Here is an 81,243-nt window from a genome sequence, read left to right as displayed (position 1 = left end):
TTAGTTTTTTATGCAAGAGTTAGTTCTGAAGAACAAAACTTGGATCGACAACTTGCTCGAGCAAAAGAAGTTCATGCAGATAAAATTTTTTCAGAAAAATACAGCGGAAAAAGTCTTAACCGCCCCGCTTTCAAAAAAATGATGAATTATTTACGTGAAGGTGATACCTTACAAGTAGTAAGTTTAGATCGATTAAGTAGAGATTATAATGATATAAAGAAATTGATCCAACACTTACGAGATATAAAAGTCTCTTTTATTGTTGACGACTTACCACAAACAAATACAGGCAATCCACTAGTTGATCAATTTATGATGGATATGATGGTTCAGCTTATGGGGTTCGTTGCACAAAATGAACGTGAAAAAATCAAGGAACGTCAAGCACAAGGAATCAAAATTGCTAAAGCTGCGGGCGTATACACTGGTAGAAAAATTAAATATGGTGCAAATGCAAAAGACCCACGTAACAGATGGGTCTGGCAGACAGTAACTAGTGATTTACGCAAAAAAAATATACCTATTTCAGTTATTGCTAAAAAAGTAGGCATATCTAGCCAACAAGTTTATAGAATTAAAAAAAGAGAAAACATTTAGACGCATTAAATAAGGAGTAAGAAAAAAATCTTACTCCTTATTCTATTTTGAGTTTACATTAAAAATAATTTTCTTCTTTTCAAGATAAACTAATAAAAAATTGAAAGAGAGGGAAAGTTGATTATAATTTAAAATAATTGTTTAGCTTTTAAAAGAAGTTAATATAATTAATACTGATTCATATTCAGTATTACGGAGTAAAATGATTGAAACAATTATCAATATCTCTACATTCATTATTCAAAATATTATAATTGTTATTCTGGTACCAGTTGTAACTCACATTTTGAATAAGTTATTCGATGATTGGTGGGACAATCGCCATAATAAAAAGGAAAAGTAAAAAGGAGTGTAGAATTTATATAATTCTACGCTCCTTTTGTCATTAATTATACGACATCTTTAACGTATAACCTTCTGTTTATTTACTCTCTTCTGAAAAGTTTATAAAAGGAACTTGCTGAGTAGGAAGATCAGAATCTTGAGTTAATGATACAATTTTGGGCCTAATATATCCGAGTAATAAACTAGGTGCGTTCACAGAAAGCAACTTATCAACGCTTTCATCTGAAAAATCATTTTCATTCCATACAAAGTTGGCCCTCATAGTTACACGTATAAAACAAGGCGTATCTTCATCTAACTCCATTTTTTCACTTGTAGTAAGTGTAAGAACTACTGGCGCACCAATTTTATGTTCTTCTAACTTTTGCTTTTCACCAATTATTTTATTTATTTTGAATGTTAATTGTCCAATTTCACTAAAATCGTTTTTATATGTTAAATTTTCAAAAAAAACTGATTCTATAAGTACCGGATTATCAAATTGAAAAGCACTTTTTCGATCCTTACTATTCACTTAGGCCACTTCCTTACTACTAGAAACAATTTCACTATTAACAAGGTTTTCAGTATTGATTTTTCTATAATTTAGAAGAGTCTTTATATCTGCTTGAGGAGAAGTATGAATATAATCACTGGATATAGATATATCACTTATAGATTCATCAGAACTATTAGAAGTTGGGATATTTGGCGAGGATACAGTTGTAGTCTTAACCAAAATCTTAGAAAAAACATCTAAAGTCTTATTAATCTTGTCTGCTTCAACATCATAAATAAGTCTTTCATAGATTGAATCAAAAGTCTTTTCATCTAACTCATTTAGTTTCTTTATAAATTCATCAGCTGATGGTATTTTAAAACTCATATTAATCCTCCTGACAAATTTCTCTCTGTAAGAGCAATGCTTGTTTTTTTACTACATAAATCGTTTTAGATTGAATTGTTACATGTGGCATAAAATATTTTTGAGCAAGCACTTTTTCTTTGTCTTTCTTCCTCTCATTATAATATTTATTTAACACTAAATCATCTTTAAAAAAAGTAGACGTACTTACACTTGGGTATAGCCCTACAAGCCTTACTACTTTAAAAGAATGTTGACATACTTTTTGCATATATTCGCTATAGTAATTAATAGCGTAACCCTTTGGTGCATCTTTCAAAATATAATCAGCTTTTTTCGAAATATTTGGATTTTTAGATTTTTTAGCTATTTGTGCAATACCCAGTAAAGATTTTTCAAATTCTTTAACTTGCATGGGTTCACTCAAATCTAACAGCTCTGATTCTCGTACTTTTAGTACAGTTTTAACAATAGATGCATTAGCCGAATCATCTTTCCAATGAACATTTTGCCAATATTTAGCATTCTTAAAATTATCCCATAAATATAATCCTTTTCCTCCCCATTCTCCATCTTCATTAGATCCAGGAATATTTTCCCCTTCTACAAATAATTTATTGTTTTCTTTTAAATCAACATGGTATAACGGAATTGAAAGATAATAATCCGACATTTACAATTTTCCTACTTCATTACATAATAAAACATTGTAATTAAATTATTTTATAAAATTAGTTACTCATGAATACTTTTAACTGGTCTTTCACGTTCGGGAATTTCAACGTCAAAACACTTATTAGATGCATTTGCTCTGCGATCAAATTCTACTACCATTTCACTAAAAGATTCAGAATAATCTAAAAGCTCATATTGAATTGTCTCGGTTTCTAATCGTAACATTAAACAAAACATTGGTTTTTCTAAAAACGTGTTTTTTACTAAAATATAGTCAGATTTTTCATCAATAATATAGAAATTAGTAATAAGTTCTTTTTGAGAAAATATATCACCATAATGAATCATCTTTTCTTTCGTAAAAGATAAGACTTTAATTATCACAAAAATCAGATAAGCAATATTTAATGGATTATACAAATTATTGAAAAAAGGATATAAAGTGTTTTCATATCCAGAAAATATAGCTATTAAAAGAAATATAGTCCAACCAGCGTGTAAAAAATACCATATTAAGCGTAAAAGTCTTATTATAGCAACAAATGCTGAATGGCCTCTTTTAAAACCATCAGGATAATTATGAAGACGTCTATTATGTTTACGATAATAAATTGTAATTAAGATTAACAGTATCAATATACAGATAGCTAGTTCATAGCCAATATAGCGAAAATAAAAATCTCTTCCTATATTGTAGAATGCTTTTTCAAAATTTATCCCGTTCCATAACAACAAATTTTTTTAATCAGACCTGGCATATATATTAAATAAATTATTTCCATCAGAAATAATACATCTATAATACCAGCACCTTTTTCTTTCAAGAATTTCCTTATTAACTTACCTATCTCCTCAAACGTATCTTTCATTTTCTAAAAAAATTCTTTCTTCTTACTTATTATTAAAATTCTCTATTGCTTTTTTCTTTTGTAATAATCCTAAAGTTTTATTATAGTCTGCTACTAATTGCATATTTCCTTTAGCATTTCTAACCTGTTCTAATATTTCAGCAATGATTTTCTCTAGCTTTGGTATATTAGCTTCTAATACTTTCTTACCAAGTTCACGATCATAAAAATCTCTAACCGTTAGTTCCCCTCTACTTGGTTGCCATACATCAATATTGAGCTTATCATCTTCAGTTTTTTCTTGTTCTTTTTCTTCTGGGTGAACAGCAAAATACTCCTTTTCTGCGGTACCGTGTTTTTGTTTCAAGAATTTATCAATAGCTTTAAATTTATCTTTTCTCGTTAAACATATTGCTGAATCAATATTTACTAATCCTTCAGATAAAATTTCTTCAGGAGTTGAATAAGTAGTATTTTTTTTAGGGTTTTCGGGTTCAAATGTAAAAGTATAACTAACTACCACTCTGTGCCCATTAGCTGTACCATAGTTTTTCGTATAATTTAAATTTGTAAAATATGGAGAAATTTCTATTAGAGCATCCTTTAAAATTTTTGAACTAAATTTTCCTTCTCTTGTCTTCTCTGGTATTTCTAGTTGTTCCCACAACCCTATTCTAGTTTTGCCATTAGTTTTTTCGGTATGTTTTCTAAATGTGATTGATCCAATAGTTCTAAGCTGCTTCAAAAGACGAAGCAAAGTTTGCGATCTAACTGAGGATAAATCCACTATTTCTCGAGCTGGATAGCGAACAAAATCTCCGGTTTTTGGATTAATTAATAAGATATTAATCATAAAATCATTGTACACAAACTCAAAATATTTTTTGTTTGTATTATTAATTATTCCTTTAAACATTGGAAAACTCGCTGTTATCCCATCGGCTTTTATCTCACGCCACTTTTCCAATTTATTTTTCATGCCTTCAATATATGTCCCAATACTAGCATTATTATTATCGTATCCGATAGCATGGTCAATCTCACTATAAGTGACACGCGTTACAAGATCAGTTGGAAACTTTACTTCACTAGCAATTTTTGTAAGAGTTTTTTTATCTAAATTATCTTTATCTAAATTTAGCTCTTTAACTCTCTTTTGTATCTGATCTTTTTGATATGCAGCCAACTGATCAGCTGTTTTACTTAAAATCACTGTTAATATTTTGGTATGAGTGGCATTTAATCCAGTCCAGATAACTCTGTTTAACTGAGATCTAAAGCGCATTAATAAATTAGTAGAGGCAAATGGTTTTTGTTTTACTGATACAGGCAAGTCTCCATTATGTGCATAATCTACGTTAAATAGATCAAGCTGCTCTGAATTTTCATTATCTTCTACCTGTTTTTCTGGTTTATCAAACAATTTATCTAAAATATCATCAAAATTTTCGGTCATAACTAGTACATTCCCTGAAAAGAATAAGTTTATAGTTTCTAGTATAACTTATTCTACCTACCCAAGGAACCATTCCCCACTATTTAGCACCTTTGACAAACGATTCTTATTAATTACATTTGATCCCACTACTTGGACTCTTTGCTAATATATAAAAAACATATGGATAGATATCCATATGTTTTTTACATGTTTTTCTCCACTATTTGTACCCTTTGGCTTTTCCATATCACAATATACGGTACCTTTATTTTTTATATATACAATATTTTGAAAAAATTATACGAATCCTCCACTACTTGGTACCTTTGATGCCTAAAATTTTTACTATTTATTAATTTCACCACTACTTAGCACCTTTGAGCAATTATCCACAGAAATCAGGCGATTTTTGCCTTTTTTAGCTCTATTTTCTATTTCTGTGGACCATTACTTGGCACCTTTGACTCCACTATTTGGTATCTTTGACTCCACTACTTAGTGCCTCGGACTCCATTACTTAGCACCTTTGACCCCACTACTTGGTACCTTTGGAATCTGATAGTGCTTGTGTCTCTAGGGCTAACAGAATACCCTTAATACTCTATTAATTCCTTTTAATGTCTTATAAATTATCTATTAAATTAAATAAAAAAGACGAGATGAAAATCTCGTCAGAAGTAGTAATAATCTTATTAATTATTTTGAGTAAGGCTAAGTAGTTTTTTAAAGTAATCGTTAATAAAAGTTGATAAATGTTTGTAGCCATTTTTCTTTGCTAATTTTTCAATTCCGGATTTAACATCACTATCAATTGTTATAGAGATTGCTTCTTTTTCTACGTTTTTCTTAGATACAAGATTTAATAAGTCAGAATAGTTTTGAGTGTTCTGCTCATTTCTGTTATCCGTACCATTGTTGTTTGGATTTGATTGCTTTAATGCTTTAGCAATATTATCATCAGGTTTAAAAGCCATATATATTATCCTTTCTTAACATTATAATTTGTTTTCTATACCTTCAAATGTTTTAAAAATTTCGTCAAAAAACTTTCTTTGTTGAATTGCCAATTTATGGTCTTTAGCCATTTCGCTCAAAGAAATTTTGTTTAATTCAGATTTATTAAATAACTCTTTATAAGGAATATAAGCGATACAACTATTATCACCTGATTGTTTTTCATCTTTTAAACTGTCTAAAAGTTCACGCGAACTTGTTGTATTATGCTTTAGCATATTAGCTAAGAAATAAAGATTGGCAGTGACATACGATTTATGAGATGTAAAATCAATTGCTTCTTCAGATAATTCTTTAAGTCGTTCTTGCAAGTTATATTTAGCTTTATAACCATATTCGCTAGGTGTAATTGGGCTTAATATATCGTTGCTAACGATAATAGCATTCTTGGTAGCTGTACTGAAATCTGGGTGACAATCAATCAGAATGTAATCATATTTATCTATATGTAACTTTTGATAGTTATCATATAGCCACAAATATAGCATCATGTTTTTATTAGTTTTATTTTCGATTAATGTCTCTATATCATCAAGGTGCATATCACCAGCAATTAAATCGATATTTTCCCCAACATGATGAATTACTACTTCATCTTTAGGACTTAATATATTGCCTACACTGCCCTTTTGATCATAAACATTATAGGTTTGACTAAGATTACATTGATGATCTAGGTCAATAAAAAGAACCTTCTTTTTATTATCGGCTAGCCAAGATCCAAAGTTATATGCAATGGTAGTTTTTCCTACTCCGCCTTTAATTGCTGAGAATGTAATTATTTTTGTCATAATATTATATTAGCTCCTTAAACTTAATTCTAAATATTTATTTTAGTATTATTATAAATCACATTACTTGCATTATCAATATACTATTTAAATATTTCTAAAATATTATTTGGAATAATATAAACGCATGATTTAACTATATATAAATATGTCTTTTGCAATCATATCTTAATAATAAAAAAGGAACACAAGTAAAAATTGTGTTCCTCTTATAAAATAAATATTTAGTAGCTGAGCTACAGTACTGATTGTAAAGGATAATATTTGTAATTACAACATAAAATCTTTTGTTGATAGAATACGATGATTGATAGCTTTTTCTTTGCTGAATAAATCTTTAATCTTCTGCTGATAAGCGGTATCAAAATATTTGGTAAATTTTGATAACTTATTGGGGCTAATTTCCAATCGGTTTTTTGATAATAAATTATTTTGGTTATAAGCTTTATCAATTAATCTGTTGTACATAGTAGCCCAAGGTTGTAAATTTGTAATGTTTGTTGCTTCTTTTAATGTTAGAAAAGCTTGAATTCCCAAAGTGCTAAGACTACCAAAATAATACATATTTCTAATTTCGTTTACGTTATCTGGAAGGAAAAAATTATATTTTGAATCAAATGTTTCTATAAGGTCAATAGCATCTACAGCCATTAAGGAATCAACATTAAGATTGTTTGCTATTTTTTTCTTACCTTTAAGCTGCTTTTCTATCTTCCATATAAGTTGCTTTGATTCAAAAAATATGATTGTATCCCCTGCTTTTCTGTTAATGGGAATTGCCACATGGGGAAAATACGTTTCTCCAAATACGTAATTTGATAGCACATTATCATTCATTTACTGTAGAATCCTTTCCTAGTTAAATGAAGCAATTAAAGATGGATATTGATTTGTAATTAGTTCATTTACACAATCAACCATGTTAAAAGGAATCGCACAAATTTCCATTAGATCATATAAGTTTGAAAAATATATGCTATTCTTGCTTAACCCTTTAAGAATTAATTTGGTAGCAGTTCTATCTGCATAATATTCTCTTTTAATATCTAGAATTGCACTATCACAGTCACAACGTTCTTGATCTCCATTTAAATAGTGACCTAGTTCATGTGCAAATTGAAAAGCTTGTTTTCTTTCTCCTACGTCTGTGTAATTTAAAAAGATATTTCTGTCTTCTGGAACAACACATGTAAGTATGGGACTTCCTGGTTCTTCTAGATTAACATCTAATTTGTATTCTTTTGCTATTTCAAATAAAAAGCCGAATAGTATATCCTTAATATCCATTTCTAATCACTCTTTTATCATATCTCGAACATATGTTCTAATTAAAAGGATAGCATATTTGTGTTCGCTTTGACAACAATAATGTTATTAAAACTATTCAAATAAATTTTTTAGATTTTTGGATTATAATAAATATAGAAATAAAAATGAGGAGAAAAAGATGGCTAAAGGAAGAAAAGCAATATCATTGGCTGCTCGTATACGTAGAGAGCGCATTAAGGAAAATTTAAATGAACTTTTGAAAAAAAGAGGCATGACCCCGAAAGAATTAGCAGAAAAAACAGGTATAGCGTATACAACCATAAATAACTATCGACGTGTGTACGCACAATCTTCTTTACCTAGTAAAAAAAATCTGCTTGCTATGGCTAAAGCTTTAAATTGTGAACCGGATGAAATTGATCCATCCTATCTACAATTTGTAGTGACTAATGATAAGTTAGACAATAAAGAGAATTTACAAATTTTCTCTTCAAATTTAGAAGCTTTAATCAGCCGTGAAGGATTAACTTACAAGGAATTTTGTGAAAACCTAGGCATTTCATATCGTGCATTATGGGGTTGGGCTACTGGTGAGATTAAACCAAGTGAAGAAAGTCTAGAGATACTATCTAAACACTTTAGAATTCCAATTAGCGATCTCCTGAATACTAGTATTGATACAGAAGAAGCAATTAAGCGACCTTTTGAAATACTTCAACATATTCCAAGTAATCTTTCAAAAGAAGATAAGGATCAAATCATTGATTTCATTGAATTTATAAAATTTAAAAATAAAAGGAAAGCTAGAAATGGATACTAACAAGCTAACAGAATTAAGAAAAGAGATTGATAAATACCGTCCATTAGATTCTGATCAGATAAGAGCACTTAACAAGGATATTCGAGTGGAACATATTTGGTCATCAAACGCCATTGAGGGAAGCAAAATTGATAAGTTTGAGACAGAAGCAATAATTAATAAGGGAATAACAATTCATGGTGAATCGATAGGAGATGTATTATCAACTATTGATTTAAATGAAGCGTACGATTATATGCTAGATTTAGCTAGTCATAAGCAACCTTTATCTCAAACTACTATTCGTGATTTAAATAGATTGGCCTTAGAAAAAACTCATCCAGAGTGGGGTGGTGAGTATAGAGCGTTAGAAGTACACCCAGCTAAGACTGATTTTAATCCGTATACTGAACCGTTTGATATTAGACCAGAAATGGATAATTTAATTGAGTGGTCTAGAAAAGCCCAGAAAGAAATGCACCCAGTTAAATATGCAGCAGATCTACACTATAAATTTGTAACGATCCACCCTTTTAGAGATGGAAATGGACGGACAGCACGTTTGCTGATGAGTTTGGCGTTGACAGAAAACGGCTATCCTGTAGTTAATATCATGCCTGATAATGAATCAAGAGAAGAATATATGGAAACTTTACTTGATTCTCAGAAAAGACATGATCCAACTGCTTTTGAAGACTTGGTTGGAAAGTACGCTGAAAGAACTTTAAAAAAACGAATTCAAATCCTGCAACTTAATGAAAAAAATAAAGAAGAAGCTAGAGAAGAAACTCGGTTTTCAAAAGATGAATTGAACGAATTAGCCAAACGTCATCGAATTAAGAATAAGCTCAGGGAAAGAAACTAATAGATTCAACGCATTTTAGCACTATGTAAATAACATTATATGCAATATAATTGAACTATTTATATAGCATAATTATATTATTTAAATATTATTCTGCGACTACAATAATATTATTAAATAATTATACTTATAATACTTATATAGTACAATTATATATTGTAGTCTGATTAGAAGTAAAGAAAAAGCCTAAAAAGCTGCATGTTATCAAGCTTTTTAGGCTTTATTTTGTTATAACTGAATAGTGCAAGTCAGAAATTTTGCGGACCGATATACCTTTCAATATATTGATAGACTGCTTATTTTGTCAATAATATATTAAAAATTCTATAGTCTATTACATATAAATTGTAATATTTTTATATTGCAATTTATATTATAAGCATACTATTCAAGTAATATACTTATATAATTTTTATATTATTAGTAAAATTGATATTTTGTTAATAATGGCTAACATGCTATTGCTTTTTGTGGTTATAAGTTAATCGTTGGGAAAAGATTGATCATACTTTAAAAGATCTTTTCTTAATATAATTGAAGATTCCTATGAACTTGATCGATAAAAAAGTCAATAGTGACAAGAACTAGTGACAACGGACAATAACAAAGCTTATATACTTGTTAACCTTTAACACAAGTAAATAAGCTTTGTTTGTTTTTGTAAAATAGTTGAAAATTCAATATAGTATTTTGAAACATTATTATAAAGCTACGTTAATGACAAATAATATAAACCTAATCTTTTTATAGCATAGCTATCGCACTATAAATAATAGAATAATAATATCCTTAAAGTATAATTATTGTATTTAAATTCTATTATAAAAAAGCCAGCTCATTTTGACTTTTTATGTAGCCAATTGACTATTTTAAAAACGTCATACATAACTCGATTAAGGCTTCCTGTATTGATATAGTAATATTATTATACTATCAAAGTATTATATTTCTAGTATTGCCATATAGATATTAGTATTATACGAAAAGCATATTCATAAATTTTAACTTTTACTAATGCTTGACCTAATTCACTTCTATCGATACTTAAAGCATTCTACTTTTTACATTTTTACAATATTATTCTAGTATTATTTGATCCTTTTGGTTATTCAATTAAATAGGCTTGTGACATTATTTAAATACTATTTACTTAAATACTTTCATGCTTTTACGATAGTATCAAAGTAATATAAAAATGGTATTTTTAAAATATAATTATTATACTTCAGTTTTTACTATAAGAAAAAAGCCAGCTTATGCTGACTTCTAAATTAATGCTTATATAAATCAAATTTAGGATCAACAGCGAGAATATAAAAAATATTATCACTTATTTTTCCAATTACGCGACCTTTTTTACTTAATCTAAAGACCCAATAATCATCATCGCATTCATCGTATCTGCCAGAAGTTTTAAATTCTTGATTAATTCTGAGTTTTACTTGTTCTTCTGGCATTAACTCTAATCCTTGCTCTTTTGAACGATTCAAAATAAGTATTTTATCTTCCTCAGATAAAGTAGCTATCTTTTCTAAAAGCTTTAATCTTATTTTGTTATTTACATTTTTATTATTCTTCTTTAAATTATACTGCGTCGTATTTGTTAAAAAAGAAAAGTTAAAAGCAAGTCTAGAGGTATGATGCCTAATCTCTTGTTTTTTAGGGAAATGATGATTAGAAAAGTTTTGGCTACTTGTTATCTTCATTAATTACAAAAACATCCTTGAAATAGCTCTTTATTTTGTCGTCACTAATAACCTCACTCTGTTTTGTCTCTTTCCAAGGTTTTTCGCTATGAGTTTGACGCATTAAATCATAGGCTGAACTATGACCATATATGTCATAAATACTATTTAAAATGTCAGCAGTTTGACTATCACTCTGTAATTCACGATAGTCATTTAAAGACTGATTATCAACATAACCTACAATGCCACGCTGATGAATATATTTATTATGAACAGATTCAACAGCTGGACCATATTTCCATGCAACAATGTCATCTTTGAACATTCTATGACCAGTTACAACTAAACTTGCGGCTTGAATATAATACAGTAATTTCATAGCCTTCATTTGCGTTAATTCTTCTGCATTTGGATCGGCTTGTAAATCAGCATTATTTCTAACTCGTAGCCAATTGACTATTTTAAAAACGTCATACATAATGCTTCCTCCATTAAAATTTCTTATCTTGGCTTTACATTTTATTACTTTTAATATACACAAATATTAAATATTTGTGTATTCTATCCTATCACATCCTATCATAAGCTTTCATTTGTTTATATATCGGTTGATGAAAAATTATAAAGATTTAATCTTCATGTCCATGCTAAGCTTTATAACTATAAAGATACTATTTACTTATGACAAAAAATGATAAGAACATATTATGATCGCAGCATATAAATAATATTATAATCATATTTGAATCTGATTGGATTTTTAAAAGCATGCTATTGCAATAATATAGTTATATTATATTTATCTAGATATTAATATTATATAAAAGGTATAAGGATAGGATTTTTGTGCAAAGAAAAAGCCTAAAAAGCTTGATACTATGCAGCTTTTTAGGCTTTATTCTGTTATAGGTATCCTTTATGGAAACTTTTGGTAAGTGTGCTAAATTAGCTATTTGATAAAGCAGTCCATCTAGGCTGTTTTTTGATGCTATTCAACGTAGTTAGAATTATAATACTTTTTATATTACGTTAAGCAAGATAATTGTAATAGTTTAGTATTATTTTAATAATATCAAAGCAATATAACATATAGAATGAAATATATATTTATTGATTAACATCAAAATAATTTAAAGGTTTACCAAATTTGTCAAGGCGTGGAGTAATAGATATGCTCGGACCATAGGATAGAACAATATATTCTACGCCAGTCTCTTCATCGTAAGCAACATTATAGTCTATAGTCGGGTTGTACAGATCATTTAATTTTTTCATGTATCAATGCAATCCTTTCCTTAATATTTTTTTCTTTTTAAGTCGTCATGATTACCGGTATCAATCAAGATCAAGATCAATTCTCCAGTATTTTTATCAAAAGTATATTCTAGAAGCCAGTCATTTTGAATATGTAGTTCATAATAGTTAGTTAACTTATGTGCTTTATGCTTTTTTAATAATTTTTTATCTCTAGTTACTATTGCAGTTACGCATTCGTCTAATAATTGAAGGTTATAGTGCTTCTTTTTTAATTTTTTTAGGGATTTTTTGTATAAAGGCGTAAATTTAATTCTCATCCAGTGAATAGAGATCCTTTCTAAAATCTTCTAAAGAATCATATTCACCTGCATATTCATGATTTTTAACTTGTTCTAATGCTTTATCCAATTCACTTCTACCAACACTTGGAGTAAAAGGTAATTTTCCGTGTTGATTTATATATATAAAATACATCTTAGTAGCTGTAGTCATGTCTAATCCCATTTTTTCCAAATTAGACTTGGTTTCCTCTTTTAACTTGTTATCAATACCTAAAGTTACTGGCATTTTACATCATCCTCCTTTATGTTTTACGTACATTATATATTAAATATACTAATAAAGCAATATAATATAATAAAATCATATGTATGATATAAAGTCTACAGAGCGTAATTTTTTTGCATTAAGTCAGGTCACAATAATATTTTAATATTATTTATTAAGTTCAAATATATTGTCATAAAATTACGGCAATCGCATTCAAAATAATATTATTATATTGTAATTATCATGCTATGGTCTGATTATAAGATAAAGAAAAAGCCTAAAAAGCTTGATACTATGCAGCTTTCTAGGCTTTATTCTGTTATAATTTAAATAGTGCAGGTCAGAAATTTCGCGAACCTAATTCATAACAAAGAGGTGTCCTTTACGGAAACTTTTTGTAAGTGTGCTGGTTGGCAACGCATTGGCCTGCGTTGGGATAGTAGCACTAAGCTGATTTACCAACCTGACTATTGAAGTAATTACCTCAATCTTCAGAAGTAATTATAGCATGAATTAGCTATCTAATAAAGCAGTCAAGATTTTCTTGGCTGTTTTTTTGATGCTGTTAAAAGTAATCAGCTTTTTAACACTATTTTTATGCTATGTTAAACTACATAATTATATTTTTTAAATATCATCATAATAATATAAGAAGAGTAAACTTATAATACTTTTTATATTACTATTATATTATAGTAAATAGCATTACTCATAATATCTGATGAGCACAAAAAAAGCAGAATCTAAAGCAATAATTTTAGGTTCTGCGTATTATTTATGCTTATTTTTGTTTTGTCTGATTCGTTCATTTATCAAATCTAATATTTCTTGACCTGTAATCTTTTTACCGTCAGCAGTAAAGATGTCTTTACTAGTAATTTTGTGAACTTTTTCATCTTCCTCATTCTTTTCTTCTGGTAGCATTTCTGTACCAGGATATCCTAGGAGCCAAGTTGGATTAACATTTAGCGCTTTTGCAATCTTGTAAACCTTATCTTGTTTGGGATTTGCTTTATTGTTTATGTATTGGCTTAATATGCTTCGTGAAAATCCGGTTTGTCTACTTAACTCTGCAGCAGTCATTTTTCTATAGTCTAACGCTTTTCTTATGCGTGCAGAAAAATTATCATTCATTTTTATCGCCTCAATATAAAAATAAATAAAAAAATAAAAATATATTTCTATTTTATCATTTATTGAGGGTAAAAAGACGTTGCAAAAAGGAATAATCGAGAGTATATTTTAAATTGAGTTAAAAAAGTTTAACAAAATAGGTTCCTTATTTTTTTAGATTTGTTGTTAAAAAAACTTAACAAAATAGGTACAAAAGAAGAGCCTTTTATTTTTTTGAATATAAGTTAAAAAAATTAAACATAAATTTAAGAGGAGAGGATTTAAATGAAAATCAAAGGTAATGCAATTAAATTCGAGGATTTTAAAAGCAAGTTTAACCAAGCAAGCAAAGACTTTGGAAAAATCTTTGAATCACGGAAATTAGCAAATAAGACGCTAACGCAGTCAATTAATGACTTGTGCAATAAGTATGGCTTTAAAGCAGAAAGTACAGTCCATTATTTATTTAAAAATGGTAAGTATACCATCACAACTAAGCTTTTCGATTTAGAAACAGGTTTTGAAATTGAAACCATGAATACAACTGATATTGATGTTCGTGAGGCATCGATTCAAAATTTAATCCTATTATTTGATGAAAAATTACCAGATTACTATGTTGGCGTGCGTTGAGTATGTGTTTGAAAGGGAGAATACGTCATGACTATTACTAGTTCAAGCAGATTATTAATTAATGAGAATCCATTGCAGGTATTGCCATCGCTTGCTGTCGCTTTAAAGAACGTCAATGAAGCTATCATGCTTCAGCAAGTTCAATATTGGCTTTCACGTTCAACTAAGGCGTTTGAAGGTCGAAAATGGGTCTATAACACCATTGATGATTGGAAAATGCAATTTCCTTGGATGACAGAAAAAACCATTCGGAATCGTTTTAGTTCACTAATTGAAAAGAAAGTAATTATTACTTCCAATTTCAATCGTGCAGGATTTGATCGAACTAAGTGGTACACAATTGATTACGATAAACTAAATTCTCTCGTAAATGATCAAGATAATATTGAAAATAGTGCTGAAAAGCCTGATATGACGCATTCGGAAAAAAGTTCCGAATCGAACCGGAAAAAAGTTCCGGATCGATCCGGTAAAAAGTTCCAAATGGAACCGGAAAAAGTTACCGGACCTATACCAGAGACTACTCAGAGATTACACAAGAGAATATTCGTTCATCTGCTAAAGCCGATGAACCTGTTTCTCAATCTAAAAAATTAACCCCAACTCAAATTATTGAGCAAGAGTTCGAACAACTATGGACTATTTATCCTAGAAAAGTTGCTAAGAAAAAAGCATTATCTCATTACAAAGCTTGGCGCAAAGAAAGTAAGGACCATACTTACGCTGTTATGCGGAATAAGCTAGAAACTTACTTGAAATATATTAAAATTAATGACTTGCCAATGCGGTTTATTCAAATAGGCTCTACATGGTTTAATGGTCGATTCGATGATGAACTTGATTTAACGCCTCAAAAATCAAGTAATCAACGCTACAAGCAAATTAAGCCTGTACGTAAGGCGATGGACTGGGAAGCCTATGCTGCTGAACATGATGCGGTTGAATCAGAACCAAAGATGAGTGACGAAGAAATGAATGCTATTTTTAAAGAATTTAGTAGTAATGCCGACACTAATACTTTGAACGATGCTGAACACGGCAATTCTATGTCTGCTAACGTAGAAGACTCTAAATTGAGTGAAGATATGCAGCAACTTTACCACGAATGGGGAATTGATTAGGTGGTGAGAAGTTTGAAAAGACTAAGAAAATTAAGGCAAGAAAAAAAGCTGACTTTGAAAGAAGTCAGTCAGAAATTGAACAATTATGGGTTGGATCTTTCTCCTGATGCACTAGCCAAATATGAGCGAGGCGATAGAGAACCAAAGCTGGAAACATGGCAAAAATTAGCTGATTTTTTTGAAGTCTCAGTACCATATCTGCATTTGCAAGGGTTTGTTGTAAATATTGTTAAATTATATAAAGGAGAATGTTATGCCTAATTGGACTTCAAATACAGTAACTTTTAATGCAAATAAAAAAGACTATCAACGTGTAATTGACCGTTTAACTAAAGAAAATACTGATACTAAAGTTAACGAAGCAAGAATGCTAAAGCTAGTTAAAATTAGAAATATCAAAAATCCAATTTTTGGTTTTGAACAATTGCTATTTGATACAAAAATGGGATGGCATACTAATAAAATTTACTTCCCCGGTAAATTTATTGATTTAGACCTTTGTCCAAAATTAACAAAATTAACTGAGAATTTAAGCTGGAATGAGCCTCAATACTATCTTGACACAGACGAACTATTTGGTACCTATATTAATTGGACGCTTCAAAAGATCAAAAAGCCAAAAGAAAAGCATATCGATTTTAACAATGTAATTCCAGTCCCACCTGAAACAATTTATTCTAAGCTTTTTAATTATGGTAGCGATCAAAGCTCGCCATATCATTGGTACAACTGGCAAACTGAACATTGGGGCACTAAATGGAACGCTTGCGATTCCGTTTGGTCATATGACGATGACGATCAAGAAGGCAAAATTAGATTTGACACTGTATGGTGCGAACCAACGCCAGTGCTTGAAGCTTTGTCAAAAATGTTTCCTGATATTACATTTACTAATGAAGCTGAAGATGAAGACGGATCTGTAGTAATTACTGAGTTTACTAATGGATCAAGCGAAGAACTAGATTCATATTCGAACGACATTGACGATGAAGAAGATTACTAAAGAAAGGCTAATATTATGAAAATCAAGTGAGTTGAATATTTAAATTTAGAGGAGGATTAATCAACATGGAAAAAACGGCTAGAAATGCTTTAGAAGAGCCACGTGGAGTACATATACTTAAAATTCTGCCTAAGTATTTTCGAGCACAGGCAAAAGGAAAGAAAAATTTTGAAATTAGAAGAAACGATAGAAATTTTAACGTAGGAGATGAACTCTGGCTACGAGAATATGATCCAAAAGCTGAAGCATATACAGAAAATAGCCTTGTAGTAAAAGTCACTTACATTACATCTTATATGCAGCAAAAGGATTACGTAGTTCTTGGAACTAAGCTTGAAGCATTTGTATGTAGTCGGTGTCATGATGAGTGCGAACCGGAAGAAACAACAAAATTATCAAATGGAGAATATATTTGTGATTTTTGTAAGTTCCTTTTGAAAGAGGATGAACAATAATGCTAGAAGAAAAATGTGAGTATTGCACTTTTGAAGGTGACTGCGGTAAATCATTTATGTTTCAGTTAGGGTTCCCAGGAGAGAAGATGGTTATTTGCAAGCAATATGGGCACTATTATATCAGTTGTACGACTAATGATACTGGTGACAAGATAAACGGTATTCAAGAAAGAAATTCAAGAGATATTACTTGTTGTCCTATGTGCGGAAGGAAGCTCAAAATGAAAGCTTGGGAACTAAGAATTGAAGATAGTGGTGAAATATCACTTGTTTGGGCTAACACAGCAGGGAAGGCAAAAGCTCAATTTGACAGTGAAGGTGTAGGACTAAGATCCTGGTTCACTCATGATCTTAGTGAAGGCGTATATAGTTTCACAGACGTTAGTGCTACTAGATTACCTAAGCTTGATGGTATGGAGGACGATGACCCTAAGAGCATTATTAAAAAGCTAGTAAAAGAATGTGGCTGGGTAAGTGATGAGATTAACGTAGATAATGTTGATGAGGTTTTGGAAGAAAGAGAGTATTAAACATATGACAAAAAGCAAATTAATCCTGGGAGAAAACGGAGAAGATACTAGATTAATACAAGGATCAACAATTGGCAATACTTTGCAAAGACTGAATAAAGTTGCTTGTGAAAAGCGTACACTAGCTCCAATTACAGAATTTGCTGATGATGATTGGCGAATGGCTTGGCTAGTAACTTTAATTGAAGAAAAATTAAAAGATAGAGCGCGTCAAGGACATCATGAACTGAAGTTAGATTTTCTTGGTCAAATATTTCCATATTTGGGACGTGATACAGATATAGAAAGAAATTATGATTTAGAAGATCCACAATTTATTAAAAATGCAAATAAAGCTCTTGATGATGGAATGATGATTAGGACGTTCCTTAATAATAGAATTCGTAATTTAGCCACAAGGATTGACTTAGAAAAAAATATTATTGAGTATGATGTTTTAGGTTCAAGGATATTTTTGATTCCAAAATATAAGCAGAAAGCAATCGAATCATATTTACGTTTGCGACTTTTGATAAATACATTATCTCCAGAGCAAACTGTTGATTTAAAGAGATATCTATGCTTTAAATTACAACCTGTATTACTATCATGTGAAGTTAGGGCTCAGCCAATTAGCGCTGATGGTTTTGGACATATTGATAGTGTGAAAATGGATTTAGCTATTACTTTTGCTTGGTAGAGGTGAGAGAAATGAAAACGGCTTTAGATGTACAAAGAGAAATGAATAATTATCAACCACGATATCAAAAAAAGACTATAAGACAGAAGCTAGAACAAGCTATTAGCTCAAGAGAATATGAAAAATTTAGTGAGAAATATCTAGATCGAGTAATTACTCATAGTATTGTACGTAATCAAACGGCTAGAAGCTATGAAGATAAAGAATATCCCTTTGTAATCTTAGAGAAATGGATTAAATATGACGATTTTCTTACAAGATTAGTTTTAATAGCTTATTTAGATAATAAAGAGCGGGAAATTTTCTTAAATTCCAAAAAACTGTTTGCTGATATTGTTTGTAAGGTTAAACATCTAGTAAAAGCAGCAATGAAAAAAAGAGGATTTAAATATCAACAATCAATAAATTTATATTTAGATGCAGAAGGAAAAACGTATGGAGATCTGTTTCCCTGTTTTGTTATACAACCTAAATTGAGCGAGCTATTGAACAAGGTTTACGTACTTTTTGTTTGTTCCATGATTATAGGACTAGTTATTTGTTTAATTGGTAACATCTTTTTTCATATTGATTGGCATAGAATTGCTGCAACGCCAATAGCTTTGCTAATACTTTTTGTGATTTCACTTTTAGTTGGGTATTTATATTCTAAAGACGAATTTAAAGATGAAATTCATAGCCAGCAACAAATTTTATTAGAAAAAGAAGAGAGAGATTAAACGATGACGTATAAAGAAAGCTTATTTCGAATGGCTGTAGTTGGTTATTGTAACAGCTTGCCAAATATTGAAAAAGGAACGATTCCGGCTAATGTTTCTTTTAAAGGAAATGTTGGTGACAAATATATATATAAAGTAAAAGGTATTGATTCTTTAATTTTTGAAGTTTTGTATCTGAAAGATACTAAGCAAGTCTTGGTCAAAGCTTATGATTGTTCGATGAGTGTGGTTTTTGAATAAGAAAAGGATTGATTTAAATGCGAGTAATAGATAAAAGAGAAGAATGGCATGTGGGAGACATAATTCGATTTGGCAATCATACTGTGAACGAGAACTATGGAATGATAGTCCATATAAGCTCATGTTCAGATTCAATTAATTTAATCGAATTAAAAGGACATCATTTTAAAAGAGGATACACAGGCTTCTATATGTATCCATCTACAGCAACGCTGAAAGAAAAATTATGTGAGCTGTATCGATTTGTAGAAAATATGGGTAATGCTGATATTGATGAAGTATTCTCAAAAGTCAATAACGCTCCAAAATATAATTATGGCGATATTTTAATGTGCAAATATCAAAAAGAAGATAAAGAATTTGATTTATATAGAATAGCAAACAATGCTGCTCATAATTATACTGTTAATCTTATTCATGAATGCATTGGGAATGAAAATGCTTTTGCGATTACTGAAGCTCCATCAGCGGAAGAATTAGTCAATTTGTTAAAGAAACGTATGGATTATGAAATAGTTGAAAAAGTCCCAGCTTATATAGTGCTAGGAGAATTGAAAGATAATGAAAAATAAGAATAAAATTTTAAATTTTCTAGACCTTGTAATAGTTTGAATAGTAGCGATTATCGTTGGCGCGTGTTTTATAGCTATTTGAGCGTAAAAAGACGAAATACTGTGCCACTAAAGACTATTTAAATAAATTTATTAAAAATATAAGAGGTAATTAGAATGCAATTAACAGAAAAACAAGTATTGGCAATCAAACGCAAACGTGGAGAGCTTGATCTAACCATGAACGCTTTAGCTGAAATAACTGGAGTTAATAAATGGACGCTAATAGACATTTTCAAGCACCACCACCGCAACGTTAATTCAATCACTTTCAAAAAATTAAAGGCTGATGCTCAATTAAATACTAGTGTTGGTGCCTTAATTAATGTAATTCATGAGAAATATCCAAAACTTAATTCAGATTCAAGGGTTCACGATTTAATGGTTGAACTAGAAGGCTCAGAAAATCGTATTTCTGTTGAAAGACGCAACTATATTCAACGGGTAAAAGATTACAACAAATTAGTTCGTAACTTCCCTAGCTCAGCAGTTGCCCAAAGCAAAAACATGCATGTTATGAACTACTATCAAGCTAACTCTCAAGCTTATAACGCACCTAAAGTCGATTTGGATTAAGTAAGGGAAAGTAAGGGAAAATAATTATGCAATTTAAAAAGTATATGTTTGACATTTTTCAGCTTGTAATGACACATTACATTATTTTTCTACTTTTTCTGGCTTTTAGTCTGCTATATGTTACTTATCTTAATATGACAGAAAACGTTAGAAGAATTGAATGGATTCCAGCATACCTTATATCTACAATACTTATTCTTCTTATTGGAGTTAGTATTTTCGCTAATTCATATGAGAGAACAATGAAAAAGTATGTCAGTGCAACGGAAAAAGCAGGGTATATTTCCAATAATTACGTAAAAGTCACACCTTACAAAGTTGAATCATATTTACCTGCGGACAAAAAGAATTCAAAAAAAGCTGAAGTTCTACTTAAAAATGGAAAAGTAGTGAAAGATGTAACTTTTAAAGAAATTGAAAGTATTAGTAAGAATAATAATGATACATTAACTTTTTACGATATTAATTTAAAAGAAAAGTATCAGCCTACAGAAAAGGATAAATTCCGTAAACAAGTATTGGTTTTAAATAAGCAAAGAACAGGTTTTTCAACTAAAGAGCGAAATGCTACATATGAGGCAATAGAACATCTAATTCCTTCAAATCATGAATAGGAGAAGAATATGAAAAAATTTGATCGCTTTATTCTTGGTGTAATGGAGACATTGATAATGGGCTTAGGACTCTCTGTACGTACAAGCCTATTCATCGGTTACTCTTTCTGTATCGTGATGTTAATGCCACCATACACTGATATTAAAGTTTATAGATGGGGAATATTATTGACATATATATTTGCGGTAAATACTTATATTAAAAAATCACCAAGATTTGAGCTTGATAGAAAATTACTCAAGGACGCATGGGACTTAAAAAATGATAAAAACAGCAGATAGAAAAAATAATTAAGCTAGTTAACTACTTGAAACCTATTCCAATTGTTCAAATTATACTAGTTAAAAAGTGATTTTTTGGGGAGGAAAATAAATATGCAGGGCGTAATTTTTACTTCGCGGAATAAAGATAATAAAGATATATCAGGATTTAAACAAAGGACTGTATCTTTTTTAAGCGAGAATCCACTTCTAGAAATAAACAAATTTAATCATTTTAGTTTAGAAGGCGTGCCAGGTGAATTAAGCAGATTTTATGTTACTGTCAATAAACGTAAGAACGACAGTACGATTAAAAGCTTGCAGCATTATTTGCTAGATCACCCAGATTATCCTGCAACTAAAATTGAGAACAATCTAACAAGTCTAGCAATGAAACCTGAAAATGCAGTTGAGCACAAGTGGCTTTTTGATTTTGATAGGAAGGATGGCATAGATAATTTTGCATCTGATTTGGTATATGAAGGGTTTAAAAAGAAAGAGATAGAGGTATACAAAACAGTTAATAATTATGCGGTCGTTGTGTCACATGGGTTTGATTCAAGAAGTATTTTAAGAAAGTACGATTGTGTTGAGCTGAAACGTGATGGACTACTATGTATTGCCTGGGCTAGAAATATGAACGAAGGAAGAATTAAGGGGAAAGAGTAATGGAGACAATTATTAAATATGAAGCACCTAGCTATGCAGAACAAGAAACTATTATTCTTTACGATAAATTAACGCATAATTATCGTATTACAACTGATATCGATAAAGACGTTCGTAAATTTATCGGCAAGTTAGACAAAAATAAAGATTATCGAGTTGGAAGAAATAGTAAAGGAAAAACCACATTTTTGGACGGGTGGTTAGATGTGAAAAACTATTCAATTAATGTGCGTAAACGACAACATTTTACACCAGAGCAACGAAAAGAAATGGCAACTAGATTATTGGTTGCTCGACGAAAGAAGGGAGTAGATGTTTAAGCTTTATGATTATCAAGAAAAAATAGTTAGTGATGTTTTTAATAAATTTAAAGAAGGCAAGAGAGCGATTTTAGTTCAAAGTCCTGCTGGTTCTGGTAAATCGATTATCATGGCGGAATTAGCTAGAAGAATGACTGCTCAGAATAGAAATGTCTTATTTATCGTTCATAGACAAGAAATCGTCGAACAAATTCAAGATGAATTTAGCCAACAAGAAGTAAATATGGATCACTGCATTTGTACTACAGTAGTGAAAGCAAAGAATCGTTTACTTGATTCTGATAATACATGGAAGCCAGATTTAATATTAACCGATGAAACTCATCATAGTAGAGCTAAAACATATCAGAAAATTTATTACTATTTTCCATATGCATTACGGGTAGGCTTTACTGCTACACCATGGAGATTGTCAGGAAAGGGCTTTGAAGATATCTATGAAGATTTGATTATAGGGCCTTCTGTAAGTTGGCTAATTAGAAATAAACATTTAGCCCCATTTAAATATTATTCAGAGCGATTAATTGATACAGATGACTTATCAAAAGCTAGCACGGGTGACTATACAACTAAATCGATAACTCAAGAAGTCAACCGACACCAGATTTTGGGAGATGTTGTAGAGTCCTATAAAAAGTTTGCTAATGGTGAACAAACTATTCTTTATGCTCATGATGTGGATTATAGCCAAAAAGTAGTTAAGAGATTTCAGGATAATGGAATTAATGCGGAGCACTGTGATAGTACTACTCCTGCTAAAGAGCGGGATAGAATTATGAATGACTTTCGTGAAGGAAAGATCAAAATTCTAAGCAATGTTGATCTGATTTCGGAAGGATTTGATGTCCCAGATTGTTCCTGTGTGATTTTGCTAAGACCTACTGCTTCTTTGGTTATTGATGTGCAGCAATCTATGCGGTGTATGAGATATAAACCAAAGAAGGTTGCAAAAATTATTGATTTAGTGGGTAATTATAAGTTATTTGGATTACCAGATACTCCTAGAAAGTGGTCATTAAAAGATCGACGGTCATTAAAAGATCGACCAAAACCTAAAGGTGGAGGAATGATACCTAGTCCTTATAAAGAATGTCAATATTGCCAAGCAGTTATTGGAAAAAGATGTGTGATTTGTCCTGAATGTGGCGAACGAGTTTTTGATATAGAAGAAGTAGAAAAAAAATGGAGGCATTAGGTGAGTTTTTCTTTATAACAAATTATTCAGGAATTAAGGTTAAGTGAGTATGGAAGAAGTATTTAATGATGGTATTTACGAGTGCATAGTAGTAGCAACTAATGTAGAAAAGTATAAGGTAACTTCCAAAGTTACAGTTATTCTACAAATTAGAGACGATATTTCTGCTACTGAATTAAAGAATACTAATAAAATCTATGCTGGATATAGGCTAAAATTAGAATATTGGCAAAAAAAGGTATCGCATACCTTTAATATTAGTAATTTTCAATATTTATGTTATGCGTGTGGTCTTCCAGAAGGCGTAGAAATTAACGGTATAAATGGTTTAAACGATTGGCTTATCGGTCGGCAAATAAGAGTAATGCAACATGCTGAATATAGTGATTATTTTAGAATGAAGGTTAATAATATAGCCCCGTGGAAGGTATATCCTACACAGTATCCTAATACAGAGCTGACGAGAAAATATCGTACTTCGTTAGGATTAGAAACAGACTAAGTAAAAAGGATATTTATAATGATGAACCAAATAGGGAATAGTTTAAAAATCACTTTTGTAAGGCTTATTAAATATATATTTCAAAGTAGTGAAGAACGATCTGTTATGGAAGTTAGATTGATTAGAGAAAGGTATGAGCAACTTGGCGTTGCTAAATTACAAGATATGTTAATAAGTTATAAGTCTCAGGTTCAACATTCTCAACTTTTATTTACAGGTATTATGCTCGCTATGTTTACAGCTTTACTTGGTGGACTCGGCCAAACAATCATAAATTGTCTACGTCAATTATTGATAATTAATACATTGCCAAAGGTGAAAACTGCTGAAACACTTAATATGTTAACTACTGATGAAATGAAGAGCGTTTTACTAATTGAGGGTCTAATTATAATGGTATTTATATTTATACTAATTTTGGGAATTATTCTCTTTGTTGATAAAATTAAAACTAAACAAATGAAGGTGTTAATCTTAGAGGATATTATCAAAAGGAAAACGCAAAATGGATAGTCGGAATTTAAAGAATATATTTGTAGATCTTAGAAAATTATAAATATTAAATAGTTAAGAAATGAAGAAAATGAATACGGACTTTATAATTTTTTGTTTGTTGAATATTTTCATAATTTTGTCTTTGATTGTTGGTTATGTTATGGAAAAGATGCTATTTGGTTAACTTTATTGCGCAATAGTTGTTTTAATTCTGCGGTATTTGAAAAATAAAGACGGTATGGATCAACTAAAAAAGGAGATTGCTTCGTAAAGCAATCTCCTTTTATGCATATTTACGGTTTTAAGCATGAGTAGATTTTAGTAGAATAATATTAGGTTCAAAACAACAGGTAGCTCCTGTTAGAACTTAGTAACTTTAGCATGGCTACACACCCTTCAAACAATTTAAGTTACGGAGGTGGAAGCCTATGCAAAATTGGGTGGACTGGAGAGTTAGACTGCCAAGTGATAGTAGTTGCTGTAGCACTAAGTATTTTCTTAGGTGCGCTAGGCATTTTTGTTATTCGTGTAGCTATTGCCTATGCGATAATAAAAAAAGCTAATCACAAGGATTAGCTAACCAAACAGTCATCTTAAGTTACGATTGGAGTTAGTGAATTGCGGTCACTAGCTCCTTTTCTTTTGTGATTATACAATTTATTTAAATAATTGTCTACTTTAGTGTCATGATTTGACTCAAAACAGCATTTTAAGTGCACTAAATGGCATATTTTTTGACTCTTTTTGGGCGATAGTTCGTCATTTTTATGTATAACTATTTAAATAAATTTACTATATAAATAAACGTTTTTAAAAAATACGTTGACACGGACAATATTAGTGATAATATATAGATGTACTCGGCTAAGAGCACTTTTTTAAAGCAATATAATACTATGCTAATAAATTTAATTTAATAGAAGTAAGGGAGTAAATGAAGTGGGTAAGAAGTTGAAGAAAGCCTATGGAAGGTGCCTCAACGAAATTGATGTTTGCAACCGAGTATCAACAGTTCAACTCTTTGATCGCTCCATTTGGATCAATTTGCAGGATGGCAACTTTCAGGAAAAAGTTACAGGAAATCAGCAAAATGTTAAATACATTTATCGCCAAATTTGGCGGGGAATGGCCCCAAACTCCAAGGGAAGTCAGCGTATTGTGTGCAGTAGGAAATGGTCTCCTAAAGCCAAATTACGTCCCTTGAAACAAATAAGTTGGAGACTTCAAGAATGAACTATTTTTTCAAAAATATTTGGATAATAGAATTCATTCTTCTAATCCTAATAATTACTGTAAGTACAATTTATTTTAAAAGTAGGGAGTCCTCAAAATGGCAAAAATTAGCACAAAAACTAGATAGAATCTGGATTAAATTATGCTGGATTGCTTTAGGGGCTTTCTGGATTGAGATCATAATTGTGTCATATACGCTAATCAGAGAGTTTAAATGAATAACTCTTTATCAGATTGTCGTAGTTTAACTGGCAGGACACATCTTAACTTCTTTTCTTCATTTAATTAGTTTCAGGCCTCATGAAAGTAATTAAAATGCTTTTCATTATTCCTCAAAAAGATGAAAGATGAGATATTGGTTCGAATCCAATCGACAATATTAAAAACTAAATAGAAAGGGAACAACAATGAAAGCACCCATGAATGTTGGTTTTCTAGGAATACTGTTGCTTGTTCTATCGGTCTACTTGTTCTTTGAAATAAAAAGTCGAGCGAAGGCTGAGTTAATTTTAAAGAACAGTTTTAAGAATCCAACGAGAGTAATTAAAAACTTAAATCGTAAAATTGAATTTCTTACTTTAGCTATTTCTGATCTTGAAAATAGTGAAAAGGATTTTCCGGCTGATTCTTTTCAAGATAAAAGAAAGAGACGACAGATTCAAAGAGATATTAAGTCTTTAGGAAAAAGCTTAGCTGAAGTTAATGAAGTCAAAGATGATTACATTAAACTTCAAGATCTGTATAAGAATACCAATGGTCAAATGAGTACTCCTGAAGCACGCAAACAATTACTTAAGTGGGTCAAAAATAAAAATGATTTATATATTTCTTAAATACTAGGTTGATTGCTTTTATATTTTAGATCCTTTCTTATGTTTTATATTATTTTGATCATACTACTTACTATTTACTATTCATTCACTGTAGAACGTTCATATTTCAAAGCAATTGTAAAAGTTTAACAGCTTTCCTATTTTAGAGTTGTACGTTAATGGCAAACAGCTACTCTTTATTAACCTTCAGTACTAGCTATCTAGGTTCGAATCCTAGCACTCTATTGCTGGTTGTTAGATCAGCATATAACATTTTTTGTTTTTCACTCCAAGTATTATTATTCCGATAGGTTGATTATTTTTTGTTGCTAGCGGTAAAACTAGCAATGCGATAATTGTAAAAGCCAAAAGGCTTTCCTAATTTTAGAGCTATAAATTAATTGGTAAACGTTTATTTTTAACTCCTGCAAGTTCAAAAAATGATGATCCAGGTTCGAATCCTGGTAGCTCTATTGCTGATTGGAAAATCAGCTCCATTTTTTAGAAACCAATTAATTTTTTTATTTTTAGGTTGCTAGTTTAGGAAGACGGTGTACTGTACATCATTCCGTCACAATGCAGAGAATTGTTAAAGCCCAGCTAGCTATAAAAGTGAAGCTTAATACAAGCAACTTCCCTTTTTGGTTCGTTAGTCTAATGGTTAAGACGCCACTCTTCTACCCTTTCAAGAGTGGAAATACAAGTTCAATTCTTGTACGGGTCGTTGCTAGGTAAGTCCTAGCTATTTCATAAGAAAAAATCTCCTTTTAAATTTATGAAATTACATTAGGTTAATTGCTACATTTAGTGTATTCTCCACGCATGTGGAGATGATCCCGATCATGTTTTTCATTTTTGGGTATTAAAACATTTGGAAAATAAGTATTCCATCTTTATCTGTAGTAGCAATTGTAAAAGCTGGCGAGCTTTCCTATATAGGGCTATAAGTTAATTGGTAACGATCATTACGAAAGCTTCCTGTAATCTATTGGTTAACTGACTAACGTGATTATTGCTTTACTTTAATGGATTGATAATCCAAGTTCGAATCTTGGTGGCTCTATTGTTGATTACATCAACAAAATAAAATATTTAGTTTACATACACTTGATTCAGTGATGTCTTCACTGAATTTGGAGTTATAAGTTAATTGTTAAACAATCAATTGAGAAGACTGAATTACTTTTTTCAATGTCGTGTTTAATTAACTCGTCTTTTAATTGTTCTAAATACTTATCAAAATTTATCCACTTCCATGGTGGATACGAGAACAGTATAGAAATTGATGATCCAGGTTCGAATCCTGGTAACTCCATTTGTCGGTTACGGCTTAACGACTTTATAAAAAAGAAAGCCCACGTAGTTCTTTGACAACTGAATATTAACGTGGGAGCAGCATAAATGCGGAGATGCTAGCACTGCACCTTGCGATAACTGGATCGTAAGTATACATCGATTCGGGTAAGGTGACCCATAAGACCTTAACCAATTGTGGTGGATGGTGGACCCTATTGCGTGAAGGAGTAAACCTTCTTGCTCTTAGGCTTCGCAAGCGACATCATCGGGGCATAAGAAATCTTTTGATTGTAGTTGCTAGGCAAAATTAGGCATTGGATCGATTTGAGTCGACAATGTCTTGTGTCTAGCCAGTTGAGTGATCTCAGGCTATGTAATTTGCCCGTCGGGTGGAGTTATGTGTCAACTCTAAAAACACTTCTCGTTGTCGGTCGGAAACGAAAAACCGTCGGTAAAATAAAAATATGGTCGCACGCTTTGTAAAGAAAAAGAATATAAAAAATAATTAATTATTAGAGAAATAAGGAGAACATGTATGTTATATCAAAACGCATGTCAAGAATTTTATAAAGCACTGAGGAATGGTAATGTGAAGAGAATGTCTCTCGGAGAGTACGCTCGACGAAGGCACGCTCTTCATATCCGAAAACCTCGTAAAAATCCGGAGCTAACCAAAGATGAACGGTTAGCCCTTATTAGCCAAGCTCGTTTTTTTCCGAAACTAGGTTTAACCTATGAAAGAAATAAGTTTGGTGAAGTAGATCGAGTTTATTACATTCGATAGTAGCTTTGTGTGCAAATTTAGTAGTTCTAGGACAGTTAAAGTTGTAAAGAATTGCTGTATTTTTGATGCACAAATCTAAGTAATACGCTTTTCTCTACACCTAACTGTTCCTATATTTGTTAATAGTAAGGTGGTTTTTAAAATGATTTGATAAAAAATAAAAAAAGTTAACGTAGGGGGCTGCGACGTAGCAGCATTGATGTTAATATTGAGTCATAAAGAATAACAAAACTTTAAAAGTATAGGAATTTAAGAGGTCGTAAAAATGGAAGAAAAGAAGATTGTTAAAAAATTAGCTACAGCTACATTAGTATCAGGAGCTATGCTCCTTGCAGTAAACAAGCCAAGTACTGTACATGCTGCGGATGTCGATGTAAAAAATAACACTAACGAAGCTCAATCACAAAAACAACCAGAACAAGTTGTTACTAAGGATCAAGCTCAAAAAGATGTTAATAAGGCTCAAAGCGAAAGAGATAATGCAAAATCTCAAGCTGATGAAGCTCAAAAGAACGTTGACAAAGCAAATCAAGATGTAACTTCTGCTCAAAAGCAAGTAGAAGAAGCTACTAAGGCTAATAATTCTGCTAAGGAAATACAAAAGGAAGCTACTCCAGAACATATTAATGAAGTAAAAGCTAATATTGTTCAACAAGAACAAGAAGTTGCTAACAAAGCTAAAGCTCAAGAAGCTGCACAAAAGGAAGCTAACAAGCAATCATCAAATCTTGCTGACGCTCAAAAAGATGTTGATGGGGCTAACTATTGGGTAAATTAATACTCAAATAAACTAGCTCAAAATCAAAAAGCAATTGATGATGCTAAAGCTAACTTGAATGCAACTCAAGATCAAGTTAACCAAGCACAACAAGAAGTTAATAATGATCAAAATAAAGTTGCAGAAGCACAAAAGGCTGTTCAAAATGCTAATGCTCAAAAAGATCAATTAGCAGAACAAGTTAATAATGCTAATAATGCAGTTTCTGAAGCTACTAACGAAGTTAACGATAAACAATCTTCTTTATCCCAAGCTCGTCAACAAGCTGATGCAGCAAAAGCTGAACTTGATGCTGCACAAAGTACAGTTAATGGTTTACAAACAAAAGTTGATTCTATTAATGTAATAACTATGCCTAAGAATTACTTCTTATACAACAAGTATGGTATGCCCGATCGCGTCAATACTGCAGTTGTTGACGCGGCATACAATGCAAATTCGTATAAAGATGATCAAGAGGCTAAAAAGGAAGCAGTTGCGCATAATAAAGATGGAGTTACTCAATTAACCGATGCTCAACAAAAGGAATTAACTCTTTGGGTAGCTGGTATTTTAAATGATGTGCGTCAACAAGTTGGACTAAAACCAAATTTGGTTGTAACTCCTGCTTCACTTGCTCATACCAACTATATTGCAACTCATTCTACTGTACCTACTTTTGATCATGATACTAATGCAATTGACGCTGCAGATAAATTGATTCCAGACTTAAGTATGTCAAGTGAATCAATTGGTACTCCATGGTATGCTGAAAATATGAATGATGTTAAACGTGGAGTTTACTATCATATGTTAAGTATGATTTTTGGAGATGCCGATGCAAATTGGGGTCACGCCTTTCAGTTAACAGGTGATGAAACCTCTATGCTAGCAAATACACCTGGTAACCCTAATCCAGAATATTTTGGCGTTTCCTTTAGAAAAGATAAGGGATTCATTCAATTTGATTCTTATACTAAGTGGGCAGTTGATCCTAAGGAGCAAAAGTTTGAAATTCCTAACTATGACGGATTAAAGGCAAGTTTAAAAGATGCTAAACACGAATTAGCAGTTAAGCAAACTTCATACGGTGAAGCTACTAACACTGTAAACAATGCTGAAAAAGCATACAATGTTGCTGCAACTAAACTTGCACAAGCACGGCAAAAACAATCATCTGCAAAGAATGCTTATGAAGTAGCTAATGCGAATGTAACTAAGCTTAATAACGATCTAGCCAACCTACAATCTTCCTTAAAGTCAGCTCAAGAAAAATTAAATAAATTGACTGAGTCTAAATCAGATAAGGATTTCGATTTATGGAAGGCTAGCGATTTTTACGAGGCAACTAAGAAAGACTTAGACGGTGCAAAATCCGATGCTGCTAACATGCAAAAAGAGTTTGATAAAGTAAAAGCTGATTACGATCAAGCCTTTGCAAAATTAAGTCAAGCTAAGGCTGATGCTAAACAAGCTCAAGATAAGTTAAACAGCTTAAAGAGCAATTTATCAGCTCTTCAAAATGCTGAGGAAAATGTAGCTGAAACTGCTCAAGCATTGACTGATGCAACTGCTGAACTTGACCAAGCTAAGAAATCTGCTGATGATTTAACTGCTAAACTTGTTGAAGTAAAGGCTACATTAGCAGAAAAAGAAACTGCTTTAACTACTGCTAAGTTTGTATTAGCTAAAATTGAGAAAGAAGAAGCAGCTAAAGAAGCAGTTAAGAAAGCTCAAGAAGAAGCTAAAAAGGTAGCAGAAGAAAAAGCAGAACATACTAACTTTTACAAGGCTGGCAATGATAAGTTAATTGACTCAAAAGGTCAAGTCATGCCATCTGATTACACTGTAAAGGAAAACAAAGTTTATAATGCTAAAGGTGAATTTGTTGGTGTAGTATCATCTAAGGTTGAAAGTAGAGTAGTTGCACATGCAATTGCTAAGGTAGAAGCTAAAGAAAGTACTACTTTAAATTCAAACGCATTTTCATCTTATGCTTCAAAGCATGCAAAGGATCACACAGTGAAAGCAAGTAGTGTATTACCAACTACCGGCAGTCGTGACACTAACCTTGCTGGATTAATTGGTTTAGCACTTGCAAGCGTTGGTAGCTTGTTAGGTCTTGCTACTTCAAAGAAGAAAGACCTACGTTAATATTTGGTTAAAAATTAAATAGTATTTAAAACGCCTAGTTTTAAAACAATGTATAAAATACAAGTTTTAGAGCTGGGCGTTTTTTTGTTTTAAGAAAGGATTTTATATGAGAGTTAGAAAAAAGAAAAGACTTGTCTTGCTTTTTGCAACAGGACTAACTCTTTGTGGACTTGCCTCATCAATGGGAAACACTTATGTGGCATTTGCAGATGATAATGGTCCTCAGACGATTACAACTAATAATGCCCAGAAGACTTGGGTTTCCGCTTCAGATGGAAAATTACATGCTCAATATGATGGCCAGTGGGTAGCTGGTAATGGTTATCACAGAATCAACATTATTAAGGAAAAAGGTAAAAGTGGTCGTGATTCTTATATCTTTTGTATTAACTTCAATAAAGATTCTCCAAGTAATAAACAGCTTGTTAAGCAATATCAAGCTAATCCCGCAGTTCAATGGCTAATCACTGATTTTAGTAAGGGCCATGATAAATCATTTGAGAGTATTGATGGTGCCGGTGCTGATTATGATTTAGCAGATTATTGGTTATATCAAACTGCCGTCCACTTAGTTGCTTGTCCAAATGACAGATCACCATATGATGGTAAAATAACTGGTGATAGTGTAGCTCATTTTGCACCGCAAATTAGGGATAAAGTTAATCGTTTAGTTGCAGAGGCAAAAAAACATAGTAATGCTAGTCAATCAGAAATTGTTTTAAACCCTGCCAAATTAGGCTTTGATCCAACGACATTAAATATTGGTAGTGGTGATTTCCACGGCAATAAATACGAAAAGAATTTTAAAGTCCCATCTAGTAACATGCATGATGTTCAAGTTCATGCAGTTGATTCAAAAAACGAGAAGTATTTATCTGGAACTAGAAAAAATGGTAGCAAGGTCGACTTCAATAATGTCAATGCAGATGACAATTTAAAAGTATCTGTACCATATAATGACATGACAAATACTTCCGATTTTTCATTTAAAGTAAAAGCTACCGGTCACTGGAATAAAAAGGCAAAAGTAGCATGGATTTATGGAGTTAAAGATCCGGGCATTCAGAATGTTGCTAAATTAGGCATTAAAGCAACAACTGTAGATATGAAAGGCTCATCTGATATGACCGTTCATGTTAAGCCATCATTTGGTAGTTTGACTTTTGTCAAAAGAGGCTCAGGCAATAATAACACTAAAATCTTGCCAGGTACTGAATTTGTATTAACTTCTGATGGCTTCATGGAAAGAAAAACAGCTGACAATAATGGTCGTGTAACTTTCGATAACTTACCACTTGGTAAGAAGTATCATTTGAAAGAGATAAAACAACCCGATGGTCAATATAATGCTTCTTATGAAAGAGACATTGATCAGTTAACTGGTGATAATCCTCAACGTCAGGTTGATTTAGGAACGGTTGTTAATGATAAAAAGCATCAACCTTTTGAAATTACTAAGAAAAATATTAGTGGCGCTGGAATTGAAGGTGCTCAATTTGTACTTATTAGAAAAGATTTAGGTGAACCCTTTAATCAAATATCAGTAGAAGATGCAAAAAAACAAGCTTTACGTCAAGTTAATGGTGAGCTTGTAACAGGTCACAATGACCGACAGCCATATATTGCAACTACTGATAAGGACGGTCATGCAAGATTTGATAATGTTTTACTTGACTCGACAAGACGTGATTACTATGCAGTTGAAATTAAATCACCTAATGGATATGCCTTAGGTACTACTCCTGTTAAACTTCCAAACGTTGGGCCAACTGCGCCCGATGTTGTTACAGGTGAGATGACAGATAATACTCAGCCAATTCCAACGACTGGTAGTGATTACTTGTTAATCGAAGCAACTGCCGCAATCACTATTACTTGTGCTGTAGGTGGTTACGCATTGTATGAATCTAAGAAGAATAAAGAAAGATAAAGTAAATTAGCATGAAAGCTTTTTTTAAAACTAAATCTGGAAAATTAGTCGCAATCGGTACATTTCTTGTATTACTGATTGCGGCTTTTTGTTGGCATCAAACTTATCAAAATGACCAGATTTTAGATCATAAAGTGAATAGCGCCGTAACGATGAAAACAAATAGAGCGGCCTTAAAAGAAGAAAAAGATATTAAGCCTTCTACTAAAAATGAGTTGATTAGAAATAAAAAGAAGGCATTGCAACTCGGGGTTGATAAGTATCCTAACGGATATCTGATTATTCCTTCAATTGGTATTCGCCTTCCGATCTATAATCGTGCCAATAACTATACGTTAGCATTAGGAGTTGGTAAGTCATACTATCTCGATAGTGAATTTGGTAAAGGCAACTTTTGCGTGGCTGGTCATGATATGGAACAACCAGGCATTCTTTTAAGTGATTTACACAGAATTAATTTGGGAGACCAAATAATTCTAACCGGCTATAATGGCCAACGATATAAATATCGCGTTACCAGCAAGAAGGTAGTGCCACCAACAGTCAAAATTGTTGACGGCAAACCAGTTCAGGGTAGCGCTTTTTATATGCCTAAAGATCAGGAAAAGCCAATAGTTACAGTCTATACATGTGCTAATGGCGGAGTGAATCGTCTTGTAGTTCAAGGCGAACTAATTTAGAAGAAATGGGGATAATTCAATGAATAATTCTATGAAAAAAGGATTTCGAAAGTCTCTTGCAACCGGAGGAGTTGTTTTGAGTTTATGTGGTACTGCTTTAGTAGGTGTTCAAGCGGCGGTTATGATTCAACATCCGTCAATTGTTAAAGCAGATCAAGTAGCACCAAGTACTACTAACATTACTGTTCATAAGATGATGTATGACACTAAAGATGCCAAATTCTTTGAACAAAACAAGATCAAGAACGATGGTACTGATAAGTCTAAGGAATTACCAGACCAAATTACACACTACAATCCTAATACAATGGGTAAAGTCGAATTTACTTTGTATGACATTACCGATGTGGTAAACGAAAAATTCAATGATGGTAAGGGCTTAACTGGTTGGACTAACAGTGCAGCTGACCAACAAGCTATGAATGGACGCGTTAAGTACATTAGTGAATCAATTCAAAAGTCTTTCAATAACGCTTTTGATGCTACGCACGGTGTAGATCCAGCTAAGCTTACTCAAGAGATGAGCAAAAACGAATACTTGGCTAAAGCTCAAAAGGTAGCAACTAAGGCAATTGATAGCAATGGTGACATAACTTTTGAAAACGTTAAAGCCTATGATGCTTCTAAGCCACAAAAATATCACTACTATGCAGCAGTTGAAACTAAGACACCACGTGGATTTGTAACTCCACCATCTGAACCTATTATTTTCGTAAACCCTTATACCAATCCAGATGGTACAGGATTCTTGTCAGCCACACACTTGTATCCAAAGAACAAGACGCAAAAATTAAACTTTGATCTAACTAAATATGTTCTTTGGAATACTGACAAGGATGGCGGAAAGAAAGTACCGCTTGCTGGCGCTAAGTTCCAATTATATCGTGGTGAACCAGGAAAAGGTGAAAAGGTTGGTGGAGTCTTAACTACTGATAGTAAGGGTAAAGTAACTGCTAATAATCTAATTATGGGTAAGTACTACTTCGTTGAAGAGCCAAGTGAGGTGGCTGGTGACGAAGCAGACGACCAAGCAAGAGCAGCAATTTCACCAATTGCCAAGAATGATGTTCGTAACAAGCTAACTTTTGAAATTGGTGAAGATGGTATTGATCCAACTAAATTACAAGGTTCACTTGTCAACTATGGTCCGACTAATGAAGAAAAGAAGTTAACTAATGGTATTGGACCAAATCAATCATTGCACCGTGGTGATTTTGCGCACTTTAATTCAAAGACCGTAATTCCACAAAATATTATGGGTTCTGCATGGCAAATTGATGCTACTGGTACTAATGCAATGACTGAACCTTACCATACCTTCTTTACTCGTGATGAACCAGAAAAGAACTTAAAAGATATTCCTGCTGAAAGACACTTAGTAATTACAACTCCTGATGGTAAAAAGCTTGAAGAAGGTAAAGATTACCAAATTTTAAACGGTTCAGATAGTAAATGGTGGGTCAACTATGTTGTTAAGGGCTTAAGTGAAGCAGATGCTAAGAAACTTCAAGATGCAGCTAACTCTCATGATAATAAGAAAATCGAAGATGCTGTTAAAGGCTTAACTACTGGTAGTGTAAGTGACTTAGTTGCCGCTCAAGCTGGTAAGAAGCTTAACTATGAATATGATGAAATTTTGACTGATGATACGCCATTAGATAAGCGAATCGTTAACACCATTACTTTAGGCTGGAATGATGGTTCAGGCTATAAAGAAATTCATCGTCACGATGATACTGTAACCTATGGTGTTAACTTCGTTAAGGAATCTTCCGGTTTCATGGGCTGGGGAATTGCTAAGCAGAAGCTGGAAGGTGCTCAATTTGCCGTTCAAGATTTGAAGACTGGTAAGTGGTTTAACGGCTTCAAAGAAAATGGTAAGAAGGGCGAAAAAGATATTGACTGGGTAGATAATTATTCAGACGTTAAGGCTGGTATTTTAACTTCCGATAAGGAAGGTAAATTTGCTTTACAAGGTTTCTCAGAAGGTGACTATAAGCTTCGAGAAGTTAAGGCACCTAAGGGATACCAATTGATGAATGAAACTGTCAACTTTAAGATTGGACCTCATACTAATGATCAAACTTTGAGCAACCCAATCGAAATCAAGAACGACGAAAAGACCAGCATGCCATTTACTGGTAGCCAAGGACTTCTTCAATTAGGTGGAATTCTTGTTGCGGTAGTTGTTGTTGGCGGTGGTACATACATTTACGTTTCTCAAAAGAAAAAGAAAGCTGACAAGTAATGAAAAAAGGTAAAAAACCTTTAACGCTAGTAATCTGGGGGTTATTGTGCCTAACAATTTTAGGGCTTTCAACTTATCCTTTTCTTAATGATTACTTTTTGGCACAAAAGCAAGAGGCTGAAGTTGCAAGATCGGAGAGACACGGTAGTAGCTATCTGGAGTCTTTTTATAAGGCACCTAAAACTGAGAAACCTGTAGATCCATTTGCTAATTTTGCAACTAAGAAGAAAAATAAAAATTCGGTTGATGTTGCTGAAGCTGAATTAAAGCCTGTTGCAGCCTTAAGTATTCCTAAGATTAAAGAAGTTTTGCCGGTTTACATGGGAACATCGCAAACCGCACTTGATAACGGTATTGGAGTGTTAGAAAATACCAGCCTGCCAACAGGCGGTAAAGGTAAGCACTCCGTACTTACTGGGCATAGTGGATTAAGTCTTAATCGTCTTTTTACCGATTTGCCTAAGTTAAAGAAAGGCGAAAAGTTTTATATCAAAGTGAACAAGGAAATTCACGCTTATCAGGTAGATCAAATTAAAAAGGTTTTGCCTAATAATTTGAAATATTTTAAGGTTGATCCTAATCAAGATTATGTAACTTTGGTTACTTGTACTCCGCTTTTCCAAAATACTCATAGGTTGCTAGTTAGAGGGCACCGTGTTCCTTACCATGCTGAGAATATTAATGCTGATGGTGGACTAACTTCATTAGGGAAAGCTGCTATTGTAGCAATTGTTGTAACTTCTGCAATGGCTTTATTCTACTGGTTCACCCATCGAAAAAATAGAAAGAAGAAAAAAGTAAAGAAGGTATATCTACATGAAAAACGCAAGAAGTAAAATTATGTCTGCGGCTATGCTATCAGCTAATGTACTTACATTAGCTGCACCAGCAATTGTACATGCGGCCGAACAACCATCTGCTTCTACTCAATCTTCTATCGTTCAAAACAAAAAAGAAGATGAGAATAAGAAGACAGATGATACCAAGACAGAAAAGAGTACAGACAACTCTTCCGTAGATGTTAAAGCTGAGGATAAAAAAGCAGATCCAGATAACCCACAAAGTTTGAAAGAACAAACTATGGTTATTCGAAAAGTAATTGCTACCAATGAAAAGGATCTTAACTCAGATAGTCTTGAGGGAGTAAATGGTTCAAAATTTACTGTTTATGATGTTACTGACTTAATGAATACGATTATCAAAGAAAAGCTTAAGGTAGATGATTCTAGTCCAAGCGACAAACAAGTTGATCAAGCCCTAAAAGAAGCTGATAATTCCAATTCACAAGAAGAAAAATCAGAAGCAGATAAATCTGATTCCGAAGAATTTGATGAGAATAGTACTGAAGATAATGCTAATAAGACTATCTCAAACAGTACGAATAACAAATCCAAAATTCCTTCCGCCTATAAATCAGTGAAATCATCTTCTAGTGATGCTAAAACAGAAAAAGCATCAACTCAAGCTCCTGAAGCTGATTTAGATCAAACTGAACCAAAGTCTTCAAATTCTGAAACTTCATCTTCAAAGTCAAGTTCAAGTACTACAGTAGATGACCAATCTAAGTCTTCTGTAGAAAAGAGCAAGAATGCGGATGATAAATCAGAGTCAGATAAGAAATCAGAAGAGGAAGAGAAGCTTGTTGCGAAAGTCGAACAAATGCGTAAAGACGATACGATTCGCAAAGAAGTTGCTAGTCGTGCAGCTAAACTTGACCCGAAGTCAATGAAAACTTTTGCTCAAGTGACAACTGAGCATGACAAGACAAGCAATAAGGACGGCGTTGCAAGAGTTAAAGTTCCAATTGATGGTAAGTATCATGCTTACTATGTTGTAAATACTGAGACTCCAAAAGAAGCAATGGCTAAGAATTCCGATCCAATTGTTATCTTGACACCTATCACTGATAAAGATGGAAAATATAGTCCAGAATTTACTATTTATCCAAAATCAGAAAAGGTTTTGCCTGAAAAAACTCCAGAGAATAAACCTGAAAATGGAAAAACTTCAGAGCAAAATCAACCTGGGCAAGATCAAGCTAAGGAACCGAAGGACAAAAGCCAACTGTTACTGATGCCAAGATGTATCAGACTGGTAAAGCAAGAATTCATGGCTTTTTAAATAATTTAGTTGAGCAAATTGAGAGTTTCTTTAATTAAAAGGTAAATATTATGAGCAAGAAGAATGGTGAGATTTTCTTACTCCTTTTAATCGGGTGTGTTGGTGGGAATATGAAGGTGAGAAAGTTTGACAATTACTAATTTAACGAAAGAACAAAAGAAGATTATTTCTGACTGGCGAAAAAAGCATAATATCGATGAAAAAGCTAGGCTTACACAAAAGTGTACAGAGCTAGGCACTTCTTTAATTAAGCAAGAAAAAGGACCAGCTTTAGATTGGGCACAAGAGCAGCTTGATTTAGAAGATTTGTTCAGTGCAACAGCAGAAGCAAATAAGCTTTATCATAAAGATCGTACTAATAACCAGCCATTTAATAAGGACTTTAAACCAAATGATAAATAGTTGGTGATGATAAAAATGAAAGTTATTAGAGCTGAACCAGCTTTTTATAATAAGCAAAAATTATTGAAATAAATAAAGGATTAAAAATGTTACTAACAGATGTTGTTGAGCATCGAATCATTCATATGATTCGGTGCTCTTTTTTTATTGAAAATTTTGATGATATTTGAACGAGGTATTTATTATGAACTTTTTAAAATTAAAACTTATGACTGGTGCTAATGTTTGGAGCCAAGTTAACAATGGTGCAAGTTACGCATCTACTAATATGACAAATACTGCACGATTTATTGGTGTTGCTGTAATTGTTGCAGCTGGTCTATTTTGGATGTTTGGTGGCCAAGCAGCTCAAAAAGCTAAAGCTATGTTAGTTGCAGCTTTAATTGGTGGTGCTGTCCTATTACTAGCTCCACAATTAGTACCTACGATCTGGCAAATGTTCGGAGGGGCAACTTTCTAGTTAAATATTCTGGTTAAACGTAATAAAAAGTAAGGAGTTATTCAATGATAGAAGTTACTTTTACTTCTTATCCTAAAGATGGCAAAAAGTTATTCAAGACTGGTATCTTTAAGCAAAAGCCACTTCCACTAAAAGAAGCAAATGATAGGGTTAAGGAGTATGCTAAGACTTTATCGGCACACGAAACGAAAGAATTTGCGTTTACTGTTATCAAAGATGACGGTGGAGATGTAGCAGACGAGTATACTTTTGATACTCAAATTGAAGCCGGAGATGCTCAATTTGGAATTGTTAGCTTAATTAGTCGCGATTATGCAGATGAAGAACTTAGTGATGAAGAAAATGAGGATTTAGAAGATTTACAAGATCAGATTCAGTCTGAATTAGGTGCTGCTAAAACTAATTATGCAGATGAACTTGAACCAGAGGAAACAGATAAAACTGCTGTAGAAGAAAATACAGACAATCAACCTGTATTCCAATCACAACGAGCAAGTGGTGTAGTTGGTGACATTAAAGGTGTAGAAGGTGTAGATGGTAACATTGTTAAACAGTTTTCTATGGTAGATACTCCTAAACAGACTCAACCTAAAGCTAATAATTCTAATGAAGAAAGTCAGTCGTTTGAAGATAACGAAAGCTTACCATTAGAGGATAGCCTTCCAGAGCCGGAGTCTGTTTCCAATGAAAACAATGATATTCAGCCAACTGATGATCTTGATCTTCCAGATCCAACCAGTGAATTTGCAGCACAGAATCAAGAACGTGCTGCGCCGGCTCAGCCGGCACCAGTACCAACTGAATTAGTAGTTACGCCAAGTAGTAAATTTGAAAATCCAGAGGATATCTTAAGTAAAATTCCGGATAAATATAATGCAGAATCATTTGATTTGAGTGTCATTAAAGCACAACTTGGTTATAAGAACAATCCTACTGATAAGTTTGATGAAGAACTGAATAGAACAATTGATGAAGTATTGAAAGATACAGGTTTATCCTCTCTTCAAAGCGAATTTGATATTACTAAATCAAATTTAGAAAATAGTTTAATTGATGCTTTAACTACCAAGTATAATGAGCTAACTAAGAACACGGTTGAAAATATCGTAGCAGTTCGGCTTAAAGATGAGATTAATCAATTAGAACAAGATGCTCAGAATAACAAGCAAAAGAATCAATCTAATATGGAGCAAGCGTGCAATAATGAAGAAGCCCGCCTTACAGCTCAAGATGTAGATAAGCTAGATCAATTTAAAGTTCAATTGCAAAATGAGCATCAGGAAAGCATGCGTTCATTTAAGATTAACCAACAAAAAGAACTAGATACTTTAAATGAAAAAATCGATACTCGACTAGCTGATAGCAAAAATGATTTGAAACAACGGGAACATGACAAGGTAGTTAATGAAATTAACAGAAACTTATCTGATACACGCGTTGAACTTTCAAACCGTTTCAACCAAGGCTTGAAGAATGAGTTTACTAAATCAGAAGAAAACTTCCGTGTAGGTCTTGATGGAGCCATTAGTTCTATTCAAGAAAAACGGGATGAAATTAATCAAAAACGTGAAAAATATCAATTTGCCCAAGCGAAACTTGCTCAAAAGCAAAAAGAAAATGAATTGAAGGCTCGCGAGTTAGATCAAAAAGATCAAGAACTTGCATTAACTAAGAAACAAATTGAAGGATTACCAGATGCAATTGCAGCTGCAATTAATAAGACACAACAACAATCACCTAATTCTCAATTAATGCCGTTCTATCAAGTTCCAGGTAATTATTATTATGCTCAGCCTGCAGGAGCGCCACAGATTCCAAACAATTCGACTCCTCCAGTCGATAACACTGAATTTCAGAAATTGAAGGATCAATATGACGCTTTAGAAAAAAAGCTGACTGAAGTACAAATTACCGCTAAAGATAAGGAAATTGAAGACGCAAAAAAAGAACTAGCCACAACTAAGAATTCTAAAAAGCATTGGCAAATAGGTATCATTTCATTCTTGGCTGTGGCTACTTTAAGTTCAGTACTTTTGTTTGGATATAATCGAAATAATCACTCAGTTTCGTCAACTAAGCCTTCAGTCGTTTTAGTTAAAAATTCAAGTGCTGAGAAGAGCAATAAAAAGACTAGTTCACCTAAAAAGCAAGATACTTCTTCAAAGAAGAAGCTAGAACAGCCCTCAACTCCAAAACCTGAAACACCTGAACAGAAATATAACTCTTTAAATAATTGGAGTGAAAAAGTTGATTATCTAAATGGACTAGTGGGGCAAAAAGATGTTCGCTCTCTTGAAGTGATCAATCGAAATGATCCTACTACTCTTAGCAAATTATATTTAGCAATCGCTCAAAATAATCAAAAAGATATTCGCGACTCTTGGCTCAAAATGAATGCTGACGAAAGAAAAAGTGTTTCTGATTCTGCAAGAGACTCAGTTATTTTGGCTTTTTACGCAGTACATGATTGGCAGAACGGGTGGTTAGCTAAGAATGAAAGTTAGAAAAGTAAAAAAGGTAAAAAGGACCAGTCTTATTAAAAGAACAGGTTCTTTTTTTAAACAAGTATTTTTAAGTTTAAGAAAAGAAACAATAGATGGTGCCAATCTTCCTGATAATCGGGAAGAACACCAAAAGGATATTCGGTTATTTGTAGCAGTTATTTCAAGTGTGGCACTTTTCATAGTTTTGGTAATATTTGTTAATGCTGGTCGACTCACATTTCAAACAATAAGTAGACCTGGCTTTAACTTCTTTACTCAAAAGATTGATGATGAAAAAATATTTGCCCAAGCTATAAATATCGCTAAATATCCTTTGCCGTTCAAATGGCTGATAGCAATTTTGGCCATTAGCTTTTTCGGCGGTTTCGGATTATCAAAACGTCTAAAATTTGCGACAAAAGATGTTGCATACGGTCAAAAAGGTGATGAGCGTTTTACCACTGAAAAAGAACTTGAAAAGCAATATCCAATTATTCCTGATCATGATGAGAGGGGTGATGAATGATGCCTGCTGCAATAAGTAGAAATTATACATCTTACACCTATAAACCATCATTTGAAGGATACGGCGGTATACCCATCTCTCACGTAAATAAGTGGGTAAGAGCTAAAAAATTTCCTTTTATAAGGAAAAAAGGGTTCTATTTTATTGATCGAAGTACCAGTCACAATATTATTGTTGGAACATCAAGGTCTGCTAAAACCCAAGCAATCGTTATTCCAATGATCGATAATCTTTCCCGAGCAAGCAAACAGTCATCGATTGTTGTCAACGATCCTAAAGGAGAACTATACGCAGCCTCTTCTGAAACACTACGTAGAAGAGGCTACAATGTTTACCTGCTTAATTTAGCAGATGGATCTCAATCGATGGCTTATAATCCGTTGCAGCTCATTATTCAATCCTGGAAACGTGGCGATATTGAAGGTGCTATGCAACTAGTTAACTCTCTGACTTATACCTTATATCATGAAGAAAATGCCGGAGCTAATAGCTGGGTTTACGAAGGTGCACAAAAAGCCGTTAACGGTATGATTATTGCTTTAATTGAATATTGTATTAAGCATAATATGACGGAAAAAATTACGCTTAACAATGTTATTGATATGGTTAACGAACTAGGAACGGTTGATTACGCAACTGATCCTGACGATCCATATGATAAATCTAACGTCCTTGATGAGTACTTTAAGCACTTAAAGCAAGGATCTATTGCAAAGCGAGAATTTGGATCTACAAGTTTTTCAGGAGATAAAGCTAAAGGGTCAATTTATTCAACAATCGTTCAAAAGTTGAGCGTTTTCTCAATGCCTAAAATGGCCCGAATGACTTCAATGAATTCTCTAGAGCTTAAATCAATTGGTTTTCCAAAATACCTTGACTTTGAAGTTGACAAGAAGCTTGCCAATAAGAGAATCCAGATTCTCTTTCTTAATAAGAAGAAAGAGCTCATCAATAAGTATACGGTTAAGGTTGCATTTGGAGGCTTTGTACAATACAACTTTGATGATAAGTTGACTGATGGTTGCTATATGATCGTTAAACATCGTCAGCAATTTAGTTCATATAAGATCAAAATTGATGCAAGAACAGAGAAGACAGAATTGCAGCCATTGCAATCTAAAATGCCTATTGGCAATCTTCGCATGCATTATTCCGATCGTCCAACTGCCGTATTTATGAAAATTCCTGACTACGACAGTTCTAACAATGCTCTTGCTTCAATTTTCATTTCACAGCTGTACTCAGAACTGGCAAAGCAATGTTCATACGTTGCTGGCGGTAAAACTATTAGAAGAGTCCATTTTATCTTTGATGAGTTTGGTAATATGTTACCAATCAAGGATATGGACCAATTGATGACAGTTTCAGCCGGACGTAATATGTTATTTACACTCATTATTCAATCGTATAAACAAATTTACGCAAAATATGGGAAAGATAAGGGAAATACAATTAAAGAAAACGGTCAAAATCAGATTTTGATTAAATCTACCGATATGGATACTAACAAGGAATTTTGTACTTTAATTGGAAATAAGACTGTTGAAGGCAATAACGTTAATAAGTCTGTGATGAATATGGCTCAATCCATTAATGTGTCCGCTGATTCCGTTCCTCTACTTTTGCCGGAAAGAATTAAAGATTTCATGATTGGAGAGAGCGTAGTATTACGGCCACTTTATCGAACCGATTTGAAAGGTCGATCTGTTCGACCGTATCCAATCTTTAATACGGGTAAAACTAAGATGCCACTTGCTTATACATTCTTAACTGATGAATTTAATCCTGGAACAAGTCCAGATTTATTACAAATTGATGCGCCACATGCACAGCTCGATTTAGCTAGTTTGGCGGTTGATTGGCGAGACTGGATTACCTGGTCAAAGGATGCCTTAAGTGCATATGATGCACATCAACAAGCAGATGCAAATAAGCAAGATAGTATGGGAAGCGATGACACGGCTAGTGGAGCCAAAGCTAAACATGAAAATGAAGTTGATGACTTACCAAATGGTGCTGAAACCGATGCAATTTTTGCAGAAATGGCTGCTCAAAGACAAATGAATCAAACAGAAGCACTACGTGAATTTTGGCAAGAGCATAAAGACGAATTAGGAGAAGATGCTGAAAGATTCAGATTAATTATTGATCATCATGGTGGACGAAGTGACTATATGCAATTTTTAGTAAACAAACCTGATTTACTAAATGAATTTATGGAATTATGGCAAAAAGTAAATAGCGAGTAGGACAAGCATTAAAAGCTTGTCCTTTTTTGTACAGAAAGGAAAAATATATGGGAACAAAATTGCTAATACTAGCGCAATCCTATATTTTTACAGGGTGGATTGATCTAGGAAAAGCTATTTCTGATATGTTTGGTGGTGGCGGTGATTCTAAAGAAGATCTAACCAATGCCGCAAACAGTTTAGACAACATCCGGCCGTATCTTCACTTTCAAGATGCAGTAGGACAAGTTTTTAATTGGATTAAGTGGGGAATTATAAAAGCTTTCTATAATCTAGCTAATGGTGCAGAAGATCTTGCTACTCATAGTTTGGATTTTAGCAAACTATTAAGTGATGCGGGACTTAAGGACTGGATTCAAGGGTATATTTTAGGAGCTGCCGCAGCAGTAATGATTGCGGTCTTAGTTTGGATCGGAATAAAAATGATGTTAGGCAAGGAGAAAACTCCTGTACAAAACATCATCTTGCAAGCTATTATTGCAACGTTTTTGATGTTTAATCTGCAACCTTTAACTAATTGGGTAGTAGATCAATCAAGTAACATCTATAAAGCCGAAGTCACTGATGGTAATACATCTAGCATTCCATTTGATATTATCAAAGGAAATACCAACGATATCGCCTACCTGGTTTATAACAATTGGCCGGATTTTAAAACGAAAGGATCCGGTAAGATTAAAACTCAAAGCGATGAAGACTATGGTCACAACGGTTGGGATAACAAAAACGGTAAAAAATCGTTTGATCTATTATCTGCTACTAACTTAGCAAGTGCAATCACTCCAGATACAGTTGATTCAATGGAAAAAACTGCTGAGAAATTACAAAAAGATCATCACTGGAAATCTTTAAAATTTAAACCAAAATATCTTAAATATCAATTGATTGATGGTGGAGATAAACCAGCTGCAGTTAAAATCAGCAAGTCAAGCGTTCCATTCTCCAATTCTTATTCTGGTGGGTATCAGCGTTATACTGTAGCCTTTTTACCAGTTGTAGTTTCATTATTTGCTTTGTCATTAGCTTTTGCATTTATCACTTATGTAGTAGTTAAATCTTTCTTAGATTTAGCTATTATGCAAGTTCTCGCTCTATTAATTTTCTCAACAGACTTAGACTCAGGAGCTAAAACAAAAGCAGCTATTAATGATATGTTTACTGCAGCTTTAACTATTGCCTTACAAGGATTTGAATTAGCCTTCTACAGAATTGTAGTCAACTTTTTGACCAATGCTGATATGGGTCCTCTCCTATATTGTGTAGCAATGATAGCTGCTACAGCTATGCTTTGGACTGGATCACAAAAGACAGCTAAATTCTTTGGTGTCGATACAGGTGCACAAAAAGGTTGGGCAATGGGTGCGATTGTTGCCAACCAAACTGCTGGCCTTGTTAAGAAGGGCGCAGGCTTGGCTCGCGGAACTGGTCATCTTGCTCGTAAAGGATTCGATACGACAGAGAGTGCTTTAACGGGTTTAGATGCAGCACATAAGGCTCGTGAGAATGGTAAAACCTGGGGGCAAAGCTTACGTAACGGCGCAAATGCTGCTCATGCTAACTCTCAACTCAAAAAAGGCTTTATGGCTAGTGGCGGAAGTCGTCATCAGTGGAATAAAGCTTCTCGAAGTGGATTGGTACCAACTACTGTTAGCGAAATGGCTGATAAAATGGCAAGCAATAATGGATTAACTGACAACGAATATAATTCACTCCGCCAGGCAAGTACAGGAAAACCATATACTCAATTTGCCAATGAACATGCAGAAGCTCTTAAAAAGAGTGGTCTACGCTCAGCAATTGATAATGCTGAACAGCTAAAACATTTGTCAATGCCAGACAGCGACACCAAAGGTAAAACTATTGATGCTAGAAGAGAACTCAATGATGCACTCAGAAGTGGTAAGCATATTATGAACGATCCAAATGCTAGTGGGGAACAGCAAAAGGATGCTGCACAGCGACTTACCATTGCAACAAGTAATCTTAAGAAGGCTGCTAATGTTGATGACATTAATGACAATGATGCAAATAAGATTAATCCTGCAAATCAACAAGTTGAAAAGCCTTTTGATAAAGCTAAACCAGAAGCAACTACCCAAAATAAGTCTACTGAATCAAACGAAAACATTAGCGAGCACAATGATTTACCTAAAGTCAATCAGGAAATTATACCTGGTGGAGATACTAAGAAAGATGTTGTTGCACAAGGCGGAACTGAACAACTTAAGACTGCTAAAGAAGAAGGCAAGATTCAAAAGATTGATCCTAATTCCAAACCAGCTGAAAGTAAGAAGAGCAATCCTATTAGCTCAAATGATTTACCTAAAGTCAGTCAGGAAATTATACCTGGTAGAGATACTAAGAAAGATGTTGTTACACAAGGTGGAACTGAACAACTTAAGACCGTTAAAGAGGAAGGCAAGGCTCAAAAGATTGATCCAACTACTCAACCAGATAATGGTACAAAGCCTACTATTACTGATGCAATGCGTGCAACTGAAAATGGCCATAAAGTTATTCCAGGAAAAGATAGTAAGAAGGACGTTATCACACAAGGTGGAACTGAACAACTTAAGACTATTAAAGAAGAAGGTAAACATGTACAAATAGATCCTAACACTCCATCTAGTCCAGACAAGATTTCTGAAAACCTTACTCATGAACCTCAAAATAGCTCAACTCAAACTATTCAAGGATCAGATACAAAGACAAATATTAAAGAGCAAGGTGGTACTAATCAAGTTTTGAAATCCTCTGAAAAACCAATCAATTCTGTTACAACAACTCAACCTTCTGTAGCTGAAAACACAACAAGCAATTATGAGCAGCTTGTTCCTGATCAAAAGCAACAAGTACACGTTACTCAAGAAGGACCAGGACAAAGTATTGAAATCTCTACTACTCCGTCTAATATAACTTCCACTGTTAAAGAAACTTCAGCAGAATACATACCTGCTTCAAATATTTCTTCAACTAATCCTAATGCACCAACAATTGAAAGTTTTCTGCATAGTAAAAAACACTATATAAAGAAGTTCAGACAAGATGTAACAACTGAGATTAATAAAGATCAAATTAACCATACTATTGAAGATGTAACTAAAAGAAATGATTTTAAGAGCAACTTCAAAGAAACAAAACCAATAGCTCCAAAACCTAGAAAGGATAAGTAGAAATGGATAGTTATCAAAAACTAGTTATGCCTAAAAAGACGAAATATCGTTTAACAGTTGTCTATGTACCATTAATTGATATTTTGACCGTCTTAGGTTTTATTGCTCTTGGCTTACATATAGCTAAAATAAGCAACTTACCAGCAATTATGCAATTTGTTTTACTAGGATTTTCAGCATTAACGGGAATTGCAGCTGTAGCTTCCACAACTTTATGTTACGGCGTGCCAAATTGGAAGGTCTTACTTCTAGTTCTTAAACAAGACAGAAATAAATATTATCCATTATTTGTGAGAGGAGAAGAAAATGGGAAAAAAGATAATTAAAAAGAAGCAATCTTTATTTGAAAAAATCTTCAAAGCAAAAAGAGCAAGCCCTTCGGGGCTATCTCAAAAAGATATTAAATCTATGCTTGATTTTCTTGGGTATAGAGCTTGTACCAAAAATGGTCGTTTATATTTAAAAGATGGATCTGTATCGCGCTACTTAAAAGTAGAACCTACAGATCTTTTTAGTTTAGACGATGATACTAGACTCAAATACTTGACTGCATTTACTATGTTTAATCGCGTTTTTACACCAGATTACAAGATCGTCATTCTTTCAACTCGTATTGATACTAGTCAGCAACAAGTATATTGGCGAAAACTACGCATGAAGAGTATGTCTGACAATACTGCTCAATCAGATACAAGAAAGCAATTGCAAAGATATTACTTAAGTAAAGTCATTAATCTTGAAAGAGAAGCAGATAGTTACAGTGATATTAACTTTTACATTCAAGTGTTTGCAGATAACAAAAAAGAACTAAAATCAGTAGTTAAATCTGCCAAATTTGCAGATCAAGGCTACTTACATTTAAGAGAAATAAATAAAAAAGAAACTGGAGAAGTTCTTTACCGGTTAAATAATTTAAACAGTAAATAAGGAGGGCTATTGCATGAGTGTATTAGAAAGTTTGCAAAATTTAGGAGACAAGATACTACACAGAGAAAGTACCGTAAATACTCAAATTAAAGAACCACAAATTGATCCAACACAAGTTATCAATGATGCTGGAATCAAACGACTCTTACGCGATGGTTATGATGTAGAATTTTTGGCAAAGACTCAGCCACAAGGTGGCATTACTTTTGATGACGATCATGCAATTGGTGATGGATACTCGGCATGCGTTAACATTTTACAATATCCTACTGATCCTAATATTTTATGGGCTACTCAAGTAATGCTAAATGACTCAACAGTGGCAATTATGGACGTTAAGACTGCTTCCAGTGAACGATTAAAGAGTGAAATTAATCGAAGTTTACAAGAATTAGGAGATCAAGCGACTAATGGTCGTAAAGCAACGTCTATGAGTGATGCTCAAGACAATTACCAGGATTTAATGGATTTATCATCTTCTATTTCTCGTCAAGGTGAAATTCCTAAGAAAATTGTTTCTAGAATTTTCGTTTATGCGCCAACAATTGAAAGCTTGCAAGAAAAAATCAGAGACCTCATTAAGAGCCTAAAAGGTAATGATTTCAGAGCAACTGTCTATAACTTTACGCAAGCTGACCAGTACAAATCTATGACACAAAAACTTACCAAACAAGAGCGAAGTTTTGCAGCTGTACCAGAACAGATCATGCCAGCTAGAACTTTAGGCTTTGGAAATCCTTTTAGCTTTCAAAGCTTAAAAGATCCTCGGGGTATTCCTCTTGGCACAACAAGCGCTGGCGGTGCATTTATTTTTGACCAGTTCAGATCAACTAATACTCGTAGATCCTTCAATATGATGGTTTTAGGAAAAATGGGAGCTGGTAAATCAACGCTGCTTAAAATGTTAACTGAAGGTAGTTTTGCAAGAAACATGTACTGGCGCGGGATTGATAAGAGTGGTGAATATGTTCGCTTAGTAAGAGCACTTGGTGGGGTTGTCGTTAATTTAGACGGAAGTGAAGGTATGATTAATCCGCTAGAAGTTATGGCTACGGTTACTGATAAGGAAGGAAAGGTAGTAGACGAAGTAGCTTCCTTCATGCAGCACTTAGACAAAGTTAGCGTGCTTTTTAAAATGGTTAACCGAGATTTTGCAGAAATTGAAATCCAAGATTTTAAAAACATTCTACGTAGTTTCTATATTTACTACGGATTATTACCTAAAGATTGGCAACGAAATCCAGGAAAAGTTCGACTTACGGGAAAAGATCCTCAAGATTATCCTACCTTTTCGGAATTTAGTAGATATGTTGATAAATGCAATAGCGAAGAATATTTAAGCGCAATTCATGCTAGTCCCCAACGTCGTAGAACTTTTGAAAAAATCAAAATTGGTGTTGAAGCAATGATCGATAACTACGGTCAAATGTTTGATGGTCATAGTAGTATGAAGGACTTATCGCGAGAAAAGGTTGTTCTATTTGACACTTCTACTGTTGCTAACCAGGGGAGCGTTTATCAAGCTCAAATATTTTCTACATTATCATTGATTTGGAATCAGGCTCTACAAAACGGACGACGTCAGAATTATTTACTAGATAATGGCGTGATTACTAATGATGAAATTAGTTACTTTGATGTTGTACTAGATGAATGCCACAACATTGTCAATTACAAAAATATGAATGCGGTAACTTACATTAAAGACTTTGAAAGAGAAATGCGTAAATTCAATGCAGGAATTATTTTTGCAACACAATCACCAGAAGAAATGGTCCCAGATAAAGTTAACAGCGTAGAACAATCCGACTTGAAAGTTGTTTTCGATTTATGTGCAATCAAAGTTATGATGGCAATGGAGAATTCGCAACTTGCAAAAATCAAAAAGCTACTAGGAGATAGCTTAATGCCAAGTGACTATAGCGAAATTCCGTCATTAACAACAGGAAACGCTATATGGACTTTAGGTAGCGGACAAAGATATAAAGTTACTAATAATCCTGACCCAGAACAACTGAAGTTATTCGATGGTGGTCAATAATGATAAACAATAAAAAAAATAAAGATCCATTCATGAGAATGATCCGACGAAGGTTGTGTCGACATTCACTCACGATTGGATTAATCGTAGGAGGCGTTACAGCATGTATCGCCTCTTTTATTATTTTCATCGCAGTTATTTATAGTGTAATTATTGGTGTTAAAGGAACTTGTGCTCCTGATACATCGAATCCAATTGCGGGTCAAGTAAGTGGAGCAACTGGCGAATGGACTCAAAAAGGCTCTAAAGAATATAACACAGCTAAGACAATCTTTGATCGCTTAACCAAAGATTTAGGTGTTTCAGGAGCTGCCGCTGCTGGGGCCTTAGGTAATATTGCTCAAGAATCTAAGTTTAATACTGGCGCAGTAAACGCTAGCGATAATGGTGCTGGACTAATTCAATGGACCTTTGCTAGAACAACTGCTTTAAAAAGCTTTGCAGAAAAGAAAGGCAAAAGTTGGACTGACTTAGATGTTCAAATCGAAATGCTAGAGAATGATATGAAAAATCAAGCAATGTGGACCAGTGGGAAATTTAAAGACAATAGTTTAAAAACATTTGGTACTACTACAGATCCCAAAGAAGCTGCCGAACGATTTTATATCAGTCAAATGGAAGCCGGGGGCGGTTACGCAAGTGATCCAGATGGAAGTGGTACAAAAAGAATTGCTAATGCGGAAACTGCCTACAAACTTTTTAATGGAAGTAGCGTAAAAGCAGATGAGAGCAAATTAGGTAGTACTGGTGGTAAAAATACTAATAGCTCTTCTAACTCAGCAGATAGTGATGAAACAAATTGTGTTGTTGTAAGTGATGGAAAGTGGGCTTGGCCGTTTAAATCAATTAAAGGTAAACCGCAAATTTCTGGCGCTCAACTCTTTGGTAACGTTGGTGGCGGTCGAAAAAATGGATTCCATGATGGTCTTGATTTCGGAACAATTCCTTACAATAAGCAAGATATTTTAGCCATTCATGATGGAACGGTTTATAAAATTGATCACCAAGGGTCAACTCAAAGCGACTTAGGTTGGTTTGTTTGTGTAAAAAGTGACGATGGGTATTACGAAGTGTATCAAGAATTTGCTTTTGATCCAGGAGATAAGGATAAAGCAATTTCAGTTAAAGTAGGCGATAAAGTAACTGCCGGTCAAAAAATTGGAACATTAGATTCTAGCTTAAGCAACGTTAGCCACGTTCACATTGGTGTCAGCAAGAAAGAAATTATGGCGGCTGAAGCTCATGCCTTTAGTAATGATGGCACTTGGATAGATTGGTCAAAATTAATTGAAGGAGATAAGTAATGGAATTTAATAAAACGAAAAAAGAAAACAATAATGAAAAGGCATTTCGTTTAACGCTCTGGGTCTTGTCTATACTATCGGTTATCTTTGCCTTAGTTAATATTCCAAAGCAAGGAAACATATCTGAAATACGTCAAGAAACTAGAAATACTGCTAAGCAAATTAAGGTTGCACGTCAACAAGCTCAAAACAATTCCCCATTGTTTGCTGCTAATAATTTCAACTTGACCGATCAAGAAAAGACCGCAACTGATAGATTATCTCAAGGACTACAAACAACTTTTGGTGGCTTGAAGACAGAAAATGATTTTAAAACTCAGAAAAGTAAAATTCAAAGTTTGATGGGCAAAAAGTTTGCCAACTTTTTTGTCGTTTACAATCCTGAAACTTCTTATCTTAATAACAATGAAGTACATGTTTACTTCAATAACGTTAAAGACATTCATCATGCAAAAGTTTTTGCTTACACACAATATGAAGTTAAAAAAGGAACTGGTTCTGAACCATTATCCATTGCATTTAATTTTGACTATGATCTCACAACTCAAAAAGTTAATAGCTATAAGTTAGTAACCTTTTCTACATCAGATGTTCTAAAGAATGAAGGGAGCAATCAATAATGGAAGCTTGGCAAAGAATTCAAATTGGAGTAGCAACATCATTAATAGTATTAAGCATAGGAACCGGTACTGCTTTTAAATCTAAGCAGGCAAAATATGATGCAGACTTAAACAAAGCGCAGGTAGCCTTAAATCAAAAAAAGAGACAGCTCTCCACAATTCAAAGTGATAATGAATCAATATTATTAGACCAAAAACAAAATTCTAGTAATCAATCAACTTCAGACTCAGTAAGACAAGTTATGCTTAATCGTGCAATTAACACTAGAGCTATCAAAGTAGCCAAAGCTTTGTTTAATTACTCTGGCTCTAAAGATTATTTAAAACGACAAAACAAAGTCAGCGTTTTACTTTCTAAAAAAGCAACTGTTGATCCAGCCCTATTTCCAAAACATGACCTAGAGCAAATTAAAGGTCAAAAAATTGCTGGCGACTATTACTCAAGTTCAATTACCAATGGACTAGAAGATTCTGATGGTAATGTTCCAGTATTTTTAAAAGTACATTACGGAACTTACTTGAATGACAAATTAATTGCTTCACCTACTGAAGGATTTAATTTAACTTACAATACTCATTCAGGACAATTTACTAGTCTAAAATCTGTGGGAAAATTTGCTGAAAATACAGAAAAGAATGATTAGAAATGAAAAAGAATAAAAACAAATTAAAGACAAGCACCAAAATTGCAATGATATTTTTCTTCACTCTATTAGCTTTTGGTCTTAGTATTGAAGGATATCATTTAAGAAATACAGCTATTGAAAACAACCGCGTTCAAGTTTCTCTAAAGAAAAACGAAAACGCGGTTGTTTTATTTTATAAAGATGATTGTTCAGACTGTAAAGCAATTTTTGACAGAGTTATGGTGGAAAAAGATTTTGGTGGAACAAATATAAAACCAATTAATTTAAATAATGTAAAAAATAAACATTACATCGGTGAATATAACTTGCATTATGTACCAACTTTAATTGTGTTACATCATGGAAAAGAAGTTGACAGATACACTGGTATCGATAAAAGAAAAATAAATGATTTATTTAAAGGAGCAATGAAATGGCCAGATATAAACACGCGTCCAAGAGTTATAGTTTAAAAAAAGAAAATTCTTGGCTAAAGTATTTAGTTGTTTTCCTTCTTTTACTTAATGTCGGTCAAGTTGTTTATACTTTTGTCCAAGCCCCAAATCAAAGTCAAATTTCAAAATATGAAAAAGTTATTCATAAAAAAGATTCTAAAATTCATGATTTAGAATCTGAAATCAAATTTAATAAGTCCCAATATAAAAAATTAGGTCTAGAAAGTCAGTACGGTTATGGCGAATAGAATGGAGATGAAAATAGAATGCCTAAAACAAATAAACAAAAAGAATTAAAGCGTCACGAAAAATTCCGAAAGCGAAAAGCATTTTTAAGTGCAGCTACAATCATTTTAGTAGCTTTTATCGGGATTTTACTTAGTCCATTTTACATGGGAGCAGGTAAAGTTAGTTTAACTAGAAATGATACTACAGATGTTGCCACCAATGCTAAGCTCTATCGAATGAGTTCAACTTTTAATCCTAAAACTGGTTATCTAGTCTCAGAATTTTATGTTGGAAATAAAGAAGATGTAAATGATCTTTCAGCAGAAAAAGCACTAAGTAATATTAAATATGCAACTCGTGCTCAAATTCAACACGGTACTATGGGAAACCAAGCAAGATTTGTTTCAACACGTTTTCAAAAAATTAATGACCATTACTTTGTAATTGAGGCCAAAGACATTCAACCTGGTTTTAACGTAATTCGTTACGATGTTGTTCCTGAATTAATTAATTCTAAAGTTGAAACTGATGGATTTACGAAAAATACTCTGATCAAAATGTACGCTCGCGAAAATAAAATCAAGTTGGATACAAACTTAAAACCTAAAGCAAAATCTGCATATGCTAAAAACTATTTAGCAATGCTTATTAAGACCTACACTAAAAAGATTTCATCATCGCAAAAGAAAATTGCAAATGCTCAGGCAACAATTGACCGAGATCAAGAATTAATTAGAAAGATGAATCGTAAAAAAGCAATTGCTTCATCCTCACAAAAAGAAGATATCGAAAGTCAAATTAGTGATTACAAACAAGATATTGATAATCAAACTCAGATCATTAAGGAAGCTAAAAAGACAATTAAAGAGCAAAAAGAAAACATTAAGGCAACCCAAAATGGCGCTATAAACTTCTAAAATTTTATAGAAACGTAGCTAAATAGGTGTCCGTTTAAGCGGAATGCCTATTTTTTTTAGGTTGGAAAACGTCCGTTTGTGCGGAAATAATCGAAAAATACGATATAATCTCTAACCCTTTGGAAATCCCTTTGGCACAGCCAAAGTAGCAACCGAGGCACGAGGTTGATATCAGATTTCCCTTATGCTCTTTACTCCAAGAGCGACGTAGGAGCTACCAATATAATTAATAAAAGGAGACAATAGAAAATGGATTTAAAAATTAAAAACGTAGATCCAAAAGATATCTACGTTATTGATAAAGAAATAGAACAAATTAACAAAAAGAATCATACAAAAATTTCAAGAAGTAAATTTTTAAGAGATCTTATTAAAAAATACTCCGAACAAAAAATCAAAAATAAACTAAACAACATATCCAACGGAGAGAACTTCAAGCAATAAAAAAGTATTTAATTACGAGTCAAAAATTAAATACAGAATTATTGTTTGCTTTAATCGCAAACAATAAAAATAGTGCAATTAATTTAGCAGTTAAGTTAGGAAAAGAACTCGATAATTTTAATGACAAAAATAAAGGAGAATAAGAAATGGATTTAATAATTCGAAATATTGACCCCAAAGTTATATATTCAATCGATAAAATGATTGAACAATATAATCATCAAAATAAAACTAAAATTTCACGATCAAAATTTTTAAGAGATAGAATTGAAAAAATTCCAGAAGAAGATCTTTATAAAAAAATTGATAGTGAGACAGCCGTGCAATTAAAAGCAATGGTTGAAAATATGGAAGCATATCAAGATGCAGTAGATAAATTATTTTTCTTATTAATCACCGGTGACACAGAAGAAGCATTAAATCTTTCCGAAGATCTTAGTCTTAAAACAGATAAAAATGTTCGTAGAAAAATTAATCTTATCTCCAAAATTTTAGATGCAATAATTCAAGAAGATAAAACAAAAGCAAAAAATTTAAACAATGAACTAAAAGAAAGGAATGAAAATTATGACACGGAAGAAGGAATTTAGAACTCAACTTAGTGATGAAGAGTGGAAACTCATTAATGAAATTCGAGAAAAAAATCCCGCAATAAAAACTGCACACGATGTACTAGTTTTATTTGTACACGATCACTTGGCTTGTAAAAATTTGCAAACCGAATTGAAAGACTTAAAGAATATTAATTTTAATTTACAAACTTTAATGGAAGTTACAGGTGAGTTAATGGTTAAAGGGCGTGGCTTTCAAGATGACAATGGTCTTCCCATTACGAATGTGCAAGTTGGATCACAATACATCAGTATTAAATCTGCTAAGCAAAAAGTTAAAAAAGAAATTGCAGCAGGTCAAATTAATAAACATTGGCACAAGGCAGTAGTTAATGAATAAATATATTTTAAAAAGAATGGAAGCAATGATTGTTAAACACGTTAGGCTTTCCATTCTTTTTTTATTAATTGCATGTAGCTTTTATTTTCTTCATGCGGAATTTTTTAATCAATATAATTTTTATGCTTGGTATTGGTTATTGTTAGTAGCCGGTAAATTATTTGAATACTTAGGAATAATCATATTAGCAACACCAATATTTGAATTTGTAAATTTAAGAAGGGAGCTAAAGAAAAATGAACAAGCTAAAAAAAGAAATCAAAAAATTAGTGGAAACTGAAAAAGAAAAAGCAATAAAACGTCCAAAATATAATCCATATGTTGATGACTATTCAAGCAAATAAAGCTTTTGGAGTGATACATGAAAAGACCAGCTATAATTTTAACTTCAAAATTTTCAACAGAAACAAACGGAAAATCTTTCGGTAAATACTTGGGCTACATGGCTCGTAAAGAAGCTCTCGAATCTAAGGAATATTTAACCGAGCAAGAAAGAAAAGAGATTAATCGCGTTACTATCAAAGCTCGTGAACTTGATATACATGGAAAGTTTAGAAAAGTTTTTGATCAATCAAAAGATGAGCTAGTTAATAAACAAGCAAAAAAACTTTTAAACAATAAAGTATTGAGCGAATTAAACGATGACCAATTTTCAAAATACTTGGGCTACATGGCTAGATCAAGCGCATTAGCTACAATCCAAGGTAAACGCGAATTAACTCCCCAAGAAACTCAAGAACTAAAACGAGTTAATGAAGCAGCTAATAAATTAACAGACCTAAAAGTGACAAAAGATAAATTAGCAGTTGGCTTTTTTACTTCAGATATGGATCAAGTTCATCTTAAAGACTTTCAACACATTCGAGATCAATTAACTAAAGCACAAGCTAATCATAGCGTGCTATGGCAAGACGTAATTTCTTTCGATAATGATTTCTTAGTAAAAAAAGGAATTTTAAATAAAGAAACTGGAATGCTAGATGAACAAGCTATGCGACACGCAAGTCAAGAAATGATGAAAACTTTTCAAGCAAAAATGAATCCACCTTTGTATCAGCCTTATTGGATGGCGTCAATTCATCGTAACACTGATAATGTTCATATCCATTTTGCAACTGTTGAAGCAATAAATCAGCGACCAATTATTGAGCGTGAAGATAAGTTTGGAAATCTTGTTAAACAGCCCAAGGGACGTAGGCCTCAAAAAGTAATCGATCAAATGAAATCTGTTTTTACAAATACGTTGATCAATACCAGTGATCTAACGAAAGAAATCTCCCGTAATCGTGATCAAGTTAGAGCCAATGTTTTTCAGCATTTTGAAAAGCAAAAAGAAAATCCTGATTTTCAAGCAATGATTAATCAATTCATGGAGCACCTACCAGCTGATCGAAGAAACTGGAACTACAAATGGCTTGAAAAAAATGATGCCAATGGTAAAGCGCTCCTGGATATAATTACTGAAACCTTACTAAAAGATGATCAAGATTATCGTACATATAAAAAAGATATTTCTGATTATCAAGATACGCGACAAGCTTTATACGGTATTTCAAAACGTGAAAATAAAAATTATAAAGTTAATAAACTTAAAGATATTCGCCGACGAAATGGAAATGCAGTTTTAAAATCTTTAGCTACTTTAGACAAACAAGCTAATAAGATGCACAAAAAAACTCCTTTAAAATTAAGGGTTAATCCTGAAATGTATTTTCAAACCTTACTTAATAAAGCAAAAACTCAAAAAAGTTCTTCAGGGGCAGGTGGCCGGGTGGCTCCGGCTCGGCGGAATGTTCCAAGAAAAAGAAATTTATATTTATTCACTTTAAGTAAAAAAAGAATTGAAAAATTGAAAAAAGAAATAAGTCATCAGACTAGAAAGGAAATGATTCTAGAAAAAGGACATGTAAGTCTAGATAAGAGAAAAGCATTAACTGAATATGAAAAGATACAAAAAGCAGCCGAACGTTCACAAGAATAACGGCTGCTTATTTTTGAAAGAAGGTTTTATTATGAATCAAAAAATTCCAAATTATATTAATCAATTAAAAAAGATATTAAATGTAGAATCAATCGATATCGACACCATAACTTATACTCCTGCTTCTTCGGAACCCGAACATGAAATTGAATTACCCATTTACACTTGTTCAAATAATGACGAAACGATACACATTATAACTGATTTTCAGGGTAAGGTATTCGATGTTTTCTTGCCCTACAATATCAACGGTAAACAATTACTAAAATATTCAAAAGTATTAAAAATTTTAAGTAAAAATAAGTCAGATAAAACAGTTATAACTGAAAGTTTAGAACAAGCATTATATTTAGCCAATTTCTAACTAAAAAAAGAAAGGTTCTGTAAATTTTTACAGAACCTTTCTTTTTAGAAGTACACACCGCTTTCCGTGCATACCGTTCTTACGAGTCTCACTGATTGGTTACGGGCTTTCTTTAGTCTAGCATATCGACAAGGCAGTGAGCTTACCCGACTGTTAACGTTAAAAACATTAACAATCCACTAATTTACACCGTGATCTTATAAATAGTATAACACAGGGACATCAATTATTAGTGTCAAAAAAAGCACAAAAGAAAAGCCCTTAAGAAGGGCCTTTGAAAAGCAATACACTACGCTTTTTTTAGCTATTAAAGCTAGGCAGTGAGCCACCCGATCAAGTTATGATCCTTAATTTAAAAATTGCTTCTTCTATTAAGTTAACTATATCATAAGGAAGAAAAAGATGCAAAATCTTTCACAATCATTAAATAAACCAGTTAAATATATTCCACATGGATATCATATTGCCACAGATAACGAGTTACAGATAATTAATGATTTATACATAAAAAATATAAATAGATTTTCGAAATTTTATGATAAGAATTTAGCTAATAAGACAATAGACTATGTTTTCAAATCGGAGAATCAACTAAAACTATTATCTGTTAACTTTGGAAAAGAAAATTTTGCTCATTTACTAGGATTAAGATTTGACAGACGAAAGCCAAATCAAGTTTTAACAGATATTCTAGATAACAAAACTCCTAATGCAATACTTATCAAAAATGATAGGACTACTTTTTTAAAGCTACAAGTATTATCTTCAGCGAAGGAAATCTTACATACAGATGGCTTAATATTATCCGATCTTTCAAAAATTGAACAGATTCATAAATTGAACCTAAATAAAGGCATTAAAAGTTCCGATAAAAATTTAATGATATTACTCAGAACTAGTAAAAATGATGGTATTGTACCTGCGTCATTAATGAACTTAAATGTTCGAACCCTTTCAGAACAATTAAAAAGAGTCCCACAAAATACAATCTTAGGAATATTTCAAGAAAGCAATGATCAAGTAACATATTTAGATGAAAATAATAAAAAAAGAAACGTTGTTTTAGGACGTAGCGCCAGTGCTATAGATCTTAATCACGAATATATTAAAACACCCCAAGATGCTCTGTCCTTAGCTTCAGTGCTAAATAAAAGTATTTCAGCCTATGCAGAAAAACAAACCATAAATACTGACGATTTAGGTCGACAGCTTACTCACGAAAAAGCAGCACCGAATCATAAAGAAGCTACAAAGAAAGCGGCACTTAGAAAACGATTTGATCGAGAAAGAGAGTAGCTCTATGACTTATCACACACGAAGTCCACCTAAAATAACTAATACTTTTGCTTTTAGCTCCTAATCAATTTAGATTAGGAGCTTTTTTATTTGAAAGGAAAATACCATGAATTTTATTGATTTTTTTGCTGGAATCGGTGGCTTTAGATCTGGACTAGAAAAAGCCGGTCATAAATGCGTTGGATTTGTAGAATTCGATAAATTTGCAAGAAAAAGCTACCAGGCTATGTACGATACAAAAGGAGAATTTACAGGATATGACATTAGACAAGTTAGAGGAAAAGATTTACCAACAGCCGACATCTGGACCTTCGGAAGTCCCTGTCAAGATGTTTCAATCGCTGGTCAACAAGACGGACTCATTAGCGGAAAAAGAAGCTCCTTGTTCTTTGAGATTATCAGACTGCTTAAAGAAAGAACTAAAAACCAACAAGAGATTCCTACCTATCTCTTCATGGAAAACGTTAAGGGACTTTTATCAAGTAGAAACGGTAGGGACTTCGCCCGCGTTCTCATTGAAATGGACTCAGTCGGGTACGATGTCGAATGGTCACTTATCAACTCTAAAGAAGTCGTCCCTCAAAACAGAGAAAGAGTCTACCTTATCGGACATCTTAGAGGTAAATGTTCCAATAAAGTATTTCCTATCCAAAGACAAAGTCAAAACTCTATTAAGCAATCAAAAATTAAGCAGGTAGGTAATTATCGCTCGAATAAGTCATTCGGCAATAATCCACAAACTGGAAGAGTTTACTCTGTTCACGGACTATCTCCTACACTAAACACAATGCAAGGTGGCGACAGGCAACCTAAGATCTTAGTTGAAGCGGTACTTACTCCTGATCGTCTAGCTAAGAGACAAAATGGAAGAAGATTTAAAAATGCTGGAGAACCTGCATTTACAGTAACAGCAACTGACAAGCATGGAGTTCTAATAAAAAAAGATAAGGAATTATCAATTAGAAAATTAACACCATTAGAATGCTGGCGCCTACAAGGGTTTACAGATGAACAATTTTTTAAAGCAAAAAATGCTGGGCTAAGCGATAACCAGCTATACAAACAGGCTGGTAATTCAGTAACTGTTCCAGTAATCGAAACAATAGGATATAAGTTGAAAGGAAATATTAATGAATAAAAAAGAAAGAGAAATATTTAAACAAAAAGTGGAGCAGTATCCCGTAATTATTAATAGAGAAAATTCTATTGATGGTAAAGCACAACTGTTGCATTTCAAAGATAGAGTCAAAGACTTAGATCTTAATCTCATCTTTGGTTCTGACTTATCACACAGCAAGTATAAAAATATCCACAATGACTCTTTATATTTAATTGGCAAGCAACTTCAAAAACCTTTCTATTTAGGAAATTCTCTTGAAGAAGTTAAACAAGAAATTATGGCTGATGGAGAAGCTGAAGATTACGGACCCAGATATATGCAACAATATGGCTCCGGAATTCTTACAAATAAAAAAGTTGGTCGTACTACGGCTATATATGCACATGAGGAATTTGATGAATTGCCAACTGATGAAGATGCTATCTCATATGCTAAAGATTTTTACAAAAGACCTGACATAAGTAGATTTTCTCAACCAACTAAAGATCGTGATGTTGAGAGGGCCAATCTAAGCACTAGTTCAGTCAATAGTGAATTATCTTATCACGAAACTCACTCAAATGATTCGATTGCTTTTCAACAAAAAGAAGCTATTGATAAATATGCAAGCACCCACCAACTACCTAACGGTATGAAATTCGTTAACTTAGAAAAGCTATTAAAAAATGGTGATTTTTTTGAAAATCCATGGGTGTCATCGGATAGATACGATTTGTTCAATCATGTATACAATGGCTCCAAATACGGGGTCATTTTCATTGAAGATGGGGAAGTCGCAATTCACAATCTTTCAAAAAAAGAACTTACCACGATTAGCAATTTGGAAGATTATGAGTTTGATCCTGAATATAAAAAAGTGTCGAAAGATTTAGCTAAAGTTGCTCCTAATGCCCCTGATTTTTCAATTGATCTTGGAGATCCCATGTCTTTAGATCTTAGTGTCATTGAAAATGATTACTATACACCAGATAAAACTATCGATGATGACCGTGCAAAGGCAAACATCGTTTTAAAACCAACTTCAATTGTCAAAGGGCTAGAATGGAATCAAAAACAAGATATTTATTACTACAATCCTAAAAATAAAAAAGAACCTCAATTAATAGGAAAAGACCTAGAAAGTTTTGCAGACTACTTAAATGAACCAGCAAAAATTGATGGATTATCTACTACTCTAGTAGATATCAATCGAGAACATTTTGCTAAGACTCACCAGGATCAAGTTAAAAATATTCAACGTAATTTGTATATTGGCCGAGATAAGAATGCTAACGAAGATCTTTTCAAAAAATATTTAAGAAAATATGATGTTTACATAAATCCATCAAAGAAAGACTTTGAAGATGCCAACGTTCTTTTGGGACTTTCAAAAGATACCAACTTAAATAAAGTAGTTGAAAAAATGGAAAAACCTAAGCAGGAAAAAGCAATTGGCTATATTAAAGCTAATTCTAAAAAAGATAAAGCAACACCTAATCTCGCAAGAAGAGAAAATGCCAAGCGACTTTTAGAAGAATATGGCTTTGATGCAACAGAAGAGAATATTGAAAAGATGGCGAAAAATATTGAAAATGAGGATAAGTTTAACAAGCAACTTAAAATTAAGAAATCTGGATTAGAATCAGTAAAATTAGAACTTGCAGATCCTGAAATTCGAAAAAATTATGCTGAAACATACGGAAAGAAAACGGAAATAGATAAAAAAACAGAACAGGTATTTCTGGAAAAACCAATCTATTCACAATGGTTCATGCAACGTGATCGTGAAGAAAAAGAATATGAAGATCTTGAAAGATTAGGCTTTCCTAGTTTCTATCAAGGGGAAGAAAAGCAAAAATTCGAGAAACTATCACAAAAGATCCCCGTTCATACAATTAGAAAACTAGAGAATGCCTATGTAGCAACAAGAGATATTTACTTCGATGACAAAACTTCTGAAGTTAAAAATATTAGCTTAGTTTCCAAAACTACTAAAGCAAAAATCGAAAAAAATAGTAAAAAATATCTAGCTCTGGAACACGCCAAAAAAGCAAGTAGAAATAAGAAATTAGAAAGGTAGCACTTAACGATAAAAGTTAAGTGTTTTTATTTTGCAATGAAATATAAAAATAAATCTCCCCCCTAATACAAAATTTGTTAAATATAAAAACAATTATGATGAACTAAATAAGGAGAGTTATATGAAACTAACAAATACACTATTATCAACAGGGGCTTTAGTGGCCTTAGGATTAGGAATGACACTAACCACTACCACAGTACATGCTGACAATGTAACTTCCACTGCTCACGAAAGTATTTACCACTTGACGACCAAAGATGGCTGGTCAAATGATCTGCAGACAATTGCTTGGAATAGTAAGGGCAACTACTATGATCTATACTTCCTGCATTCTAAAACATCTGACGATCCTAACGAAGCAGGCGATCAGAACTGGTATCATACAACCACAAAAGACTTCGTACACTTCACTCCCCAAAACGAGGCAATTAAAGCAGATGGTCCAGAAGCACCATATACATGGACTAGTGCATGGACAGGAACTGTTCTAGTCAATAATGGTCAAATTGCAGGTGTGCCTAAAGGAGCGCAAGTTGCTTACTTTTCAGGTCTTGAAAAACATGATGGTGGTAGTCAGAATATCTGGGGTGCTTGGTCTAGTGACAACGGTAAGACCTTTAGCCACGTCTTAAATGGTGCTTCTCCAGTCATTGATCACTCTTGGAACTTCACCAGTCACAACAAAGTGGACGAACGAGATCCTTCAGTCGTATATTGGCACGGAAAAATGCTGATGTATGTTGCTGAAGGCAATGAAATTGGAGTATATCAATCACATGATGGCATTCACTGTTCAAAAGCTGATCCTCATGGAGCAAGTAAAGTAGGTATGGGAACTTATCTGCGTGGTATCAATACACAGGATTCAACGCCAGTAGAATGTCCAGCACTTCGTACAATGAAGATGCCTAATGGGAAAACTAAACAAGTTCTTTTCTTTGGTGCCAAAGCCCCACATGCTGGTCAAACTACTGGAACATATTACATTGTTGGTCATCTTGATCAAAATGGACTTTTTGCCCCCGAAACTGATGCTAAAAGACTAGATCAAGGTTCTGACTATTATGGAGCTAACTTCTCTGGTAGCTCAAATCTTGCTGAAGCTTCAAGAGCCATCAAATCAATGGGCTGGGTTGGTAACTGGTCCTATACAGCCAATGGGATTCACAATGACGAATCTGCAAATTCTGCTTTTACGAAACACTTAGGTTCTTATTCTGTTGCTAGAAATCTTGAACTTGGTAACGATATGAGTATTAAATCGACTCCTATTGTGGGTCAAGGTAAAGAAGTTAAACACTATAACTCTGTATCAAAAGATCATCCTATAAACGGCATCAATGCCTCTTCCAATCGACCATTCACTAATGGTAGAGATACTAATGGTACGATTTATAATTTACTTGATGTTCCTTCCTTATCAGTGAATAAGCTTTATAACTTACATTTCTACAACACCAAAAGTAGCTACCGAGGTCGTATATACATCGATATCTGGCAAGGTAACGACTATGTGCGCCTTAACTATGATCCGTCCAATGGCTTATACAACGTTAAAACGCGTTCTGGAGAATTAGATAGAGGAAGAAATGGTCAAGCTGCTTCAAGTTACTATTATGATGGACTACTTGGTAATGGGAATGGATATATTGCTGACTCGGGGGTTAAAAATCAGCATTCAGTTGATTTGAAAGTTCTAACTGATAAAAATTCAGTAGAGTTCTTCTTCCCCAACGGTCAAAGTTATACTGTAGCTCGCTTTAATACTAGTCAAAAACAAGACTTTAAGATTTTCACAGAAGATCCTACAAATGGGAATAAAGTAGATGTTACTCAAGCAAATTTAAGTCAAAATTAAAACCAATTAAGGAATATTCTTTCACTTAATTGGCTTTTTTGTAATTAAGTAAAAACAAATTTACAGAGTTACAGAAAAAGAAAAGGAGACTAAGCCTATGCCTTACTATGCACGTAGTCCACCGAAAACAACTAATACTTATAATCTTTAGCTTCTAATCCAAATTGATTAGGAGCTTTTTTATTTGAAAGGAAAATTGACCATGAAAAAATTTAATGAAGAAAAATTTGCTGAATATTTATTCAATCTAGTTGAAAATTTTAAAAATCCGACAAGTGATTACGATGAAGGAGCTTATGACACTCTAACTCGTATTTGTAAAGAGTTTAAAGTTGATCATTACGAAGAAGATATCAAAAACTAAGAACAAATCAGGAAGGAATAAAAATGACTGATCAAATTAATACACCAAATAAAATTGTTGATTTAATGAAACAAAAATATGGTTTAACTCACATCAGCAAAACAATAACTGTTACGTCTAACGATACACTATATACGCTTTATCGAAAAACTGCACGATATCTGTACAAAAATGGAGTTGAAAATGGCGACTATACAGATAAAGACGAAGTCTTAGCCTTATCTCATAAGCTAGATATTAAAGAAAATGAGATAAAAAAAGTTGATAGTTCTAAACTGGCTCCTGAAGAAAAAATAGAGTTCGAAAAGAAATTCAAATTTAAAAACACTCAAAAAGATAAATGGGAAGATCATATCTATCAGTATCAAAAAGATGGTGAAAAAACTTTTATATTTATCAAACCCAACGGTTCAATACCTTCCACTTACTATGGTCAAAGAAGATACTGGACTGATACGAACGAAACTATTAAGCAACGAGCCTCATTAAATACTTACTATAATGGTTTGCCAGACACAGATACCACTCCTTGGATAACTAGAGCAAATAATAGAAATGAAAAAGTATACTTTACAGCATACAGTCGTGATCTATTGATTGGATACGACAAACTAAATATTGACTTAAAACGAAACTTTAAAGAAAAATCATTAGAGCCACTCAACGAACTTATTGATAACTTAACTGATCCTAAAAATAGCGGGAGTAGCAATGAATATTTGTTTTCCCCTGATGCTTACTATGAAATATTTGCAAAACAAGCTCATATGCCAACTTATGAAGAATGGCAAAATACACCAGAAGAAAGCTTATTAAAGATAAGAATTAATAAAGAAGATACTGAGAAAAACCAAAAACCGAAATCTGCAATTGAAAAAGAACTATCGGAATACCTTATTAATAAAGATCAAATAATTCCTAAAACAACAGTTTCAAACGTTTTATCCAAAAATCAAACGTTAAACTTTGTTAATCGATACTTAAAAGATACATACAACTTAACGCTACAACAACAATATGATGCTGAGCAAGCTAGATCAAGTCATGCAACATTCTTTCAAACTAAAAAGAATATTGATAAAACAACTCAAACAGAAATGGAACGTCTCACTAATGATTTATCTAAACATTTTAAAAAAGTCGAAATTGATAATGATGTAGACTTGGAAGAATTGAAAAAATTTATTCCCGAATTAAAACAAACTGTTTCTGCTTTACCTCATGCAAAGAATGGAATTAAACCTATTTTGCGATTTAGAAAGCTCAAAAATCATAGAGCACTAGGCATGTTTACACCAATCAACAATACTTTAGCAGTCGACTTTAGATATGATAAGAAAACTAAAGAAACGGGCTTACAAAGTTTTGTACATGAATACGGTCATTTCTTAGACTATAACTACAATGGTAGATCTAACTTACCTCTATCTATTAACAAAAACTTTTCCGACTCTTTGCAATCTATTCAAGCAGAAATCGGAAACAGCTCAACGGCGCTCACTCCTAAAGAGAGTACTTATTTAAAGACACCTAGCGAAGTGTTTGCACGAGCCTTTGAAACTTATGCTTCAAATCTTGGATTAAATAACTCGGTAATTAAAGATAAAGAAATTTATAACAGTAAAATTGATATCAAATATTCTACTTTTACTCCAGATATCAAAAAGAAGATTTCCTCATATTTCGATAAACAATTTCCAACTATAAAACAAAAAATCCGTCAATTATCGCAAGAAAATGAAAAAGTAGTAGAAAATGAAAAACCAAAAATTTACCGCTACTACTCCTTATTTCGACCTATTAATCCTGGCACTTATCCAATGAAAAATTTTAAGCCGCTAAAGGTCGAAAACTTTGATGAGCGTAAAGATGTAGGTGGAAACGTCAAAGCATGGGGTTATGTTGAGTATCTAAACAAACTAAGTTTAGAAGAGCAACAAAACTATGACCTAATCAATGAGAAGCCAATTAAAGTTGCTCAAGCTATCCAGGAACTTAATCAAAAGAAACGACTAAATTTAACTGATGTATCGGTTAATTCATCTAATCCAAGCCAAGTAGAATACACAGTCTGGGGAAACGCTGAATCTGCCAATAAACATAAAGGGCTTTTTGCAACTTTAAATATTAATACTAAAGAGATTGATGATACTAATGAAAGCTCTATTATTAAAAACACTCAAAAAACTTTACTTTCTCAACAAAATGCGTTAAGTAAAAGCAAATTCTACGATTCAAAATTTATAGTGGCAATTAAGTCAAATATTAATAAATTGCAAAATATACCTGATCAACAATCAAGAACACAAAAAGAAAAAGGTTTGTCTAAAGCAGAAATGCATAGACAAGCCTTTTTGATTAGCCGTGGAAGAATGCAACCAACTCAGGACTCTAAAACTATGGAATTGTCCCAAAAATTTAAGGAAAAGTGGGCAACAAGACGCGGAGAAATTAATAAAAAACAACTTGCAAGAAAACACGCTATGCAATCACGGAATTTAGAAAGATAAGGAGATTAATATAATGACAAAATACGAAGATGATTATGGTATTAGTCCACGAGTATGGTCAAAAGCTTACTTGAAGAAGGATCTTACAGAAAAGGCTACACAATCACATAAAGCAAACATTGAATTTTCTGTGTGGCGATTAAGTCATAAACATAAATTAGGTATTAGTGATATCCATGAAGATCAGGATAATAGTATCTTGCATTTTTCTCAATATACAACTACTAAAGCAGCACAAAATCATTCAGGTTATCATGTTGCTTTATTCATTGATGAAGCCAATTCTCATATTCCAAAATATGCTGGATTGTCCGAGGTAGAAAGAAGAGTGGCTAACATACTTTTTAAGCAACAAAAGCAGTTATCTATAGACTCAGAACAACCTGAAGCCTTAAGAAAGAGGACTAAAGAAAATATGAGAAAACTAAATCCAAATTACATGAAACGTGAAAAAGCTAAAGCACATGCTTTATGTAAAGAACGTTTCTTACTCAGATAGAAAGAAGAAATTTTTATGAAATACACAGATGAGCAAGTAAAGCAAGCGGAAAAGGGAGATATTTTAGAATTCGCTGATAAAGTTGGCGTTGAATTAGCTCACACTGGTCATAATGAATACAAAGGTGTTGAGCATGATAGTTTAGTTGTAACACCATCGCGGAATGCTTGGTTTTGGAACTCACGCAATGTCGGCGGTGTTGGTGCTCTAAGTTTTGCAAAAGAATATCTTCTATCGGAAGAAAATCTAGATAAAAAAAATCGTTTCCTAAAGGCAATGGATATTGTAACTAAGGCTGGTATTAACGAGGCAAAAACTAAAGAAATCAAACGTGAACCGTTTAAATTTAATCCAAAAGAGATTGATAAAAGGTTTAATAAAGTAACAGCATATTTAACTAAAAGAAGAGGATTAAATGCTGATTTAGTACAAATGCTTCATACTCAGGGCATAATCGAACAAGATAAGTTCGGTAATGCTCTTTTTTTATGGCGTGATCCAGAAACCAGAGAAATTAAAGGTGCGACAAAACAAGGAACATGGATTAACCATGAGAAATTTGGTAAACGAGGTACGCTTAAACGAATTGAACCTAATTCTACATACGGCTATGGCTTTAGCTTTGATTCAATAGATATAACACAAGGAAAAGGAAAGCCAGAAAACATCAGATTCTTTGAATCAAGCATTGATGCTTTAAGCTACTATAATTTAAATCCTACCAAGCTAACTAACACGCGGTTCGTTTCCATGGATGGTCTAAAGAAAGAGGTTGTTGCAAGTTATATTAACTTAACAGCCAAGCAACTTACTAAATCTGGGAGCAGACTAAAGTCTATAGCATTAGGCGTAGATAACGATGATGCGGGCAATAAATTTGTTGAAAAAATGCAGAAATACCAAGCACGCGATATTGACGGAAATGTTCTTCAAATTTTAAGCGCCCAACCTAATACTAAGTATGGTAAGGATTGGAACGATGTACTCAAACATGTAAGTCAAGTCCAAGCTAGTACGCTTAAAACACGCTTAGCTAAACAACATATCCAACGGAGAGAACTTCAACTTTCGTAATTTAGACCGAGAATAATATTAAAAAAAGCAAAGGAATTTTAAATGAATAACTTAACGAATTTAACAGTCAAAGATGTATATTTTAACCTATTAACTCCAACACCCAAAAGAATTGCTATGGAACAAGATAATGACACATACCTAGCAACAATTGCTTTAGATAATGGCATTAGACTAACAGATCCTATTAATAAGACAAATAAGTTACTAAAGCAACTTAATTATGAGCCTATTACTTTTCAGCAAAATCAAAATTTACGAATGAAATCTTTTATTTTAGAAAACTGGTTAAAAGTAAATGACTATTCCGTAGATTCTGAAAAGGTCGATAACTTTGTTCACAAAAATCTAGCTAAAATGAATGTTGATTACTATTTTATTTCTAAATACTTAAATCTTAATAATAATCTACAACTAGAAAGATATTTGGAACAAGAATTAAAAAAGTTAGAAAAAATCGATTTAACAAACATTATTAACTTAGATGCGTAACCCAAAATATATTGCGTAAGCACTTTGAAGAAATTCAAAGTGCTTTTTTTATTTGAAAGGAAAGAAAATTGAAACTATTAATCTTAGCAGAAAAATCTAGTGCATATCAAAAGTTTGCACAAGTACTTGGTGGAATTTCAGGTAATATTGGTACTGATACTTATGAGCTAGTACACAGCCACGGTCATTTGTTAAAGTTAAAAGATCCTCAAGATCAAGTATCAGCTGATAAGATAGCTAGATATTCAGAATGGAATTCTTATGATGTTTTTCCTTGGAATTTAAACGATTTTGCATGGAAAAAAACATATTTAGATACTGATGCGAAGAAAAATGTGCAACAAATTAAACAGGCTGCTCAAGATAAAGATGCAATTGTAATTGCTACTGACTGCGATCCCTCAGGTGAAGGTGATTTGCTCGCTTGGGAAATCATCGAAGCTATTGGGTGGAGAAGTACCGTTTATAGAGCCTATTTTTCAACTGAGTCCAAAATCAAAGAAGCTATCATTAATCGCAAAGATGTTAGTGATAAGTTTCATAGTGGTGAATACTTAGAAGCAACTTCACGACAACGTTTTGACTATGGTTCAATGCAACTTAGTAGAATTGCAACTCTTGCAGCTAAGCAAGCTGGATACAATCCTAAAGTACTTAGATTAGGTAGATTTAAATCAGCATTAGCTAATATTGTTTATCAACAATGGCAAAAGATAAAAAACTATGTAAAGAAACCTTACTTTGAAGTTCGATATAAAGATGCCAACGGGAATGTTTTTAAAAGAAACTTTCAAGATGATGACACATTTAGATTTGAGCATAAATCTGATGCTAATAACGATTTACTAAGCTATAAGCCGGATAACGTAGTTATTGATTCTAATGTAACCAAAACTACTGAACCGCCTTCCTTGATTAACTTAATGGGATTAGCTGACTTATTAAGTAAAAAAGGGTTTACTACTAGCCAAGTCAAAGATACTTATCAAAAGATGTATGAAGCGGAATACGTCTCTTATCCTCGTACAGAAGATACCAAGGTAGATCAAAAAGACTTTGATGAGTTACTCCCTTTAGTTGACAGCATTGCCAATGTTGTTGGAGTAGATCATTCTCTATTAACTCATAGAACAGCACGTAAAAAATACATTACTGCAAAGGCTGATCACGGTGCCAATCGTCCAGGAATTAATGTACCCACTAGCTTAGATGAACTAGAAAAAAAGTTTGGAAAATGCGGTAAGGAAATATATATAACTTTGGCTAAAGCCTACTTAGCAATCTTATGTGAAGATTACGTCTACGAACAACAAAAAGCTCATTTAGCCAATAATCCAGACTTTAAGTCTGTTTCTAATCTCCCTAAGAAGTTAAATTATAAATTGGTCTTCAACGAACAAGATCTAGATTCTGATTCTAATAAGTCTAATCATCAAGGATTCCTTTCTACTGTTACTCCATACATTTATGAGGGGAGTAATCCAGCTCCGGCTAAACCAACTCTTAGCTTTTTACGAAAGTTTTTAAAGAAAAATAATATCGGAACTGGTGCTACACAACTAACTACTATTACAGATATTTCCAATCCTAAAGATCCAACTGCTCTACTTAAAGTCAAAAATAATGTATATGAGCTTACCTTTAATGGCTTAGCTAGTGCTCTTCTAACACAAGGCTGTCAAATTTCTAGCCCACATGTTACTAAACAACTACTTGAATATATGAAAGAAGTTAAACTATTCAAGATTGAATTTGAAAAAATTCCAACTTTGATGACGACTATTGTTAAGCATGATATGCCAATAATTCGTCAAAATATTAATGTAATTAAAAATAATTCAACATTGCAAAAACTTGCACTTGATTTACCAAAACCAGCTGAAAGAGTTAATGGAATCTATAGTCCAACTGGAGAAGAGATCAACTTCAGTAGAATATTTAGTGGTCATAGATTTACTGATGAAGAAATTCAACAGCTTCTTGCTGGTCAAACTATTAAGGTTAACTGTAAATCTAAAAAGGGAACTGCTATTATTGTTCCTGGTAAATTATCTGAGAAAACGTATCAAAATAAAAAATTCTGGGGTTTTAGCTTTGACGTAAATAAAATTGAATTCCCTGATGACGGTACACGAACTACAGGAATATTTAAGCCAACTGGTCAAAAAGTTACATTTAAAAATAGTTGGTCCTCTCATAAATTTACTGATTCTGAACTCCAAACTTTGCTAAATGGAGAAACAATTACAATAGAATGTACTTCTAAAAAAGGTACTCCATTAAGTGTCGAAGGAAAACTTTCTCAACAAAAATATAAAGATAAAACGTTCTGGGGTTTTGCCTATGATAAGAACACCATAAAATTTATCGACAATAATCATTTTACAGGTATTTATACACCAAATGGTAAAGAAATTAGATTTAAAAATAGCTGGTCTACTCATAAATTTACTGAAAGTGAAAAAGACAAATTATTAGCTGGCCAAAAAATTCGTATAAAACTTAAAGCTAAAAAAGGTTCTTGGTATGCCACCGGTGGCTTAAAGGAACAAGAATATAAAGGGAAAACATTCTGGGGTTTCTATGTAGAAAAGAAAGAATGGGCTTAGCAAAAAAACTACTTTAAAAAATTTACGATATGCGTATTATTTATGGTGAAAAGCCGTCATATTTTGCTTTACTTACTATTTAAATAAATATATAATAGTATTTAGTCATAATGTGATACGTATTCTGAATAAATTTGGCAATAGTTTATATTCAAGAAATGTAACAATAATTATTATTACTATTGTTAATGCTCTGAAGGATCACGTGAAAGAAAGACCTGAGTGGCAACTGCCACTCAGGTCTTTTTTTATATCCTATATATTATTTCTAAAACATATTCTTTAAATGAACTTGATATTATGATACTATCAAATACAAGAGTACTAAGGAATTCTATGTGAACTTAGTGCGCGTGTTTTGATTTTATAGGATTGATCAGAATACGTCATAAATCCTACTTGCCACTTTAGAAGTATCAATTTCTAGAGTGGTTCTTTTTTTACAACGAAATTTGCTATAATAAAAAAGTGCACTGACGATACATCAATGCACTAGTTAACAATTTAGAGGTGATCACTTTTGAAGGGGTTCTCTAATGTGCTTGGCTGGTGATGTATTGGAAGTACATCAGAACAAAAGCACAACCCGCTAAGCTATCAGCCTAATTGTTTGAATATAATTTGTTTGAATATAATTTCATTCAATACCTGCATAAATTATAGCATGGTTTAGCTTGTTTGAGAACTGTCTAGTATTGTTGCTAGACAGTTTCTTTTTTTCTTTTTATATATTACTTTACATAAGATACATTATATGAAGTTACATAATGCCGTTATATCACTTAGATAATAAATGTTCTCTACTTTTAAAAATTTACTTACTTAAGTTAATCCTACGATCAAATAATTGAACCATTTCATCAGTTAGATTATGCGCAATAAAGATTACCGTTGCAGGTTCTTTAAGAATATTTTTTAGAATTTGCTCTGTTGCAACCGAATCTATTGCCGAAGTACCTTCATCAATTAAGATAATCTTGCTGTTATATACTTCAGTTCGAGCCAAAATTATTTTTTGTCTTTGTCCTCCAGAAAGATTCTTTTTATCTAGATCTACGACAGTTTTAATACCATCAGGGAACTTTTCAAAGTCTGTTGCTAACTGAACCTTTTGTGCCCAATTCGCTGCTTTTTTATTCAGTCTACTATTAAACATCGTAATATTATCTTCAATTGTTCCTGGAAAAACAACTGGATCTTGCGGAATATATCCAATTTGCGAATAATCAGGATTGAGAATCTTGCCTAGTTTATCTTTAAAAACAATTTTACCTTGAGTAGGCTTTATTTCATTTAAAATCATTTTAAACAGCGTTGACTTTCCGGTTCCACTATCACCACTTAAAAGTACTTTTTCTCCCGCCTTAATCTGAATATCAGGATACTGGATTTTTTCACCATTAGGATACTGAAGAACTAAACCATGAGTAGAAAGAGTGTCAAAGTTTGTTAGAGAGTCTTCTTTTTTCTCTGAATTTGGTAACTCTTTAATTTCTTTCATTACACTATCTGCTAACGATCTAGTTGACTTAATTGAACCAATCTGTGAAGTAACATTAACAAGCTGAGAAAAAATTAAGCTAGAAAAATTCGCAATACTCATAAGGGTACCAATAGTTAACTGATGATTCAATACTAATAATCCAGTTGCCAGAAGAACAGCTCCTTGAGCAACCATATTAGCAGTATAAGTGAGATTACGTAATTCAACAGATTTTTTATCTCGAATTACTGTGGCTTTTTCTAATCCTGAAGAACTTCTAGCTAAGGCAGCAGATAATTTTGTCTTTGACCGATATCTTTGTAAAACTGCTAGCCCTGCTAACCATTTTTCAATGGTATCAATATACTTGCTATAGTTAGAGGAAACTTCATTTGTTGCTTTTTCTAATTGCTTAGACAACAAATCTGGCAAATAAAGCATAATTACTGCTAAAACTAAAATTAAACAAAGCAGCCAAAAATTAAAAGTTAAAACTACATATGCAGAAAATACTAAATCAACTACACAAAGGACTACATTAGATACTGGATCTAAAGCTTGATCGCTAATAATTTTTAGATCATTTGTTAATCTATTTTGCATATTAGATAGCTTATCTACAGGCTTACTTTCATAATAATGATTTATAAGCTTTTTCCTTAGATTATGAAAATATTCTTGCTCTTGTTTTGTAAAGAGATAACCAGCTAAGAATTGCATGACTCTACCACCAGCTGATGTCACTACTATCAAAATAATCCACAAAACAAATTTTTTAGTATCAAGATTTTTTAAAGAGTCAGTAGCAGGCGTCCAACCGTAACTTCCATAAGCAACTAAGGCCCCACCAATAACAGTCGAAACAATAAAAATAAAAGTATACTTATAATTAGACTTAAAAAACGATTTTATCATTAGCTAATTCACCTCAGCTTTCCCAATTGAGAACTTTTTTTGCCTTTTCCAGAACTTTAATCATGCCTAAATTACCATCCACAAAATCTAGGCTTACATGTTTAAAATCATCTGAAATCACATATAAATTATTTGATAAATATATAGTATACATATGTAATTCATTGATCATTTTCTTAGTCAAATTATCAATCTTACTATCATCTGTTACTTTTCTATATAAAAGAAGTGCGTAAACAATTCCAGATAGACCATTAGCAAAGCCACCAGATTTAGGTAACGTCGTTAATTTAAATCCATATGCTATTGTTTTTATTATTTCATCATATTTATCGGTGCCACTTATATATTTATAAAACAATAAAACTATCAAAATACCTGCTGTTCCACTCGATATATATGGCATAATATAAACTGATTTTTTCGATTTTCGAAATCCAACAAGACCATTATTAACGACTTTGTAATTTGTTAGCAAGTAATCTATTATTGTTTCAATATCTTCCTTTTCTTTCTGTGTATTTATATCAAAGTTATTAGCAAAAAAGTAACAATTTAAAACACTTAAAAATATACTTAAGTCACGTGACTCCAATTCTGATTTAATTGCATTGGAAAAACAATTTACTAATTCTTTTTTTGCTAAATTTATTGCGTTTTTGCTTTCTTGCGATATTGAATTAGTATTTTTGTTTTCTAAATATCTCATATTTAAATTGAGAATTTTATCTGTATACAAAACGTCTTCTTTATTAAAAAAGGATATTTGTTCAATATCTTGTGAGCAAATATTATCTAACTTACCACAAAAATAAGTATGTCTTAACTTAAGCAAAAGATCTTCAGGAAAGGTACAAATTTTCTCTTTATCACTTTCAAAATCTAAAATTAGTTTTACATTTAAAACACTTTTTAAAGAAGATTCTCTAGGATTTCTAATCAGAGTTAATGGTATCTCAACTAAAGCTTTAGGTATATGATATATCTTTGCAAATTCCTTAAAAAATGAAATTGTAGTTTTACCCGATGAATCAATTTCTAAGAAAGAATTAGCTCTACAAAAGAGAGACATAATTACATATCCTAATTGCTGTATATCTTGCTGCAAAGGAGGAAGAGTAGCCGTTTTTTTATCAAAAAAACCCGGTGTTCTAAAAAAACAAGATATCTTTTTCTTAGAAACATTAAATTCAGTCTGTTCAACATCTACAAAATTAATTGTTGATGTTTTTTCATTAACTAATATATTGTTTGCGGATATATCTCCTAAGAAGATATCTTTTTTATGTAATGCAAGTAACTTTCTACACATATCTTTTATTATTTCTAAAACTTTAAAGCTCTTAGGTAAAATTTGGGTATCTGTTGCATATCCTGATAAATCTTCTGCACGAAATTTATTAACAGTTACACCTGTAACTAATGTTTCGACTAAAAAATAATTATCATTTTCTATAAAACTTTCAACCACATGCGGAAAGAAATTAAAATCAATTAATTTTTTTAATTTTATTTTTTCATTCTTTAGTCTCTCAATTTGAGTACTATTACCATCTGAAAAATTTGGACGTGCATTTTTTAGAATATATGTATCACCATTATTACTTTTTACACAATATACTGACCCCGAGGACTTCTTATATATGTTCCGAATAGGTGTATACTTCAAAAATAAGTACTTACTGTGAGGACTTACCTCATCCTTATTTATGGGAAATGGTTCATTTACAAAATATGGTAACTGATATTTAGCAATTGAATAGTCTGTATATAGATATTTTCCATTTGGATCAAAAATACATTTATTTGAATCATTATTCAGAATTCCATATCTATAAAATATTACATTAGAGTCCTTATAACGCCGATCAGTTAATATATATATACCCTTTAGTTCTTTTAATTCGTGGAGCGAATAAAGTTTAGAAACTATTGACCTAAAATCTCCAGGCTGAGGATATATAGTTATAAACTTTCCTGTACTCCAAAACGAACATAGTCCAGAAAAATTCTTTTCTAGTTCATATTTATTAGCAATATATTTAAATGTAATATTATTTTTTTTGCAAAAATTAAAAATTATGTCTAGTATCTGTTCATAATTCTTAATAGTTGCTGAAATATGTATTTTAAACCCTTGATGTTCTTGAATTTTATTTTTTGAAAAATTAAATTGAAGAAAATAATGATCTTTATTTCTACTTACTTTTCTTAAATCTTCATAATTCAATGATAACGGCAGAATTGAAGTACTATACCACATATAATTTCCAGATATTTTATCGTTAAAGTTCCAAAATAATCTATCGTTCATGATAAAATATATCTCCTTTTTTTCATAATTCTACAATATTTTTAACAAAAATCAATATTTTTATTATTTTTTATTGACATTAATTAAATATAATATTAATATGTTCACTATAAAATTTGTTTTATCAAATTTTATTTTAATATTTTTTTAGGAGGATCATTATTATGCAAGAATTAATTGAATTACAAGAACTAGATGTAGAAGTTAACGCTACAGAAGCTGAATGGACTGGAATTTGTAGCAATCAAATTTCTACTAAATAATATTTATAGATTATAAAAATTTATCCTGTTGATGGATATTATAATATCCATCAACAGGATTTTTGTAGATTAAATAGAAAATAAAAAGGCTGTTTGTCAAACAGCCTAAAGTAGAAGATGAATAGTTTTGAGAAAGAATCAAACAACTGGAAAAAAGATGTTTGATTCTTTTTCTTTGAATATTTTCTTCGAGTCTAATTTTAATTAATAAATATCTAAACATACATATAATTATTTTTTTAATAATGCCTTACTAGCAACTAATATTTCATTCACTTCAGACCAAGTTAACCCTATTGCTGATTTTAATTCATGATTAATTTTAGCTTGTTCATTTTGTTCGTTTTGGCTTTCCTCAACTAAATATAAGTTTTCAATCTGAGTTGGCAAAGATTTATAACCACCTATACCAAGTTTTTCATTTTTTGTTTCTTTAAAAATCAAGGCATGCAAAATCAAATGTTCTAACAAGTTACAATAGACCAAATTCTTCTTTCTTTGATATAAAAAGTCATTATGTTGTCTTATAGATGACAAGTACGATAAATTTGAAAACTTATTCTCATAAACATGATGTAATATTAATCCATCTGACTTGTATTTCGACCGCTTTGGATTAATGGTTAGGCAATCGGTAATTACCATTTTTTGTTCTAAAATTTCTATGTTTTAAATTATTAAAAGATTGTTCATTAAAGTAATCATAATGACATTTACACTTTTTTTGTAAAAAATTAACTGCGTCTTGGTAGGTCATGGTCATTAATCTCGTGTAATAATTAATTGTTTTGATAAAAATCGCTCCTCTCTTTTCTACGCATATCTCTAAAAAATATCTATATTTTCTACTTTTTAAAAATAGTAAGCTCTTTAGTTTTATTCATCTTTATTTACTTTTTCTTCAATCTAAAAACTTTAAATCTGTGTTTTTTAAATCGTACTACTTTTTAGTATAAGTTGGATTAAATGGTATTCTTTTTTGATTTACTACTTGTTGCATAAAAAGAGTAACAGCAGCCGTAGAAGTCAGGCCCATATCTTCCACAGTCCTTTTAAACTCTTTTTTCAAGTCATCATCAACCATCAAAACTAATCTTTGTTTACTCATGTTTTTCTACCTGCAAAGGAAAAGGAAATTCTGGTTTTAATAAAATATTCTCATACAATAATGTTACAGCTTCACTTGCAGTTAAATTATTCTTCTTAAAAACATTTTCTGCCGCCTCAATAATCTGTGAGTTCATTTGAACTCTTACTAAATCCTTATTCATCTTTCTAGTCCTCTATTCCTATTAATTTGTTTTAATTGAAATTTTCTAAGCCTTTCTGGATATGTTTGTTTAAAATCAATTAAATCATCAATATCCTTTTCTGATAGACTCCCTCTTTTAACAATATTATCTAATTTAATAATTCTACTATCTTTAATATCAATATATGATTCTCTATTTAAACCTGCTGATTTTAAATCTTGAATTTTATAGTATCTAAGCTTAATGAATGGGCTTTTATTCTTAAACTTTGTGGTAATCTTCTGAAAAACTGCCTTACCATCTGGAGTGAAACCTGTAATTAAACCAGGTCTAAGCTTCCCCCTCTTTTTATCCTTGTTACTATCTATATCTTCCTCATAAATCCAAAAAATAGAAGCTACATCAAACGGTTGAAAATGATCATTCTTCATCATTATCACCATTTTCTGCATACCAATCTTCTAAGTCTTTTTCATTAGTAATTTCAGGAATTTCTTTATCCTCATTATCAGCAGCAAAGATAGCTGCTGCTTTTGCTTGTAATTCTTCTCTTTTGGTTAATTTTTGAAAAGGAATTTTTTGAGTATATGCAACATAAGTTAAAAAAGCATTTAATATGTTTTGCTGATCAATACCTGCTTGAGCTAGCTTAGCTTTTACACCACTTACCAAATCTGAATCGATTCGTACTTGGAATCTTGATCTATTTCTTTCTATCATTTGAATTCACCTATTTTTCTTTATCTATATCTTCATCAATTATTGTACCATATATATGCACTATGTGGTACAATAATTGACTTTAATCACACAAAAATCGGTATTATTGAACCTAATCAATCTAATACCGATTTTTAGCTATTTGGATTTTTCATAACTACTTAAGTCTTTCTTTTCCAATTGGTTTCTGTTCTAGTGGATTACATCCTAAATCTTTTATTTCTTCTTCTCTTTCTCGAACTGTTAGTCTAGATGTATTGTTCCAAAAATCAGCCGCTTTGTTTGATACGATTCGAGTTACTACTTCAACCTTGTTTGGTCTTCCTTCAAAATATGTTTCAAATTCCTTTATTGATTTTTCTATTGTAGACCTATTCATAGTTATTTTTCCTCAATCAAATCCATTAATTTAGAACATAATTCTTAATTCCGGATCAGTACAAATTAATTTAATCATTTGTTTAACCCAGTCTTTCGTAAAATCTTTTCGAATTGTATTTATAGCGTGCTCAATAATAGTAGAGTTTTGATTGTTGTTAAGTACTGCTTCTGTTAATATCAAAATTGACATTGATTTTTGAAATTTGAAATCATTACGTAATCTACTATAGTTTTCTACTATTTGGTCTTGATCATACATTTTTGCTTTCCTTTTTTATTTTTTGGATAAACTCAAATAACCCAACAATATCTCCATTATCTAACTTACCAATTGGCTTTCTACTAAATACCGCTTTCTGTGATATATTATATGTTCTATGTGTATCTACATAGGATAATTCTTTTAAGCCTGATTCTTTCCATTTTTTTATTGGATAATATAGTCGCCTTATCTTTTTAGATTTATTTTTAAATTTTGTTGTTACTTTAAATATATTTACACGTTCATCACTGACTTTAACCACTAAAGCCGGACGTATTTTTGAATCATCTTTATCATCAAATGGTACGTCTGCGATGTAAATCTCCATCGGTTTCATTAGCCATTAACCATCCAGTCATGAAAATTAGGAGATTTTTTTGGATCATACTGACCGTTTTTATCAATCTCAACCTTTTCTTCAGGTAATTCAACAATTAAATTTGACCAATCTAAAGCTGTCGGAAGCTTTTTTACAATTACTTCATTATTTTTTACTTCAAAAGAAACTTTAGCCCCTTTATCTAAACCTAAAGCCTTTCTAATTGCTGCAGGAATTACTAACTGACCCTTTTGGGATATTTTTCCAGTATATGGATTATCCATGGTATTCTCCTTTTCACTTCTTACTATTTACGTCTTACCTCTTACGTCTTATTTTATCATAAATTAGAAGATGTTGTATTAAATATATCTGTTTAGTGTAACATTAGGGTGTCCCCTATTGTTACACTTTCTTATTGCTGAAAAGCAACGAAAAAAAGTGTAACATAATACTGTAACAAAATATAAGAAGGAAAATCGTAAATGGCGTTAGTTTTTTATGCAAGAGTTAGTTCTGAAGAACAAAACTTGGATCGACAACTTGCTCGAGCAAAAGAAGTTCATGC

At 32.4% G+C, this 81,243-nt stretch carries 87 protein-coding genes, 2 tRNA genes and 1 pseudogene; 63 read left to right on the top strand and 27 right to left on the bottom strand.

Translation table 11 applies throughout. The features are described 5' to 3' along the window. Positions 1-597, top strand: a 597-nt coding sequence (locus tag AB5359_RS09880; RefSeq protein WP_368287213.1) for a recombinase family protein, incomplete at its 5' end; no start/stop codon positions are given. 421 nt (positions 598-1,018) lie between these two features. Here the strand turns inward: AB5359_RS09880 and AB5359_RS09875 are convergent. The 10 genes from AB5359_RS09875 to AB5359_RS09830 all read right to left on the bottom strand — a co-directional run bounded on the left by AB5359_RS09875 (position 1,019) and on the right by AB5359_RS09830 (position 7,839). After that, a complete protein-coding gene (locus AB5359_RS09875; protein WP_368280159.1) occupies positions 1,019-1,456 on the bottom strand; it encodes a hypothetical protein in 438 nt (145 codons plus the stop codon). Next, positions 1,457-1,807: a hypothetical protein gene (locus tag AB5359_RS09870; RefSeq protein ID WP_144842128.1), complete on the bottom strand. Its 351-nt coding sequence runs from the start codon at positions 1,805-1,807 to the stop codon at positions 1,457-1,459. 1 nt (position 1,808) lies between these two features. Further along, complete coding sequence (locus AB5359_RS09865) at positions 1,809-2,459, bottom strand: hypothetical protein (protein WP_195212540.1); 651 nt, start codon at positions 2,457-2,459, stop codon at positions 1,809-1,811. Between the two features lie 62 nt (positions 2,460-2,521). Then, the gene (locus tag AB5359_RS09860; RefSeq protein ID WP_368280161.1) at positions 2,522-3,193 is read right to left on the bottom strand and encodes a hypothetical protein; all 672 of its coding nucleotides are present in this window, start codon (positions 3,191-3,193) and stop codon (positions 2,522-2,524) included. Next, positions 3,175-3,330: a hypothetical protein gene (locus AB5359_RS09855; protein ID WP_368287212.1), complete on the bottom strand. Its 156-nt coding sequence runs from the start codon at positions 3,328-3,330 to the stop codon at positions 3,175-3,177. Before AB5359_RS09855 ends, AB5359_RS09860 begins: the two co-directional genes overlap by 19 nt. A 22-nt stretch (positions 3,331-3,352) precedes the next feature. Continuing rightward, positions 3,353-4,765 (bottom strand): replication initiation protein, encoded by a 1,413-nt coding sequence (locus AB5359_RS09850; protein ID WP_144842125.1) that lies wholly within the window; start codon positions 4,763-4,765, stop codon positions 3,353-3,355. Positions 4,766-5,439: 674 nt separating this feature from the next. Beyond that, positions 5,440-5,721: a hypothetical protein gene (locus AB5359_RS09845; RefSeq protein ID WP_144842124.1), complete on the bottom strand. Its 282-nt coding sequence runs from the start codon at positions 5,719-5,721 to the stop codon at positions 5,440-5,442. Positions 5,722-5,742: 21 nt separating this feature from the next. Continuing rightward, positions 5,743-6,552 carry a ParA family protein gene (locus tag AB5359_RS09840; RefSeq protein ID WP_144842123.1) on the bottom strand — a complete coding sequence of 270 codons (810 nt, stop codon included), beginning with the start codon at positions 6,550-6,552 and terminating at the stop codon, positions 5,743-5,745. Between the two features lie 270 nt (positions 6,553-6,822). Continuing rightward, positions 6,823-7,389, bottom strand: a complete 567-nt coding sequence (locus tag AB5359_RS09835) for a hypothetical protein (protein WP_368280163.1) — start codon at positions 7,387-7,389, stop codon at positions 6,823-6,825. 18 nt (positions 7,390-7,407) lie between these two features. Next, on the bottom strand, positions 7,408-7,839 hold the full coding sequence (locus AB5359_RS09830; protein ID WP_368280164.1) for an ImmA/IrrE family metallo-endopeptidase: 432 nt from the start codon (positions 7,837-7,839) through the stop codon (positions 7,408-7,410). 160 nt (positions 7,840-7,999) lie between these two features. Between AB5359_RS09830 and AB5359_RS09825 the strand changes: the two genes are divergently transcribed. Both AB5359_RS09825 and AB5359_RS09820 read left to right on the top strand, forming a co-directional pair. Beyond that, complete coding sequence (locus AB5359_RS09825; protein ID WP_144842121.1) at positions 8,000-8,641, top strand: helix-turn-helix transcriptional regulator; 642 nt, start codon at positions 8,000-8,002, stop codon at positions 8,639-8,641. Continuing rightward, positions 8,631-9,485 (top strand): Fic family protein, encoded by an 855-nt coding sequence (locus tag AB5359_RS09820; protein ID WP_368280165.1) that lies wholly within the window; start codon positions 8,631-8,633, stop codon positions 9,483-9,485. Before AB5359_RS09825 ends, AB5359_RS09820 begins: the two co-directional genes overlap by 11 nt. A gap of 1,271 nt (positions 9,486-10,756) precedes the next feature. On the opposite strand, the gene AB5359_RS09815 is transcribed toward AB5359_RS09820, so the two are convergent. The 6 genes from AB5359_RS09815 to AB5359_RS09790 form a co-directional block, all read right to left on the bottom strand. After that, positions 10,757-11,191 carry a hypothetical protein gene (locus AB5359_RS09815; RefSeq protein WP_144842119.1) on the bottom strand — a complete coding sequence of 145 codons (435 nt, stop codon included), beginning with the start codon at positions 11,189-11,191 and terminating at the stop codon, positions 10,757-10,759. Further along, complete coding sequence (locus AB5359_RS09810; RefSeq protein ID WP_144842118.1) at positions 11,175-11,651, bottom strand: Panacea domain-containing protein; 477 nt, start codon at positions 11,649-11,651, stop codon at positions 11,175-11,177. The genes AB5359_RS09815 and AB5359_RS09810 overlap by 17 nt, the downstream gene beginning before the upstream one ends. Before the next feature lie 629 nt (positions 11,652-12,280). After that, positions 12,281-12,448 carry a DUF6440 family protein gene (locus AB5359_RS09805; protein WP_144842117.1) on the bottom strand — a complete coding sequence of 56 codons (168 nt, stop codon included), beginning with the start codon at positions 12,446-12,448 and terminating at the stop codon, positions 12,281-12,283. A 20-nt stretch (positions 12,449-12,468) separates the two neighbouring features. After that, positions 12,469-12,747: a type II toxin-antitoxin system mRNA interferase toxin, RelE/StbE family gene (locus AB5359_RS09800; protein WP_006587563.1), complete on the bottom strand. Its 279-nt coding sequence runs from the start codon at positions 12,745-12,747 to the stop codon at positions 12,469-12,471. Continuing rightward, positions 12,737-12,997 carry a type II toxin-antitoxin system RelB/DinJ family antitoxin gene (locus AB5359_RS09795; protein WP_006585524.1) on the bottom strand — a complete coding sequence of 87 codons (261 nt, stop codon included), beginning with the start codon at positions 12,995-12,997 and terminating at the stop codon, positions 12,737-12,739. Before AB5359_RS09795 ends, AB5359_RS09800 begins: the two co-directional genes overlap by 11 nt. Before the next feature lie 753 nt (positions 12,998-13,750). Further along, positions 13,751-14,113: a helix-turn-helix domain-containing protein gene (locus AB5359_RS09790; protein WP_144842116.1), complete on the bottom strand. Its 363-nt coding sequence runs from the start codon at positions 14,111-14,113 to the stop codon at positions 13,751-13,753. Between the two features lie 264 nt (positions 14,114-14,377). On the opposite strand from AB5359_RS09790, the gene AB5359_RS09785 reads away from it, so the two are divergent. From AB5359_RS09785 to AB5359_RS09490, 60 genes and pseudogenes are all read left to right on the top strand, one after another. Beyond that, a complete protein-coding gene (locus AB5359_RS09785) occupies positions 14,378-14,725 on the top strand; it encodes a hypothetical protein (RefSeq protein ID WP_144842115.1) in 348 nt (115 codons plus the stop codon). A 27-nt stretch (positions 14,726-14,752) separates the two neighbouring features. Beyond that, positions 14,753-15,322 (top strand): hypothetical protein, encoded by a 570-nt coding sequence (locus AB5359_RS09780; RefSeq protein ID WP_368280167.1) that lies wholly within the window; start codon positions 14,753-14,755, stop codon positions 15,320-15,322. A 131-nt stretch (positions 15,323-15,453) separates the two neighbouring features. Continuing rightward, positions 15,454-15,846, top strand: coding sequence for a hypothetical protein (locus AB5359_RS09775; RefSeq protein WP_368287211.1), 393 nt, complete (start codon positions 15,454-15,456; stop codon positions 15,844-15,846). A gap of 12 nt (positions 15,847-15,858) precedes the next feature. Further along, positions 15,859-16,107, top strand: a complete 249-nt coding sequence (locus tag AB5359_RS09770) for a helix-turn-helix domain-containing protein (RefSeq protein WP_195212546.1) — start codon at positions 15,859-15,861, stop codon at positions 16,105-16,107. Further along, positions 16,100-16,849 (top strand): hypothetical protein, encoded by a 750-nt coding sequence (locus AB5359_RS09765; RefSeq protein ID WP_368280170.1) that lies wholly within the window; start codon positions 16,100-16,102, stop codon positions 16,847-16,849. The genes AB5359_RS09770 and AB5359_RS09765 overlap by 8 nt, the downstream gene beginning before the upstream one ends. Positions 16,850-16,914: 65 nt before the next feature. After that, complete coding sequence (locus tag AB5359_RS09760; protein ID WP_144842207.1) at positions 16,915-17,304, top strand: DUF3850 domain-containing protein; 390 nt, start codon at positions 16,915-16,917, stop codon at positions 17,302-17,304. 221 nt (positions 17,305-17,525) lie between these two features. Next, positions 17,526-17,834, top strand: coding sequence for a hypothetical protein (locus tag AB5359_RS09755; RefSeq protein WP_230630832.1), 309 nt, complete (start codon positions 17,526-17,528; stop codon positions 17,832-17,834). A 4-nt stretch (positions 17,835-17,838) separates the two neighbouring features. Next, positions 17,839-18,513, top strand: a complete 675-nt coding sequence (locus AB5359_RS09750; RefSeq protein ID WP_195212549.1) for a hypothetical protein — start codon at positions 17,839-17,841, stop codon at positions 18,511-18,513. An 11-nt stretch (positions 18,514-18,524) separates the two neighbouring features. After that, positions 18,525-19,232 (top strand): hypothetical protein, encoded by a 708-nt coding sequence (locus tag AB5359_RS09745; RefSeq protein ID WP_368280172.1) that lies wholly within the window; start codon positions 18,525-18,527, stop codon positions 19,230-19,232. Positions 19,233-19,262: 30 nt separating this feature from the next. Further along, the gene (locus AB5359_RS09740) at positions 19,263-19,472 is read left to right on the top strand and encodes a hypothetical protein (protein ID WP_195212551.1); all 210 of its coding nucleotides are present in this window, start codon (positions 19,263-19,265) and stop codon (positions 19,470-19,472) included. 17 nt (positions 19,473-19,489) lie between these two features. Beyond that, positions 19,490-20,044 (top strand): hypothetical protein, encoded by a 555-nt coding sequence (locus AB5359_RS09735; protein ID WP_368280173.1) that lies wholly within the window; start codon positions 19,490-19,492, stop codon positions 20,042-20,044. Between the two features lie 156 nt (positions 20,045-20,200). Further along, positions 20,201-20,659 (top strand): LemA family protein, encoded by a 459-nt coding sequence (locus AB5359_RS09730; protein ID WP_229036604.1) that lies wholly within the window; start codon positions 20,201-20,203, stop codon positions 20,657-20,659. Between the two features lie 26 nt (positions 20,660-20,685). Continuing rightward, entirely contained in the window at positions 20,686-21,273 is a 588-nt protein-coding gene (locus AB5359_RS09725) for a hypothetical protein (protein WP_368280175.1), read from the top strand. Positions 21,274-21,282: 9 nt separating this feature from the next. Further along, positions 21,283-21,555, top strand: coding sequence for a hypothetical protein (locus tag AB5359_RS09720; RefSeq protein WP_195212554.1), 273 nt, complete (start codon positions 21,283-21,285; stop codon positions 21,553-21,555). Positions 21,556-21,648: 93 nt separating this feature from the next. After that, positions 21,649-22,203: a hypothetical protein gene (locus tag AB5359_RS09715; protein ID WP_270229462.1), complete on the top strand. Its 555-nt coding sequence runs from the start codon at positions 21,649-21,651 to the stop codon at positions 22,201-22,203. Beyond that, the gene (locus AB5359_RS09710) at positions 22,203-22,523 is read left to right on the top strand and encodes a hypothetical protein (RefSeq protein ID WP_144842205.1); all 321 of its coding nucleotides are present in this window, start codon (positions 22,203-22,205) and stop codon (positions 22,521-22,523) included. Before AB5359_RS09715 ends, AB5359_RS09710 begins: the two co-directional genes overlap by 1 nt. Further along, the gene (locus AB5359_RS09705) at positions 22,516-23,718 is read left to right on the top strand and encodes a DEAD/DEAH box helicase (RefSeq protein ID WP_368280176.1); all 1,203 of its coding nucleotides are present in this window, start codon (positions 22,516-22,518) and stop codon (positions 23,716-23,718) included. Before AB5359_RS09710 ends, AB5359_RS09705 begins: the two co-directional genes overlap by 8 nt. A 49-nt stretch (positions 23,719-23,767) precedes the next feature. Further along, positions 23,768-24,220, top strand: a complete 453-nt coding sequence (locus tag AB5359_RS09700) for a DUF669 domain-containing protein (RefSeq protein WP_368280178.1) — start codon at positions 23,768-23,770, stop codon at positions 24,218-24,220. An 18-nt stretch (positions 24,221-24,238) separates the two neighbouring features. Next, entirely contained in the window at positions 24,239-24,733 is a 495-nt protein-coding gene (locus AB5359_RS09695; RefSeq protein ID WP_144842202.1) for a hypothetical protein, read from the top strand. A 921-nt stretch (positions 24,734-25,654) separates the two neighbouring features. Continuing rightward, on the top strand, positions 25,655-25,948 hold the full coding sequence (locus AB5359_RS09690; RefSeq protein ID WP_186433669.1) for a hypothetical protein: 294 nt from the start codon (positions 25,655-25,657) through the stop codon (positions 25,946-25,948). A 407-nt stretch (positions 25,949-26,355) separates the two neighbouring features. Then, the gene (locus AB5359_RS09685; protein WP_144842201.1) at positions 26,356-26,781 is read left to right on the top strand and encodes a hypothetical protein; all 426 of its coding nucleotides are present in this window, start codon (positions 26,356-26,358) and stop codon (positions 26,779-26,781) included. Between the two features lie 365 nt (positions 26,782-27,146). Continuing rightward, positions 27,147-27,233, top strand: a tRNA-OTHER gene (locus AB5359_RS09680). A gap of 170 nt (positions 27,234-27,403) precedes the next feature. Beyond that, positions 27,404-27,484: transfer RNA gene (locus AB5359_RS09675), tRNA-Glu, on the top strand. Positions 27,485-29,105: 1,621 nt separating this feature from the next. Then, a complete protein-coding gene (locus AB5359_RS09670) occupies positions 29,106-29,618 on the top strand; it encodes a hypothetical protein (protein ID WP_368280179.1) in 513 nt (170 codons plus the stop codon). 54 nt (positions 29,619-29,672) lie between these two features. Beyond that, positions 29,673-31,751 (top strand): SEC10/PgrA surface exclusion domain-containing protein, encoded by a 2,079-nt coding sequence (locus AB5359_RS09665; protein WP_368280180.1) that lies wholly within the window; start codon positions 29,673-29,675, stop codon positions 31,749-31,751. A 106-nt stretch (positions 31,752-31,857) separates the two neighbouring features. Beyond that, positions 31,858-33,681 (top strand): collagen binding domain-containing protein, encoded by a 1,824-nt coding sequence (locus AB5359_RS09660; RefSeq protein ID WP_006585469.1) that lies wholly within the window; start codon positions 31,858-31,860, stop codon positions 33,679-33,681. 11 nt (positions 33,682-33,692) lie between these two features. Then, complete coding sequence (locus AB5359_RS09655) at positions 33,693-34,361, top strand: class A sortase (RefSeq protein WP_006588363.1); 669 nt, start codon at positions 33,693-33,695, stop codon at positions 34,359-34,361. A 31-nt stretch (positions 34,362-34,392) separates the two neighbouring features. Beyond that, positions 34,393-36,609 carry a SpaA isopeptide-forming pilin-related protein gene (locus AB5359_RS09650; protein WP_368287210.1) on the top strand — a complete coding sequence of 739 codons (2,217 nt, stop codon included), beginning with the start codon at positions 34,393-34,395 and terminating at the stop codon, positions 36,607-36,609. Continuing rightward, entirely contained in the window at positions 36,609-37,445 is an 837-nt protein-coding gene (locus AB5359_RS09645) for a class C sortase (RefSeq protein WP_368280143.1), read from the top strand. Before AB5359_RS09650 ends, AB5359_RS09645 begins: the two co-directional genes overlap by 1 nt. Further along, positions 37,426-38,730 (top strand): pilin N-terminal domain-containing protein, encoded by a 1,305-nt coding sequence (locus AB5359_RS09640; protein WP_368280145.1) that lies wholly within the window; start codon positions 37,426-37,428, stop codon positions 38,728-38,730. The genes AB5359_RS09645 and AB5359_RS09640 overlap by 20 nt, the downstream gene beginning before the upstream one ends. Before the next feature lie 126 nt (positions 38,731-38,856). Next, positions 38,857-39,132: a hypothetical protein gene (locus tag AB5359_RS09635; RefSeq protein ID WP_006585474.1), complete on the top strand. Its 276-nt coding sequence runs from the start codon at positions 38,857-38,859 to the stop codon at positions 39,130-39,132. A 184-nt stretch (positions 39,133-39,316) separates the two neighbouring features. Beyond that, positions 39,317-39,592 (top strand): TrbC/VirB2 family protein, encoded by a 276-nt coding sequence (locus AB5359_RS09630; protein WP_006585475.1) that lies wholly within the window; start codon positions 39,317-39,319, stop codon positions 39,590-39,592. Positions 39,593-39,636: 44 nt separating this feature from the next. After that, positions 39,637-42,096, top strand: a complete 2,460-nt coding sequence (locus AB5359_RS09625) for a hypothetical protein (RefSeq protein WP_006588361.1) — start codon at positions 39,637-39,639, stop codon at positions 42,094-42,096. Between the two features lie 501 nt (positions 42,097-42,597). After that, a pseudogene (locus tag AB5359_RS09620) lies at positions 42,598-44,850 on the top strand (VirD4-like conjugal transfer protein, CD1115 family); the annotation flags it as partial. 47 nt (positions 44,851-44,897) lie between these two features. Continuing rightward, positions 44,898-48,023 carry a pLS20_p028 family conjugation system transmembrane protein gene (locus AB5359_RS09615; RefSeq protein ID WP_195212528.1) on the top strand — a complete coding sequence of 1,042 codons (3,126 nt, stop codon included), beginning with the start codon at positions 44,898-44,900 and terminating at the stop codon, positions 48,021-48,023. Between the two features lie 2 nt (positions 48,024-48,025). Beyond that, positions 48,026-48,349 carry a hypothetical protein gene (locus tag AB5359_RS09610; protein WP_006585482.1) on the top strand — a complete coding sequence of 108 codons (324 nt, stop codon included), beginning with the start codon at positions 48,026-48,028 and terminating at the stop codon, positions 48,347-48,349. Further along, positions 48,330-48,950, top strand: a complete 621-nt coding sequence (locus AB5359_RS09605) for a hypothetical protein (RefSeq protein ID WP_006588358.1) — start codon at positions 48,330-48,332, stop codon at positions 48,948-48,950. Before AB5359_RS09610 ends, AB5359_RS09605 begins: the two co-directional genes overlap by 20 nt. 13 nt (positions 48,951-48,963) lie before the next feature. Further along, entirely contained in the window at positions 48,964-50,991 is a 2,028-nt protein-coding gene (locus AB5359_RS09600; RefSeq protein ID WP_144842193.1) for a VirB4 family type IV secretion system protein, read from the top strand. Beyond that, the gene (locus AB5359_RS09595; protein WP_006585485.1) at positions 50,991-52,295 is read left to right on the top strand and encodes a phage tail tip lysozyme; all 1,305 of its coding nucleotides are present in this window, start codon (positions 50,991-50,993) and stop codon (positions 52,293-52,295) included. Before AB5359_RS09600 ends, AB5359_RS09595 begins: the two co-directional genes overlap by 1 nt. Beyond that, positions 52,295-52,915 (top strand): hypothetical protein, encoded by a 621-nt coding sequence (locus AB5359_RS09590; RefSeq protein WP_006585486.1) that lies wholly within the window; start codon positions 52,295-52,297, stop codon positions 52,913-52,915. Before AB5359_RS09595 ends, AB5359_RS09590 begins: the two co-directional genes overlap by 1 nt. Continuing rightward, positions 52,915-53,559: a hypothetical protein gene (locus AB5359_RS09585; protein WP_006585487.1), complete on the top strand. Its 645-nt coding sequence runs from the start codon at positions 52,915-52,917 to the stop codon at positions 53,557-53,559. The genes AB5359_RS09590 and AB5359_RS09585 overlap by 1 nt, the downstream gene beginning before the upstream one ends. Positions 53,560-53,561: 2 nt before the next feature. Next, positions 53,562-54,014, top strand: a complete 453-nt coding sequence (locus tag AB5359_RS09580; RefSeq protein WP_006588356.1) for a thioredoxin family protein — start codon at positions 53,562-53,564, stop codon at positions 54,012-54,014. After that, positions 53,975-54,244, top strand: a complete 270-nt coding sequence (locus tag AB5359_RS09575) for a hypothetical protein (RefSeq protein ID WP_006588355.1) — start codon at positions 53,975-53,977, stop codon at positions 54,242-54,244. Before AB5359_RS09580 ends, AB5359_RS09575 begins: the two co-directional genes overlap by 40 nt. Positions 54,245-54,262: 18 nt before the next feature. After that, the gene (locus tag AB5359_RS09570) at positions 54,263-55,141 is read left to right on the top strand and encodes a hypothetical protein (RefSeq protein WP_006588354.1); all 879 of its coding nucleotides are present in this window, start codon (positions 54,263-54,265) and stop codon (positions 55,139-55,141) included. Positions 55,142-55,390: 249 nt separating this feature from the next. Next, the gene (locus tag AB5359_RS09565; protein ID WP_006585491.1) at positions 55,391-55,585 is read left to right on the top strand and encodes a hypothetical protein; all 195 of its coding nucleotides are present in this window, start codon (positions 55,391-55,393) and stop codon (positions 55,583-55,585) included. 146 nt (positions 55,586-55,731) lie between these two features. Beyond that, positions 55,732-56,175 (top strand): hypothetical protein, encoded by a 444-nt coding sequence (locus AB5359_RS09560; RefSeq protein ID WP_006588353.1) that lies wholly within the window; start codon positions 55,732-55,734, stop codon positions 56,173-56,175. Then, positions 56,153-56,536 (top strand): hypothetical protein, encoded by a 384-nt coding sequence (locus AB5359_RS09555; protein ID WP_006588352.1) that lies wholly within the window; start codon positions 56,153-56,155, stop codon positions 56,534-56,536. Before AB5359_RS09560 ends, AB5359_RS09555 begins: the two co-directional genes overlap by 23 nt. Next, on the top strand, positions 56,529-56,816 hold the full coding sequence (locus AB5359_RS09550; protein ID WP_006585494.1) for a hypothetical protein: 288 nt from the start codon (positions 56,529-56,531) through the stop codon (positions 56,814-56,816). The genes AB5359_RS09555 and AB5359_RS09550 overlap by 8 nt, the downstream gene beginning before the upstream one ends. A gap of 81 nt (positions 56,817-56,897) precedes the next feature. After that, positions 56,898-58,517 carry a MobP2 family relaxase gene (mobP2, locus tag AB5359_RS09545; protein ID WP_144842141.1) on the top strand — a complete coding sequence of 540 codons (1,620 nt, stop codon included), beginning with the start codon at positions 56,898-56,900 and terminating at the stop codon, positions 58,515-58,517. Positions 58,518-58,548: 31 nt separating this feature from the next. Then, positions 58,549-58,881 (top strand): hypothetical protein, encoded by a 333-nt coding sequence (locus AB5359_RS09540; RefSeq protein WP_006588301.1) that lies wholly within the window; start codon positions 58,549-58,551, stop codon positions 58,879-58,881. 402 nt (positions 58,882-59,283) lie between these two features. Continuing rightward, complete coding sequence (locus tag AB5359_RS09535) at positions 59,284-60,177, top strand: PBECR4 domain-containing protein (protein WP_144842140.1); 894 nt, start codon at positions 59,284-59,286, stop codon at positions 60,175-60,177. Positions 60,178-60,283: 106 nt separating this feature from the next. Further along, positions 60,284-61,315: a DNA cytosine methyltransferase gene (locus tag AB5359_RS09530; RefSeq protein WP_006585498.1), complete on the top strand. Its 1,032-nt coding sequence runs from the start codon at positions 60,284-60,286 to the stop codon at positions 61,313-61,315. Then, the gene (locus tag AB5359_RS09525; RefSeq protein ID WP_006588103.1) at positions 61,308-63,356 is read left to right on the top strand and encodes a hypothetical protein; all 2,049 of its coding nucleotides are present in this window, start codon (positions 61,308-61,310) and stop codon (positions 63,354-63,356) included. Before AB5359_RS09530 ends, AB5359_RS09525 begins: the two co-directional genes overlap by 8 nt. A 121-nt stretch (positions 63,357-63,477) precedes the next feature. Then, positions 63,478-65,217: a glycoside hydrolase family 32 protein gene (locus tag AB5359_RS09520; RefSeq protein WP_368280151.1), complete on the top strand. Its 1,740-nt coding sequence runs from the start codon at positions 63,478-63,480 to the stop codon at positions 65,215-65,217. Between the two features lie 202 nt (positions 65,218-65,419). Then, positions 65,420-65,581, top strand: coding sequence for a hypothetical protein (locus tag AB5359_RS09515; protein ID WP_006585503.1), 162 nt, complete (start codon positions 65,420-65,422; stop codon positions 65,579-65,581). Positions 65,582-65,604: 23 nt separating this feature from the next. Next, a complete protein-coding gene (locus AB5359_RS09510) occupies positions 65,605-68,091 on the top strand; it encodes a hypothetical protein (RefSeq protein WP_224783614.1) in 2,487 nt (828 codons plus the stop codon). Positions 68,092-68,104: 13 nt separating this feature from the next. Beyond that, the gene (locus AB5359_RS09505) at positions 68,105-68,590 is read left to right on the top strand and encodes a hypothetical protein (protein ID WP_006585505.1); all 486 of its coding nucleotides are present in this window, start codon (positions 68,105-68,107) and stop codon (positions 68,588-68,590) included. A gap of 15 nt (positions 68,591-68,605) precedes the next feature. After that, on the top strand, positions 68,606-69,664 hold the full coding sequence (locus AB5359_RS09500; protein WP_006585506.1) for a DUF3991 domain-containing protein: 1,059 nt from the start codon (positions 68,606-68,608) through the stop codon (positions 69,662-69,664). 42 nt (positions 69,665-69,706) lie between these two features. Continuing rightward, the gene (locus tag AB5359_RS09495) at positions 69,707-70,156 is read left to right on the top strand and encodes a hypothetical protein (protein WP_368280152.1); all 450 of its coding nucleotides are present in this window, start codon (positions 69,707-69,709) and stop codon (positions 70,154-70,156) included. Between the two features lie 68 nt (positions 70,157-70,224). Further along, entirely contained in the window at positions 70,225-72,765 is a 2,541-nt protein-coding gene (locus AB5359_RS09490; protein ID WP_368280154.1) for a DNA topoisomerase, read from the top strand. Positions 72,766-73,579: 814 nt separating this feature from the next. On the opposite strand, the gene AB5359_RS09485 is transcribed toward AB5359_RS09490, so the two are convergent. The 11 genes from AB5359_RS09485 to AB5359_RS09435 form a co-directional block, all read right to left on the bottom strand. After that, entirely contained in the window at positions 73,580-75,163 is a 1,584-nt protein-coding gene (locus AB5359_RS09485) for an ABC transporter ATP-binding protein (RefSeq protein ID WP_195212535.1), read from the bottom strand. Between the two features lie 13 nt (positions 75,164-75,176). Further along, complete coding sequence (locus tag AB5359_RS09480) at positions 75,177-77,477, bottom strand: lanthionine synthetase LanC family protein (RefSeq protein WP_195212536.1); 2,301 nt, start codon at positions 77,475-77,477, stop codon at positions 75,177-75,179. Between the two features lie 494 nt (positions 77,478-77,971). Further along, the gene (locus AB5359_RS09475; RefSeq protein WP_195212537.1) at positions 77,972-78,211 is read right to left on the bottom strand and encodes a hypothetical protein; all 240 of its coding nucleotides are present in this window, start codon (positions 78,209-78,211) and stop codon (positions 77,972-77,974) included. A gap of 469 nt (positions 78,212-78,680) precedes the next feature. Next, positions 78,681-78,848 carry a type II toxin-antitoxin system RelB/DinJ family antitoxin gene (locus AB5359_RS09470; RefSeq protein ID WP_006585508.1) on the bottom strand — a complete coding sequence of 56 codons (168 nt, stop codon included), beginning with the start codon at positions 78,846-78,848 and terminating at the stop codon, positions 78,681-78,683. Next, positions 78,841-78,984, bottom strand: a complete 144-nt coding sequence (locus tag AB5359_RS09465) for a translation repressor RelB (RefSeq protein WP_229036601.1) — start codon at positions 78,982-78,984, stop codon at positions 78,841-78,843. Before AB5359_RS09465 ends, AB5359_RS09470 begins: the two co-directional genes overlap by 8 nt. Before the next feature lie 23 nt (positions 78,985-79,007). Then, positions 79,008-79,427, bottom strand: a complete 420-nt coding sequence (locus AB5359_RS09460; RefSeq protein WP_230630826.1) for a hypothetical protein — start codon at positions 79,425-79,427, stop codon at positions 79,008-79,010. Beyond that, a complete protein-coding gene (locus AB5359_RS09455; protein WP_144842134.1) occupies positions 79,414-79,713 on the bottom strand; it encodes a type II toxin-antitoxin system RelB/DinJ family antitoxin in 300 nt (99 codons plus the stop codon). Before AB5359_RS09455 ends, AB5359_RS09460 begins: the two co-directional genes overlap by 14 nt. Before the next feature lie 157 nt (positions 79,714-79,870). Further along, entirely contained in the window at positions 79,871-80,092 is a 222-nt protein-coding gene (locus tag AB5359_RS09450) for a hypothetical protein (RefSeq protein ID WP_195212538.1), read from the bottom strand. Between the two features lie 30 nt (positions 80,093-80,122). Further along, a complete protein-coding gene (locus tag AB5359_RS09445) occupies positions 80,123-80,353 on the bottom strand; it encodes a hypothetical protein (RefSeq protein ID WP_144842132.1) in 231 nt (76 codons plus the stop codon). Further along, the gene (locus AB5359_RS09440) at positions 80,346-80,693 is read right to left on the bottom strand and encodes a type II toxin-antitoxin system PemK/MazF family toxin (RefSeq protein ID WP_144842131.1); all 348 of its coding nucleotides are present in this window, start codon (positions 80,691-80,693) and stop codon (positions 80,346-80,348) included. Before AB5359_RS09440 ends, AB5359_RS09445 begins: the two co-directional genes overlap by 8 nt. After that, complete coding sequence (locus tag AB5359_RS09435) at positions 80,693-80,959, bottom strand: AbrB/MazE/SpoVT family DNA-binding domain-containing protein (RefSeq protein WP_368280158.1); 267 nt, start codon at positions 80,957-80,959, stop codon at positions 80,693-80,695. The genes AB5359_RS09440 and AB5359_RS09435 overlap by 1 nt, the downstream gene beginning before the upstream one ends. Positions 80,960-81,243: the final 284 nt, after the last annotated feature.

The organism is Lactobacillus sp. RTP31084st1_F9_RTP31084_210423 (assembly GCF_040919545.1).
Classification (GTDB): Bacteria; Bacillota; Bacilli; order Lactobacillales; family Lactobacillaceae; genus Lactobacillus; species Lactobacillus paragasseri.
This window is presented reverse-complemented; position numbering and strand designations above follow the sequence as displayed.

What these genes read in the sequence shown, in the direction of transcription:
- AB5359_RS09870 (WP_144842128.1), bottom strand. Translation starts at nt 1,807, where the DNA reads ATGAGTTTTAAAATACCATCAGCTGATGAATTTATAAAGAAACTAAAT.
- AB5359_RS09865 (WP_195212540.1), bottom strand. Translation starts at nt 2,459, where the DNA reads ATGTCGGATTATTATCTTTCAATTCCGTTATACCATGTTGATTTAAAA.
- AB5359_RS09855 (WP_368287212.1), bottom strand. Translation starts at nt 3,330, where the DNA reads ATGAAAGATACGTTTGAGGAGATAGGTAAGTTAATAAGGAAATTCTTG.
- AB5359_RS09850 (WP_144842125.1), bottom strand. Translation starts at nt 4,765, where the DNA reads ATGACCGAAAATTTTGATGATATTTTAGATAAATTGTTTGATAAACCA.
- AB5359_RS09845 (WP_144842124.1), bottom strand. Translation starts at nt 5,721, where the DNA reads ATGGCTTTTAAACCTGATGATAATATTGCTAAAGCATTAAAGCAATCA.
- AB5359_RS09840 (WP_144842123.1), bottom strand. Translation starts at nt 6,552, where the DNA reads ATGACAAAAATAATTACATTCTCAGCAATTAAAGGCGGAGTAGGAAAA.
- AB5359_RS09835 (WP_368280163.1), bottom strand. Translation starts at nt 7,389, where the DNA reads ATGAATGATAATGTGCTATCAAATTACGTATTTGGAGAAACGTATTTT.
- AB5359_RS09830 (WP_368280164.1), bottom strand. Translation starts at nt 7,839, where the DNA reads ATGGATATTAAGGATATACTATTCGGCTTTTTATTTGAAATAGCAAAA.
- AB5359_RS09825 (WP_144842121.1), top strand. Translation starts at nt 8,000, where the DNA reads ATGGCTAAAGGAAGAAAAGCAATATCATTGGCTGCTCGTATACGTAGA.
- AB5359_RS09820 (WP_368280165.1), top strand. Translation starts at nt 8,631, where the DNA reads ATGGATACTAACAAGCTAACAGAATTAAGAAAAGAGATTGATAAATAC.
- AB5359_RS09815 (WP_144842119.1), bottom strand. Translation starts at nt 11,191, where the DNA reads ATGAAGATAACAAGTAGCCAAAACTTTTCTAATCATCATTTCCCTAAA.
- AB5359_RS09810 (WP_144842118.1), bottom strand. Translation starts at nt 11,651, where the DNA reads ATGTATGACGTTTTTAAAATAGTCAATTGGCTACGAGTTAGAAATAAT.
- AB5359_RS09805 (WP_144842117.1), bottom strand. Translation starts at nt 12,448, where the DNA reads ATGAAAAAATTAAATGATCTGTACAACCCGACTATAGACTATAATGTT.
- AB5359_RS09800 (WP_006587563.1), bottom strand. Translation starts at nt 12,747, where the DNA reads ATGAGAATTAAATTTACGCCTTTATACAAAAAATCCCTAAAAAAATTA.
- AB5359_RS09795 (WP_006585524.1), bottom strand. Translation starts at nt 12,997, where the DNA reads ATGCCAGTAACTTTAGGTATTGATAACAAGTTAAAAGAGGAAACCAAG.
- AB5359_RS09790 (WP_144842116.1), bottom strand. Translation starts at nt 14,113, where the DNA reads ATGAATGATAATTTTTCTGCACGCATAAGAAAAGCGTTAGACTATAGA.
- AB5359_RS09785 (WP_144842115.1), top strand. Translation starts at nt 14,378, where the DNA reads ATGAAAATCAAAGGTAATGCAATTAAATTCGAGGATTTTAAAAGCAAG.
- AB5359_RS09780 (WP_368280167.1), top strand. Translation starts at nt 14,753, where the DNA reads ATGACTATTACTAGTTCAAGCAGATTATTAATTAATGAGAATCCATTG.
- AB5359_RS09775 (WP_368287211.1), top strand. Translation starts at nt 15,454, where the DNA reads ATGCGGAATAAGCTAGAAACTTACTTGAAATATATTAAAATTAATGAC.
- AB5359_RS09765 (WP_368280170.1), top strand. Translation starts at nt 16,100, where the DNA reads ATGCCTAATTGGACTTCAAATACAGTAACTTTTAATGCAAATAAAAAA.
- AB5359_RS09760 (WP_144842207.1), top strand. Translation starts at nt 16,915, where the DNA reads ATGGAAAAAACGGCTAGAAATGCTTTAGAAGAGCCACGTGGAGTACAT.
- AB5359_RS09755 (WP_230630832.1), top strand. Translation starts at nt 17,526, where the DNA reads ATGAAAGCTTGGGAACTAAGAATTGAAGATAGTGGTGAAATATCACTT.
- AB5359_RS09750 (WP_195212549.1), top strand. Translation starts at nt 17,839, where the DNA reads ATGACAAAAAGCAAATTAATCCTGGGAGAAAACGGAGAAGATACTAGA.
- AB5359_RS09745 (WP_368280172.1), top strand. Translation starts at nt 18,525, where the DNA reads ATGAAAACGGCTTTAGATGTACAAAGAGAAATGAATAATTATCAACCA.
- AB5359_RS09740 (WP_195212551.1), top strand. Translation starts at nt 19,263, where the DNA reads ATGGCTGTAGTTGGTTATTGTAACAGCTTGCCAAATATTGAAAAAGGA.
- AB5359_RS09735 (WP_368280173.1), top strand. Translation starts at nt 19,490, where the DNA reads ATGCGAGTAATAGATAAAAGAGAAGAATGGCATGTGGGAGACATAATT.
- AB5359_RS09730 (WP_229036604.1), top strand. Translation starts at nt 20,201, where the DNA reads ATGCAATTAACAGAAAAACAAGTATTGGCAATCAAACGCAAACGTGGA.
- AB5359_RS09725 (WP_368280175.1), top strand. Translation starts at nt 20,686, where the DNA reads ATGCAATTTAAAAAGTATATGTTTGACATTTTTCAGCTTGTAATGACA.
- AB5359_RS09720 (WP_195212554.1), top strand. Translation starts at nt 21,283, where the DNA reads ATGAAAAAATTTGATCGCTTTATTCTTGGTGTAATGGAGACATTGATA.
- AB5359_RS09715 (WP_270229462.1), top strand. Translation starts at nt 21,649, where the DNA reads ATGCAGGGCGTAATTTTTACTTCGCGGAATAAAGATAATAAAGATATA.
- AB5359_RS09710 (WP_144842205.1), top strand. Translation starts at nt 22,203, where the DNA reads ATGGAGACAATTATTAAATATGAAGCACCTAGCTATGCAGAACAAGAA.
- AB5359_RS09705 (WP_368280176.1), top strand. Translation starts at nt 22,516, where the DNA reads ATGTTTAAGCTTTATGATTATCAAGAAAAAATAGTTAGTGATGTTTTT.
- AB5359_RS09700 (WP_368280178.1), top strand. Translation starts at nt 23,768, where the DNA reads ATGGAAGAAGTATTTAATGATGGTATTTACGAGTGCATAGTAGTAGCA.
- AB5359_RS09695 (WP_144842202.1), top strand. Translation starts at nt 24,239, where the DNA reads ATGATGAACCAAATAGGGAATAGTTTAAAAATCACTTTTGTAAGGCTT.
- AB5359_RS09685 (WP_144842201.1), top strand. Translation starts at nt 26,356, where the DNA reads ATGAAAGCACCCATGAATGTTGGTTTTCTAGGAATACTGTTGCTTGTT.
- AB5359_RS09670 (WP_368280179.1), top strand. Translation starts at nt 29,106, where the DNA reads ATGGAAGAAAAGAAGATTGTTAAAAAATTAGCTACAGCTACATTAGTA.
- AB5359_RS09660 (WP_006585469.1), top strand. Translation starts at nt 31,858, where the DNA reads ATGAGAGTTAGAAAAAAGAAAAGACTTGTCTTGCTTTTTGCAACAGGA.
- AB5359_RS09655 (WP_006588363.1), top strand. Translation starts at nt 33,693, where the DNA reads ATGAAAGCTTTTTTTAAAACTAAATCTGGAAAATTAGTCGCAATCGGT.
- AB5359_RS09650 (WP_368287210.1), top strand. Translation starts at nt 34,393, where the DNA reads ATGAAAAAAGGATTTCGAAAGTCTCTTGCAACCGGAGGAGTTGTTTTG.
- AB5359_RS09645 (WP_368280143.1), top strand. Translation starts at nt 36,609, where the DNA reads ATGAAAAAAGGTAAAAAACCTTTAACGCTAGTAATCTGGGGGTTATTG.
- AB5359_RS09640 (WP_368280145.1), top strand. Translation starts at nt 37,426, where the DNA reads ATGAAAAACGCAAGAAGTAAAATTATGTCTGCGGCTATGCTATCAGCT.
- AB5359_RS09630 (WP_006585475.1), top strand. Translation starts at nt 39,317, where the DNA reads ATGAACTTTTTAAAATTAAAACTTATGACTGGTGCTAATGTTTGGAGC.
- AB5359_RS09625 (WP_006588361.1), top strand. Translation starts at nt 39,637, where the DNA reads ATGATAGAAGTTACTTTTACTTCTTATCCTAAAGATGGCAAAAAGTTA.
- AB5359_RS09615 (WP_195212528.1), top strand. Translation starts at nt 44,898, where the DNA reads ATGGGAACAAAATTGCTAATACTAGCGCAATCCTATATTTTTACAGGG.
- AB5359_RS09610 (WP_006585482.1), top strand. Translation starts at nt 48,026, where the DNA reads ATGGATAGTTATCAAAAACTAGTTATGCCTAAAAAGACGAAATATCGT.
- AB5359_RS09605 (WP_006588358.1), top strand. Translation starts at nt 48,330, where the DNA reads ATGGGAAAAAAGATAATTAAAAAGAAGCAATCTTTATTTGAAAAAATC.
- AB5359_RS09600 (WP_144842193.1), top strand. Translation starts at nt 48,964, where the DNA reads ATGAGTGTATTAGAAAGTTTGCAAAATTTAGGAGACAAGATACTACAC.
- AB5359_RS09595 (WP_006585485.1), top strand. Translation starts at nt 50,991, where the DNA reads ATGATAAACAATAAAAAAAATAAAGATCCATTCATGAGAATGATCCGA.
- AB5359_RS09590 (WP_006585486.1), top strand. Translation starts at nt 52,295, where the DNA reads ATGGAATTTAATAAAACGAAAAAAGAAAACAATAATGAAAAGGCATTT.
- AB5359_RS09585 (WP_006585487.1), top strand. Translation starts at nt 52,915, where the DNA reads ATGGAAGCTTGGCAAAGAATTCAAATTGGAGTAGCAACATCATTAATA.
- AB5359_RS09580 (WP_006588356.1), top strand. Translation starts at nt 53,562, where the DNA reads ATGAAAAAGAATAAAAACAAATTAAAGACAAGCACCAAAATTGCAATG.
- AB5359_RS09575 (WP_006588355.1), top strand. Translation starts at nt 53,975, where the DNA reads ATGGCCAGATATAAACACGCGTCCAAGAGTTATAGTTTAAAAAAAGAA.
- AB5359_RS09570 (WP_006588354.1), top strand. Translation starts at nt 54,263, where the DNA reads ATGCCTAAAACAAATAAACAAAAAGAATTAAAGCGTCACGAAAAATTC.
- AB5359_RS09565 (WP_006585491.1), top strand. Translation starts at nt 55,391, where the DNA reads ATGGATTTAAAAATTAAAAACGTAGATCCAAAAGATATCTACGTTATT.
- AB5359_RS09560 (WP_006588353.1), top strand. Translation starts at nt 55,732, where the DNA reads ATGGATTTAATAATTCGAAATATTGACCCCAAAGTTATATATTCAATC.
- AB5359_RS09555 (WP_006588352.1), top strand. Translation starts at nt 56,153, where the DNA reads ATGACACGGAAGAAGGAATTTAGAACTCAACTTAGTGATGAAGAGTGG.
- AB5359_RS09550 (WP_006585494.1), top strand. Translation starts at nt 56,529, where the DNA reads ATGAATAAATATATTTTAAAAAGAATGGAAGCAATGATTGTTAAACAC.
- mobP2 (WP_144842141.1), top strand. Translation starts at nt 56,898, where the DNA reads ATGAAAAGACCAGCTATAATTTTAACTTCAAAATTTTCAACAGAAACA.
- AB5359_RS09540 (WP_006588301.1), top strand. Translation starts at nt 58,549, where the DNA reads ATGAATCAAAAAATTCCAAATTATATTAATCAATTAAAAAAGATATTA.
- AB5359_RS09535 (WP_144842140.1), top strand. Translation starts at nt 59,284, where the DNA reads ATGCAAAATCTTTCACAATCATTAAATAAACCAGTTAAATATATTCCA.
- AB5359_RS09530 (WP_006585498.1), top strand. Translation starts at nt 60,284, where the DNA reads ATGAATTTTATTGATTTTTTTGCTGGAATCGGTGGCTTTAGATCTGGA.
- AB5359_RS09525 (WP_006588103.1), top strand. Translation starts at nt 61,308, where the DNA reads ATGAATAAAAAAGAAAGAGAAATATTTAAACAAAAAGTGGAGCAGTAT.
- AB5359_RS09520 (WP_368280151.1), top strand. Translation starts at nt 63,478, where the DNA reads ATGAAACTAACAAATACACTATTATCAACAGGGGCTTTAGTGGCCTTA.
- AB5359_RS09515 (WP_006585503.1), top strand. Translation starts at nt 65,420, where the DNA reads ATGAAAAAATTTAATGAAGAAAAATTTGCTGAATATTTATTCAATCTA.
- AB5359_RS09510 (WP_224783614.1), top strand. Translation starts at nt 65,605, where the DNA reads ATGACTGATCAAATTAATACACCAAATAAAATTGTTGATTTAATGAAA.
- AB5359_RS09505 (WP_006585505.1), top strand. Translation starts at nt 68,105, where the DNA reads ATGACAAAATACGAAGATGATTATGGTATTAGTCCACGAGTATGGTCA.
- AB5359_RS09500 (WP_006585506.1), top strand. Translation starts at nt 68,606, where the DNA reads ATGAAATACACAGATGAGCAAGTAAAGCAAGCGGAAAAGGGAGATATT.
- AB5359_RS09495 (WP_368280152.1), top strand. Translation starts at nt 69,707, where the DNA reads ATGAATAACTTAACGAATTTAACAGTCAAAGATGTATATTTTAACCTA.
- AB5359_RS09485 (WP_195212535.1), bottom strand. Translation starts at nt 75,163, where the DNA reads ATGATAAAATCGTTTTTTAAGTCTAATTATAAGTATACTTTTATTTTT.
- AB5359_RS09480 (WP_195212536.1), bottom strand. Translation starts at nt 77,477, where the DNA reads ATGAACGATAGATTATTTTGGAACTTTAACGATAAAATATCTGGAAAT.
- AB5359_RS09470 (WP_006585508.1), bottom strand. Translation starts at nt 78,848, where the DNA reads ATGAGTAAACAAAGATTAGTTTTGATGGTTGATGATGACTTGAAAAAA.
- AB5359_RS09465 (WP_229036601.1), bottom strand. Translation starts at nt 78,984, where the DNA reads ATGAACTCACAGATTATTGAGGCGGCAGAAAATGTTTTTAAGAAGAAT.
- AB5359_RS09460 (WP_230630826.1), bottom strand. Translation starts at nt 79,427, where the DNA reads ATGATGAAGAATGATCATTTTCAACCGTTTGATGTAGCTTCTATTTTT.
- AB5359_RS09455 (WP_144842134.1), bottom strand. Translation starts at nt 79,713, where the DNA reads ATGATAGAAAGAAATAGATCAAGATTCCAAGTACGAATCGATTCAGAT.
- AB5359_RS09450 (WP_195212538.1), bottom strand. Translation starts at nt 80,092, where the DNA reads ATGAATAGGTCTACAATAGAAAAATCAATAAAGGAATTTGAAACATAT.
- AB5359_RS09445 (WP_144842132.1), bottom strand. Translation starts at nt 80,353, where the DNA reads ATGTATGATCAAGACCAAATAGTAGAAAACTATAGTAGATTACGTAAT.
- AB5359_RS09440 (WP_144842131.1), bottom strand. Translation starts at nt 80,693, where the DNA reads ATGAAACCGATGGAGATTTACATCGCAGACGTACCATTTGATGATAAA.
- AB5359_RS09435 (WP_368280158.1), bottom strand. Translation starts at nt 80,959, where the DNA reads ATGGATAATCCATATACTGGAAAAATATCCCAAAAGGGTCAGTTAGTA.